This window comes from Arenimonas alkanexedens (genome assembly GCF_054781355.1).
Genome location: NZ_BAAGUO010000005.1, coordinates 56164 through 145185 on the forward strand (window position 1 = coordinate 56164; position 89022 = coordinate 145185).

At 66.2% G+C, this 89022-nt stretch carries 75 protein-coding genes, 1 tRNA gene, 1 other RNA gene, 2 pseudogenes and 1 other annotated feature (1 of these 80 only partly in view); of the genes and pseudogenes, 38 read left to right on the forward strand and 41 right to left on the reverse strand.

Annotation, left to right across the window (positions count from 1 at the left end; all coding sequences use genetic code 11):
• A protein-coding gene (locus ACYVGY_RS11195; RefSeq protein ID WP_460457576.1) for a restriction endonuclease crosses the window boundary here: on the forward strand, positions 1 to 554 show its 3' portion. Its footprint begins 484 nt before the window's first position; the window shows 554 of its 1038 coding nt (coding positions 485-1038); the start codon falls outside the window, past its left edge; its stop codon occupies positions 552 to 554.
• Between the two features lie 48 nt (positions 555 to 602).
• Here ACYVGY_RS11195 and ACYVGY_RS11200 read toward each other — a convergent pair whose 3' ends face one another.
• Positions 603 to 2591 carry an SDR family oxidoreductase gene (locus ACYVGY_RS11200; protein WP_460457577.1) on the reverse strand — a complete coding sequence of 663 codons (1989 nt, stop codon included), beginning with the start codon at positions 2589 to 2591 and terminating at the stop codon, positions 603 to 605.
• Between the two features lie 149 nt (positions 2592 to 2740).
• On the opposite strand from ACYVGY_RS11200, the gene ACYVGY_RS11205 reads away from it, so the two are divergent.
• The 7 genes from ACYVGY_RS11205 (at position 2741) to ACYVGY_RS11235 (ending at position 7522) form a co-directional block, all read left to right on the forward strand.
• Complete coding sequence (locus tag ACYVGY_RS11205) at positions 2741 to 2998, forward strand: acyl-CoA-binding protein (protein WP_460457578.1); 258 nt, start codon at positions 2741 to 2743, stop codon at positions 2996 to 2998.
• A gap of 9 nt (positions 2999 to 3007) precedes the next feature.
• Complete coding sequence (locus ACYVGY_RS11210; protein WP_460457579.1) at positions 3008 to 3634, forward strand: TetR/AcrR family transcriptional regulator; 627 nt, start codon at positions 3008 to 3010, stop codon at positions 3632 to 3634.
• A gap of 159 nt (positions 3635 to 3793) precedes the next feature.
• The gene (gene ykgO / locus ACYVGY_RS11215; protein ID WP_005913193.1) at positions 3794 to 3919 is read left to right on the forward strand and encodes a type B 50S ribosomal protein L36; all 126 of its coding nucleotides are present in this window, start codon (positions 3794 to 3796) and stop codon (positions 3917 to 3919) included.
• 137 nt (positions 3920 to 4056) lie between these two features.
• A complete protein-coding gene (locus ACYVGY_RS11220) occupies positions 4057 to 4389 on the forward strand; it encodes a hypothetical protein (RefSeq protein WP_460457580.1) in 333 nt (110 codons plus the stop codon).
• 6 nt (positions 4390 to 4395) lie between these two features.
• A complete protein-coding gene (locus tag ACYVGY_RS11225; protein WP_460457581.1) occupies positions 4396 to 5427 on the forward strand; it encodes an agmatine deiminase family protein in 1032 nt (343 codons plus the stop codon).
• Complete coding sequence (locus ACYVGY_RS11230; protein WP_460457582.1) at positions 5424 to 6311, forward strand: carbon-nitrogen hydrolase; 888 nt, start codon at positions 5424 to 5426, stop codon at positions 6309 to 6311. The genes ACYVGY_RS11225 and ACYVGY_RS11230 overlap by 4 nt, the downstream gene beginning before the upstream one ends.
• Positions 6308 to 7522 carry a TraB/GumN family protein gene (locus ACYVGY_RS11235; protein WP_460457583.1) on the forward strand — a complete coding sequence of 405 codons (1215 nt, stop codon included), beginning with the start codon at positions 6308 to 6310 and terminating at the stop codon, positions 7520 to 7522. The genes ACYVGY_RS11230 and ACYVGY_RS11235 overlap by 4 nt, the downstream gene beginning before the upstream one ends.
• A 33-nt stretch (positions 7523 to 7555) precedes the next feature.
• Here the strand turns inward: ACYVGY_RS11235 and ACYVGY_RS11240 are convergent, their stop codons facing one another.
• From ACYVGY_RS11240 to ACYVGY_RS11250, 3 genes are read right to left on the reverse strand one after another with little or no spacing between them, the layout of a single operon-like run.
• On the reverse strand, positions 7556 to 10687 hold the full coding sequence (locus ACYVGY_RS11240) for an efflux RND transporter permease subunit (RefSeq protein WP_460457584.1): 3132 nt from the start codon (positions 10685 to 10687) through the stop codon (positions 7556 to 7558).
• Positions 10684 to 14115 carry an efflux RND transporter permease subunit gene (locus ACYVGY_RS11245; RefSeq protein WP_460457585.1) on the reverse strand — a complete coding sequence of 1144 codons (3432 nt, stop codon included), beginning with the start codon at positions 14113 to 14115 and terminating at the stop codon, positions 10684 to 10686. Before ACYVGY_RS11245 ends, ACYVGY_RS11240 begins: the two co-directional genes overlap by 4 nt.
• Positions 14112 to 15227 carry an efflux RND transporter periplasmic adaptor subunit gene (locus tag ACYVGY_RS11250; RefSeq protein WP_460457586.1) on the reverse strand — a complete coding sequence of 372 codons (1116 nt, stop codon included), beginning with the start codon at positions 15225 to 15227 and terminating at the stop codon, positions 14112 to 14114. The genes ACYVGY_RS11245 and ACYVGY_RS11250 overlap by 4 nt, the downstream gene beginning before the upstream one ends.
• A gap of 206 nt (positions 15228 to 15433) precedes the next feature.
• Here ACYVGY_RS11250 and ACYVGY_RS11255 point away from each other — a divergent pair, with 206 nt between their 5' ends.
• Together ACYVGY_RS11255 and ACYVGY_RS11260 are read left to right on the forward strand one after the other, a co-directional pair.
• A complete protein-coding gene (locus ACYVGY_RS11255) occupies positions 15434 to 15760 on the forward strand; it encodes a c-type cytochrome (protein ID WP_460457587.1) in 327 nt (108 codons plus the stop codon).
• Positions 15761 to 15771: 11 nt separating this feature from the next.
• Positions 15772 to 16122: a c-type cytochrome gene (locus ACYVGY_RS11260; RefSeq protein ID WP_460457588.1), complete on the forward strand. Its 351-nt coding sequence runs from the start codon at positions 15772 to 15774 to the stop codon at positions 16120 to 16122.
• A 54-nt stretch (positions 16123 to 16176) separates the two neighbouring features.
• Here ACYVGY_RS11260 and ACYVGY_RS11265 read toward each other — a convergent pair whose 3' ends face one another.
• On the reverse strand, positions 16177 to 17730 hold the full coding sequence (locus ACYVGY_RS11265; RefSeq protein WP_460457589.1) for a hypothetical protein: 1554 nt from the start codon (positions 17728 to 17730) through the stop codon (positions 16177 to 16179).
• Positions 17731 to 17818: 88 nt separating this feature from the next.
• Positions 17819 to 18406 carry an NfuA family Fe-S biogenesis protein gene (locus ACYVGY_RS11270; RefSeq protein ID WP_460457590.1) on the reverse strand — a complete coding sequence of 196 codons (588 nt, stop codon included), beginning with the start codon at positions 18404 to 18406 and terminating at the stop codon, positions 17819 to 17821.
• 58 nt (positions 18407 to 18464) lie between these two features.
• Between ACYVGY_RS11270 and ACYVGY_RS11275 the strand changes: the two genes are divergently transcribed.
• Complete coding sequence (locus ACYVGY_RS11275) at positions 18465 to 18803, forward strand: 4a-hydroxytetrahydrobiopterin dehydratase (RefSeq protein WP_460457591.1); 339 nt, start codon at positions 18465 to 18467, stop codon at positions 18801 to 18803.
• Between the two features lie 71 nt (positions 18804 to 18874).
• On the opposite strand, the gene ACYVGY_RS11280 is transcribed toward ACYVGY_RS11275, so the two are convergent.
• Positions 18875 to 19834, reverse strand: coding sequence for an RluA family pseudouridine synthase (locus ACYVGY_RS11280; RefSeq protein ID WP_460457592.1), 960 nt, complete (start codon positions 19832 to 19834; stop codon positions 18875 to 18877).
• Between the two features lie 372 nt (positions 19835 to 20206).
• Between ACYVGY_RS11280 and ACYVGY_RS11285 the strand changes: the two genes are divergently transcribed.
• Positions 20207 to 23230 carry an Rne/Rng family ribonuclease gene (locus tag ACYVGY_RS11285; protein ID WP_460457593.1) on the forward strand — a complete coding sequence of 1008 codons (3024 nt, stop codon included), beginning with the start codon at positions 20207 to 20209 and terminating at the stop codon, positions 23228 to 23230.
• Positions 23231 to 23278: 48 nt separating this feature from the next.
• Here ACYVGY_RS11285 and ACYVGY_RS11290 read toward each other — a convergent pair whose 3' ends face one another.
• Positions 23279 to 23923, reverse strand: coding sequence for a response regulator (locus ACYVGY_RS11290; protein WP_460457594.1), 645 nt, complete (start codon positions 23921 to 23923; stop codon positions 23279 to 23281).
• A gap of 237 nt (positions 23924 to 24160) precedes the next feature.
• On the opposite strand from ACYVGY_RS11290, the gene ACYVGY_RS11295 reads away from it, so the two are divergent.
• Entirely contained in the window at positions 24161 to 25099 is a 939-nt protein-coding gene (locus tag ACYVGY_RS11295) for a CPBP family intramembrane glutamic endopeptidase (protein ID WP_460457595.1), read from the forward strand.
• A 2-nt stretch (positions 25100 to 25101) separates the two neighbouring features.
• Here the strand turns inward: ACYVGY_RS11295 and ACYVGY_RS11300 are convergent.
• From ACYVGY_RS11300 to serS, 3 genes are all read right to left on the reverse strand, one after another.
• A tRNA-Ser gene (locus ACYVGY_RS11300) sits at positions 25102 to 25191 on the reverse strand.
• Between the two features lie 74 nt (positions 25192 to 25265).
• Complete coding sequence (locus ACYVGY_RS11305) at positions 25266 to 26234, reverse strand: LysR substrate-binding domain-containing protein (RefSeq protein WP_460457596.1); 969 nt, start codon at positions 26232 to 26234, stop codon at positions 25266 to 25268.
• Complete coding sequence (serS, locus tag ACYVGY_RS11310; protein ID WP_460457597.1) at positions 26231 to 27514, reverse strand: serine--tRNA ligase; 1284 nt, start codon at positions 27512 to 27514, stop codon at positions 26231 to 26233. Before serS ends, ACYVGY_RS11305 begins: the two co-directional genes overlap by 4 nt.
• 145 nt (positions 27515 to 27659) lie before the next feature.
• Here serS and ACYVGY_RS11315 point away from each other — a divergent pair, with 145 nt between their 5' ends.
• Complete coding sequence (locus ACYVGY_RS11315) at positions 27660 to 28313, forward strand: CmcI family methyltransferase (RefSeq protein ID WP_460457598.1); 654 nt, start codon at positions 27660 to 27662, stop codon at positions 28311 to 28313.
• Here the strand turns inward: ACYVGY_RS11315 and crcB are convergent.
• Positions 28300 to 28689 (reverse strand): fluoride efflux transporter CrcB, encoded by a 390-nt coding sequence (gene crcB, locus ACYVGY_RS11320; RefSeq protein ID WP_460457599.1) that lies wholly within the window; start codon positions 28687 to 28689, stop codon positions 28300 to 28302. The genes ACYVGY_RS11315 and crcB overlap by 14 nt on opposite strands.
• 180 nt (positions 28690 to 28869) lie before the next feature.
• On the opposite strand from crcB, the gene ACYVGY_RS11325 reads away from it, so the two are divergent.
• On the forward strand, positions 28870 to 29307 hold the full coding sequence (locus tag ACYVGY_RS11325) for an OsmC family peroxiredoxin (RefSeq protein WP_460457600.1): 438 nt from the start codon (positions 28870 to 28872) through the stop codon (positions 29305 to 29307).
• Positions 29308 to 29401: 94 nt separating this feature from the next.
• Entirely contained in the window at positions 29402 to 31159 is a 1758-nt protein-coding gene (locus ACYVGY_RS11330; RefSeq protein ID WP_460457601.1) for a M14 family metallopeptidase, read from the forward strand.
• 6 nt (positions 31160 to 31165) lie between these two features.
• Here ACYVGY_RS11330 and ACYVGY_RS11335 read toward each other — a convergent pair whose 3' ends face one another.
• From ACYVGY_RS11335 to ACYVGY_RS11350, 4 genes are all read right to left on the reverse strand, one after another.
• On the reverse strand, positions 31166 to 31864 hold the full coding sequence (locus ACYVGY_RS11335; protein WP_460457602.1) for a phytanoyl-CoA dioxygenase family protein: 699 nt from the start codon (positions 31862 to 31864) through the stop codon (positions 31166 to 31168).
• Positions 31857 to 33131, reverse strand: coding sequence for a replication-associated recombination protein A (locus tag ACYVGY_RS11340; RefSeq protein ID WP_460457646.1), 1275 nt, complete (start codon positions 33129 to 33131; stop codon positions 31857 to 31859). The genes ACYVGY_RS11335 and ACYVGY_RS11340 overlap by 8 nt, the downstream gene beginning before the upstream one ends.
• A 92-nt stretch (positions 33132 to 33223) precedes the next feature.
• Positions 33224 to 33871, reverse strand: a complete 648-nt coding sequence (gene lolA, locus ACYVGY_RS11345) for an outer membrane lipoprotein chaperone LolA (RefSeq protein WP_460457603.1) — start codon at positions 33869 to 33871, stop codon at positions 33224 to 33226.
• A gap of 91 nt (positions 33872 to 33962) precedes the next feature.
• Entirely contained in the window at positions 33963 to 36296 is a 2334-nt protein-coding gene (locus ACYVGY_RS11350) for a DNA translocase FtsK (RefSeq protein ID WP_460457647.1), read from the reverse strand.
• 199 nt (positions 36297 to 36495) lie between these two features.
• Here ACYVGY_RS11350 and trxB point away from each other — a divergent pair, with 199 nt between their 5' ends.
• The 4 genes from trxB (at position 36496) to infA (ending at position 39724) form a co-directional block, all read left to right on the forward strand.
• Complete coding sequence (gene trxB / locus ACYVGY_RS11355) at positions 36496 to 37446, forward strand: thioredoxin-disulfide reductase (RefSeq protein WP_460457604.1); 951 nt, start codon at positions 36496 to 36498, stop codon at positions 37444 to 37446.
• A 115-nt stretch (positions 37447 to 37561) separates the two neighbouring features.
• A complete protein-coding gene (locus ACYVGY_RS11360) occupies positions 37562 to 38713 on the forward strand; it encodes a GNAT family N-acetyltransferase (protein ID WP_460457605.1) in 1152 nt (383 codons plus the stop codon).
• The gene (aat, locus tag ACYVGY_RS11365) at positions 38682 to 39425 is read left to right on the forward strand and encodes a leucyl/phenylalanyl-tRNA--protein transferase (protein ID WP_460457606.1); all 744 of its coding nucleotides are present in this window, start codon (positions 38682 to 38684) and stop codon (positions 39423 to 39425) included. The genes ACYVGY_RS11360 and aat overlap by 32 nt, the downstream gene beginning before the upstream one ends.
• Before the next feature lie 80 nt (positions 39426 to 39505).
• On the forward strand, positions 39506 to 39724 hold the full coding sequence (gene infA, locus ACYVGY_RS11370) for a translation initiation factor IF-1 (RefSeq protein ID WP_460457607.1): 219 nt from the start codon (positions 39506 to 39508) through the stop codon (positions 39722 to 39724).
• A 128-nt stretch (positions 39725 to 39852) separates the two neighbouring features.
• On the opposite strand, the gene clpA is transcribed toward infA, so the two are convergent.
• The gene (gene clpA / locus ACYVGY_RS11375; RefSeq protein WP_460457608.1) at positions 39853 to 42129 is read right to left on the reverse strand and encodes an ATP-dependent Clp protease ATP-binding subunit ClpA; all 2277 of its coding nucleotides are present in this window, start codon (positions 42127 to 42129) and stop codon (positions 39853 to 39855) included.
• Positions 42130 to 42168: 39 nt separating this feature from the next.
• Complete coding sequence (gene clpS / locus ACYVGY_RS11380) at positions 42169 to 42495, reverse strand: ATP-dependent Clp protease adapter ClpS (RefSeq protein WP_460457609.1); 327 nt, start codon at positions 42493 to 42495, stop codon at positions 42169 to 42171.
• 128 nt (positions 42496 to 42623) lie between these two features.
• Here clpS and ACYVGY_RS11385 point away from each other — a divergent pair, with 128 nt between their 5' ends.
• From ACYVGY_RS11385 to acnA, 5 genes are all read left to right on the forward strand, one after another.
• Positions 42624 to 43094, forward strand: coding sequence for a hypothetical protein (locus ACYVGY_RS11385; protein WP_460457610.1), 471 nt, complete (start codon positions 42624 to 42626; stop codon positions 43092 to 43094).
• Positions 43091 to 43558, forward strand: coding sequence for an NUDIX hydrolase (locus ACYVGY_RS11390; RefSeq protein ID WP_460457611.1), 468 nt, complete (start codon positions 43091 to 43093; stop codon positions 43556 to 43558). The genes ACYVGY_RS11385 and ACYVGY_RS11390 overlap by 4 nt, the downstream gene beginning before the upstream one ends.
• Positions 43555 to 44718: a tRNA 2-thiouridine(34) synthase MnmA gene (gene mnmA / locus ACYVGY_RS11395; RefSeq protein WP_460457612.1), complete on the forward strand. Its 1164-nt coding sequence runs from the start codon at positions 43555 to 43557 to the stop codon at positions 44716 to 44718. Before ACYVGY_RS11390 ends, mnmA begins: the two co-directional genes overlap by 4 nt.
• Entirely contained in the window at positions 44715 to 45326 is a 612-nt protein-coding gene (hflD, locus tag ACYVGY_RS11400; RefSeq protein ID WP_460457613.1) for a high frequency lysogenization protein HflD, read from the forward strand. Before mnmA ends, hflD begins: the two co-directional genes overlap by 4 nt.
• 118 nt (positions 45327 to 45444) lie before the next feature.
• Entirely contained in the window at positions 45445 to 48195 is a 2751-nt protein-coding gene (gene acnA / locus ACYVGY_RS11405; protein WP_460457614.1) for an aconitate hydratase AcnA, read from the forward strand.
• A gap of 98 nt (positions 48196 to 48293) precedes the next feature.
• Here acnA and ACYVGY_RS11410 read toward each other — a convergent pair whose 3' ends face one another.
• Positions 48294 to 48686, reverse strand: coding sequence for a nuclear transport factor 2 family protein (locus tag ACYVGY_RS11410; protein WP_460457615.1), 393 nt, complete (start codon positions 48684 to 48686; stop codon positions 48294 to 48296).
• 154 nt (positions 48687 to 48840) lie between these two features.
• Here ACYVGY_RS11410 and ACYVGY_RS11415 point away from each other — a divergent pair, with 154 nt between their 5' ends.
• Positions 48841 to 50523 carry a long-chain fatty acid--CoA ligase gene (locus ACYVGY_RS11415; RefSeq protein ID WP_460457616.1) on the forward strand — a complete coding sequence of 561 codons (1683 nt, stop codon included), beginning with the start codon at positions 48841 to 48843 and terminating at the stop codon, positions 50521 to 50523.
• A 149-nt stretch (positions 50524 to 50672) separates the two neighbouring features.
• The gene (locus ACYVGY_RS11420) at positions 50673 to 51569 is read left to right on the forward strand and encodes a crotonase/enoyl-CoA hydratase family protein (RefSeq protein ID WP_460457617.1); all 897 of its coding nucleotides are present in this window, start codon (positions 50673 to 50675) and stop codon (positions 51567 to 51569) included.
• Between the two features lie 58 nt (positions 51570 to 51627).
• On the opposite strand, the gene ACYVGY_RS11425 is transcribed toward ACYVGY_RS11420, so the two are convergent.
• From ACYVGY_RS11425 to dapB, 11 genes are all read right to left on the reverse strand, one after another.
• Positions 51628 to 53754: a hybrid sensor histidine kinase/response regulator gene (locus tag ACYVGY_RS11425; protein WP_460457618.1), complete on the reverse strand. Its 2127-nt coding sequence runs from the start codon at positions 53752 to 53754 to the stop codon at positions 51628 to 51630.
• Positions 53755 to 53794: 40 nt separating this feature from the next.
• Positions 53795 to 54883: an HD domain-containing phosphohydrolase gene (locus ACYVGY_RS11430; RefSeq protein WP_460457648.1), complete on the reverse strand. Its 1089-nt coding sequence runs from the start codon at positions 54881 to 54883 to the stop codon at positions 53795 to 53797.
• A 62-nt stretch (positions 54884 to 54945) separates the two neighbouring features.
• The gene (lysS, locus tag ACYVGY_RS11435; RefSeq protein WP_460457619.1) at positions 54946 to 56460 is read right to left on the reverse strand and encodes a lysine--tRNA ligase; all 1515 of its coding nucleotides are present in this window, start codon (positions 56458 to 56460) and stop codon (positions 54946 to 54948) included.
• 100 nt (positions 56461 to 56560) lie between these two features.
• A protein-coding gene (gene prfB / locus ACYVGY_RS11440; protein ID WP_460457620.1) for a peptide chain release factor 2 occupies positions 56561 to 57683 on the reverse strand; the annotation gives its coding sequence in 2 pieces (ribosomal slippage) (positions 56561 to 57610 and positions 57612 to 57683; 1122 coding nt in all).
• Positions 57684 to 57771: 88 nt separating this feature from the next.
• Positions 57772 to 59151: a hypothetical protein gene (locus ACYVGY_RS11445; protein WP_460457621.1), complete on the reverse strand. Its 1380-nt coding sequence runs from the start codon at positions 59149 to 59151 to the stop codon at positions 57772 to 57774.
• Between the two features lie 73 nt (positions 59152 to 59224).
• Complete coding sequence (recJ, locus tag ACYVGY_RS11450) at positions 59225 to 60949, reverse strand: single-stranded-DNA-specific exonuclease RecJ (RefSeq protein ID WP_460457622.1); 1725 nt, start codon at positions 60947 to 60949, stop codon at positions 59225 to 59227.
• Positions 60946 to 61872, reverse strand: a complete 927-nt coding sequence (locus tag ACYVGY_RS11455; RefSeq protein WP_460457623.1) for a phosphoglycerate mutase — start codon at positions 61870 to 61872, stop codon at positions 60946 to 60948. The genes recJ and ACYVGY_RS11455 overlap by 4 nt, the downstream gene beginning before the upstream one ends.
• A 4-nt stretch (positions 61873 to 61876) precedes the next feature.
• Positions 61877 to 62353, reverse strand: coding sequence for a transcription elongation factor GreA (greA, locus tag ACYVGY_RS11460; protein WP_460457624.1), 477 nt, complete (start codon positions 62351 to 62353; stop codon positions 61877 to 61879).
• Complete coding sequence (carB, locus tag ACYVGY_RS11465; protein ID WP_460457625.1) at positions 62350 to 65592, reverse strand: carbamoyl-phosphate synthase large subunit; 3243 nt, start codon at positions 65590 to 65592, stop codon at positions 62350 to 62352. The genes greA and carB overlap by 4 nt, the downstream gene beginning before the upstream one ends.
• A 16-nt stretch (positions 65593 to 65608) precedes the next feature.
• Positions 65609 to 66730 carry a glutamine-hydrolyzing carbamoyl-phosphate synthase small subunit gene (gene carA / locus ACYVGY_RS11470; RefSeq protein WP_460457626.1) on the reverse strand — a complete coding sequence of 374 codons (1122 nt, stop codon included), beginning with the start codon at positions 66728 to 66730 and terminating at the stop codon, positions 65609 to 65611.
• A 153-nt stretch (positions 66731 to 66883) separates the two neighbouring features.
• Positions 66884 to 67615, reverse strand: a complete 732-nt coding sequence (gene dapB / locus ACYVGY_RS11475) for a 4-hydroxy-tetrahydrodipicolinate reductase (protein ID WP_460457627.1) — start codon at positions 67613 to 67615, stop codon at positions 66884 to 66886.
• A 99-nt stretch (positions 67616 to 67714) separates the two neighbouring features.
• Here dapB and ACYVGY_RS11480 point away from each other — a divergent pair, with 99 nt between their 5' ends.
• Genes ACYVGY_RS11480 through ACYVGY_RS11490 form a run of 3 tightly spaced genes read left to right on the forward strand, consistent with a single transcriptional unit; the run spans position 67715 to position 70943 of the window.
• Positions 67715 to 69577 (forward strand): CHASE2 domain-containing protein, encoded by a 1863-nt coding sequence (locus tag ACYVGY_RS11480; protein ID WP_460457628.1) that lies wholly within the window; start codon positions 67715 to 67717, stop codon positions 69575 to 69577.
• Positions 69574 to 70107 carry an SH3 domain-containing protein gene (locus tag ACYVGY_RS11485; RefSeq protein WP_460457629.1) on the forward strand — a complete coding sequence of 178 codons (534 nt, stop codon included), beginning with the start codon at positions 69574 to 69576 and terminating at the stop codon, positions 70105 to 70107. Before ACYVGY_RS11480 ends, ACYVGY_RS11485 begins: the two co-directional genes overlap by 4 nt.
• Positions 70104 to 70943: a M48 family metalloprotease gene (locus tag ACYVGY_RS11490; protein ID WP_460457630.1), complete on the forward strand. Its 840-nt coding sequence runs from the start codon at positions 70104 to 70106 to the stop codon at positions 70941 to 70943. The genes ACYVGY_RS11485 and ACYVGY_RS11490 overlap by 4 nt, the downstream gene beginning before the upstream one ends.
• An 83-nt stretch (positions 70944 to 71026) precedes the next feature.
• Here ACYVGY_RS11490 and dnaJ read toward each other — a convergent pair whose 3' ends face one another.
• The 4 genes from dnaJ to hrcA all read right to left on the reverse strand — a co-directional run bounded on the left by dnaJ (position 71027) and on the right by hrcA (position 75875).
• The gene (gene dnaJ / locus ACYVGY_RS11495; RefSeq protein ID WP_460457631.1) at positions 71027 to 72151 is read right to left on the reverse strand and encodes a molecular chaperone DnaJ; all 1125 of its coding nucleotides are present in this window, start codon (positions 72149 to 72151) and stop codon (positions 71027 to 71029) included.
• A gap of 113 nt (positions 72152 to 72264) precedes the next feature.
• Positions 72265 to 74184, reverse strand: coding sequence for a molecular chaperone DnaK (dnaK, locus tag ACYVGY_RS11500; protein ID WP_460457632.1), 1920 nt, complete (start codon positions 74182 to 74184; stop codon positions 72265 to 72267).
• Between the two features lie 98 nt (positions 74185 to 74282).
• The gene (grpE, locus tag ACYVGY_RS11505; RefSeq protein WP_460457633.1) at positions 74283 to 74786 is read right to left on the reverse strand and encodes a nucleotide exchange factor GrpE; all 504 of its coding nucleotides are present in this window, start codon (positions 74784 to 74786) and stop codon (positions 74283 to 74285) included.
• 45 nt (positions 74787 to 74831) lie between these two features.
• Complete coding sequence (hrcA, locus tag ACYVGY_RS11510) at positions 74832 to 75875, reverse strand: heat-inducible transcriptional repressor HrcA (RefSeq protein ID WP_460457634.1); 1044 nt, start codon at positions 75873 to 75875, stop codon at positions 74832 to 74834.
• 131 nt (positions 75876 to 76006) lie between these two features.
• Between hrcA and recN the strand changes: the two genes are divergently transcribed.
• On the forward strand, positions 76007 to 77680 hold the full coding sequence (gene recN, locus ACYVGY_RS11515) for a DNA repair protein RecN (protein WP_460457635.1): 1674 nt from the start codon (positions 76007 to 76009) through the stop codon (positions 77678 to 77680).
• A 44-nt stretch (positions 77681 to 77724) separates the two neighbouring features.
• Here recN and fur read toward each other — a convergent pair whose 3' ends face one another.
• Positions 77725 to 78132, reverse strand: coding sequence for a ferric iron uptake transcriptional regulator (gene fur / locus ACYVGY_RS11520; protein WP_460457636.1), 408 nt, complete (start codon positions 78130 to 78132; stop codon positions 77725 to 77727).
• A 102-nt stretch (positions 78133 to 78234) separates the two neighbouring features.
• Between fur and ACYVGY_RS11525 the strand changes: the two genes are divergently transcribed.
• The gene (locus ACYVGY_RS11525) at positions 78235 to 78636 is read left to right on the forward strand and encodes an outer membrane protein assembly factor BamE (protein ID WP_460457637.1); all 402 of its coding nucleotides are present in this window, start codon (positions 78235 to 78237) and stop codon (positions 78634 to 78636) included.
• Positions 78637 to 78672: 36 nt separating this feature from the next.
• Here ACYVGY_RS11525 and ACYVGY_RS11530 read toward each other — a convergent pair whose 3' ends face one another.
• Positions 78673 to 78945: an RnfH family protein gene (locus tag ACYVGY_RS11530; protein WP_460457649.1), complete on the reverse strand. Its 273-nt coding sequence runs from the start codon at positions 78943 to 78945 to the stop codon at positions 78673 to 78675.
• A 14-nt stretch (positions 78946 to 78959) separates the two neighbouring features.
• The gene (locus ACYVGY_RS11535) at positions 78960 to 79385 is read right to left on the reverse strand and encodes a type II toxin-antitoxin system RatA family toxin (RefSeq protein ID WP_460457638.1); all 426 of its coding nucleotides are present in this window, start codon (positions 79383 to 79385) and stop codon (positions 78960 to 78962) included.
• A gap of 69 nt (positions 79386 to 79454) precedes the next feature.
• Here ACYVGY_RS11535 and smpB point away from each other — a divergent pair, with 69 nt between their 5' ends.
• From smpB to ACYVGY_RS11555, 4 genes and pseudogenes are all read left to right on the forward strand, one after another.
• On the forward strand, positions 79455 to 79970 hold the full coding sequence (gene smpB, locus ACYVGY_RS11540; protein WP_460457639.1) for an SsrA-binding protein SmpB: 516 nt from the start codon (positions 79455 to 79457) through the stop codon (positions 79968 to 79970).
• Positions 79971 to 80175: 205 nt separating this feature from the next.
• Positions 80176 to 80527, forward strand: a transfer-messenger RNA (tmRNA) gene (gene ssrA / locus ACYVGY_RS11545).
• A 73-nt stretch (positions 80528 to 80600) separates the two neighbouring features.
• Positions 80601 to 80780: pseudogene (locus ACYVGY_RS11550) on the forward strand (DUF6538 domain-containing protein); the annotation flags it as partial.
• Positions 80781 to 80801: 21 nt separating this feature from the next.
• Positions 80802 to 82244, forward strand: a complete 1443-nt coding sequence (locus ACYVGY_RS11555; RefSeq protein ID WP_460457650.1) for a site-specific integrase — start codon at positions 80802 to 80804, stop codon at positions 82242 to 82244.
• Positions 82245 to 82271: 27 nt separating this feature from the next.
• On the opposite strand, the gene ACYVGY_RS11560 is transcribed toward ACYVGY_RS11555, so the two are convergent.
• The 4 genes from ACYVGY_RS11560 to mobQ form a co-directional block, all read right to left on the reverse strand.
• Positions 82272 to 83492, reverse strand: a complete 1221-nt coding sequence (locus ACYVGY_RS11560) for a type IIL restriction-modification enzyme MmeI (protein WP_460457640.1) — start codon at positions 83490 to 83492, stop codon at positions 82272 to 82274.
• A gap of 133 nt (positions 83493 to 83625) precedes the next feature.
• A protein-coding gene (locus tag ACYVGY_RS11565; protein ID WP_460457641.1) for an IS3 family transposase occupies positions 83626 to 84845 on the reverse strand; the annotation gives its coding sequence in 2 pieces (ribosomal slippage) (positions 83626 to 84560 and positions 84560 to 84845; 1221 coding nt in all).
• Positions 84451 to 84567: a sequence feature (AL1L pseudoknot), on the reverse strand. (Overlaps the previous gene by 117 nt.)
• Positions 84846 to 84857: 12 nt before the next feature.
• Positions 84858 to 86276, reverse strand: coding sequence for a type IIL restriction-modification enzyme MmeI (locus tag ACYVGY_RS11570; protein WP_460457642.1), 1419 nt, complete (start codon positions 86274 to 86276; stop codon positions 84858 to 84860).
• 579 nt (positions 86277 to 86855) lie between these two features.
• Entirely contained in the window at positions 86856 to 88283 is a 1428-nt protein-coding gene (gene mobQ, locus ACYVGY_RS11575) for a MobQ family relaxase (RefSeq protein WP_460457643.1), read from the reverse strand.
• Positions 88284 to 88498: 215 nt separating this feature from the next.
• On the opposite strand from mobQ, the gene ACYVGY_RS11580 reads away from it, so the two are divergent.
• Both ACYVGY_RS11580 and ACYVGY_RS11585 read left to right on the forward strand, forming a co-directional pair.
• Positions 88499 to 88807 carry a hypothetical protein gene (locus ACYVGY_RS11580; protein ID WP_460457644.1) on the forward strand — a complete coding sequence of 103 codons (309 nt, stop codon included), beginning with the start codon at positions 88499 to 88501 and terminating at the stop codon, positions 88805 to 88807.
• Positions 88808 to 88948: 141 nt separating this feature from the next.
• Positions 88949 to 89022 (forward strand): annotated as a pseudogene (locus tag ACYVGY_RS11585) (DUF1153 domain-containing protein); the annotation flags it as partial.

The following is an 89022-nucleotide window of genomic DNA, read 5'->3' on the forward strand; positions in this document are numbered from 1 at the left end:
TCGAAGACATCCGGCAACAGGCCGCGGCGGGCATCCGGCGTGGCCAGCAGATCGGCCTGCTGAGCAGCCTGATATTGGGCGTCATCGTGTTCGGGCTGGGCCAGTTCGGCGCCGACGACACGTCGTCCGCATCCCAGGTCGCCGCGCCCGCCGGTCAGCCCGCACCGGCGCAGGCTCCGGCGGCGCCTGCCGCAGCGACGGCGGCCGTCCCGGGGCCCGCCGCCGCGCCGGAATTCGAGGACGACGCATCCCGCCAAGCCAGCGCCGCCATCAAGGAGCTCGCGGCCGTCGCGCAACTTACCGACGAGGCCCGCGCCCTGCGTCGGCGCCAGGCGGCGAGCCGGGTGGCCGACCTTGAACAGGTCAATCGCGCCAGCTGGTCAACCCAGTCGACCCTGCTGATAAGCCTCGTGCGCGAGGACGGCATCGACACCGGCGTGGTCAACGAGACCTGCGCGATCCTGGTCGAATACGAAGAGCTTCGCTACACCCGCCTTCAGCTCGAGCCGCCGCAGGGTTCCACGGTGCCGGTGCGCTGGAAGCAGTGCCAGTAGGCACCGTCACCGCCTTCCCCACCCGAGGGCGGGGAAGGCGGGCTGCAATTACCAGTGCACGCCGCGCATCAGCGCCGCGAACGCCACTTGCTCGTTGGTGGGCTTCTCGTCTTTAAGCGCCTTGCGGTCGCCCTTGGCGGCGGCTGAATCCGGGAACATTTCGAAGGCCGTATTCATGATCACTTCGTAGGCCTTGGGCGCCACGGCATTGAGCGTGGCGGCGAAGATGCCCATGCGGGTGGCGACGCGGCTGGGCCGCTCGATGATCGCCTTGACCACCAGGTCGGCCGCCTCTTCCGGGGTCAGGGTCGGCATCGAGTCGTACATCTTGGTGGGCGCGATCATCGGGGTTTTCACCAACGGCATATTGACGGTGGTGAACGCGATGTTCTTGCCGCTGAACTCGGCCTGGGCACAGCGGCTGAACGCATCCAATGCCGCCTTCGACGCGACGTAGGCCGAGAACCGCGCCGAGCTCGCCAGTACGCCGATCGAGCTGATGTTGATCACGTGACCTTTGCGGCGCTGGGTCATCACCGGCAGGAAGCCCATGATCAGGCGCAGGCAGCCAAAGTAGTTCAGCTGCATGGTGCGTTCGTAGTCGTGGAAACGATCGTAGCTGGCCTCGACCGAACGACGGATTGAACGACCGGCATTGTTCACCAGCACGTCCACGACCTTGTGCTCGTCAAGCACGGTCTTGACCAGCGCGTCGCAGCTGACCAGGTCGGTCAGGTCGCAGGTGTAAGCCCAGCACTTGCCGCCGGCAGCGATGATCTCGTCCCGGGTCTTGAACAGCTCCTCCTCGCCGCGGGCGACGATGATGACCTTGGCGCCCGCCTCCGCCACCTTCAGGGCCGACGCCCGGCCGATGCCCGAAGAACCACCGGTGATCACCACCACCTTGTTCGCCACGTGGCCGCGCAGCGTGCGGTCGACGAACAGGTCGGGATCGAGATGGCGCTCCCAGAAGTCCCAGATGCGCCAGGCATAGCCTTCCAGCTCAGGCACGCTGATCTTGCTGCCCTTGAGCGCGCGCTCGACCACGCGGGTGTCGAAGCGGGTCGGATAGGTAATGAACGAGAGCGTGGCCGGCGGCAGCTTCAGGTCGCGCAGCAGCATGCTGGTGAAGCGTTTGATCGGCGGCAGGTTGGTGACTGCGCTGCGCACCGCGCCCGGCACCACGGCCAGCATGCGCGCGTCCAGGCGCATGGTCATTTCCGGGGCGTGGGCGGCGCGGCAGAAGGTGTTCATCAGCTCGCCAAAGCGCATCGGGTCCGGATCGACCAGGTGGAAGCACTGGCCGTCGAGTCCCTTCTTGTGCGCGATGTAGTCCATGGCATCGGCGACGAAATCCACCGGCACCACGTTGATGCGGCCGCCCTCGATACCCAGCGTCGGCACCCACTGCGGCAGGGTCTGGCGCATCTTCTTGATCAGGGTGAACAGGTAGTAGGGTCCGTCCACCTTGTCCATCTCGCCGGTCTTGGAATGGCCGATGACCATGGACGGGCGATAGATGCGGAACGGCACCTTGCACTCCTTGCGCACGATGCCCTCGGACTCGTGCTTGGTGCGCAGGTAGGGATCCTTGAGCCCCTCGGCCTCTTCGAACATGTCTTCGCGGAACACGCCCGGGTACAGGCCGGCGGCGGCGATTGAACTGGTGTGGTGGAAGCAGCCGGCCTTGATGGCGGCGGCCAGCCCGATGGCGTGACGGGTGCCATCAATATTGGCCACCTGCTGCGACTCGGCATCGGCCGAGAGGTCGTAGATGGCGGCGAGATGGAAGAAATGCTGGACCTTGCCGGACAGCGCCTTGACCTGCGCTGCGCTCAAGCCCAGCTTGGGCTTGGACAGATCACCGGGCACCGGCACGATGCGCTTGCGGTCCCAGCCCATTTTTACGGCGATGGCTTCGAGCTTCTTCTCCGAACCCTTGCGAACCAGGACATGGACGCTGCCCTTACGCTTGAGCAGGTTGCTGACCAGATAGCGCCCGATGAAGCCGGTGGCGCCGGTGACGAAATAGCTCATGTCCTCTCCCTGCCCTGTTCGCGTGGACCGCCCGTAATGGACGGCCTCCCTGCGTCTAACTTGCCAGACCGCCCGCGCTGCGGCAAACATCGCGTTGACCGTCTCCGGAGGCCGTGATATCACCCGGGGTCAAACCCGGGGATCTAGTCATGGCAGACCTGAAAGATCAGTTCCAGAAAGCCGCGCAGGAAGTAATGAACCTGGCCGACCGGCCCGACAACGACACCATGCTCAGGCTCTATGGCCTCTACAAGCAGGGTTCGGAAGGTGATGTCAGCGGCCCCAAGCCCGGCTTTTTCGACTTCGTGGGCACCGCCAAGTACGAGTCGTGGGAGAAGCTGGCCGGCACCCCGCCCGAGGATGCGATGAAGAAATACGTCGACCTCGTGAAGAAGCTGCGCGGCTGAGGCCGCCCCATGGCACGCCAGACCCGCCAGCGGATCCTCGACACCTCTCTGCGCATGTTCAACCTGCAGGGCGAACCGAACGTCACGACCAACCACATCGCCGACGAGCTCGAGATCAGCCCCGGCAACCTCTACTACCACTTCCGCAACAAGGACGACATCATCGAGCAGCTGTTCCAGCGCTATGAAGAGCGCATGGATACCGCCTTGGTGTCGCCCGACAGCCGCCTGCGGGACCTGGAAGACATCTGGCTGCAGCTGCACCTGGTGTTCGAGTGCATCTGGGAATACCGATTCCTGTACCGGGACCTGGTCGACATCCTGAGTCGCAACCGACGCCTGCGCCTGCGCTTCGGCCGGATCCTGAAACGGGCCGCCGACGGCGCCTCCTCGGGCATGAAGGGCCTGGTCCAGGCGGGGGTGATGCGGGCATCCGCGGCCGAGGTCGAAGCCACGGCCACCAACATCCTGGTCATCGCCACCTTCTGGATGAACTACGCCAGCGTCCGGGGCGACAAGGACGAGGACGAGGCCATCCGCAGCGGCATCGTGCAAGTGATGATGCTGCTGTCACCGCTGCTGCGCGACGCCGAGCGCGTGCACCTGAACACGCTGACCCAGGCCTACCTGCAATAAACGGCCCTTGTAGGAGGGCCTTCAGGCCCGAAGCGCTCCGCCAAGCGCTTCGGGCCTGAAGGCCCTCCTACAGGGGGCAACGGCTTGTATTGCAAGCTGTTTTGGGCTGGGCTATACTCCCGCTTCTTTATCGCCCCAATCTCATTCCAAGGAATTGCCATGAAAGTGCTCTCGTCCCTGAAGTCGGCGAAGACCCGCCATCGCGACTGCAAGGTCGTGCGTCGTCGTGGCAAGGTCTTCGTGATCTGCAAGTCCAACCCGCGTTTCAAGGCCCGCCAGCGCTAAGCGCAGGCCGCCAGGGTTGATCGAAGCGCCGGCGAAAGCCGGCGTTTTCGTTTTCCGGCCCGGGACATGGCGCCGCCGCGCGCGTTTTGCGATGATCCCCGGCCTACCCGTCATCCCGACGACCGTGGAGGTGGACCATGAAGGCCCTGACCCTTTCCCTCGCCCTGACCGCTGGCCTGCTGCTGCAGTCACCCGCCCAAGCCGACACCCTGCTGGTTGAGCGCGTCCAGGCCGAGTCCAGCCAGTCCCTGCCCGCCCGCGGCCAGACCATGACCCAGGTCGAAGCCAAGTTCGGCGCCCCGCAGCTCAAGCACGGCGCCATCGCCGGCCCCGGCGATCGCGCGCACAACCCGCCGATCACGCGCTGGGACTACCCGGGCTACTCGGTGTACTTCGAGCACAGCCACGTGGTCGATGCCGTCGCCAAGAAGGCGAGCGCCACCGAGGCCGGCCCCAAGCCCGTCCAGTAAGTCCCCATGCCCAATACCCTGAACTTCCCGGCGGAATGGGAGCCCCAATCCGCCGTTCTTCTCGCATGGCCGCATGACGGCACCGACTGGGCGGCACGGCTGGAGGGCGTCGAGGCCACCTACGTCGCCCTGGTCACCGCCATCACGCGCTTCCAGCCGGCCCTGGTATGCGTCGCCGATGACGAGCTGCGGGCGCGCGCCACGGCACTTATCCAGGTGGCCGGCGCGGACATGGCGCGGGTGCGTTTCTTTGTCGTTCCCTATGACGACACCTGGCTGCGCGACTCCGGGCCGATCACCCTGCGCGAAGGTGAAGGTTTCCGGCTGCTCGATTTCCATTTCACGGCCTGGGGCGGCAAGTTCGAGGCCGGGCTGGACGACCAGCTGGTCGCCAAGCTTCATGGCTCGGGGCTGCTGGCGCCGTCCAGGCACCAGCGCATCGAGTTCGCGCTCGAGGGCGGCGGCATCGAGACCGACGGCGCCGGCACCTTGCTCAGCACCTGGACCTGCCTGCACGAGCGGCACCCGGACAAGTCGCGGGCCGAAATCACCGCAACGCTTGAGAAGTCCCTGGCGCAGTCCCGGACGCTCTGGCTGCACCACGGCTACCTGGAGGGCGACGACACCGACGCCCACATCGACACCCTCGCCCGCTTCGCCGGGCCGGGTGCGATCGTGTACCAGGCCTGCGACGACGAGTCCGACAGCCACTACGCGCCGCTGCAGGCCATGGCCGCCGAGATCGCCGCGCTGCGCCAGGCCGACGGAAAGCCCTACCGCCTGTTCCCGCTGCCCTGGGCACGCCCCGTCCTTGACGAGGGCCGGCGCCTGGCCGCCTCCTACGCCAATTTCCTGATCATCAACGGCGCGGTGCTGATGCCGGCCTATGGCGATGCCGCGGATACGGCCGCCGCCGCGGTGCTGGCGAAGGCTTTCCCGGGCCGCGAGATCGTCCAGATCGACTGCCGCCCGCTGATCTGGCAGAACGGCAGCCTGCACTGCGTCACGATGCAACTTCCCGAAGGCCTGCTGGCATGAGCACGAAATCATTGACCGTTGCCCTGGTGCAGGACCGCGACCACGGCAGCGTCGAGGCGAACCTCGCCAACATCGAAACCCGCGTGGCCGAGGCCGCTGGCCGCGGCGCCAAGCTCGTGCTGCTGCAGGAACTGCACAACGGCGCCTACTTCTGCCAGCACGAGTCCACCGACGAGTTCGACCGCGCCGAGGCCATTCCCGGCCCCAGCACCGAGCGCCTGGGCAAGCTGGCCAGGAAGCATGGCGTGGTGCTGGTGTCGTCGCTGTTCGAGCGCCGCGCGGCCGGGCTGTACCACAACACCGCCGTCGTCTTCGAAACCGACGGCTCGATCGCCGGCAAGTACCGCAAGATGCACATCCCCGACGACCCGGGCTTTTACGAGAAGTTCTATTTCACGCCGGGCGATCTGGGCTTCGAGCCGATCAACACGTCGGTTGGCCGACTGGGCGTTCTGGTGTGCTGGGACCAGTGGTACCCGGAGGCCGCGCGCCTGATGGCGCTGGCCGGTGCCGACCTGCTGCTCTACCCCACCGCCATCGGCTGGGACCCGGACGACGTGCAGGACGAAAAAGACCGCCAGCGCGGCGCCTGGCTGCTCAGCCACCGCGGCCATGCCGTGGCCAACGGCCTGCCGGTGCTGAGCTGCAACCGCATTGGCCACGAGCCCTCGCCGATCGGCGCCTCGGGCATCCGGTTCTGGGGTTCGAGTCACGTGCTGGGTCCGCAGGGCGAGTTCATCGCCGAGGCCGGCAACGACGACGCCGAGATCCTGGTGGCCGAGGTTGACCTGGGCCGCAGCGAGCAGGTGCGCCGCATCTGGCCCTTCCTGCGCGACCGCCGCATTGATGCCTACCAAGACCTACTGAGGCGGTATCGCGATTGAACATCTCCACCGAGGCCGGCTACGACGGTCTGCATGATCAACCGCATGCCATCGTCGAACGCGACGGCGTGCGCTACACCCTGCTGGGCACCGCGCATGTGTCGCGCGCCAGCGTCGATGCGGTCGAGGCCGCCCTGGCGACCGGTCGCTACGACACCATCGCCGTAGAACTCGACGCGCAGCGTCATCGCGCCATGACCGACCCGGACGCGCTGTCGAAGCTGGACCTGTTCCAGATCCTGCGCGAGGGCAAGACCGGCCTCGTCGCCGGCAACCTGGCCCTGGCCGCTTACCAGCGGCGCCTGGCCGAACAGCTGGGGGTCGAACCCGGCGCCGAACTCAAGGCCGCCGCCCAGGGCGCCGAGTCTCGCGGCCTGCGGCTTTCGCTGATCGACCGCGACGTCGGCACCACGCTCAAGCGCGCCTTCGCGGGCCTGGGCTTCTGGGGCCGCACCAAGCTGATTGCTGGCCTCGGTGCCAGCCTGCTGGCCGAGGACGAAGTCGAAGCCAGCGAGATCGAGAAGCTCAAGCAGGGCGACTACCTGGAATCGAGCTTCGGCGAATTCGCCGCCAGCAGCCCGCCGCTTTATCGCGCCGTGATCGCGGAACGTGACGCCTACATGGCGCACCGCCTGCGCCAGGTCGGGGCCGAGGGCGCGCGCGAGGTGCTGGCCGTGGTCGGTGCCGGCCATCTCCAGGGTCTCGAATCGCATCTGCGCGCCGGCCTGGACCCGCCGGCGCCGCTGCTGGCTGAACTCGACACCGTGCCCAGCGGCAGCTCCATTCCCTGGTTCACCATCGTATTGGTGGTCTTCCTGTTCGGCGGCTTCGCCTGGGGCTATTGGCAGGGCGGCGCTGAGCTCGGCGGCGAACTGGTGCTGCAATGGGCGCTGATCACCGGCGTGGGTGGCGCACTGGGCTGCATCGCCGCCGGTGGCCATCCGCTGAGTGTGGTGGCGGCCTTCATTGCCTCGCCGCTGACGCCGCTGCATCCGGCGCTGGCTTCGGGCAACGTCAGTGCCCTGGTCGAGGCCTGGGTGCGCAAACCGACCTACGCCGACTTCCTGCGCCTGCGCGACGACACCGGCAAGCTTTCGGGCTGGTGGCGCAACCGGGTAGCGCGGGTGCTGGTGAACTTCTTCCTGACCAGCTTCGGCACCGCCATCGGTGTCTGGGTCGCTGGCGCCTACATCATCGGCAAGCTTGGCTGATGCTGCCCGGGCCCGGAGGCCCGGGCCCGTAACTCATTTCTGCGGAGAGGCCAGCCCGGCCAGGGGCGCACGCCGGGTGGCCCGGCGCAGCGTGGCCGAGGTCCACTCGCGCATATCGTCCATCACGGCATAGATGGTCGGCAGGAACAGCAGGCTGACGATGGTCGAGAACACCAGGCCGCCGGCGATCGCGCGCGCCATCGGGTAATACGCCGGACCGTCGCCCGCCAACTGGGTGCCGCCCATGCAAAGCGGCAGCATCGCCAGCACCGTGGTGCAGGTGGTCATCAGGATCGGGCGCAGGCGCTCCCGGCAGCCGTGGACCAGGGCGTCGGTACGAGCCAGGCCGCTGCGTCGCTGGGCATTGATGTGCTCGAACAGCACGATGCCGTTGTTCACCACCACGCCCATCAGCACCAGGCAGCCGATGAAGGCCATGATGGTGAAGGTGGTCCCGGTGAAGGCGAACAGCCAGAACACGCCCAGCGCCGAGAACAGGATCGAGCTGATGATCGCGGCCGGGAACAGCATCGACTCGAACACGGCCGCCATCACCAGGTACACCATCACCAGCGCCAACAGCAGGTTGAAGATCATCTGCCGGCCGGCCTCGTCGTCCTGCTGGAAGGACCCGCCGAAGTTGTAGCGGTAGCCCGGCGGGAAGGTCGCCGTGCTCAGCACTTCCTCCATCGCCTTGCGCGCGTCGGGCACGGTGACGCCCGTGGCGAGGTTGGCCTCCACCGCCAGCGAGGTCTGGCGGCTCTCGCGGCTGATCTGCGAGGCGCCCTTGCGTACGTTCACGTCCACCACCGACAGCAGCGGCACGCTGGTGCCGTCTACCCGGCGCAGCGTCAGCCCCGCCATGTCTTCGACCCGGAAGTCCTGGGAGCCGGCGAAACGCACCCAGACCGGCAGCTCGGCCTCACCGGAACGGAACTCGCGCAGCGGCGTGCCGCGCAAGGCGATGCCGATGTAGCTGGCCACTTCCTGGGCACTGAAGCCCAGGGCGGCGGCGCGATCCCGATTGACGCTGACCTGCACCTCGCTGTTCTCGTCGCCCGTGTCTACCCGGACGTCGCGGAACTCCTCGCGCAGCGCCAGCATCGGCAAGAGGTTGTCGGCCAGTTCCGCCAGCGTCTCGGAGGAATCACCCTGCAAGAACACCCGGATGCCCTCGTCGCCGCCACCCCCGCCGCCGCCGTCACCGCCGTTGAAACCGATTTCGGCGCGCGCGGTATGGGGCAGGTCCTTGCGGATCATTTCCTGCACCTCCTCCGCCGACATCAAGCCGGGCTCCTGCTTGCGCAGCAATATCCGGTCGAGAACACTCGGATTCGGGTCTTGCAGGGTCACCTGCATACCGGCCCAGCCGCGCTCGCTGAACCAGGAATACAGCTGTTTGATCTGGTACTTGTCGCGGTTTTCGTCCAGGAAGTCTTCGACCCGCCGCACCTCTTCCGATACCTGCTCGAGGCTGTAGGCGCCCTTCCAGTCGAAGTAGAGCTCGATCCGGCGCCCGACGTCGTTCTTGAAGAAGTCCATCTTGGTCATCGCCACCGGCACCATGCTCACCAGCACCAGCAGCATCATCGACAGGATGGCCTTGGCGCGATTCTCGAGCAGCCAGCGCAGCAGGCGGGTGTAGCCGCGGGTCAAACGCGGCACGAAGCCATGCTCGGCGGTGATGGCCGGCGGCGTGCGCAGGCGCGCCGAGATCATCGGAATCAGGCTGACCGCCACGATCCAGGAGGCCAGCAGCGAGATGGTGATCGTCATCGCCACCTGGCCCAGGTAGATGGAAATGAAGTTGCGCTCGCCGAACAGGTTCGGCATGAACACGATGATGCTGGTCAGGGTGCCGGCGCTGATCGCAACCTGCACGCTGCGGGTGCCTTCGATGGCGCAGCGCATCGGGTCGTTGGGGTACTTCTCGCGATACTGGTAGATGCTTTCCACCACCACCACGGCATTGTCCACCAGCATGCCGACGCCGATCAGCAGCCCCATCATCGACAGGATGTTGAGCGTCATGCCGAAGAAATACATCGCGCCCAGCGTCATCACGATGCAGATCGGGATCGCCAGGGTCACCATCAGCGTCGACGGCCAGTGGCGAAGGAAATAGAACAGGATCAACAGCGACAGCAGCGAGCCGATCAAGCCGGCCTCGATCAGCCCATTGATGGAGCTGGTGACGCCCACCGCCTGGTCGTCAATGATGTTGAGCTGGATGTCCCGGAACTGCGGATCCTCGTGGATCAGGGCCAGCTCGGCCATGACCAGGCGCGAGACATCGACCAGGTTGGCGTTGCGCTCGCGGAAAACGTCCAGGCCGACCGCCGGGCGGCCATCCAGTCGCCGGCCGTAGTCGACCTCCTGCGGGCGCTGGCGCACGGTGGCAACGTCGGACAGGCGCAGGCCCTGGTCGTTGAGCACCAGTTCGCGCATTTCCTCGAGGCTGGCGGTTTCGCCGATGGGCTGGACGCGCAGGCGCTGCCGGCCTTCGTTGATCTGTCCGGCCGAGACCGAGAAGTTGACGGCACGCAGCGTGGCCGCCAGCTCATTGAGACCCAGTCCGTGCGCGCTGAGCCGGTCGGCCGAAATCGCGATTTCAACCTCCGGCGCCGCCGCGCCGGAAATATCCACTCGCGCCACGCCAGGAACACGCTCCAGTCGTCGCTGGAACTGGCTTTGGATCAGGGTGTATTCGCCGGTGAAATCGCGCTCACCGGCGAAGCGAATACGCATTACCGGCTGGTCGCTGGGCGAGAACTTGAAGACGAAGTAGCGCTGCAGGTCGTCGGGCAATTCGCCGCGAATCGCGTCCAGGCGATCGCGCGCCTCGCTGGCGGTGATCTCGATGTCCCGGTCCCAATCCGAGAACTGCATCATCACGCTCGCGCCGTCGGGGCGGCTGGTCGAACGCATGCGGCTGACGCCGGTCAAGGTCGCCAGCGCCTCTTCGGCCGGCCGGGTGATGGTGCGTTCGACTTCTTCTGGCGTGGAGCCCGGATACGGCAGATCCACGAAGATGAAAGGCACGTTGACGTCGGGGAACTGTTCCAGCGGCAGCCGGAACGCAGCGATCAGGCCGATCACCAAGAGCGAGACGTAGAACATCACCGCCGTGACCGGCCGGCGCAGGCTCAGTTCGGCCAGGCTCATGCCGCATCTCCCGGAGCCGACGACGCACGCAGGCGGTCGAGCGCAATCGCCCGCTGGCCGCGCTCGAGGTAGGACGCATCGGACTTGCGATCCATCAGCTTGTACACCACCGGGATCACCACCAGGGTCAACAGCGTGGACACCGCCAGGCCACCGATGACGGTGATCGCCATCGGCGCGCGGACTTCGGCTCCTTCACCGCCGAAGAAGGCCAGCGGCGCGAAGCCGAACAGCGTGGTGGCGGTGGTCATGATGATCGGGCGCAGGCGCGAATAAGCGCCCTGCATGATCGCCTCGTCCTTGGCCACCCCTTCCTCGCGAAGCTGATTGACCTTGTCGATCAGGATGATGGCGTTCTTGACCACGATACCCACCAGCAGGATCAGGCCAATGAACACCACCACCGACACCGGCGAGCCGCTCAGCCAAAGCGCCATCACCGCGCCAACCATGGCCAGCGGAATGGTGAACATGATGACGAACGGATGCAGCAGCGATTCGAACTGCGACGCCATGACCAGGTAGACCAGGAAGATCGCCAGCGACAGCGCGAAGATCAGCGAGCTGATGGAGGCATCGAGCTCCTCGCCCTGGCCGCCGATATGCATGCGCACCTCGGCACCCAACGGGTCCGCGGCCACCATGTCGCGCACCTGCTGCACGGCGGTACCCAGGTCAATATCGCGCAGGTTGGCCGAGACGATGGCGACGCGGACCTGGTCAACGCGGTTGATTTCGCTGGGACCAATCGTGGCGACGACCTCGGCCACGGAATCCAGGGTCACCGGTCGATCACTCTGCGGGTTGACGATGATCTTGCGGATGCTGTCGAGCGACTCACGGTCGGTCTCCTGCGCGCGCACCAGCACATCGATCTTGCGATCGCGGAAGCTGTAGCGCGTGGCGACTTCACCGCGCACCTTGCGCACGACCTGGTCGGCGATCTGGCGGCTGGTCAGGCCCAGCGCCGCGGCGCGCTCCTGGTCGAAGCGGATCTGGATTTCCGGGAAGCCCTGCTCCACCGTTGATTTCACATCGGCGAAGCTGTCCGAGCCCTCCAGCATCGCGGTCAGCTTGCGACCGGCGCGCTCGACGTCTACCAGGTCCTGGCCACGCAGCTCGATCTCGAGCGGGGTGGAGAAGCTAAACAATTCAGGGCGACCGAACTTCACCTGGACGTCGGGGAACTGCGCCATGGTCGTGCGCATGCGCTCGGTCTGGCTGGCCTCGGCCTCACGCCCGAAATCCTGGCCCATCACGACCGTGAGCTTGGCGATGTTCTCGCCCGACTCGGTCGGGTTGGCATCGAGCCGGGTGCCGCTGCCGCTGACGCCATAAAGCGCCTGCACGCCGTCGTCCTCACCGTGGGCAAGCTGGATCCGGCGCACCAGGGCGTCGGTGTCGCGGAGCTGGGTGCCCGGCGGCAGTTTGGCCGTCATCTCGAAGCGATCCTGCGCGAACTGCGGGATCAGGTCGGTGCCCAGGGTCGAGGCCACGAACAGCGCCAGCACGAAGGTCACGCCCGCGGCACCCAGCACCGGCAGCGGGTTGGTCAGCGCGCGCGGCAGCAGACGACGGTAGCCGGACTCGGCCCAGTCATATGGCTTGAGCAGCTTGCCGCCGACCCAGCCCAGGCCACGACCACCCACCGCCAGCGCGCGCGCCAGGGCGGCGACCAGCCAGGTCACCGCAAACACGATCCAGGGCAGTGCGAACGCGAACGGAATGGCCAGCACCAGCAAGCTCAGGCAGAACAGCCAGACCGGGAACAGCAGGAAGGCCGCCAGGCCGGCACCGTAGCCGCGCATCGGACTGCGCGCGTAGGCCGCGCCGATGCGCCGGAACGGCAGCTTCGCGAAATCCTCCACCTGGGCAAGCACCTGCCGCCAGACCGGCCGCTGGTCGGCCTCGGCTTCCGGGCTGACGGCGAACGCCATCGGCGACTTGGCCTTGAGCGCCGACAGCATCGGAATCAAGGTCAGCGACACCGCCAGCGAAATCACCAGCGCGATCGATACCGTCAGCGCCTGATCCTTGAACAGCTGGCCGGCGACGCCCTGCACGAACACCAGCGGGAAGAACACCGCCACCGTCGTCAGCGTCGAAGCCACCACTGCCATGCTGACTTCCCGGGTCCCGACCACGGCCGCCTCGAGCACGCCCAGCCCGCGCTCACGCGCCTTGGCGATGCTTTCCAGCACCACGATCGAATCGTCCACCACCATGCCCGTGGCCAACGCCAGGCCCGCCAGCGACATCACGTTGAGATTCAGGCCGAACTGGCCCATGAAGAAGAACGTCGCGATGATCGAGACCGGAAGCGACAGCCCGATCACGAAGGTGCTCCAACCATCGCGCAGGAAGAAGAAGATCAGCAGGATGGCGAACAGGCCGCCCATCAGCGCTTCTTTCTTTACCTCAGACAAGGCGGCCTCGATGAATACCGACTGGTCTTCGATGGTGGTCAGCGATGACCCGCCCGGCAGATCGCTGCGAAGCCTCTCCAGCGCACCCTTGATCGACTCCGCCACCGCGACCGTGTTGGCATCGCCTTCCTTGTAGATGGCCAGCTCCACCGCCTCGCCACCGCCCATCCGGATGATGGCCTCGCGTTCCTTGTAGCCCTGGCTCACATCGGCCACGTCACGCAAGCGGACCGGGATGCCGCCGACGTTGGCGACCAGCAGCTCGCGCATCTGGCCCAGGCCGGTGAACTGGTTGACCGTACGCACCAGATAGCGCTGCGAGCCTTCCTCGATGCGGCCGCCGGAAATATTGACGTTCTCGAGCCGGAGGCGCTCGATGACGGTGTTGATGTCGAGATTGAGCTGGGCCAGACGATCCTGGTCAATCAGCACCTGGACCTCGTCCTCGAGGCCGCCGGCGACCTTCACCGCGGCGACGCCAGCCACCGGTTCAAGGCGCTTCTTGAGTTCCTCTTCGGCATAGCGACGCAGACGCATCAGCTCTGCCTGCTCGTTGCCGGGCGTGGCCTCGGTGGCGGCCAGCACCAGCCGCATTACCGGCTCGGTGGAGGGATTGAAGCGCAGCAGCACGGGCTGGCTGGCCTCCAGCGGCAGGCGCAGGATTTCGAGTTTGTCGCGCACCTCCAGACTGGCCTGGTCCATATCGGTACCCCAGGCAAACTCGAGCACCACATCGCTCTGCCCGGTACGCGAAACCGAACGCAGCTTGCGCAGGTTCTTGACCACGCCCACGGCCTCTTCCACCGGCTCGCTGATCAGGGTCTCGATCTCCATCGGTGCCGCGCCGGTGTACTCGGTGCGGACCGTGAGGGTCGGATAGCTCAGGTCCGGCAGCAAGTTGACCTTCAGGTCGAACAGCGCGATCAGGCCAAAGATCACGAAGGTCACGGTGACCATCGCCACCGTCACCCGCCGCCGCGTCGAAAACTCGACCAGACTCATTCGACGACGGCCTGCGCTACCGGGGCTTCGCTGGACGCGCCCTTGCTGCCGGCGTTGATGACTTCCACGTCAGAACCATCGCGAATGGCGACCTTGCCGGCGGTGACGACGGCATCGCCCTCCGCCAGGCCTGCACGCACTTCCGCGACCTCGCCATTAACGTAGCCCAGTTCGACCGGCACGCGCACCGCCTTGCCGTCCCGAACCACGAACACCGCGGGCTCGCCTTCATCTTCGAGCAGCGCAACGCGCGGCATGGTCAGTGCATCCACCCGCTCGTCGTAGACCACCTCGATGCGGCCGAACATGCCGGGGCGCAGCGTGCCGCCGCCTTCGAAGGCGCAGACCACGCGGAACGTACCGCTGCCCGAATCAACGACCGGGCTGACGCGATCCACGCGACCCTCGAACACGGCGCCTGGCACCGCGTCCACCACCATGCGCAGCGGCATGCCGGGACGCAGGGTGGCCAGTTCGCGTTCGGGCACGTTGAGCACACCTTCAAGCTGGGAAATATCAACCACGCGGAACGCCGCCGCGTTGAGGCCGATCAGGTTGCCGACCTTGATCATTCGCTGCGCGACCACGCCGTCGATCGGAGCAACGATGTTGGTGTAGGACAGCTCGAGTTGGGAAAGCTGGTAGCCGGCGCGGGCCGACTCGAGGTCGAAGCGAATCTGCTCGACCGATTCGGCGCTGACGAGCTTCGACGCCAACAGCTCCTGGGCGCGGCGGAAGTTGTTCTCGAGCTTGCGTACGGTAGCGCGCGAACGCTCCATTTCCAGCCTGGCGCGGTCGGGGTCGATGCGGGCCAGCACCTGGCCGGTCTTCACCTGGTCACCCTCCTCCACCAGCACCTGCAGCACCACGCCGGACGATTTGGCGACGACCTGGGCTTCGGCGGGGGCTTCCAGGCTGGCCGTGCCGCTGTAGCTGGCCGAGATCACCTGCTTGCCCACAAGCGCTACCTCCACCGGGACCGCCGGAACTTTCGTGTCCTCGGCCTTACCGTCCGCGCCGGCCGGGTCACCTCCCCCGCAGCCCGCGAGGATTAGGGCGAGTGCCAGTACGGAGGCCATGCGTGACAGTGGGGGCTTGCGGGAAATCATCATAGGACGGGACTTCTGGCCAAGGTGTTGTAGTTGAATAGAACAGTACAGGACGGGCGTGAAGACCTGTATATGCCGGAAGTCTGGATGCCCACCAGTGACGGTGACATGTCCAGGTCGCGACGCCCCCCCTGTCTGGCTTGGGATGCGCAGGCTATAATTTCGGTTTAGTGCCGCCCGCCCGACCCTTTCGAGCCGGAAAAAAAACGATGAAGCGAATCCTGTTGTCCGCCGCCAGCCTCGTGCTTGCCCTCGCCGCCGCTCCTGCGTTCGCCAAGGGCGATCCGGAAACAGGCAAGGCGCTGTTTTACACCTGTACCGGCTGCCACGGCATTGTCGACTACAAGAACGCCTACCCCACGTTCCGCGTGCCCAAGGTCGGCGGCCAGAACGAGGCCTACCTGATCGCGGCGCTGACCGGCTACAAGACCGGGGACCGGGCACACCCGACCATGCAGGCCCAGGCCGAGAGCTTCTCCGACCAGCAGATCGCCGACATCGCCGCCTATCTGTCCAGCCTCAAGCCGGCCAAGTGAGAACCGACCCCATGACCCTGCGCCTTTTCGCCGCCTCCGCCCTCCTCGTGCTCACCGCGCCGGCCTTCGCCGCCGGTCCGGTCGGCAACATCGCCGCCGGCCAGGAGAAGTCCAAGACCTGCGCCTCCTGCCACGGCCCGACCGGCAACGAAAGCCTGGACGACACCTATCCCCGGCTCGCCGGCCAGCACGCGGACTACCTGGTCCGCGCGCTGCAGGAGTACCGGTCCGGCCAGCGCAAGAACGCGATCATGGCCGGCTTCGCCGGTGGACTCAGCGACGAGGACATCAACGACCTGTCCGCCTTCTACGGCAGCCAGGCCGGCGACCTGCACGACCTGAGCAAGGTCAACCAGCGCTGATCCGGTCGAACAGATCGAAAAAAGCCCGGCTACATGCCGGGCTTTTTTTCGGCTTCAGTCCGCGGCCGGCAACGGCACCTCGGTAGATTTTTCCAATGGCTTGCGGCAGTGGAAGTCGTAGAGCTCGCGCGTGTTCTTCCACGCCACCTGGCTGGTGGCATTGGTGATCTGGTCCCACCACGCGGCACACTGCGCGGCTTCCTGCTCGTTGAGCGTGTTGGGATCGTTGAGTTCGACGACGTAACCGTCATTGTTGTTGCGAATGCCGCAGCCACCGCCCGCGGCGAGAACCGAAACCGTGCACACCAGCTTCGAACCCGGCTTGCCCGGGATCGGGATTTCGACCGTACCGGTGGTCGCCTCCACCGCTTTTTCCAGCACTTCGGTCAGGATGTCCTTCTCGGGGATCCAGTATTCGTCGAAGCGCGTGGGTTCGTACACCAGCGCGCGCTGGCGCCGCATGAAGCTGCCTGATTCAAGCAGGCCGGGCTGCTGGAAGCTGAACTCGCGGCTGTCGTCGGTGGCACCGCTGAGCTGATCGCGCACCTCGTCGGGAATTCGGATGGAGCCATCCGGGTTGTAAAGACTCAGCGAGCCGCCACCCGACACCGGATCAACGGCCTGCATGCCGCCTGGCGAGGCCGCAGGCGCCGGCGCAAGGAAGTCGTCCGAGCGCGTCGGCGCCGACGCCGGCGGCGTGTTGGCTGCGGTTTCCGGCGTCGACTCCTCCGCCGCAGCCAGGGCAGGCAGTTCGCCGAACTCGATGTCCACCGCCGGCGGGCTGAGGCGCACGGGCTCGGGACGAAGCACGTCCAGCGTGGGCGCCGAGGGCCGGTCAATCGCCACGGGCACGGCGTCGAGCATCGGAGCAAGCGCCGGGCCGCTGACCTCGATCCGGTTCACGACGGGTGCGGGGCTTGGGACCGGATCGGTGCTCGGCACGGTCACCCGCGCAATTTCCACCTCGGGCAGGAGCTCGGGCGCCGGCACCACCGATACCGGCAGCTCGCGCTGCGGAATCGGCGCGGGCTCGGGAAGCTCTACCGGCACGAATACCAGGGTCGACTCCACGCGCGGCGCGGGGTCGGGCGGCAGGTCGACCTCTTCCGACGGGTCCGGGTCGGTGGCGGGTTCTACCAATGGCTCCGGTTCGGGCTCGGGCAGCGGCTCGGGTTCCGGCAACGGCTCGGGCTCGGGTTCCGGAATCGGCTCAGGCTCGGGCTCGGGTTCCGGCAGCGGTTCGGGCTCAGGCTCTGGAAGCGGCTCAGGCTGCGGCGAGGGCTGCGGCTGGGGCGGGACGGCGGCCGGGTCTGGCGGCAGCGGCTCCGGCTCCGGGACTTCCACGGGCTCGGGCTCGGGTTCGGGTTCGGGCTGCGGCTCGGGCTCGGGGAAAATCAGGATGGTGGTGATGCGCTCAGGCTCGGGACTGATCACGAAACTGCTGCGATCGAAGACCCAGAACACGCCGGCGTGTCCGATGGTCACCAGGCCCAGCAGGATCAGACGCAGCCCCAGCGGCAGGTTCTCCCGCGCGCGCGCCGACTGCCAGCGATGCCCGGAGCGGTTGAGCTCTTCTGCGGGATCGAAGGTCTCGGTGGATTCGGTCACGGGCACCGCGTCATCAGGAAGGGCGGGGCGAGATTAACCGTAGCGCCCGGGAAAATTTGGTTAAGCGCCGTGAGCGCGGCTGATTCGTTCAGCCGCGAGCTATATAGGGCGCGCTGCCGGTGCTGTGGTCGGTGGCGTCGCGAACCGCCGTCACCCCGGGGATCTTGGCGATCATTGATTTCTCGATGCCCTGCTTCAGGGTCACGTCCACCATGCCGCAGCCGTGGCAGCCGCCACCAAAGCGCAGGTACACCACGCCATCGGCGTCCACCGAATCAAGCGCAACGCGGCCCTTGTGCGAGGCCAGCTGTGGGTTTACCTCGGAGTCGATCAGCCACTGCACCCGCTCTACCAGGGAGGCGTCTCCGGCCGGTTGGTCGCCCTTGATGCGCGGCGCCTTGATGGTCAACTGGCCGCCGGTTGCCGTACCTGCGAAATCAATGTCGGCCGAATCCAGGAAGGTCACGCTGGGCGCATCGACATAAAGCGTGAAGCCGGTGCATTCGATCGACCATTCGTCGCCCAGCAGATCGCCGTGGTCGCAGAACTCCAGCCGTGCGTCGGCGCGCGGCGTGCCGGGATTGACGGCCGAAAGACGGATGCCGATGGCGTCGCCGCCCTGGGACTGCAGCAGCCGCTGGAAATAGGCCTGCGCGGATTCAGTGATATTGATCATAGGGTGCATTGTAAACCCCACGGCCTATACTCCGGCCAAACCGCCACGGAACGCTGACATGACCACAATCAACGAACTCGCCGCCCGGAACTGCACCCCACTCAAGGGCAAGGAGCACCAGCTCTCGCCCGCCGACGTGAAGGCCTTCCTGGGCCACCTGCCCGGCTGGGAGCTGATCGACGACGGCGCCGCCGTGCGCAAGACCTTCCGGTTCGACGACTACTACAAGACGATGGCCTTCGTGAACGCGCTGGCCTACGTGGCCCACGCCCAGGACCACCACCCCGACCTCGGCGTGCACTACGACCGGGCCGTGGTGCGCTACTCCACCCACGACGTCGGCGGCCTGAGCGTGAACGACTTCATCTGCGCCGCAAAGGCCGAGCAGCTGACCTGACCCTGTAGGAGGGCCTTCAGGCCCGAAGCTCCTCGCTGAAAAGCTTCGGGCCTGAAGGCCCTCCTACAGGATTACGCGAGGCGGTTGAGTACGGCGGTGAGTTCGTCGCTCAGCGGCGCGTTGATCAGATAAGGCGTCTTGCCCTGCTCGAGCGCGAAATCGATCGAGGCCGCGTGCAGGAACAGGCGCTTGAGCCCGAACTGCTGCGCCAGGCGTTTGTTGACCTCGGGGTCGCCGTATTTTTCATCGCCGGCGATCGGATGCCCGAGGTGGGCCGCGTGCACGCGGATCTGGTGCGTGCGACCGGTCTCGATCCGCACTTCGCAGTAGCTGTGGCCGCCGCGGCGCTCAAGCACCTTGAAGTGGCTGACCGAGGCCTTGCCCGACGGGTCCACCCGCACCAGCCGCTCGCCACCCTGCATCACCGACTTCTGAAGCGGCGCGTCCACCGTCAAGGTGCCGTTGGGAACCCGCCCCACCAGCAGGGCCAGGTAGCGCTTGCCCGGGCCTTCGTCGTCTTCGCCGGCACGCATCAGGGCCTGCAGCTCCAGCAGGGCCGAGCGCTTCTTGGCGACCAGGATTACCCCTGAGGTATCGCGGTCCAGGCGGTGCACCAGTTCCAGCGGCTCACCCGGCCGCAGGGCCCGCAGCGACTCGATCAGGCCATGGCTGATGCCGCTGCCGCCGTGGGTGGCCAGGCCGCTGGGCTTGTTCACCGCCAGCAAGGCCTTGTCCTCGAACACGATGCTGGCGGCCAGCCGGTCCAGCAGTCCCTTGGGCACCGGCCGGGCTTCGCCGATCTCGTTGAGCTTTACCGGCGGGATGCGGACCTCGTCGCCCCCGACCAGGCGGCTGTCGGGCTTGGCCCGCTTGCCGTTGATCCGGACCTGACCACTGCGCACGAGCTTGTAAACCAGGCTGCGCGGCGCGCCTTTCAACTGGAGAAGCAGGAAATTGTCCAGCCGCTGGCCGTCCCGATCCTCGGGGACCTTGACCATCTTCACGCCGGTTGAGACTTCATTTGCCGCCATGGGGGTTACACCTATACAATCGCTTCGCGAGATAACGTCCTGATTTCCCTAGGGTGCTGGCCGAAAGCCGATCCCGGGTGAATCCTGAAGAACCGCTACCACACCCCACGGGGGTGACCATGTTAGCCGGTACCGAAGGCGGGCGGATATCGCCGCGTACCTTACAAGTACGCGACAGACCGGAAAACGCCAGGCGGTTTCCGGCCCCAATGACCGAACACAAGTACAACAAGCGCTCCCGCGGGTTCGCCCAAGGTTTTGAAGCGCTGGAAGTTCTGCCCAGGCCGGGACGCGCGGTGCGCGCCCGGCCGGCTTACATCGGGCGCGGACCCCGGCGTTCCTCGCGGTAAGAGCGCGTGAGGACACCAGACAATGAAGCGTATGTTGATCAATGCCACGCAGGCCGAAGAACTGCGCGTGGCGATCGTCGATGGCCAGAACCTTTACGACATCGATATCGAGCAGCCGTCAAAGGAACAGAAGAAGTCCAACATCTACAAGGGCCGCATCGTGCGGCTGGAACCGTCCCTCGAGGCGGCCTTCGTGGAATATGGCGGTGAACGCCACGGCTTCCTGCCGCTCAAGGAAATCTCCCGCGACTACTTCGTCCCCGGCGTCGACCCGAACAAGGCCGGCCTGAAGGAATTCCTGCGCGAAGGCCAGGAAGTGGTCGTGCAGGTCGACAAGGAAGAGCGCGGCAACAAGGGCGCGGCCCTGACCACGTTCATCTCGCTGGCCGGCCGTTACATGGTGCTGATGCCGAACTCGCCGACCGCCGGTGGCGTCTCGCGCCGGGTCGAGGGCGACGACCGCCAGGCCCTGAAAGAAGCGATGGATGCGCTGACCATCCCCGACGACATGGGCGTGATCATCCGCACCGCGGGTGTCGGCCGCGCTGCCGACGAGCTGCAGTGGGATCTCGACTACCTGCTCCAGGTCTGGAAGTCGATCACCGACGCCGCCCTGGCCAAGCCCTCGCCCTTCCTGATCTACCAGGAATCGCGCCTGATCATCCGCGCCCTGCGTGACTACCTGCGCGCCGACATCGGCGAAATCCTGGTGGACACCCAGGAGATGTACGACGAGTCGCGCGAGTTCATGCAGTCGGTGATGCCGCAGAACCTGCGCAAGCTCAAGTTCTACGAAGACCCGACGCCGCTGTTCAACCGCTACCAGATCGAAAGCCAGATCGAAGGCGCCTACGAGCGCCAGGTGCGCCTGCCCTCGGGCGGCAGCATCGTGGTTGACCAGACCGAGGCCCTGACCGCGATCGACGTCAACTCCTCGCGCGCCACCAAGGGCAGCGACATCGAGGAAACCGCGTTCAATACCAATCTGGAAGCCGCTGACGAAGTGGCCCGCCAGATGCGCCTGCGTGACCTGGGCGGCCTGGTGGTGATCGATTTCATCGACATGTCCTCGGGCAAGCACCAGCGCATGGTCGAAGAGCGCCTGCAGAACGCGCTCAAGCAAGATCGCGCGCGCGTCCAGATCGGCCGCATCTCGCGCTTTGGCCTGCTGGAAATGAGCCGTCAGCGCCTGCGTCCTTCGCTGGGTGAATCCAGCCAGATCGTCTGCCCGCGCTGCGAAGGCCACGGCCGCATGCGCAGCGTTGAGTCGCTGTCGCTGTCGATCCTGCGCCTGGCCGAAGAGCACGCGATGAAGGAGAACACCGGGCAGGTGCTGGTGCAGGCCCCGCCGGAAATCGCCAACTACCTGCTCAATGAAAAGCGCCGCGCCCTGATCGAAATCGAACAGCGGCACTCAGCGCCAGTGGTCATCGTCGCCGACGACCAGATTGAAACCCCGCACTTCAACATCAGCCGCCTGCGTGACAACGAGCTGGGTGAAGAATCGGGCAAGCCCAGCTATCACCGCACCACCCCGCGCAAGCTGGCGGTGCATTCGCTGACCAAGGCGCATATCAACGTGCCCGACATGCCGGCCGTGACCGCCGTGCGTCCGGTGAATCCGGCGCCCGCGCGCGACGAAGCCGATGCCGAGGTGGCGCCGGCACCGGTGTTCTCGAACAAGGCCGCCGAGCCCAAGCGCGGCTTGTTCGCGCGTCTGGCGGCGTTCTTCACCGGCGGTGAGTCCACCGACGACAAGGCGCCGGCCAAGAAGGCCCGCAATGAGCGCGGCGACCGCAGCGAACGCGGCGGCGAGCGTGGCCCGCGTGGCGGCAGCGACGGTCGACGCGATCGCAATGGCCGCGGCCGTGACCGCAGCGAGCGCGGCTCGCGTGGCGAGCGTGGCGAGAAGTCCGCGAACGCCGCCAAGCCGCAGGCAGCCGCCCAGGCGCGTCCGCCGAAGCAGGAGCGGACGGAAGAGCAGAAGAAGCAGGACGAGCAGCGTCGCCTCGAGGGCCAGCAGCGCCGCGAGGAAAACCAGAAGAAGGAAGCCGAGCGCCGCGAACAGCAGCGCCAGGAAAACCTGAAGCGCGAAGCCGAGCGTCGCGAAGCCCGCGCCGCCAAGCTGGCGGCTGGCGGTGTGGCACTGGATGAGGACGAGACGGCGAATCCGACCGAGGACGCCGAAGGCCAAGACGCCGATGGCGTCGAGAACACCGAGGCCGGCAGTGAAGCCGCCGGCGCCGAGGGCACGGCGCGTCGTCGCCGCGGCCGTCGCGGTGGCCGTCGTCGTCGTCGTCCGGAAGACGCCGCCAACGAAGGCAATGGCCAGGACGGGTCGCAGGACAGCGAATCCGATTTCGAAGATGAAGAACCCGGTCAGACCGGTGACCGCCAGGCCGCCGCGGCAGCCACGGTCAGCGCCGCCGAGTCGGACTTCGATGATCTCGGCCCGGCCCCGAAGCCGGCCCCGCGCCCTGCGGCGAAAGCGGCCGCGGCCGTTGCCCCCGTGGTCGTGCCGACGCCAGCACCGCGTCCTGTTGAGGTTGAAGCCACGCCAGTGGCCGCGCCTGAGCCGAAGCCGCAGGCGGCCGAAGCGCAGCCCACGACGGAAGTGCCTCAGGAAGCACCGAGCCCGAGCGCACCGGTAGCGGCACCCCGCCCGGCCGCCGAGCCCGCAGCCGCGATGCCGACCCCGGTGTCTGCCCCCGCACCTGAGGCAACGCCGGCCGTAGCCGAGCCTCGTCCGGCGGCGGAACCGACGCCGGTCGCGCGGCCGACCCCGGCCGCCGCGCCGGTCCAGGCCAGCCTGATTCCGACCGAGCAAGCCCCGGCCGCACCGGTGAACCCGTTCCTGCGGACGCAGCCCGCGGTGTTCGACGCACCGCCGGTGGCCGAAGCCAAGCCGGTACTGGCCGCCAACCTGCCGGAGCCGACCGCCCCCGCGCAGGATCCGGTCGAAGAAACCAGCGCTGAGGTTCCAACGGCGCCGGACTGGTCGATTGAAGACCCCGATGCGTCGAAGCCGAGCAACGGTCAGAACTAAGAGAAAGGGCGCCGAGAGGCGCCCTTCTTCTTTATGGTGCCGCGCTAGTCAGATCGCGTAGATCGGATCCGATACGCCGTGCTGGCCGGCCATTCGCGCCAGCGCCACCGTGTCCTTGATGCCCAGCTTGTCGTACAGCCGGTATTTGTGGGTAGCCACGGTTTTGCCGCTCAGGCTCAGTCGCCTGCCGATTTCCTCCATCCGCATGCCCTGGCAAAGCATGCGCGCGACTTCCAGTTCGCGCGGCGACAGCAGGTCGAAGGGGGAATCGTCGCCGCCCAACCGCGACAAGGCCATGCGCTGCGCCACCTGGCTGGCGAGGTAGCGTCGGCCGCGCGCCACCTCGCGGATTGCCCGGAGCAGCTCGTGGGCGTCGCAGCCCTTGCCCAGGTAGCCGCTGGCCCCGGCCTCGATCAGGCGACGCGGCATCGGCCCGTCCTCCTGCACCGAGACGATCAATACGCGCGTGCCGTAGTCGCCGCGCACAATGCGCTCGGTGATGTCCAGGCCACTGATGCCCGGCAGGTGCAGGTCGCAGATGACGACATGCGGTTTGAGGCTGCGGATGGCCGGCAGGCCTTCTTCGCCGCTGCCCGCCTCGCCCACCACCTGGAAGTCGGCCTCGCGCTCCAGGATCAGGCGGTAGCCGGTGCGAACCAGTGCGTGGTCGTCCAACAGGAATACTCGGATCATCGCGCTCTCCCCAGGGCGTTTGAGCCAACCTACGCGGACCGCGGGCGGCGACGGCATCGCCATCCACCACGGCAATCGGTAGGAATTCGACCCGTGAGAAAGAAACTAGCGGAGCCAAACGCGGTTTTGCGCATTGAGGGCGATTTCGCCCCGAATCACTAACCAGGTAAGAAGTCTGCGCATGCACCTCGCCGCTATCCTTCGTTCGCACCGGCAAGGTGCGCACGGGGAACCCGGATGAAGGCGAATCGGCGTTTCATGCTGCTGGTCGTCGCGCTATGCCTGCCGCTGGTGTACGCGGTCGCGCTACGCGGCTTCATGCTCGCGGAGATGCGTACGGCCGGCGCCGATCGCGCCCTGGTCTGGATTGAAGGCACGCCCGCGCAGCTCGACGCGCTGGCGGCTCAGGTCGACGCCCGCCACGGCCGCGTGCCGGCGGGGCGCGTGCGCGAAGCCGGCCCCACCCTGCATGCGCCCGAACCCTGCGGCCCTCTGGCTCGCGAGTACTCCATCGGCGCGCTGAACCACGACCAAAATCACCCCGCCCGGAAACTGCTGGAGGAATTGGCCGCTGAAACCGGCGCCAAGGTCTGCCGCAGCTACATGTTCGTTTTCAACGAGCTCGACGTGCCCGTGGAACGCAGCATGGGGCAAATGGCCGCGTCGATCGGGATGCAGTCACTGCTCCTGCCGGCGGGATTCGTGATCGCCGGCTACTGGGCCTTCGCGCGCCAGCTGTCGCTGCCCTCCCCCGCCGCCGGCACTGTTTCGCGCCCGAAAGCCGTGGCCGCCGGGCTGGCCGTGGCCGTGGCGCTCTGGATCGGGTTGAAGCTGCTGGGCGCCTGGATTCCCGACGCCGGCATCGACAGCGGCTACACCATCGCGGCCATCGGCCTGCCGATCGCCGTATCGCTGGTTCTGTTCGAACCCTTGATGCAGGAACTGGCCCTGCGTCTATGGCTGGTCACCCTGGCCGAACGCGCCATCGGCACCTGGCCAGCGGCGGTGCTATCGGGCCTGACCGTGTTTCCGATGCACTACTCGCTAGGCTGGGAAACCACCCTGCCCTCGGCGGCGGTCGGCTTCGCCCTGGCTGCGCTGTACATTCGCACGCGCTCGCTTTGGGCCAGCCTGACCGCGAATTCGGCGCTGGGCCTGGCGCTGTTCCTGCCGTGAAGTGGCGGAGAGAGTGGGATTCGAACCCACGGAAGGTTTGACCCTTCGGCGGTTTTCAAGACCGCTGCCTTAAACCACTCGGCCATCTCTCCAGTATTGGGACTATCTCGCGAAAAGCATCGGGGCTGAAGCCCCTCCCACAAAAGCATCGGGGCTGAAGCCCCTCCTACGGGCTCATGCCTGGGGGGCATGGGACGCCGCCCTTGGTGCCGCACTTCAGGCGGCTGTCTTCAATGATGCCGGGCAAGCGCTCGGCAAGGAAGTCGATGAACACGCGCACCGCCGGCAGCAGGCCGCGGCGGCTGGGGTAGATGGCGTGGCAGATGCCCTGGGGCAGGCTCCAGAGCGGCAGCACGACCTCCAGTTCACCGCGCCGGATCGCTTCGGCGCAGGTCAGCTCGGGCAGCAGCACCACGCCCAGGCCGTCGCGGGCGGCGGCCATCAGGGTCGGGAAATCGTGCGCCATCAGCAGGGGCTGCAGCTCGACCTTCTGCACCTGGCCTTCGGGGCCGTGCAGGGTCCAACGCTGGCGGCTGTCGTCCTCGCTCATGCTCAGCGTGGTGTGTCCGGCCAGGTCGCCCGGCAGTTCGGGGCGGCCGACGCGGTCGAGGTACTTCGGGCTGGCCACCAGCATTTCGCGCAGGTGGCCAAAACTGCGGGCCACCATTTCGCCATCGTCGGTGAGCTGGCTGCGCACGCGGATCGCGATATCGAAGCCTTCCTGGATCACGTCCACGCGGCGGTTGCTGACGTGCAGCTGCAGCCTTACCTGCGGATGCTGCTTGAGGAATTCGGGCAGGATCGGCCCCAGCACTTCCTGGGCGATCGCCACCGGGCAGCTGACCTTGATGCTGCCGCGCGGCGCGGCGCTGACGCGGTCCACCGCCTCGCGCGCGGCCTGGGCCTCGGCCAACATGGTCTGGGCATGGCGATACACGCTCTGGCCGACATCGGTGACGGCGAACTTGCGCGTGCTTCGCTGCAGCAGGCGCACGCCGAGCTCGTTCTCGAGCTGGGCGATGCGGCGGCTCAGGCGACTCTTGGGAATGCCCAGGGCGCGTTCGGCGGCGGCGAAACCGCCGTGCTCGACCACCATGGCGTAGAACTGAAGGTCATTGAGATCCGGGTGATTCATCCGCCGATCCTTTCCAGTCCGCCAAGATAGGGACGCAGCGCAACCGGGACGCTGATGCTGCCGTCGGCCTGCTGGTGGTTTTCCATCACCGCGATCAGGCAGCGGCCCACGGCCACGCCCGATCCGTTGAGCGTATGCACCGGCTCAGTCTTTCCGCTGGCCGGGTTGCGCCAGCGCGTCTGCATGCGCCGGGCCTGGAAGTCACCGCAGTTCGAGCAGCTGCTGATCTCGCGATAGGTGTCCTGGCTGGGCAGCCAGACTTCCAGGTCATAGGTCTTGACCGCACTAAAGCCCATGTCCCCGGTGCACAGCAGCATCTTCCGGTACGGCAGCTCGAGCTTTTCAAGCACTACCTCGGCGCAGCGGGTCATGCGCTCGTGCTCTTGCGCGGATTCCTCCGGCCGGGCGATGGAAACCATCTCCACCTTTTCGAACTGGTGCTGGCGGATCATGCCGCGCGTGTCGCGGCCGTGGCTGCCGGCCTCGGCGCGGAAACACAGCGAGTGCGCGGCCATGCGCATCGGCAGCTGGGCGTCGTCCACGATCACGTCGCGGACGATATTGGTCAGCGGCACTTCGCTGGTGGGGATCAGGTAACGCTTGCTGTCGCCGAAATCGGTGGCGAACAGGTCGTCCTCGAACTTGGGCAGCTGGCCGGTGCCGCGCAGGCTGTCGGCATTGACGATCAGCGGCACGTTCACTTCCAGATAGTCGTGCTGCTGCGTATGCAGGTCCAGCATGAACTGCGCCAGCGCGCGATGCAGCCGCGCCAGTTCGCCCCGCAGCACGGTGAAGCGGGCGCCGCTGAGCTTGGCAGCGGTGTCGCCATCGAGCCAGCCGTCGCGGGCACCCAGCTCCACGTGGTCCTTGACCGGGAAATCGAAGACACGCGGCACGCCAAAGCGGCGCACTTCCTGGTTGCCGGTCTCGTCCTGGCCCAGCGGCACATCGGCGTCCGGCAGATTGGGCGTGGCCATCGCCACCGCATCAATCTCGGCACGGATCAGCTCAAGCCGCGCCTCGCCCGCCTTGAGTTCATCGGCGATGCCGGCGACTTCGGCCATCAGCGCCGCAGTGTCCTCGCCCTTCCCCTTCGCCATGCCGATCGCCTTGGACCGGGTGTTGCGCAGGTTCTGCAGCTCCTGGGTGCGGGTCTGGATCTGCTTGCGCTCGCTCTCGAGCCGCTCCAGCGCCGGCACGTCCAGGGCGAAGCCGCGGGTGGCCTGCAGGCGCGCGGCGGTCTCGGCAAGCTGGCCGCGCAGGAGGATCGGGTCGAGCATGGGGTCATTCCATAAATGAAACGGGACGCGGGATTATCGCTCTGCCGCCAACGCCTGTGCAACGACTATCCGAGGCATTTGACGGCAGCCAAAGGGCGTCTCGCCGGCTAACATGCCGCACGCATCCTCCCCACGAGCACACCGCATGCAAAAGTTCATGGAAGACAACCTCGATATGCCGCTGTCCGATGTCCTTGCGAGGATCCAGGAAGGCGTCATGGAGCGGACCACCTACTTCGGCATTCCCACCCACAAGAACCCGAATGACGCCTGGGTGTACCAGCAGCTGATCGTGGCCATGCGCCCCGACGTGATCGTCGAAATCGGCACCAAGTACGGCGGCAGCACGCTCTATCTGGCCCATCTGTGTGACCTGCTGGGCCATGGCCGGGTCATCAGCGTCGACAGCCACCACGGCTACCTGCGCCCCGAGCCGGGCCAGCACCCGCGCGTGAGCCTGATCCTGTCCGACGCCTGTGCCGCCTTCCCGCAGGTACGGACGATGATCGCCCCGCACGAGCGCGTGCTGGTGATCGAAGACAGTTCGCACACCTACGACAACACCCTGGCGGTGCTGCGCACCTACTCGCCCCTGACCCGACCCGGCGACCATTTCATCGTCGAGGACAGCATCTGCCACCACGGGCTGTCGCTGGGTCCCGCGCCGGGGCCCTACGAGGCGATCGAAACCTTCGTGCAGGAAAACGCGGACTTTGAAGTAGACCGCAGCCAGGAAGCTCTGTTCATCACCTGGAATCCCAAGGGCTTCCTGCGTCGGCGCGAACTCAGCCCGGCCTGATGGTCTCCGCCAGCCTGGCGCCGGCCCACACCAGCGCCAGGCCGGCCACCAGGGTCAGGCCCAGGTAGGCCAGCAGCGCGGCAGGTCGCGCACTGCGGGCATACAACAGGCATTCGAGCATCAGGGCCGAATAGGTCGTCAGGCCACCCAGCACGCCGACGATCAGGAAGGCCCGCAGATACATCACGCCCGGCCCCCGGCCCTCCAGCCAAACCAACAGGAAACCGGCCGCAAAGCTGCCCAGCAGGTTCACCGCCAGTGTCCCCCAGGGCAGGCCGTCGCCGGCCTGGCGCAGTAGCCAGGCGCCGAGCAGATGACGACCCCCGGCGCCCAGGGCGCCACCGGCCATGACCATCCATAACAAGTTCCAGTTCATCGCCAGAGACTAACCAAGAATGGCCGCGCATTCACTGCGTTTTGCAGGCTGAGTCGTGCGTTTTGCACAGTCGCCGCGCGCAAGAGGCGCGGTCGTCGCCCCGGGAGACCGTTGTCAGTGGGTTTGCCCGCTTGGCACAAAGCATGCAGCCTTCAGGAACATCCTTTCCTGGAGCGCCCCATGACCGAGAAGACCGCAACCGTGCACTGGGACGGGGCCGGCAAGTCCGGCACCGGCAAGATCAGCACCGACACCGAGGCCCTGCGCGCCTATCCCTACGGCTTCGGCAGTCGCTTCGAAGACGACCGCAAGGGCACCAATCCCGAGGAGCTGCTGGCGGCCGCGCACGCCGCCTGTTTCACCATGGCCTTTTCATTCGCCTGCGACAAAGCCGGCTTCGCCACCGGCATCGTCGACACCCAGGCCCACGTGCGACTGGCGAAGGACGGCGAAGGCTTCAAGATCGATCGCATCCGGCTGGTGCTCGAGGCCAGCGTGAAAGATATCGACGAAGCCAGTTTCCAGAAGCTGGCCGAGGGCGCCAAGAACGAATGCCCGCTGTCACGCGCCTTGGCCGCCGTGCCCGAGATCACGCTTGAGGCCACGCTGCGAAAGTGAGGGTCCGCCTCGCCGCGGCCTTTCCTGCAGCGGCGTTTCTCGGCAGCGGACAAAATAGGTAACCTGAGCCCCTACTTTTTGGTGGGGGTTTGGCATGCGGGCATGGGCGGCTTCTTTGTTGCTGGCAGCATCCACGGTGGCGGCGGCAGACGACGCGCTGGTTACCGTGTCGGAACAGTCGGGCTTCACCCGGACCGGACGCTACGCCGAAGTGGGCGAACTCTGCGAGGCCTTTGCCACCCGCCACCCGCAGGCAGTGCGCTGTTTCGATTTCGGCACCACGCCGCAGGGCCGGACGATGAAGGCCCTGGTGGCCTCGACATCCGGCGCCCTGGATCCAGCGGCTGCGCGCCAGCGCGGGCTGCCGGTGGTGCTGGTGCAGGGCGGCATCCACGCCGGCGAAATCGACGGCAAGGACGCTGGCTTCCTGGCGCTGCGCGAGGTGCTGGCGGGCGACGCCGCCCCGGGCGCGCTGGACAAGCTGGTGCTGGTGTTTGTACCCGTGTTCAACGTGGACGGCCACGAGCGCTTCGGCGCCTGGAATCGTCCCAACCAGCGCGGGCCCGTGGAAATGGGCTGGCGCACCACGGCGCAGAACTTCAACCTCAACCGCGACTATCTGAAGGTTGACTCGCCCGAGATGCAGGCCATGCTGGCGCTGGTCAATGCCTGGGATCCGCTGGCGGTGGTGGACCTGCACGCCACCAACGGCGCCCAGTTCGAGCATGACATCGCGATCCAGGTCGAGCCGGTACACGCCGGCCCCACCGCGCTGCGCGAGATCGGACGCCAGTGGCGCGACGGCGTCATCGCCGACCTGGCGGCCCAAGGCTCGATGCCGCTGGCCTTCTACCCCTCGTTCGAAAGCTACGACGACCCGGCCTCGGGCTTCAGCGACTCGGTGGCGCCGCCGCGCTTCTCGACCGGCTATTTCTGGCTGCGCAACCGGCTGGCCATGCTGGTCGAAACCCATTCCTGGCGCCCTTATCCCGAGCGCGTGCGCAGCACCCGCAACACCGTGGTCTCGGTGCTCGAACACATGGCCGAGAACGGCCAGGCCTGGCAGCAAGCGATCCGCGCGGCCGACATCGCCGCCAGCCAGCCCGATGCCGCGCCGGTGCCGCTGAGCTTCGAGGTCTCCGACCAGGTGCGCATGATCGAATTCCGCGGCTATGCCTACACCCGGGAACCGTCCGACGTATCCGGCGCACTGATGACCCGCTACGACGAGTCCACGCCGCAGGTCTGGACCGTGCCGATGCGCGACGACGTGCGGCCGGCGCTTTCGGTGCCGATGCCGGGTGCCGGCTACCTGGTGCCGGCCGAACACGCGGCGAAGGTGGCCGCGAAGCTGGGGACGCACGGCGTGGACTACCGCGTCCTGCCGGACCAGGGCGAACTCGACGTACAGGCTTTCCGGGCGACGTCGCAGCAGCTTTCCGCCGGTTCAGTCGAAGGCCACCAGACCTTGTCGGTCACCGGCGCCTGGGCGCCCGAGCGGCGGCAGATCGGTCCCGGCGCGCTGTTCGTACCGATCCGCCAGCCCAAGTCGCGGCTGGTGATGGCGATGCTCGAACCGCAGGCGCCGGACTCGCTGCTGGCCTGGGGCGAATTCAATAACCACTTCGAGCCCAAGGAATACATGGAGGCCTACGTGGCCGAAGACGTGGCGCGGGCGATGCTGGCCAAGGATCCGGCGCTGCGTGCCGCGTTCGAACAACGCCTGGCCGAGGACGCCGCATTCGCCGCCAGCCCGTCGGCGCGGCTGCAGTTCTTCTACCGCCGGCACACGTCCTGGGACGAGCGGCTGGGCCTCTACCCGGTGCTGCGTGTGGACGCCGCGCCACGCTGAGGCGACTCAGCCCGTGGGCGCGGGCTCGAACCAGGCCGCGTCCATGCGGATATTGCGAAGCGGTGCCGTGCTGAGATGCGAGTCATACACCGGCGCCGCGAAGTAACTGATCAACAGGCTGCGCCGACGCGCACCGCTGATATTGAGGCTGCCGGCGTGCACCAGGTCCGCCTCGAACACCAGCACATCGCCGGCGCGTCCCGCCAGCTGCATCGCCTCCAGGCTGTGTTCGAAGCCAGGCAGGGCGGCCTCAGGCAGAATGCGGTGGCTGCCGGGCACCACGCGGGTTGCTCCGTTCTCGGGCCCGTAGTCGTCCAGAAAGACGATCGCCAGCACCGTGTCGCCGGCGCGCTGCGCGCAGAAGTCGCGATGCAAACCCTGGTGACCGCCGCCGGGCATCGGCTCTCGACCCTCCACCTGGGCGAGGAAAAAACGTTCGCGGATCACGGCACCCGCAGTCGCCAGCAGTATCGGCAGGCGACAGACCGCCTGGACTCGAGGGTTGAGATCAAGCAGCGCGTGTCGCCAATCCGTGCCGCGCGGCACCGGCCATTGATCGTTGGCAAGAACACCCGCATCGAACGCGTCTCGTAGCTCATCGAGCCAGTCGGCCGGAATCGCGCCGCGTAGCAGGGCGTAGCCGTCGGCATCCAGTCGATTCGCGGAATCCACCGGCCCGACCACCGTGGCCTGTTGCTCAGTCACGCGGTTTGCGTGCTTCGGCGCGCGCGGCCCGCAGGCGGTCGAGCTTGTCCTTGAGCTTGATCTCAAGCCCGCGGTCCACTGGCTGGTAGTACACCTGTTCGCCCATCGCCTCCGGGAAGGCGGTCTGGTCGAGCGCGATGCCGTCCGGCGCGTCGTGGTCGTATTGGTAGCCGCTGCCGTAGCCCAGCTGCTTCATCAGCTGGGTAGGCGCGTTGCGAAGATGGATCGGCACCTCCTGGGTGCCGCCTGCGCGGACGTCGGCCTGGGCCGCCTTGAAGGCCACATAGGCCGCGTTGGACTTGGCGCAGCTGGCCAGGTAGATCACGACCTGGGCCAGGGCCAGATCGCCCTCGGGACTGCCGAGGCGTTCATAGGCATCCCAGGCTTCGATCGCCATTTGCAGCGCGCGCGGGTCGGCGAGGCCGACGTCCTCGACCGCCATGCGGGTCAGGCGACGTGCGAGATAGACCGGGTCGCAGCCACCGTCGAGCATGCGCGTGAACCAATACAACGCAGCGTCCGGGTTCGAACTGCGCACGGATTTGTGCAGGGCCGAAATCTGGTCGTAGAACTGCTCGCCCTGCTTGTCGAAGCGACGGGTGCGGTCGGCCAGCACCTGCACCAGGGTGGCTTGCGTGATACGCCCGCCTTCGTCGACCGCCAGCTCGGCGGCGATCTCGAGCAGGGTCAGGGCGCGGCGAACGTCGCCGTCGGCGGCACCGGCGATCTCGGCCAGGCGCTCGGCGTCCACTTCGATGCCCTGCCCGCCCAGGCCGCGGACCTCGTCGGCCAGGGCCCGACGCAGGGCTTCGGCGATATCGTCCGGCGACACGGCCTCCAGCACGTGCACCCGGCAGCGCGACAGCAGCGCGGAGTTCAACTCGAAGCTGGGGTTCTCGGTGGTGGCGCCGACAAACAGAATGCTGCCGCGCTCGATATGCGGCAGGAAGGCGTCCTGCTGGGTCTTGTTGAAGCGGTGCACCTCGTCCACGAACAGGACCGTGCGGCGCCCTTCGCTGAAGCGCTGACCGGCCGCGGCCAGCACCTCGCGTACCTGCGGCAGGCCGGAGAGCACGGCGGAAATGGCCACGAACTCGGCTTCCGCATAGCGCGCCAGCAGCAGCGCCAGCGTGGTCTTGCCGCAGCCGGGCGGGCCCCAGAGGATCATCGAATGCACCCGTCCCGATTCCACGGCGCGCCGAAGCGCCGAGTCGGGCGCCAGCAGTCTGCGCTGGCCCACCATGTCGTCAAGGACGGCCGGGCGCATGCGCTCGGCCAAGGGCTTGAGACCCTCGGGCGGCTGGAACAGGGAATCCGTGGCGGGCGGGTTCTTGCGCACGCCCTAGTCTAACGCCGGGCTCAATCGCGCAGCGGAATGACCTGGGCGGACTCGGCCACTTCGCCGATCTGGTCCACGCCCTCGGGCGTCACGAAGACGAAGGTCGCCGGCGCGAACGCGGGATTGCGGGTCCATGCGGAGAAGGCCATCACCGTGCGCTGGCCGAGGCCATCGAACATCTCCATTTGCACCAGACCGGCCGGCCCAAAGCCCAGACGGGCGCGATCGAAAGGCGCTTCTTCCGGCTTCTTCGGGCTCAACTCGAGCCAGGACAGGCTCTGTCCCTGGCCGCCTTCGGTGACGGTGAACTGGCGCTCCATCTGGTCGATGTCGATCAGCATGGCCAGGGGGCTGTTCTGCTCCTCCAGGCTCTGCTGGCGCACGGTCACCTGCTCCATGTCCGGGTCGTAGATCCAGATGTGGTCGCCGTCGGCGACGATCAGCTGCGGGAAGGGCTGGATGTATTCCCAGCGGAACTGGCGCGGCGCCTGCAGCTTCACGCTGCCGTTGGAGGTCTCCTTCAGCGCGCCGTCGGCGTCGTAGACGCGCTGTTCGAAGTTCGCCGACAACCCCTTGACGCCATTGCTGAAGACATCGAGCTGCTCGCGCGCGCCGGCGTGGGCGGCGCCCGTGGCCAGGACCAGGAACAGGACAATCAACTTGCGCATGGCGGGATTCACCGGTGGGTTTGTTGGACAGGAGTCTGGCGACGAGCGGCTGAACCGCGCTTGTGCACGCGCGGGGCCGGCCAGCCGCGGTTCAGCGCGGCGGCGGTGCCAGGACGGTGCGGTCGCCGTTGTGTTCGGGGCCCGACACGACGCCGGCGGCTTCCATCGCCTCGACCAGGCGGGCGGCGCGGTTGTAGCCGATCTTCAGGCGACGCTGGACGCCGGAGATCGAAGCGCGGCGGGTTTCGGTGACCACTTTGACCGCTTCGTCGTAGAGCGGGTCGGATTCGTCGCCCGAGCTGCTCGACTCGGGCAGGCCACCGGGGCCGACCACCACGCCGTCGCCCATGGTCTGCACTTCCTCCAGCACGCCCTCGATGTAGTCCGGGCCGCCGCCGTTCTGGCGCAGGTGGGCCACCACGCGATGGACTTCGTCGTCGCTGACGAAGGCGCCGTGCACGCGCTCGGGCATGGCGGTGCCGGGCGGCAGGTAGAGCATGTCGCCGTTGCCGAGCAGGGCCTCCGCACCGGACTGATCCAGGATCGTGCGCGAATCGATCTTGCTCGAGACCTGGAAGGCGATACGGGTGGGAATATTGGCCTTGATCAAGCCGGTGATCACGTCCACCGAAGGCCGCTGCGTCGCCAGGATCAGATGGATGCCGGCGGCGCGGGCTTTCTGCGCCAAACGCGCAATCAGCTCCTCCACCTTCTTGCCGACGATCATCATCATGTCGGCGAATTCGTCGATGAACACGACGATGAAAGGCAGCTCCTCCAACGGTCGCGGCGCCTCGCCCAGGTCCGGGTTCGGGCGGAACAGCGGATCCATCAGCGGCTGGCCGGCGTCACGGGCGTCTTTGACCTTGCGGTTGAAACCGGCCAGGTTGCGCACGCCGACCGCGCTCATCAGTTTGTAGCGGCGCTCCATCTCGGCCACGCACCAGCGAAGGCCATTCGCGGCCTCCTTCATGTCGGTGACCACGGGCGCCAGCAGATGAGGGATGCCCTGATAGACCGAAAGCTCGAGCATCTTCGGGTCGATCATCAGCATCCGCACTTCCTTGGCGGTGGCCTTGTACAGCAGGCTCAGCACCATGGCGTTGACGCCGACTGACTTACCCGAGCCGGTGGTACCGGCGACCAGCAGATGCGGCATGCGCGCCAGGTCCACCACGATCGGGCGGCCGGCGATGTCCTTGCCCAGGGCCATCGCCAGCGGCGAATTGACCTTGTCGTATTCCTTCGAGCGCAGGATCTCGCTGAGATAGATCATCTCGCGGTGCGAGTTCGGGATTTCCAGGCCCACCACCGACTTGCCCGGAATCACGTCCACCACGCGCACCGACTTCACGCTCAGGCCGCGGGCGATGTCCTTGTCGAGCGAACTGATCTGGCTGCCCTTGACGCCCGGCGCCGGCTCCAGCTCGAAGCGGGTGATCACCGGACCCGGATAGGCGCCCATCACCTGCACTTCAACCCGGAAGTCCTTGAGCTTGAATTCGATCTGGCGCGATAGCGTTTCCAGGGTTTCCTCGGAATAGCCCTTGGGCTGCTCCTTGGGATCGTCCAGCAGCGACAGCGGCGGCAGGCCTTCGCCGCCGCCGGCGTTGAACAGCGGGATCTGCTGCTCGCGCTGGGCGCGCTCGGATTTCTCGATCACGGGCTTGGGCGGCGGCTCGATATAGACCGGCTCGCGCTTGGCGCGCTTGACCGTCTCGACCTTGCGCACCTCCTCGCGCTCCTCGCGCATCACCCGGGCGCGCTGCCACTCCGCCGCCTGGCGGGTGCCCTTGCCGAGGCGGCCATACAGCACCAGCACCTTGCCACCGATCCAGTCCATCAGCGCGAACCAGCTCAGGCCGGTCGACAGCGTGACCGACATCAGCACCAGCGCCAGCAGGAACAGGTTGCCGCCCATGCCGCCGAACACGCTGCGCATGGACGAGCCGACAATATCGCCCAACAGACCGCCGGACGCGGCCGGCAGGCTCGGGGCCGAGCCGCCCAGGGTGTGTGCCAGCCCGCAGGCGCTGACCAGGAAACCGACGATGCCGATCAGGCGCAGGGCCGGGCCGAAATCCACGCGGCCGTCGCCGTCGGAATCAAGCCCGAACAGGGCGATCCAGGCGATGCCGCCCAACACCACCGGAATGGTGTAGGCCACGTAGCCGAAGAACCAGAAGGCCAGATCGGCCAGCTTGGCGCCGACCACCCCGCCGAAATTATTGAGCGGCCCGGCGACGCTGCCGGTGCGCGACCAGCCCGGATCATCCGTGTGGTAGCTGAGCAGGCTGGCCAGCAAATAGAGCAGCAGCGGAGAAATGGCCACCAACGCGAGCTCGCGCCAGAGTTTCTGGCGGCGGTCGAGGCCGGCGGTGGTGCTACGGTCTGGGGATCGCGCCACTGAGAGAAAAGACCTCAGGAAACCTTTATAGATGGCTGTTTATACAGTAATTCACACCGACAAGCCCGTATCTTCACGGGGCTCGGGCGCAACATAGCGGGACCCGGGCTTGGCTTGATTTGCCCTGCCTCGGACGCCAAGCTAGTTGTCTACGCGAAGGCCACCGGAAAACCGGTCCCGCCGCCGCGCCGCCCCTTCAACGGACGAAGAATAATACATGACCGCCCCTAAGCACTGCCGCCTGCTCATCCTCGGTTCCGGCCCTGCCGGCTACTCCGCCGCCGTCTACGCAGCACGCGCAAACCTCAAGCCCGTGCTGGTCACCGGCCTGCAGCAGGGCGGCCAGCTGATGACCACCACGGAAGTCGACAACTGGCCGGGCGATGCCCACGGCCTGCTGGGCCCGGACCTGATGACGCGGATGCAGGCCCATGCCGAGCGCTTCGAGACCGAGATCATCTTCGACCACATCCACACCGTGGACCTGAGCCGCCGTCCGTTCCACCTCGTAGGCGACAGCGGCGAGTACACCGCGGACGGCCTGGTGATCGCCACCGGCGCCAGCGCTAAGTACCTGGGCATCGAGTCCGAGACCCGCTTCATGGGCAAGGGCGTGTCGGCCTGCGCCACCTGCGACGGTTTCTTCTTCCGCGACCAGGACGTGGCGGTGATCGGCGGCGGCAACACGGCGGTCGAAGAAGCGCTGTACCTGTCCAACATCGCCCGCAAGGTCTATCTGGTGCACCGCCGCGACAAGCTGCGCTCGGAGAAAATCCTGCAGGACAAGCTGTTCGCCAAGGCCCAGGCCGGCAAGGTCGAGATCATCTGGGACCATGCGGTGGACGAGGTGCTGGGCGACGACAGCGGCGTCACCGGCATGCGCATCCGCTCGACCAAGGACGAGTCCACCCGCGAGATTGCGGTGCAGGGCTTCTTCGTGGCGATCGGGCACACGCCCAATACCTCGCTGTTCGAGGGCCAGCTTGAGATGCGCAACGGCTACCTGACCATCAAGTCCGGCCTGGACGGCAATGCCACCGCCACCTCGGTGCCGGGCGTGTTCGCCGCGGGCGATGTCGCTGACCAGGTCTACCGCCAGGCCATCACCTCGGCCGGCTTCGGCTGCATGGCGGCGCTGGACGCCGAGAAGTTCCTCGACAAGGAATAACGCCGGCAGAAAGACTGTAGGAGGGCCTTCAGGCCCGAAGCTCTTCCCCCAAAAGCTTCGGGCCTGAAGGCCCTCCTACCGTTGCCGCTCACGCCCTGCGCGCTAAGGTCCGTCCATGCCTCAACTGCGCCTGCACGCCGCCCTCGACGAGATTCCAGCGCCGGCCTGGGACGCCCTGCACGACCGGGCCAATCCCTTCCTGCAACATGCCTTCCTGTCAGGCCTGGAGCGCGAGGGCTGCCTGCGGCCGCGCTGGGGCTGGACCCCGCGCCACGCCACGCTGTGGCGCGACGGTGAACTGGTCGCCGCGGCGCCGGCCTACCTCAAGACCAACTCCCACGGCGAATTCGTGTTCGACCACGCCTGGGCCAATGCCTACGCCCGCTTTGGCCGCGACTACTTCCCGAAATGGCTGGTCGGCGTGCCTTACTCGCCGGTCACCGGACCGCGGCTGCTTGCGCGCGACGGCGCCGACCGCCGGCACCTGCTCGAAGCGCTTTGCGACCAGGCGCGCCGGGATGGCCTGTCCTCGATCCACGTCAATTTCCACCTCGAGGACGAAGCGCCGGCCTTCGGCGACGACTGGCTGGCGCGCGAGGACGTCCAGTTCCACTGGCACAACCGCGGCTGGCCCGACTTCGATGCCTTCCTGGCGGCGCTGCAGCCCAAGAAGCGCAAGAACCTGCGCCAGGAGCGCGACAAGGTGCTGCGCGCGGGCTACACCTTCCGCACGGTGCACGGCGACGAGGCCAGCGAGGACGACCTGGCGGCGATGCATTTCTTCTACTGCCGCACCTTCGCCGACTATGGCAACCAGCCGGCGCTGACGCTGGCGTTCTTCCAGCACCTCGTGGCGACGATGCCGCGGCAGCTGGTGCTGTTCCTGGCCGAGCGCGAGGGCGAAACCGTGGCCGGCGCGATGTGTCTTCGCGGCGGCGACACCCTGTACGGGCGCTACTGGGGCAGCAGCGAAGCGGTGCCGGCGCCTGGCCTGCATTTCGAGACCTGTTACTACCAGGGCATTGATTACTGCCTGCGCGAAGGCCTGCAGGTGTTCGAGCCCGGCGCCCAGGGCGAGCACAAGATCGCCCGGGGTTTCCTGCCGGTAGCCACCCGCAGCCACCACTGGCTGGCGGACCCGGAGTTCGCGCGCGCCATCGGAGAATGGTGCCGCCAGGAGCAGGCCGGCACGCGCAGCTATCGCCAGGCCGTCCTGGCCCACAGTCCGTATCGCGATGCCGATCCGCCTGCCCCTGCTGCCGGTTGATCCCGAGGCGCCCTTCCCGCCTGCCGCGGGCGCGCGACGGGAACCGAACGGGCTGCTGGCGATGGGTGGCGACCTGTCGCCCACCCGGCTGCTCAATGCCTACCGGCAGGGCATTTTCCCGTGGTACTCCGAAGGCGAGCCGATCCTGTGGTGGTGTCCGGACCCACGCATGGTGTTCGACACCGCCCGCTTCCGGCTGGCCTCGCGCTTCCGGCGCAGCCTGCGCAGCAGCGGCTGGGTCATCCGCGTTGACAGCGCCTTTGACCAGGTCATCGCCGCTTGCGCCGCCCAGCCTCGTCCGGGCCAGGACGGCACCTGGATCACGCCCGCGATGGCCCAGGCCTACCGGGAACTGCATCGCCTGGGCCATGCCCATTCGGTCGAGGTATTCGAGGGCGCGGCCCTGGTCGGGGGCATCTACGGCGTCGGCGTTGGCCGGATGTTCTTCGGGGAAAGTATGTTCAGCGCTGTCCCCGGTGGCTCGAAGGCGGCCCTGGCGGGCCTGTGCCGGCACCTGGCCGACGCGGGCTGTCCGCTGCTCGACGCTCAGGTCGAGAATCCGCACCTGGTCTCGCTCGGGGGTCGCCGGCTGCCGCGCCCTGCCTTCCTGGCGCAGGTGGCGCAATCGGTGGCGATGCCGACCCCGCCCGGCCTCTGGGCGCCGGGCACGCCGGAATTCCCGGCCTCCCATTTGGCTGGCGGCGGCGATTAACCAATTTTTTGCAAGCGCGGCAAGGCCATGGCAGAATACGCGGCTTCCAAGGCCGGCTTCCCCGTCCAGCGAAACCAAGAATGTCCAAAGACGATTCCATCGAATTCGAAGGCACGGTGCTCGAGACCCTTCCGAACACCATGTTCCGGGTCAAGCTCGAGAACAGCCACGTCATCACCGCCCATATCTCCGGCCGCATGCGCAAGAACTACATCCGCATCCTCACCGGCGACAAGGTCAAGGTCGAGATGACTCCCTACGACCTCACCAAGGGCCGCATCACCTACCGCATGAAGTAAGCGGTGGTGCCTGCAACGAAAACGGCGGCCAATGGCCGCCGTTTTCGTTGCGCCGCCTTCCTGTAGGAGGGCCTTCAGGCCCGAAGCTTTTCGCGAAAAGCTTCGGGCCTGAAGGCCCTCCTACAGGCTCAGACCGTGGCGGGCAGCAGCTTTTCCGGCTCAGCCTGGGCATCAACGACCAGGTCGCCGTCGCGCACGTCCACCGTCGCCTTGCCGCCGTTGACCAGTACGCCGAACAGCAGTTCGTCCGCCAGCGGCCGCTTGATCTTGTCCTGCAGCAGGCGCGACATCGGGCGGGCACCCATCTGCGGGTCGAAGCCGTGCTCGGCCAGCCACTGCCGCGCCGCGGGCGTGGCCGACAGGCTCACGTGCTTCTCGTGCAGCTGGGTCTCGAGTTCGATCAGGAACTTGTCCACCACCCGAAGGATGTGGTCGATGCCCAGCGCGCCGAACTGGATGATGGCGTCCAGGCGGTTGCGGAACTCCGGGGTGAAGGCCTTGCGGATGACCTCCATCGCGTCACTGGTGTGGTTTTGCTCGACGAAGCCCATGGTGCGGCGCGCCGCCTGCGAGGCGCCGGCATTGGTGGTCATCACCAGCACCACGTTGCGGAAGTTCGCTTCCCGGCCATTGGTGTCGGTCAACACGCCGCGGTCCATAACCTGCAGCAGGATGTTGAACACGTCCGGATGCGCCTTCTCGATCTCGTCGAGCAGCAGCACGCAGTGCGGCGTCTTGACGATCTTCTCGGTCAGCAGGCCGCCCTGGTCGAAGCCGACATAGCCCGGAGGCGCACCAATGAGGCGGCTGACCGAATGCGATTCCATGTACTCGGACATGTCAAAGCGCACCAGCTCGATGCCCAACTGCATCGCCAGCTGCTTGGTGACTTCGGTCTTGCCCACGCCCGTCGGACCGGCGAACAGGAAGTTGCCGATCGGCTTGTCGGGGCTGGACAGGCCCGAGCGCGCGAGCTTGATCGCCGAGACCAGGGTTTCGATGGACGGATCCTGGCCGAAGATGACCATCTTGAGATTGCGCTCGAGATTTTGCAGCACGTCCTTGTCGGAGGCGCTGACCTGCTTGGTCGGGATGCGCGCCATCTTGGACACGATCAACTCGATTTCCTCGACGTCCACGATCTTCTTGCGCTTGTCCTGATCGAGCAGACGCTGGCGGGCACCGGCCTCGTCGATCACGTCGATGGCCTTGTCGGGCAGCAGGCGGTCGTTGATGTGCTTGACCGACAGATCCACCGCCGCCTGGATGGCGTCAGAAGCGTATTCCACGTCGTGGTGGGCCTCGAAGCGGGTCTTGAGCCCGTTGAGGATGGCCACGGTCTCGGCGATGGTCGGCTCGACCACGTCGATCTTCTGGAAGCGACGGGCCAGCGCGCGATCCTTCTCGAATACGCCGCGGTACTCCTGGAACGTGGTGGAGCCAATGCAGCGCAGCTCGCCGTTCTGGAGCACCGGCTTGATCAGGTTCGAGGCGTCCATGGTGCCGCCCGACGCGGAGCCCGCACCGATGATGGTGTGGATCTCGTCCACGAACAGGATCGCACCCGGCTCCTTCTTGATCTGGTTGATCACAGCCTTGAGCCGCTTCTCGAAGTCGCCGCGGTACTTGGTGCCAGCCACCAGCGCGCCCAGATCGAGCGAGTAAATGACCGCGTCCTTGAGCACCTCCGGCACCTTGCCCTCGACGATGCGCCAGGCCAGACCCTCGGCCAGGGCGGTCTTGCCGACGCCGGCTTCGCCGACGTAGAGCGGGTTGTTCTTGCGGCGGCGGCAGAGCACCTGGATCGTGCGCTCCACTTCGTCCTCGCGGCCGATCAGCGGATCAATCTTGCCTTCCTTCGCCAGCTCGTTGAGGTTGGCGGCGAATTCCTGCAGCGGGTTGCCCTTGGGCTCAGCGTTCTCCTCGCCCTCGGGCTTGGCTTCGGGCGCCGGCTTGTCCTCGGGCCCGTCGCCAATCTTGGCGATGCCGTGCGAGAGGTAATTGACCACGTCGAGACGGGTTATTTCCTGCTGGTTGAGGAAGTACACCGCATGCGAGTCTTTCTCGCCGAAGATAGCCACCAGCACGTTGGCGCCGGTGACTTCCTTCTTGCCCGAGGACTGCACGTGGTAGACCGCACGCTGCAGCACGCGCTGGAAACCCAGCGTGGGCTGGGTGTCGCGCGGGTCGTCGGTGGGTAGCACCGGCACGGTATCGGCGATGATCTGCCGCAGGCCGGTCGCCAGCTTGGGCTGGTCGGCGCCGCAGGCCTTGAGCACGCCGGCCGCCGAGGGGTTGTCCAGCAGTGCCAGCAGCAGGTGTTCGACCGTCATGAACTCATGGCGGGCTTCGCGGGCCTGCTTGTAGCACTGGCCGATGGTGTACTCGAGATCCTTGCTGAACATTTGGCGTCTCCGGAACGTTTGCTCCGATATGGGGCCAGCCTAGGTCTTTTCCATGGTGCACAACAGGGGGTGCTGGTGTTCCCGGGAAAAGTCGTTGACTTGCGTCACCTTCGATTCAGCCACTTCGCGTGTGTAGACACCGCAAACGCCCTTGCCCCGGGTGTGGACCTGGAGCATGACCTGGGTGGCTTTCTCGCGATTCATGACGAAGAAGGTCTGCAGGACTTCCACCACGAAATCCATGGGCGTGAAGTCATCGTTCATCAGCAGGACTTGGTATAGCGGCGGGCGCATAACTTCGGGCCGCGAGGCCTCGACGGCCATGCCGCGCTGGTGTTCGTGTTCGGGGTGTGGGTCTTGGGCCATGGGCGAAGTATAAATCGGGGCGGGCGGGCGCGTGGGCAAGGCCTTCACTGAACGTGGACGCCGGCCATGATTTGAGCCGACAATGCCCAGGCCGGCTGGCCGGCGTCCAATCAAACAGAGGAAAGCCCATGATCTTGCGCACCGTTTGTCTTGCTGCTGTCTTGCTCGCCCTTCCCTTCGCGGCCCACGCGGCCGATCCCGACCCGGTGGTCAAAGCCGCCCTCGAGGCCAAGGGCACCCCGTTCAAGATCGACGACGACGGTGACTACCAGATCGTTGTGCGCCTTGAGAACGACCGCACCCAGCTGGTTTGGGTCCGCTCGGTCGTGTCCGACACCGGCCAGTTCCGGATCCGCGAGATCTGGTCGCCGGGCTACCAGTCGACCACCGACATGTTCCCGGCGGCGATCGCCAACGACCTGCTGGCCCGCAGCAACACGCTGATCCTGGGCAGCTGGGTCAAGCAGGAACGGGTGGCGATGTTCGTCACCAAGATCCCGGCCGACGCCAGCGCCGACGCCCTTGACCAGGCCATCGACCTGACCGCCCTGTCCGCGGACAAGCTCGAGCTGGACGTGACGGGCAAGGACGATCTTTGAGTTATCGCAGCGGTCGCTTTTGGCAGCCGGACGTCACCGTAGCCACGGTTGTGGTGCGGGACGGCCGGCTGCTGGTGGTCGAGGAACAGGTGCGCGGCGAGCTTGTGATCAACCAGCCCGCCGGGCACCTGGAACCCGACGAGACCCTGCTGCAGGCGGCCTGTCGTGAAACCCTGGAAGAAACCGGCTGGGACGTCACGCTGACGGCCTTCATCGGTGCCTACCAGTGGAAGGCACCCGGCGCCGAAGGACGCCATTTCCTGCGCATGGCCTTCGCCGCTGAACCCCTGCTCCATCATCAAGACCGCCGCCTGGACGAAGGCATCGTCCAGGCGATGTGGCTGACCCCGGCCGAGCTGGCCGCCGAAGCCCCGCGCCATCGCAGCCCGCTCGTTTGGCAGGTGGTCGAGGACTTTCTGGGCGGTCGCCGCTTTCCACTTCAGGCGCTCAATCACACCGCATGAGTCCGGCGCGCGTCATCGTCGGCATGTCCGGCGGCGTGGATTCCTCGGTCGCCGCCTTGCTGCTGCAGCGCCAGGGCGAATCGATCGCCGGCCTGTTCATGCAGAACTGGGATGACGACGCCCAGGACAACCCAGACCCCGCTAGCGACGGAACGCCGGCCTCGAACGCGAAGACGGGCTGCCGCGCCGACGAGGATCGCCGCGACGCGCTGGGTATCTGTGGCCGGCTGGATATTCCTTTCCACGCCCGCAATTTCGCCCGGGAATACTGGGCCGGCGTGTTCGAGCACTTCCTGGCCGAATACTGTGCGGGCCGCACGCCCAATCCGGACGTGCTGTGCAATCGCGAGATCAAGTTCAAGACCTTCCTGGACGAGGCGCGCTCGCTGGGCGCCGAGAAGATAGCCACCGGCCACTACGCGCGCGTCGCCCATCGCGACGGGCGCTGGCAGCTGCTGCGCGGGGTCGACCAGGACAAGGACCAGAGCTACTTCCTGCACCAGCTCGGGCAGGAACAGCTGGCCGCGACCCTGTTTCCGGTCGGCGACCTGCCCAAGGCCGAAGTCCGGCGCCTGGCGGCCGAGGCGGGGCTGCCCACGGCGTCCAAGAAGGACTCGACCGGCATCTGTTTCATCGGCGAGCGCGATTTCCGCACGTTCCTGGGCCAGTACCTGCCGGCGCAGCCCGGGGATATCCGCAGCGTCGACGGCAGCGTGGTCGGCCGGCATTCCGGCGTCTGGTACTACACGCTGGGACAACGCGAAGGCCTGCAGATCGGCGGCGTGCGCGGGCGACCGGCGGCGCCCTGGTTCGTGGTGGGCAAGGACGTCGCCCGCAACCTGCTGGTCGTCGACCAGGGCGGTGACAGCCCATGGCTGCAGTCGAACCGGCTCTGGACCGAGCCGGCGCACTGGATCGCCGACAGTGCGCCGGCCGCCGAATTCACCTGCACCGCCAAGACCCGCTACCGCCAGCCCGACCAGGCCTGCGAAGTACGGGTGGACGCGGACGGGTCGCTTTCCGTAGCCTTCGCGGTTCCGCAGCGAGCGGTCACCCCCGGCCAGTCACTGGTCCTGTACCGTGGCGACGAATGCCTGGGCGGTGCCGTCATCGCCCGTACCGACGCTCCCACGATCGAGATGAAGACCCCCCACGCATGAAGGATCGCGCCCTCGCCCTCGCCGGCCTGCTCCAAGCCGTGCAGCTAGTCCAACAGATGGCGCAGAACGGCGAAGCCGAATCGCAGCCGCTGTCGGCCTGTATCGAAAGCCTGTTCCGCTTCGACGCCGAGTCACCCCAGGCTGTCTATGACGGCGCCGACAAGCTCGGCCCGGGCCTGCGTCGCCTGATTGGCCAGCTCGAGGGCGGCGCCGGCCGCGACCCGGCCCTCACCCGCATGGCCATGACCGTCCTGCACCTTGAACGCAGCTTCATGCGTCATGCCAAAGCGCCGCAGGCGGTGCACGACGGCCTGGTCGCCATCGATCGCCAACGCGAGCATTTCGGACCCACCCACGCCACCGTGCTGGCCCGCCTGGGCGAGCTATATGCCAAGGAAGTCAGCCCGGTGGGTCCGCGCGTGCTGGTGCAGGGGAATCCTGTCTATTTGGGCCAGCCGGACCTGGTCGGCGAGGTGCGCGCCACCCTGCTTGCCGCGCTGCGCGCCGCGGTGCTGTGGCGCCAGCTCGGCGGCAGCTACTGGGACTTCCTGTTCGGCCGCCGCGCGATGGTGCAAGCGGCCCGCGCCTGGCTCGACGCCGGGCACTGAGCGAGCGCCCGCCCGGCGGCTGAGCGGACGGAGGGGTACGGTTTGGGGCATAATACGAGGCTGACGTGGCGGCCCTGCGCGCCACTCCAGCCCCCTCTTCCAAGTCCGGAGCCTGTCCATGAGCGACTCCTTCGCCACTCGCGACCAACTGGTCGTCAACGGCACGTCCTACACCATCTTCAGCCTCAGCAAGCTCGGCCAGGCCTTCAACCTCGCCCGCCTGCCCTACTCCATGAAGATCCTGCTCGAAAACCTCCTGCGCTGCGAAGACGGCGGCATGACGGTCGGCAAGCAGCACATCGAGGCGGTCGCCAACTGGAACGCCAAGGCCGATCCCGACACCGAGATCGCCTTCATGCCGGCCCGCGTGGTCCTGCAGGACTTCACCGGCGTGCCCTGCGTGGTCGACCTGGCCGCGATGCGCGACGCCGTGGTCAAGCTCGGCGGCAACGCCGACCAGATCAACCCGCTGATCCCGTCCGAGCTGGTCATCGACCACTCGGTGCAGGTGGACGTGTTCGGCAAGGCCGAGGCGCTCGACCTCAACGGAAAGATCGAATTCGAACGCAACCAGGAGCGCTACAGCTTCCTGCGCTGGGGCCAGAAGGCCTTCGACAACTTCAAGGTGGTGCCGCCCAACACCGGCATCGTGCACCAGGTCAACCTCGAGCATCTGGCGCGGGTGGTGATGGAGCGCGACATCGACGGCGTGAAGTACGCCTTCCCGGACACCGTGTTCGGCACCGACTCGCACACCACCATGATCAACGGCATCGGCGTGCTGGGCTGGGGCGTCGGTGGCATCGAGGCCGAGGCCGCCATGCTGGGCCAGCCCAGCTCGATGCTGATCCCGCAGGTGGTGGGCTTTAAGCTCACCGGCAAACTGCCCGAGGGCGCGACCGCCACCGACCTGGTGCTTACCGTCACCCAGATGCTGCGTTCGCACGGCGTGGTGGGCAAGTTCGTTGAGTTCTTCGGCGAAGGTCTCGACCACCTGCCGCTGGCCGACCGCGCCACGATCTCCAACATGGCCCCGGAGTACGGCGCCACCTGCGGCATCTTCCCGGTGGACGAGGAATCGCTGACCTATCTGCGCCTGTCGGGTCGCGACGAAGCGCAGATCGCGCTGGTCAAGGCCTATGCGCAGGCCCAGGGCCTGTGGCGCACGCCGGGCCAGCCGGACGCCGAGTACAGCGCCGTGCTGGGCCTGGACATGTCCGAAGTGCTGCCCTCGCTGGCCGGCCCGAAGCGTCCCCAGGACCGCGTGCTGCTGAGCGACATGCAGAAGAACTTCCACGACAGCCTTCCCTCGGTCACGGGCAACCGCAAGCCGCAGAACGGGGAAGTGGCGAAGATGGACGCTGAAGGCGGCGCGCAGCCGCAGGCCGACCGTCTGGCGGCCAAGCCGCGCTCGGCGATCCGCATCAACGACCAGGACCATCACCTTACCGACGGCTCGGTCGTCATCGCCGCCATCACCTCGTGCACCAACACCTCCAACCCGGCGGTGATGCTGGGCGCGGGCCTGCTGGCGCGCAACGCCGTGGCCAAGGGCCTCACCGCCGCGCCGTGGGTCAAGACCTCGCTCGGCCCGGGCTCGCTGGTGGTCACCGACTACCTCAAGAAGGCGGGCGTGCTGGACGACCTGGAGAAGCTGGGCTTCTTCGTGGTTGGCTACGGCTGCACCACCTGCATCGGCAACTCCGGCCCGCTGCCGGAAGCCGTGTCCAAGGGCATCGCCCAGAATGATCTGGCCGTGGCCTCGGTGCTGTCGGGCAACCGCAACTTCGAAGGCCGCGTGCACGCCGAAGTGAAGATGAACTACCTGGCCTCGCCGCCGCTGGTGGTCGCCTACGCCATCGCCGGCACCGTGGACATCAACCTGACCACCGAGCCGCTGGGCACGGGCAGTGACGGCAAGCCGGTGTTCCTCAAGGACATCTGGCCGACCAACAAGGAAATCGGCGACTTCATCGCCCGGACCGTCGGCCCGGAGATGTTCAAGCACAACTACGCCAACGTCTTCGCCGGCGACGCGCGCTGGAACAAGATCGCTTCGCCGGACGGCGCAAAGTTCGCCTGGGATGACGCCTCCACCTACATCAAGAACCCGCCCTACTTCGACGGCATGCGCATGGAAGTGGGCACCATCGACGACATCGCCGGTGCGCGCATCATGGGTCTGTTCGGCGACTCCATCACCACCGACCACATCAGCCCGGCCGGCAACATCAAGGCCAGCTCGCCTGCCGGCAAGTTCCTGCAGGCACGCGGCGTGCAGCCGGCCGACTTCAACAGCTACGGCTCGCGTCGCGGCAATGACGACGTGATGGTGCGCGGCACCTTCGCCAACATCCGCATCAAGAACCTGATGATGGGCGGCGAAGAAGGTGGCAACACGCTGCACTACCCGTCGGGCGAGAAAATGCCCATTTACGACGCGGCCATGAAGTACAAGGACGAGGGCGTGCCGCTGGTGGTGTTCGCGGGCAAGGAATACGGCACCGGTTCGTCGCGTGACTGGGCGGCCAAGGGCACCAACCTGCTGGGCATCAAGGCAGTGGTGGTCGAGAGCTTCGAACGCATCCATCGCTCGAACCTGGTCGGCATGGGCGTGCTGCCCTGCCAGTTCCTGGAAGGCCAGAATGCCCAGACCTTGGGCCTGAAGGGCGACGAGATCATCTCGATCACGGGCCTCGAGGACGGCGCTGCCAAGCTGGCGACCGTCGTCGCCAAGCGCGCGGACGGCACCGAGCTGCGCTTCCAGGTGCAGGTGCTGCTGCTGACGCCGAAGGAAGTCGAGTACTTCCGCCACGGCGGCATCCTGCACTACGTCCTGCGCCAGCTGGCGAGCCGCAAGACCGCCTGAGCCGGACCTGTGGGAGGGACTTCCGTCCCGATGCTCTCTCAGGGAGCATCGGGACGGAAGTCCCTCCCACATTCGTTTGGGACAGCGCCCGGGCGGGACTATTCCCACTCGGCCGATATCAGCATCCATTCGCCATCGTCGAGCCGCCAGCCGGTCCGCACCTGGTAGACGTCGGCACGATCGGGCAGGAAGCCCTCGCCTCCAGTGGTCGCCGCCGTGAAATTCACCCGGGCCCGTTCGCCCAGCAGTTCCACGTCCAGCGGCCCCAGCCGCACCGCGACCTCGCGGTTGCGCAGCCAGATCAGGGCGAGGTAGCGACGGAACTGATCCCGATCCATATTGCCCGGCCCGGCGAAATCCTCGGCTACCGAGTCCACCAATGCGCTTGAGTCACGCGCCTCGGCCGCCGCCTGCATCTCGGCGATCGTGGCCCGCAGGGCCTCCTCGGGAGGTTCCCGCGAGCAGCCTGCCACGCCCACCAGCAGCAGCAAGAACGCCCGCGTGACGACCGCGCGAATCCATACGCTGCTCGCCTTGCCTGCGATGGGGGGCTGTGCTCCAATCGAGTGAATACTCCAATCCGGTGCCGGGCGTTTGCCCACTGCCTGGGGCGGATGGCATCCATCTTTTAACTGGGGGTTTTGCATGGGTTCCGAGCGTCCTTGGCTGGCGAATTATCCGAAGGGTATCCCGGCGGAGATCGACCTGGAGAAATACCCGTCGATCGTGTCGGTGCTCAACGAAGCCTGCCGTGATTATCGAACCAACCCTGCGTTCGGCAACTTCGGCAAGATCATTACCTACGACGAAGTAGACCGGCTCAGCACCCAGTTCGCAAACTACCTGCTGCACGAGCTCAAGCTCAAGAAGGGCGATCGCGTCGCCCTGATGATGCCGAACATCCTGCAGTACCCCATCGCCATCTTCGGCGTGCTGCGTGCCGGTCTGACGGTGGTCAACACCAACCCGATGTACACCGCCCGCGAGCTCAGGCACCAGCTGGTCGACTCTGGTGCCAGCGCCATCGTCGTGCTCGAGAACTTCGCGCACGTGGTGGCCGACGTCATCGCCGACACTCAGATCAAGCAGGTGCTGGTGACCGGCGTCGGCGACATGCTTGGCTTCCCGAAAGGGGCGCTGGTGAACTTCGTGCTCCGCCACGTCAAGAAGCAAGTGCCCGATTACGATCTGCCCGGCGCCATCCGCTTCGGACAGGCGCTGGACCTTGGCGCCAAGCACACCCTGCCCGACATCGACATCCGCGGCCACGACATCGCCTTCCTGCAGTACACCGGCGGTACCACCGGCGTCGCCAAGGGCGCCATGCTCACCCACCGCAACCTGGTGGCGAACATGCAGCAGTCCTCGGTTTGGCTGGGTTCGAACGCCCGGCCGGGGCACGAGATCATCATCACGGCGCTGCCGCTTTACCATATCTTCGCGCTGACGGCGAACTGCCTGGTCTTCATGAAGTTCGGCGGCCTCAATCACCTGATCACCAACCCGCGCGACATGAAAGGCTTCGTCGGCGAACTCAAGAAGATCCCGTTTACCGCCATCACTGGCGTCAACACGCTCTTCAACGGCCTGCTCAACACACCGGGCTTCGACCAGGTGAACTTCTCCCACATGCATCTCTCGCTTGGCGGCGGCATGGCCGTCCAGCGCGCGGTCGCCGAGCGCTGGAAGAAGGTCACCGGCATCACGCTGATCGAGGCTTACGGACTGACCGAGACGTCGCCCGCGGCCTGCATGAATCCCATGGACCTGGAAGACTACAACGGCGCGATCGGGCTGCCGATTCCGTCCACCGATGCCTGCGTCAAGGACGACGGCGGCAAGCACCTGCCGGTCGGCGAGGTCGGCGAGCTGTGCATCCGCGGCCCGCAGGTGATGGCCGGCTATTGGCAGCGCCCCGAGGAAACCGCCAAGGTGATCGACGCCGAAGGCTGGCTGCATACCGGCGACATGGCCAAGATGGACGAGCGCGGCTTCTTCTTCATCGTCGACCGCAAGAAGGACATGATCCTGGTCTCGGGCTTCAACGTGTACCCGAACGAGATCGAGGACGTGATCGCCCTGATGCCCGCGGTGCTGGAAGTCGCGGCGGTGGGCGTGCCCGACGACAAGTCCGGCGAAGCGGTGAAGGTCGTGATCGTGAAGAAGGATTCCTCGCTTACGGCCGACCAGGTCCGCGCCTTCTGCAAGGAAAACCTCACCGGCTACAAGCAACCGCGCCTGGTCGAGTTCAGGAGCGAGCTGCCGAAGTCGAACGTCGGCAAGATTCTTCGCCGAGAGCTGCGGGACGCACCGAAGCCCGACGCCTGAGCGGGCGGCGGGCCCGGGCCGCAGGGCCCGCGAACGGCCGGTTGGGCCCGGCCGAGCCTGGACGCGAGGTGTACTATGGCGCCGTCGCCCTTGCGTTTTCCGAGTGTAGCGTGTAGGGCGACATCCCTACCCTTGCCCGGAGAAACACCATGTCCCTGTCCAACGTCGAGAGCATCAACCGCGAACCCAGCTTCAGCCTGATCGACCACGCGTCCGAGGCCGAAGCCGGTATCGAATGGTGCTTCATGCACCAGAATCCACGCCCCGGCTACCGCCCCTGCTTCTCTGAATCGCTGCTGGTGGAATTGCGCGAATGCCAGCGCCAGATTGCGGCACGCATGACCAACGAACCGGTGTCGAACGGACAGATCAAGCATCTGGTGTTGGCATCGAAGGCCGACGTCTTCAACCTCGGCGGCGACCTCGAACTGTTCAGCCGCCTGATCCGTAGCGGCGACCGCGCCCGCCTGCTGGCCTATGCCCAGCTCTGCGTCTCGGTCGCCTTCCATTTCGCGCGACTTGCCGACGACCAGGTACACAGCGTTGCCGTAGTCCAGGGCGATGCGCTCGGCGGCGGCTTCGAAGCCGCCCTTTGCTGCCACACGATCATCGCCGAGGAAGGCACCGGCATGGGCTTCCCCGAAGTGCTGTTCGACCTGTTCCCCGGCATGGGTGCCTACACCTTCCTGTCGCGTCGGGTCACGCCGGCCCAGGCTGAGCGAATGATGCTGGACGGCAATATCTACTCCAGCGAAGACCTCTACCGCATGGGCGTCGTCGACATGCTCGTGCCGCGCGGCGAAGGCCTGCAGGCGGCGCGGGAACTGGTGCGCCGCCGTCGCCGGATGGGCAATGCACTGCGCTCGCTCAACACCGTGCGTTCCACCTGCAACCCGGTCAGCCTCGAAGAACTGATGAGCGTCACCGCCACTTGGGTGGATGCCGCGATGCGCCTGAGCGAACGTGGCCTTCAGAACATGGAGCGCCTGGTGCGGGCCCAGAAGCGCCGCGTCGGCGAAGCCCCCGGCCTGCGCCAGGTAGTCTGAGCCAAGGCAATGCGATGGCCGCCGTGCAAGGGCGGCGGTCATCGCCCTGGATCGTGCCTCAGCCGGACTCGTGGTCGGTCGGCCGGGAGGCATCGTCCTGCGGCTGCGCGGCGATGCGTATCAGGTCGCGACGGACTTGCTCCGCGGTGGCTTCCAGCATCGATCCCAGTACTCTCAGATAGCGCCGCCATTCCTTGGCCAGCACCGCATCGCTCGCTCGCATGATCTCGGTACTGCGCTCTACGAGCGCCTGGGCCCCGATGTTCTCCGACACCCCCTTGAGCGCGTGCGCAGCTTCGCGCACCGCCTCCCACTTCGACGTTGCGGCGCCGCGCTCGGCCTCGGCCAGGCAGCGGCTGGCGTCGCGCAGGCACTGGTCGACGAAATCCTCCAGGAAGTCCTTGCCCAAGCCCATGCCGGCCAACTCCTCGAGCACGTCCGTACGCAGGGTCGGCGCCAGATGATCCTTGCGGGACACCGCCTGGGCGTTTTCATTACCCCCTGCAATCTCCGCCAGGGTCTCAAGCAGGCGCGAAGCCACCACCGGCTTGGTAAGGAAGGTATAGGCGCCGGCGGCTTCGGCGTCACGCACGGCGTCCAGCGTGGCGTCGGCGCTGAGCACGAGGATCGGCGTGCGCGGCCCGCCCGCCTGCATCACTCGCGCCTGCTTGATCATTTCCAGACCATCCATCACCGGCATGTGCAGGTCGACGATGGCGGCATCAATCGTCTCCTCCTCCATCCGCTCCAGCGCCTGCTCGCCATTCTCGGCGAACACCGCGCTGTGGCCGGCGCGCTCGAGCAAGCGCTGCAGCACCAATCGGTTGGCGGGCTGGTCGTCGGCCACCAGGATGCGAAGCGGCCGGACCCGGGCGCGATGACGAACGAACGGATCGTCAAAGGCGATGACCTTGCCGCCGCCGTCGGACGCCGCCGGGACGTCGAGCGCTTCAGCGATGCGGAAGTCGAGGTCGAGCCAGAAATGGGTGCCGCCGCCCGGATTGTCCTCAACACTGATCTGGCCACCCAGCAGCTCGGTCAGGGTCTTCGCGATCGTGGTGCCCAGGCCGGTGCCGCCGAAACGCCGGGTCGGACCGCCATCCACCTGCTCGAAGGCCGCGAATATGCGGACTTTTGCGTCATCAGGAATCCCGATTCCGGTGTCGCGTACCGAAAACCGCAGGCCGATGCTTTCGCCGTTGCGTTCCCGGATCTGGACCACCAGTCGCACACTGCCGGCCTCAGTGAACTTGATGGCGTTGTGGACCAGATTGAGCAGGATCTGGTGCAGATGCCCGGCATCGCCGTGCAGGCGGGGCGGCACCGCGTCCGGCAGTTCGATCCCGAACTGCAGGTTTTTGGCGGCGGCCATGGGCTGGAGCATGGTCCGGATCCGGCGCAGCAATTCGCCCAGCGAGAACTCGCTGTCCTGGCGCTTGAGCTTCCCGGCCTCGATCGCCGAAATATCCAGCACATCTTCGACCAGCATCAGCAACGACTGCGCCGAAGTGTGGATGACGTCGGCGCACTCACGCTGCTCGGGCGCCAGCCGGGTGCTAGACAGCAGTTCGGCCATGCCGATGATGCCGTTGAGCGGCGAGCGGAACTCGTGGCTCATATTGGCCAGGAAGCGACTCTTGGCGGCATTCGCGCGCCGAGCCTCTTCGCCGGCGCGGCGAAGGTCGCGCAGCAGGCTGATCAGGTAGGACGGGATGGCGACCAGACCCAACAGCAGCCCCCACGCGAGATAGGGATTTTGTTGCCAGTAGGCCGTGGTCTGGATGACTACCAGGAAGGTAACTGCCGCCAGCCCCATGGCGGCGAACAGATAGCGTGAGCCGTAGCGCAGGCCATTGCCCACCGTCACCCAAAGAACGATGACGTACAGCGGCGCCAACACCTCGCCCTTCACCATCATCATCGCGGCCAGGGTGCCGTAGTCGGCCAGCATTCCCACCACTCGCCGCGGGTGCGAGATGCCGGGCGAAACCATGATCGCGATCACCAGCCCCAAGCCCAGCACGGTCTCGGCCAGCAGGATCAGAACACTAATCCGAACCGCGTCACCGGCCCCGGCGCTGCTGGCCACGCCCGCGAGATAGAGCAACAGCATGGCGGCGATGATCAGGCGCACCAGCGCCTGGCCGTGCTCGCTGTCGGGTCGATTGCTGAAGGCGCGGATCATCGCATGCGGGGCTCGGGGGCCTGCGGGACCGGTCGGCCGTTCAGCCGTGGCCCGGCGCGGGCGCGAAGTAGCGATGGATCTCTTCGATCCGTTCGCGTCGTGCCATCACCGCGTCCACCACCGCCGGGTCGAACTGCGAACCGGACTGCGCCTTTACGTACTCAAAGGCGGCATCCAAGGTCCACGCCTCCTTATACGGCCGCGGCGTAGTCAGGGCATCGAACACGTCCACCAACGCAACGATGCGCGCCGGCAGCGGAATGGCCTCGCCCTGCAGTCCTTCGGGATAGCCGGCACCGTCCCAGCGTTCGTGATGGTGCTGGGCGATGGTGGCACCGACCTGCACGAAACGGCTGCTCGAATCGCTGAGGATTTCGTAGCCGAGGCGCGGATGTTGCTTGGCCTGCGCATACTCGGCCTCGTCGAGTTTGCCGGGCTTGAGCAGGATCGCGTCGGACACACCCAGCTTGCCGATGTCGTGCAGCGGCGCCGCGAGCTCGATCATCTTCACTTCCTCTTCCGGAAGCCCCATGGCTTCGGCGATCAGGGACGAGATGCGCGCCATGCGCTCGAAGTGGTTGCCGGAGCTGCCGTCGCGGTAGGCCGTCGCCTTGGCCAGGCGATGCAGGACCTCACGCTCGCGCTCGTCGAGCTCGTGCATGCGCGCCAGCAGCTGGCGCTCGAGCTCGTGGGCCCGGGACTTGAGGTTTTGCTGCTGCTGACGAAGCGCAAGCAAGTTGCGGCAACGCGAGCGCAATTCGCGCGGGCGCACCGGCTTGACCAGGAAATCAATCACGCCGGCCTCAAGCGCGGCGTTGCGGATCGGTTCGTCGCCCACGACCGTGATCAGGATGATGGGTACGTCGCGGTGCGACAGCGGGCGGCGGAAGCGACGCGCAAACTCGAGGCCATCGAGCTTGGGCATGCGGTAGTCAAGCAACAGCAGGTCGGGCGAGCTGCGCTGGGACCAAAGCAGGGCTTCCACCGGGTCACCAAAATCAGTGACCTTAACTTCGGGACTGATGTCCTCCAGCAAGTGACGGAACATCGTCCGCTGCGAAGGCTGGTCGTCGACGATCAGTACGTTCAAGTGGAGCTCCCGGGTGCGGACACCGTGATTGCCGCGGATCGCGGCTCAGGCCCAGCTTACTCCGTGGATTTCAGCGCCGGCAAGCACTTACCGGGCAATACTCAAGACTCGGGCCGCATATAGGGGAACAGCAGCACGTCGCGGATCGAGGCCGAGTCGGTGACCAACATCACCAGCCGGTCTATACCGATGCCCAGGCCGCCGGTCGGAGCCATGCCGTACTCCAGCGCACGGATGTAGTCGGCGTCGAAGTGCATGGCCTCGTCGTCACCGTCCTCCTTGGCCTCCACCTGCGCCAGGAAGCGCGCTTTCTGGTCCTCGGGATCGTTGAGCTCGGAGAAGCCATTGGCGATCTCCCGGCCGCCGATGAACAGCTCGAAGCGATCGGTCAGGCCCGGATCGGCGTCGCTGGCGCGGGCCAGCGGGCTGACCTCGACCGGGTGGTCGGTGATGAAAGTCGGTTGGACCAGCGTGTGCTCGACGGTCTTCTCGAACACCTCCAACAGCAGCTTGCCCCAGCCATAGCCAGGCTTGAACTTCACGCCCAGGCGCTGGCAGTGCGCGCGCATGGCGTCCAGGTCGCGCAGTTCTTCCCGTCGGATCTCCGGATTGTGCTCGAGCACGGCGTCGGTCATGGACCAGCGCCGGAACGCCGGCCCCAGGTCGATGGCCATGGTTTCCCACTGCAGCTGGGCGGTGCCACGCGCGGTGGTCGCTACGTCGCGGATCAGGCCTTCGGTCAGGTCCATCACCTCGTGGTAGGTGGCGTAGGCCTCGTAAAGCTCGAGCATGGTGAACTCGGGATTGTGCCGGGTGGACACGCCCTCGTTGCGGAAGTTCCGGTTGATCTCGTACACGCGCTCCATGCCGCCGACCACCAGGCGCTTGAGATAGAGCTCAGGCGCGACGCGCAGGTAGAGATCAAGATCCAGCGCATTGTGGTGAGTGGCGAAGGGCTTGGCCGTGGCGCCGCCGGGGATGTAATGCATCATCGGCGTTTCAACTTCCAGGAAACGACGCGCGTCCAGCCAGGCTCGCATGGCCGAGACGATGCGCGAGCGCTGCACGAACACCTCGCGCGCCTCCGGATTCATCACCAGGTCGACATAGCGCATGCGATAGCGCTGTTCGACGTCGGCGAGGCCATGAAACTTGTCCGGCAGCGGTCGCAGCGACTTGGTCAGCAGGCGCAGCGAACCCGCCTTCACCGACAGCTCGCCGGTGCGGGTGCGCGTCAGACCACCGGTCACGGCGATGATGTCGCCGACGTCCCAGCCCTTGAAGGCGTCGTAGCTTTCAGCCAGGTCGCTGCCCTGCAGGTAGAGCTGGATGCGGCCGCTCATGTCCTGGATCTGGGCGAAGCTGGCCTTGCCCATCACTCGCTTGGCCATAAGCCGACCGGCAACGGCGACCGTACGATCGAGCGCCTCGAGCGTTTCAGCCGTCCACGCTTCCTTGTCCGCGAATTCCGTCTGCAGGTCGGCCGCGTAGTCGGCGCGTTTGAAATCATTCGGGAAGGCGACGCCCTGCCCGCGCAGCGCCACGAGTTTCGACCGGCGCTCGGCGATCAGGGAATTCTCGTCGGCGGCGGGCGTGGCTTCGTTGGGCTGGGTCATGGCGTCGGAATCTTAAAGGGAATGGATACTGTAGGAGGGCCTTCAGGCCCGAAGCTTTTCGCGAAGAGCTTCGGGCCTGAAGGCCCTCCTACAGTGCGCGTCAGGCGTCGGAGCGTTTGGCGCCGACGGCGAGGCCGGCTTTCAGGCTGGCTTCGATGAACTCGTCGAGGTCGCCGTCGAGCACCTTCTGGGTGTCGGAGCGCTCGATGCCGGTACGAAGGTCCTTGATCCGGCTCTGGTCGAGCACGTAGTTGCGGATCTGGCTGCCCCAGCCAATATCGGATTTGGTCGCTTCCACGGCGTCCTTCTCGGCGTTGCGCTTCTGGATCTCGAGTTCGTACAGGCGTGCGGCGAGCATCTTCATCGCGGTGTCGCGGTTCTGGTGCTGGCTGCGGCCGGTCTGGCAGGCCACGACCGTATTGGTCGGGATGTGCGTAATACGCACCGCCGACTCGGTTTTGTTCACGTGCTGGCCGCCGGCGCCGGACGAGCGGTACACGTCGGTACGCAGGTCGGCCGGGTTGATGACGATGTCGATGTTGTCGTCCACTTCCGGCGCCACGAACACCGAGGTGAAGCTGGTATGGCGGCGGTTGTCGGAATCGAACGGCGACTTGCGCACCAGTCGGTGCACGCCGGTCTCGGTCTTGAGCCAGCCGTAGGCGTATTCGCCCTCGACCCGGAACGTGGCCGACTTGATGCCGGCGACGTCGCCGCCGCTGACTTCCATCAGCTCGGTCTTCCAGCCGCGGGTTTCGCACCAGCGCAGGTACATGCGCAGCAGGATCTCGGCCCAGTCCTGGGCCTCGGTGCCGCCGGCGCCGGCCTGGATGTCGACGAAGGCGCTGGCCGCGTCCATCTTCCCGGAGAACATACGGCGGAACTCGAGTTGCTCGACTTCCTTCGCGGTCTTCTCGACGTCCTCGACCACCGCAGACACGGTGTCGGCGTCGTCCTCCATCTCGGCCAGGTCGACCAGCTCGGCGCCGCCGACCAGGTTATCGGTGAGGCTGCGGATGCCGTTGACGACCTTTTCCAGCGAAGCGCGCTCGCGACCCAGGGCCTGCGCGCGCTCGGCATCGTTCCAGACGTCGGGGCTTTCCAGCTCCCGGTTTACTTCCTCGAGACGTTCGACCTTGAGGTCGAAGTCAAAGATACCCCCTGAGCGAGTCCAGCCGGCCCTTGAGGTCGGCGATTCGCTGGCGGATCGGATTGAGTTCCATGGTGTTCCGAAGTGGCTTGGATCGGCCGCAAATGATAACAGATGGCCGTGCCGCCCCTAGCCCGGGGCGGCCGGCTTACCCGCGGTCCTCAGCGGACCGAGGCCTCGATCCGGAAGCTGCCGCTGTCGCCGCCGAACGTGGAGGCGACCACCTCGTATTCCCCGGGCTGCAGATCAAGCGTCAGGCGGGCATCGGTGTCACCGCCGCCATCGTCGTCGGTACCGATCACTTCACCGTTGCGCACGACGTTGAGCACGCTGTCGATGCTGGAGGACCGCATGGTGAACACGTAGCTCGCTGAGGTCGGCACCGAAAGCCGATAGCGACGCTGTTCGCCGCTCTCGAGCGAGTCCGACGCCGGCATGCCCGGCACCAGGCGCTCGACGGAGGTGGACGCGGGCGAGCTCTCGGCCGACAGGGTGAACAGGCCGGCGTTGCCGTCGCCCAGGTCAAAGGCGGTAATCGTGTAGCTGCCGGCGTCGAGCACGGTGACCAGACGGGAATGGGTGCCTTCGCCGCTGTCGTCGTCGCTCATGCGCACGCCTTCGCCGCTGATCTCGAGACGGGTGTCGAAGTCGTCGCTGGTCATGGACAGCGTCACGCGCGACCGCTCGGCCAGCGTCAACTGGTAGCGGGCGGGCTCGCCCTGAAGCATGCCGACCAGGTCACTGCCAACGGTCAGTTCGCCGCCATTCTGCACCTCGACGCCCGGCGCCAGGCCGTCGTCCTTCGCGCTGACGGAAAGTCGGTAGAGGCCGCCGGCGCTGCCCACGCGGCCCACGGTCAGGCGATAGTCGCCCGGCGAAAGGTAGCCGATCAGGCGCGCGTCGGTGCCCTCGCCGTCGTCGTCGCTCTCGCGCGACACGCCCTGACCCGCCAGGGTCAGCGTCGGGTCGAACTCACTGGAACGCAGGTCAAACTGGTATCGGCCGGCCTCGGTCACTTTGAGCAACCAGGTCTTTTCTTCGACCAACAGGGCCGTGACCTCGTCACCAACGACCAGGTCGCGGTCTGCGTCGAGCGCCAGGCTCGACAGCGACACGCGATAGGGGCCGAAGTCGCCCGCTTCCCGGCCACTGAAGGCGAGCACGTAGCGACCGCCGTCCGGGCTCACGCTCGAGCGCACCTGGACCAGGCGCCCGTTCTTCTCGACGCACTCGCTGCCGCTGTCGCCGCCCTGGAGCACATTCCGGCCGCCGGCATCCTGCGCGTAGAGCGTCAGGCGACCACAGAACGAGGCGCCGGCCTCGATGGCCACCGCTTCGCCCGCCGCCAGCTTGAAACTAAACAGGGCGGTGCGGGTGCCATCACCATAGTTCAGGGGACTGTTCGTGGTGATTTCACCGGTCGCTGGCTTGTCCAGTGACAAGGACTCGGCGCCGGCGGCGCCGGAACGCTGGCAGCCGGCGATGAGCAGGGAAAGGGCGATGGCACTGAGAGCTGCCGAGCAACGGACGGTTCGATTCACGTGGGCTTTCCAGTCGGGGGACATAAGCCTTGAAGCGTGGCAGCCTCAGCGGCAACTAACAAGCGCGATGCACTCAGGCGGGCTGCCAGTGCCGCACCAGCAGCTGCACGCCGCGACGGCCACCCCAATCGTCGAGGTCGAGCTGGTAGGCGACGTGGATGCGCACCGGCATCGGCTCACCCGTCCAGCCGCCGAACTGGATCGCCGACAGCGGCGCGCCACCGTGTTCGGACAGCAAGCTGAGCTTGAGATGGCGCGATGCGACGGCCCTTGCCTGCAGCACCTTGAACACGCCGTCGAACACCGGCTCAGGAAAACCCTGGCCCCAGGGGCCGGCCAGTCGCAGCTGCTCGGCCAGCGGTCGAGCCAGTTCATCGGCAGCCAGGGCACCGTCGCTGTGCAGCTCGGACTGGAGCTGCTCTGGCGTCAGCATGGCCGCGACCTCGCGCTGCAATGCCTCGCGGAATCGCTCGAAATTTGCCGCCGGCAGACTCAGGCCGGCAGCCATCGCGTGGCCGCCGAAGCGGCCGACCAGACCGGGATGGCGCGCGTCCACCGCCGCCAGCGCATCGCGGATGTGCAGGCCGGGGATCGATCGCGCCGAGCCCTTGAGTTCATCGCTACCGGGCTCGGCGGGCGCAAAGGCGAACACCGGCCGGTGCATCCGGTCCTTGAGCCGCGACGCCACCAGCCCGACCACGCCCGGGTGCCAGGCCGGATCAAACAGACACAGCGCGGCCGGCAGTGCGCCGGCATCGAGCGGCACCGCCAACACCAGGGCTTCGGCCTCGTCCACCATCTGCTGCTGGAGTTCCTTGCGCTCGCCGTTGATGCGGTCGAGCACCGTGGCCAACTCCAAGGCCCGCGAGGCGTCGTCGCAGAGCAGGCATTCAATGCCCAGGGCCATGTCCTCGAGCCGGCCGGCAGCGTTGAGCCGGGGCGCCAGACCGAAGCCGATGTCGCTCGCGGTGAGCTGGCCCAGGTCGCGCCCGGCCAGTTCAGCGAGGGCGCGAAGGCCCGGCTGGCATTGGCCATTGCGCATGCGCCGCAGCCCGGCCGACACCAGCAGCCGATTGTTGTAATCCAGCGGCACCAGGTCGGCCACCGTCCCGACGGCCACCAGGTCGAGCAGGCAGGAAAGATCCGGCCCCTGCCCTTCAAACGCTGCCCGTTCCCGCAGGTGCCGGCGCAGCGCCAGCAGCAGGTAGAACACGACGCCCACGCCCGCCAGCGCCTTGCTTGGGAAGGCATCACCGTCAAGATTGGGATTTACGATCACGTCCGCCGGCGGTAGCGTCGCGCCCGGCAAATGGTGGTCGGTGACCAGGACCTGCCAGCCGCGGGCCTTGGCCGCCGCGATGCCTGCGTGGCAGGCGATGCCGCTGTCTACGGTCAGCACCAGGTCGGGCGCCACCGCGACCAGGTCGTCCACCAGGGCGGGCGACAGCCCGTAGCCATGGGTCACGCGATGCGGCACCTGGTAGCTGACGCGCTCAGCGCCGAGCAGACGCAGGCCGCGCACCGCGACCGCCGTCCCGGTGGCGCCATCGCAGTCGAAATCGCCGACCACGACGATATGGCGACCGCTGGCAATGGCATCGGCCAGCAGCGCCGCGGCGCGATCCACGTGGCCCAAGGCATCGGGCGGCAGCAGGCGGGCCAGCTTCAGCTCACCCTGTTCCGGCGTGTTGACGCCACGCGCGGCGTATACCCGCTGCAGCGCGGGCGCAACGCTATCGGGCCAGGGGCCGTGCTCGGGAATCTCCCGACGCAGGATCCGGATCGGCGCCGGCGTCACGCCAGTCGCGCCAGTGGCCGGCGCCAGAAGCGCCAGCGCTGGGACGCACGAATCAGAAAGCGCGCGCCGTCGGCGAAGTCTAACTGCAGCGCGTCCCGACCCAGGCCGTCCAGCGCCGGCTCCAGGCGCGCCGCCACGGCGCCCCAGTCGCGGACGCGACGCAGATCGAGCAGCTGGGGACCCTCACCGGCAGCGCCCACGCCGGCCAGGGCCGCCAGCGACAGCAGCTCGGGATCCTCGCTGGACACGGCCGCGAACGGCATGCGGACCTGGTCGGGCAGCTTGCCCGCACCCCAGAAACAAAGACTGTTCACCGGCGGCTTGCCGCCGGCAATGCGCGCGGCATTGACGGGATGGTTGTGCAGAAGGATCTGCGCCTCGTTGAGCAGCGCACGCCAGCGGCGACCGTCGGGGCCGTCCGGCAGGTGCGAGAAAAGATCGTCGCCCAGCACCGTCTCGGGCGGCGAAAACTCGGGCAGCCGCGCCTCGGCCGGCAGCGCGAGATACCAGCGCGCCGGCACCGGCGCCGAGATGGGAAAGCCAGCATCGCCGAACAGCGGCCGAAGCGGCGTCAGCAACGCATCCGCCTCGGCCTGGCTCAGGCCCAGCTCGCCAACCGCCAGCACCCGGGCACCCGTCATGTCCGGTCGCACATAGGCCGGATCGGCGCGCAGCCAGGTGTGCAGCACGGCGTCGCCGGCATCGCGCTGGCGGGTGATGGCGGCCATCGGCCAGCCGCGCGGCAGCAGGTCGACATGGCGCAGCAGCTGGGCGCGTTCACCCGACGCTGCTTCGTCGAGCTGGTCGGCCTGGGCCAGACGCCTGCCGAACCGTTCGCCCAGCGATTGCCCGGCGAAACGCCGGCGCTCGGGCAGCAGCACGACCAGGGCCGGAACTAGCTCGGGCGTCTGGCGCCGGGACAAGGCCTCAGCCCTGGTATCGAACGGCGACGATGTCGAAGTCGCGGTCGCCGGCTGGCGCCTGGATGGTGACCGTGTCGCCCTCGTGCTTTCCGATCAGGGCGCGCGACAGCGGCGAGGAAATCGAGATCAGGCCTTTCTTGATGTCGGCCTCGAGGTCGCCGACGATCTGGTAGGTCACCTCGTCGCCGCTGTCGCAGTCGGCCAGCTCAACGGTGGCGCCAAAGACGACGCGGGTGCCGGCGTTGAGGCTGGACACATCGATCAGCTGGCAGTGCGAAAGCACGAATTCCAGCTCCTGGATCCGCCCTTCGATAAAGCCCTGCTGCTCGCGCGCGGCGTGGTACTCGGCGTTCTCCTTCAAGTCGCCGTGCGCACGCGCCTCGGCGATGGCGGCTATGACCGCCGGACGCTTGACCGACTTGAGCTGTTCGAGTTCTTCGCGAAGACGCTGGGCGCCTTTCGTGGTGAGGGGGGCAATCATCCGTGGACTTCCTTGTGCAGTTCCTGCAGCGACCACACGCGCGGGTTGCCGCGGGTGTCGGTGGCGCGGATCAGGGCGCGTGCGCCCGGGATCGTGGTGGAGTAAGTGACGCGATGCTGCAGCGCTTCACGCCGGATCGAGAACGAGTCGGCGATCGCCTGCTTACCCTCGGTGGTGTTGACGATGTAGCAGATCTCGCCGTTCTTGATCAGGTCGACGATGTGCGGCCGGCCCTCGATCACCTTGTTGATGCGCTCGCAGGCGATGCCCTGCTCCTGCAGGAACTTGGCGGTGCCCTCGGTGGCCACCAGCGAATAGCCGCGTTCGATCAGGTCGTGGGCGACCGGCAGCAGGCGCTTCTTGTCCGGGTCACGGACCGATACGAAGGCCTTGCCGGGCATCGGCGAGCGAATATTGGCGGCCTCTTCGGCGCGGCCGAAAGCCTCGGCAAAGGTGCGGCCGACGCCCATGACCTCGCCAGTGGAGCGCATCTCCGGCCCGAGGATGGGATCGACGTTCTGGAACTTGGCGAACGGGAAAATAGCTTCCTTCACCGAGTAATAGTTCGGCACGATTTCCTCGGTCGCGCCCTGCTCGGCCAGCGTCTTGCCGGCCATGCAGCGCGCGGCAATCTTCGCCAGCGGGATGCCAATGGCCTTGGACACGAAGGGCACCGTGCGCGAGGCGCGCGGGTTGACCTCCAGCAAGAAAATGGTCTCGGCGCCGTCGCCGTCGAGCTGGATGGCGAACTGGGTGTTCATCAGGCCGATGACCTTCAGCGCACGCGCCAGCTGGCCCACCTGTACGCGCAGCTTGTCCTGGGTCGCCTTGGACAGCGTGTACGGCGGCAGCGAGCAGGACGAGTCACCCGAGTGCACGCCGGCTTCCTCGATGTGCTCCATGATGCCGCCGATCAGGACGTTGCCCTCGTGGTCGGCAATGATGTCCACGTCCACCTCGACCGCGTTGTCGAGGAAGCGATCGAGCAGCACCGGCGAATCATTGGAAACCTGCACCGCCTCGCGGATGTAGCGCGACAGGTCGGCATCGGAATACACGACCTCCATCGCGCGCCCGCCCAGCACGTAGCTCGGGCGAACGACCAGCGGATAGCCGATCTCGTTGGCCAGCAAGATCGCCTGCTCGGCGTTGCGGGCGGTGCGGTTGGGCGGCTGCACCAGGCCGATCTCGTCGACCAGTTTCTGGAAGCGCTCGCGGTCCTCGGCCAGATCAATGCTGTCGGGCGAGGTGCCGATGATCGGCACGCCGGCAGCCTCGAGCGCACGCGACAGCTTGAGCGGCGTCTGGCCGCCGTACTGCACGATCACGCCCTTGGGCTTCTCGATATCGACGATCTCGAGCACGTCTTCGAGCGTCACCGGCTCGAAATAAAGCCGATCGGACGTGTCGTAGTCGGTCGAGACGGTCTCGGGGTTGCAGTTGACCATGATGGTTTCATAGCCATCTTCGCGCAGCGCCAGCGAGGCGTGCACGCAGCAGTAGTCGAACTCGATGCCCTGGCCGATCCGGTTCGGGCCGCCGCCCAGCACCATGATCTTGTCGCGGCTGGTCGGCATCGCCTCGCACTCGTCCTCGTAGGTCGAATACAGGTAGGCGGTGGCGGTCGAGAACTCGGCCGCGCAGCTGTCCACGCGCTTGTAGACGGGACGCACGCCGAAGGCGCGGCGCAGGGCGCGCACAGCGCTTTCGTCGGTCGCGGCCAGCTGGGCCAGGCGCGCGTCGGAGAAGCCCATGCGCTTGAGTTCGCGCAGGCGGGCCGCGTCCAGTCCGGCCAGGCCGGCAACGGCGACCTGCTGCTCGGTCGAAATCAGTTCCTCGATCTGGTCCAGGAACCACGGATCGATGAAGCTCAAGCCGTACACGTCCTCGACGCTGAGGCCGGCGCGGAAGGCCTCGGCGACCTGGAACAGGCGCTCGGGTCCCGGCTCCTTGAGCTCGCGCTTGATCCGCAGCAGGCCGTCCTCGCCGTCTTCGGCGCAGCCGGTGGGGTCGAAGCCGACCTTGCCGGTCTCCAGGCCACGCAGGGCCTTTTGCATCGACTCCTGGAAGGTGCGACCAATGGCCATCACCTCGCCCACCGACTTCATCTGGGTGGTGAGGCGGGCGTCGGCCGTGGGGAATTTCTCGAAGGCGAAACGCGGGATCTTGGTGACCACGTAGTCGATCGCCGGCTCGAACGAGGCCGGGGTGGCGCCGCCGGTGATGTCGTTGCGCAGCTCATCGAGCGTGTAGCCGACGGCCAGCTTGGCGGCGATCTTGGCGATCGGGAAACCGGTGGCCTTGGAAGCGAGCGCCGAGGAGCGCGACACGCGCGGGTTCATCTCGATCACCACCACGCGCCCGTCCTGGGCGTTGATGCCGAACTGCACGTTGGAGCCGCCGGTGTCCACGCCGATCTTGCGCAGCACGGCGATGGAGGCATCGCGCAGCCGCTGGTATTCCTTGTCGGTGAGCGTCTGCGCGGGGGCAACGGTGATGCTGTCGCCGGTGTGCACGCCCATCGGATCGAGGTTCTCGATAGAGCAAACGATGATGCAGTTGTCGGCGGTGTCGCGCACCACCTCCATCTCGAATTCCTTCCAGCCCAGCACCGATTCCTCGACCAGCACTTCGCCGGTCGGCGACAGCTCCAGACCGCGGGTGACGATTTCGACCAGCTCTTCGCGGTTGTAGGCGATGCCGCCGCCGCTGCCGCCCAAGGTAAAGCTGGGGCGGATGATGGTCGGGTAACCGACCGTGGTCTGGATCCGGATTGCCTCGTCCAGCGACCGCGCAACCTCCGCCTTCGGGCACTCCAGGCCAATCTCGCGCATGGCGACGCGGAACAGCTCGCGATCTTCGGCCATGCGGATCGCTTCACGCGAGGCACCGATCAGCTCGACGCCGTACTTCTCCAGCACGCCGGCATCGGCCAGGTCGAGCGCGCAGTTGAGCGCGGTCTGGCCACCCATGGTCGGCAGCAGCGCGTCGGGTTTTTCCTTGGCGATGATGCGCTCGACCGTGGCCGGGTTGATCGGCTCGATGTAGACGGCGTCGGCCATCTCCGGGTCGGTCATGATCGTGGCGGGGTTGGAGTTCACCAGCACCACCCGGTAGCCCTCGTCGCGAAGGGCCTTGCAGGCCTGGGCGCCGGAATAGTCGAACTCACAGGCCTGGCCGATGACGATCGGACCGGCACCGATGATCAGGATGGTTTTGATATCACTGCGCTTGGGCATGTCTGGGCTCGGTCTCTTAGCGGGACATCAGGTCGATGAAGCGGTCGAACAGGCCGGCGACGTCGCGCGGCCCCGGGCTCGCTTCCGGATGACCCTGGAAGCTGAAAGCCGGTACGTCGGTGCGCTCGATGCCCTGGTTCGATCCATCGAACAGCGATCGATGGGTGACGCGGAGGTTGGCGGGCAGGCTCGCCTCGTCCACCGCAAAGCCGTGGTTCTGGCTGGTGATCATCACCCGCTTGGAATCGAGATCGATCACCGGATGGTTGGCGCCGTGGTGGCCGAACTTCATCTTCAGCGTGCGCGCGCCGGAGGCCAGGCTGAGCAGCTGGTGACCCAGGCAGATGCCGAACACCGGCACGCGCGCGGCCAGGATTTCCTTGATGGCGGCGATGGCGTAGTCGCAGGGCTCCGGGTCACCCGGGCCGTTGGACAGGAAGACGCCGTCGGGCTTTTCGGCCAGTACCTGCGCGGCCGGGGTCTGCGCCGGCACCACGGTGACGCGGCAGCCGCGGTCGGCCAGCATGCGCAGGATGTTGCGCTTGACGCCGAAGTCGTAGGCCACGACGTGGAAACGCGCTTCCGGGCGGGCGAACTGGTTGCTGTCCAGATCCAGGGAGCCCTCGGTCCAGCTGTAGCGCTCGCGGGTGCAGACTTCCTTCGCCAGGTCCATGCCCTTGAGTCCCGGGAACTTGCGGGCCAGCTCGATCGCCTTGTCGCGATCGATGCCCTCGCCCGCCATCAGGCAGCCGTTCTGGGCGCCGCGGTCGCGCAGCAGGCGGGTCAACTTGCGAGTGTCGATGCCGGAGATGGCCACCACGCCGCGTGCCGCCAGCCACTCGGGCAGCGCCACCTGGCTGCGCCAGCTGCTGGGGCGGCGCGGCACGTCCCGGACGATCAGGCCAGACGCCCAGACCTTCTCGGCCTCGTCGTCCTGGGCCGTGCAGCCGGTGTTGCCGATATGCGGGTAGGTCAGCGTGATCAGCTGGCGGGCGTACGAGGGGTCGGTGATGACTTCCTGGTAGCCGGTCATGGCGGTGTTGAACACCACCTCACCGACGCTGGCGCCGGGCGCGCCTACGGATACGCCCTCGAATACAGTGCCGTCTTCGAGAGCGAGGATTGCGGGTTGGGTCACGGGCTGTCGCCTTGCGATGGGGGAACCCGTTCGCTGGATGTGCGAGCACCCGCGGACAGGGGTTGACCGTGTCCGTACGGGCGAGGGTTCAGGCGAGACGGAATTTTAGCGACACGGCCGGCAAAAGGGAAACGCTGTGCGCGATCGCCGCGTTCAGCGCCCCGGGCCGGGCAGCATCAGGCGCCCGAACTCATGGCGCCCCGGACCCAGACGAGCCAGCCTCAGCGCGGCTTCCAGCGCCCCGCGCGCGAAAATGTCCCGGTTCGTCGCCCGGTGCACCAGCTCCAGGCGCTCGCCGGGACCGGCAAACTGGACCGTGTGCTCGCCGACGATGTCGCCGGCGCGCAGGCTGGCGTAGGCCGGCTCGCGTCCGCACCCGGCCGCGACCGAGGCGCCCAGCTGCAGGGCGGTCCCCGAGGGTGCATCCTTCTTGTGCACGTGGTGGGCCTCGATCACGTCGGCATCCCAGCCGGGCAGCGCCGAGGCCGCCTGCCGCACCAGCTCGGCCAGCACCGCCACGCCCACGCTGAAATTCGCCGCCCACAGCACCGGAACGCGCAGGCCGGCCGCGTCCAGCGCCCCAAACTGCGCCGCCGACAGGCCGGTGGTCCCGCTGACCAGGGCCGCGCCGCGGTCCTTGCACAGCGCCAGGATGGCGTCGAAGCCGGCCGGCTGGCTGAAATCAACGGCCACGTCGAAGGGCGGCAGCTGCGCCAGCGCGGCAGCGGCCAGTACTGGCGTGCCCCGGGCTTCGTCAGGAACGCGGCCGCTGCCAGTCACGGCGGCAACCACCCGCAAGCGGGCGTCTTCGGCGGCGAGGCGCAGCAGCGCGCGGCCCATGCGGCCGGAGGCGCCGTGGACGATAAGGCGGAGAGGCGTAGTCATGGCGCCAAGCTAGCCGATGCGCCCAGACCCAGGCAACGACCGTCGCCCGGCAGCCGCTACACTCCGAAGGTCCCGCCGGCCTTCACATCAGAGGAAGCGATGTCCCAAGCCAAGCCCGCCCCCCTGCGATGGCCCCTGCTGGCCTTGGCGCTGACCGTGCTGGCGCTCTGGGCCGGCGGTGCGCTGGATCGCGCCGACAATGCGCTCGGCGACGCGCTGATGGTGCGTCATGCGGCCTCGCGCACGCCGCCGCCTGACATCGTGCTGATCGCCATTGATCAAAAGAGCCTCGAGGACCTCAATGAACTCGCCGGCGCCTGGCCCTGGCCGCGTTCGGTGCACGGCGAACTGCTCGACCTGCTCGCCGCCTGGCGTCCGAAGTCGGTGGTTTTCGACGTGATGTTCAATGAGCACGACGCGTTCCAGCCCGAAAACGACCAGGTCCTGCGCGACATCGCGGCCACCCAGGACAACCTCTTCTTCCCTACCCAGCGCATGCCCGATGGCAATCCCTTCCGTCTCGAAAGCCTGCCGCCCGCGTTCGGCGCCGAGCGCGTGCCGGGCGCCGTCGACGAGGAACCGGTCGTGCTGCTGTTGCCCGTGGTGCTCTACCCCGCCAACTGGCAGGGCGGCCTGATCAACTTCGAGACCGACACCGACGGCCGCGGCCGGCACGCGCGACTCTGGACGCCGGCTGGTGGCTGGCGCCTGCCTGGCCTGGCCGCCAGCGTCGCCCGCCACGCCGGCGCCACGCTGCCCAAGCAGGACCGCATCCGCCTGAACTGGTTCGGACAGCCGCCGCGCACCCTGTCCTACAGCGACCTGTTCAACGACCTTGGTTCGGCCGAACCGAAGATCGCGCCGACCCTCACCGGCAGCATTCTGGTAATCGGCGGCACTGCCGACGGCATCAACGACCGGCGGCCGACCGCGATCGACGCCCAGACCCCCGGCGTGCATGTGATCACCACGGGCGTCGCCAACCTGCGCGCCGGCGACTGGCTGCGCGACCTGCCCAGCCGCTGGCCGCTGGCCCTGCTGCTGGCGGCCGCCATGGTGCTCGGCTTCCGCCAGCGCCGCAGTCCGCTTTGGCTGGGCCTGGGGCTGGGGCTGGCCACGCTGGCGCTTGCCGCCGCCAGTTTCGGCCTGCTGCGCCAGGCCTATTACGCGCCGGTGGGCAGCGCCCTGCTGGTCGGCTGGCTGGCCTTCTTGCTGTTTACCCTGCAGGCGCAGTGGCTCGAGCGGCGCGAACGTGAGGCCACGGTCGGTATCTTCGGCCGCTTTCTGGATCCCCGGGTGGTCGCGGGCCTGGTAGAGACCGGCGAATTGAGTCGGGACCAGAAGCCGCAGGCGCGCGAGATTTCCATCCTGTTCTCCGACATCCGTGGCTTTACCACGCTGTCTGAAACCCGCACGCCCGAACAGGTCGTGGACTTGCTCAACCGCTATTTCTCGCGCCAGGTGGACGTGATCTTCAAGCACGGCGGCACCTTGGACAAATTCATCGGCGATGCAGTTATGGCCTTCTGGAACGCCCCCACGGACACCCCCGGCCATGCCCGCCAGGCGGTTCGCGCCGCCATCGGCATGACGGTCGCGCTGGATGAGTTCAAGCGCGAACTTCGCGAGCGTGGCGAAGGTCTCGGCGATTTCGACGTCGGCATCGGCCTGCATACGGGACCGGCCGTGGTGGGCTTCCTGGGCAGCGACACGCGCATGGAGTACACCGCCATCGGCGACACCGTGAACCTGGCCAGCCGCATCGAGGGCAGCACCAAGGGCGTGGCCCGCGTGCTGGTCTCCGACGCCACCCGCGCCGCCTGCGGCGAAGGCGATGGGATAGGCTTCATTCATCGCGGCCAGTTCAAGGTAAAGGGACGCGAGCAGCCGGTGGAGCTTTACGAACCCATCCTAAGCACCCAACCTGCTTCCACGAATCCACCCCAGGAGGATCGCCCATGAGCCACCCCACCCCCTCGCGTGACCCGAGGCCACGCACCCTGGCGCTGGCGCTTGCCGTAGCGCTGGCCAGCGGCTTCGCCTTTGCCGAAAGCGGCACCGTGCTCAAGCCCACCGAGCTGCGCGAGCAGCCGCAGGCCTCGGCCAGCGTGGTCGCCAAGCTCAGCGCACAACAGACGGTCGAGATCACCGAACGCAAGGGCGCCTGGATCGGGCTCAAGACCAGCGTCGGCGAAGAAGGCTGGGCGCGCATCCTCAACCTGCGCACCGGCGGCGGCAGTGCCGGAAACCACGTTGATCAGATGGCGGCCTTCCGCACCGGTGCCACCGGCAGCTCGGTCAGCACCGGCATCAAGGGCCTGTCGGCCGATCAGCTGATGTCGGCTTCGGCCAACAACGCCGATCTGGCGCTGCTCGACCAATACGCCGCAACCAACAGTGAAGCCAATGGCTTCGCCGCCGAGGTCCCGCTGACCACGAACGAGGTGGCCTACCTCAAACAAGACCGCGGCAGCCGCAGGAGGAATCGATGAACGCCCGTCTCCTTATCGTCGCCGCACTGGCGCTCGCGTTGGCCACACCCGTGGCCGCCTTCAGCCGCCTCGGGGGTGCCGAGGACCTGCTGCGGCTGGGCAAGCGCGCCGCCGAAAGCCAGCAGGAAATCACGACCCAGGAAGAAATCGAGCTCGGTCGCGGCATCGCGGCCAATGTCTTCGGCGCCGCGCCGCTGGTGCGCGACGAAGCGCTACAGCGCTACGTCAATCGCGTCGGCACCTGGCTGGCGATGCACACCGAACGGCCCGACCTACCGTGGCGGTTCGGCGTGGTGGACAGCTCAGACGTCAATGCGTTCGCCCTGCCTGGCGGCACCATCGTGATCACGGCCGGCCTCTACGACCGCCTTCGCGATGAGTCGGAGCTGGCGGCCGTGCTGGCGCACGAGATCTCGCACGTGGTTGAAAAGCACCAGGTCAAGGCGATCCAGAACGCAATGGGCAAAGACTTCGCCAACGAGATGGCGGGCGAAGCGATTGGCCGGAGCGACAACGAACTGGTCCGTCGATTCGGTGGCAAGGCCTTCAAGGTAGGCACCGAAGTGCTGGCCCGTGGCCTGGACAAGCAGGACGAATACCAGGCCGACCGCCATGGCATGGTCATCGCGGCGCGCGCAGGCTACAACCCGTTCGCCATGGCCGGCGTGCTGCAGACGCTCGACGCCAGCGGTCCGCAGGACCGGTCGATGGCGCTGATGTTCTCGACCCACCCGACCGCCGCCAGCCGGCTTGAAATGCTGGAGTCGAGCGTGGGCACGAAGCTCGACGACTACGCCGGCGCGCCGACCCCGGGCCGTATGTACCGCCCCCGCTGATCCAAGGCCTGCAGGAGGGCCTTCAGGCCCGAAGCTTTTCGCGAAGGGCTTCGGGCCTGAAGGCCCTCCTACATCGGTTTTTTTCAGGAGGTCATGCGGTCCCAGAAGGCTTTGACGCCGTCCAGGAAGCCGCTTGAGCGCGGCGAATGGCGGGCACCGTGCTCGCCCTCGAAGGTGGACTCGAAGTCCTTGAGCAGCTCGCGCTGGCGGGCGGTCAGGTTCACCGGCGTTTCCACCACTACCCGGCACAGCAGGTCGCCGTGGGCATGGCTGCGGACGGACTTCACGCCCTTGCCGCGCAGCCGGAACTGTTTGCCGGTCTGGGTTTCCAGCGGCACCTTGATCAGGGCCTCGCCGTCGAGCGTAGGCACGACGATGTCGGCGCCCAGCGCCGCCTGCGAGAACCGCACCGGCACTTCGCAGTAGAGGTCGTTGCCGTCGCGCTGGAAGATCGGGTGCTCGAGCACGCTCACTTCGACGTAAAGGTCACCCGGCGGTCCGCCCGGCGGTCCGGCCTCGCCTTCGCCCGACAGGCGGATGCGGTCACCGTTGTCCACGCCGGCGGGAATCTTCACCTCCAGCACCTTGTCTTCCTGCACGCGGCCGTTGCCGTGGCAGGTCTTGCAGGGCTTGGCGATGGTCTGGCCGCGGCCGCCGCAGGTCGGGCAGGCCTGCTGAACGGCGAAAATGCCGCGCTGCATGCGCACCTGGCCGTGGCCTTGGCAGGTCCTGCACTTCTCGGCCTTGCCATCCTCGGCACCGCTCCCGTCGCAGGGGGCGCAGGCCACCAGGGACGGCACTTCGATCCGTTTCTCGACGCCGAATACGGCTTCCTCTAGATCCAGCTCGACCACGTAGCGCAGGTCGGCGCCGCGACGCGGCCCTCGCTGGCGCCCGCCGCCAAAAATGTCGCCGAAAATGTCGCCGAAAATGTCGTTGACGTCGCCAAAGCCGGGGCCACCGTTGCCGCCGCCCATGCCGTGCTCGAAAGCGCGGTGGCCGTGCTGGTCATACATGCGGCGCTTGCCGCCGTCGGACAGGACTTCGTAGGCCTCCTTGGCCTCCTTGAAGCTCGCCTCGGCCGCGGCGTCGCCGGGGTTGCGGTCCGGATGATGCTTCTGCGCGGCGCGACGGTAGGCCTTCTTCAGCTCGTCTTCGGTCGCGGTACGCGACACGCCAAGCACTTCGTAATAGTCACGCTTGCTCATCAATCAATCCCAATACCCGAGTACGCCGCTGCCCGTGTGACCGGCCCCTGGAGGGGCCGGCCGACACGGGCAGCCATTCCGACCGCGCGTCGGGCGCGGCCTGGAACAACCGATTACTTCTTCTCGTCGTCCTTGACCTCGGTGAACTCAGCATCCACGACGTCTTCGGCCTTGCCCGCCTCGGCCGGCTCCGCGCCGTCCTGGGGACCCTGGTTGGCGCCCGCAGCCGCCGCGTAGAGCGACTGCGCCGCCTGCTGCAGGGCCGTGGTCTTGGCTTCGATCTGGCCCTTGTCGTCGCCCTTCATGGCGGTCTCAAGCTCGGACAGGGCGGTCTCGATGCCGGCCAGCACGTCGCTGGCCACCCTCGAACCGTGCTCGGTAACCGCGGTACGGGTGGTGTGGATCAGGCCATCAGCGGCGTTGCGGGCAGTCACCAGCTCGTGGAACTTCTTGTCCTCTTCGCGGTGCTGCTCGGCGTCGCGGACCATCTGCGCGATCTCTTCCTCGCTCAGGCCCGAGCCGGCCTTGATCTCGACCTTCTGCTCCTTGCCGGTCTTCTTGTCCTTGGCCGACACGTGCAGGATGCCGTTGGCGTCGATGTCGAACGACACCTCGACCTGCGGCATGCCGCGCGGCGCGGAATCAATGCCCGAGAGGTCGAACTTGGCCAGCGACTTGTTGAAGCGGGCCTGTTCGCGCTCACCCTGCAGCACGTGCACCGTCACCGCGGACTGGTTGTCCTCGGCGGTGGAGAAGGTCTGCGAGGCCTTGGTCGGGATGGTGGTGTTCTTTTCGATGATCTTGGTCATCACGCCGCCCAGGGTCTCGATGCCCAGGCTCAGCGGGGTGACGTCGAGCAGCAGCACGTCCTTGACGGTACCGGCCAGCACGCCGCCCTGGATGGCAGCGCCGATGGCGACGGCTTCGTCCGGGTTCACGTCCTGGCGCGGTTCCTTGCCGAAGAACTCGGCCACCGCGGCCTTGACCTTGGGCATGCGGGTCTGGCCGCCGACCAGGATCACGTCGCCGATGTCGCTGGCGCGCAGGCCGGCGTCATTGAGCGCGACCCGGCACGGCTCGATCGTCTTCTTGATCAGCTCGTCCACCAGCGCCTCGAGCTTGGCGCGGGTGAGCTTGATGTTGAGGTGCTTGGGACCCGAGGCGTCGGCAGTGACGTAGGGCAGGTTCACTTCGGTCTGCTGGTTCGAGGACAGCTCGATCTTGGCGCGCTCGGCCGCGTCCTTCAGGCGCTGCAGGGCCAGCGGATCCTTGCGCAGGTCAATGCCCTGCTCCTTGTTGAACTCCTCGACCAGGTAATCGATGACGCGGGCGTCGAAGTCTTCGCCACCCAGGAAGGTGTCGCCGTTGGTGGCCAGCACTTCGAACTGCTTCTCGCCGTCGATCTCGGCGATCTCGATGATCGAGACGTCGAAGGTGCCGCCGCCGAGGTCATACACGGCCAGCTTGCGGTCGCCGCCCTTCTTGTCCATGCCGTAGGCCAACGCGGCCGCGGTGGGCTCGTTGATGATGCGCTTCACGTCCAGGCCGGCGATGCGGCCGGCGTCCTTGGTCGCCTGGCGCTGGCTGTCGTTGAAGTAGGCCGGCACGGTGATCACCGCCTCGGTGACGGTCTCGCCCAGGTAGGCCTCGGCCGTCTTCTTCATCTTCTCGAGGATGCGCGCGGAGATTTCCTGCGGCGACATCGCCTTGTCATCGCTGGTCTTGACCCAGGCGTCGCCGTTCTCGTGCGCGACGATGCCGTAGGGCACCAAGTCGAGGTCCTTCTTGACTTCGGCGTCGGTGAACTTGCGGCCGATCAGGCGCTTGACCGCGTAAAAGGTGTTCTTGGGATTGGTGACGGCCTGGCGCTTGGCCGAGGCGCCGACGATGACTTCGCCGTCCTTGGTGAAGGCCACGATCGAGGGCGTGGTGCGGTCGCCCTCGGAATTCTCGATGACCTTCGCCACGCCGCCTTCCATGACCGACACGCAGCTATTGGTGGTGCCCAGGTCGATGCCGATGATCTTGCCCATGAGGATGCTCCGTAGATATTGGTTTTTGCAGCGGCTTTCGGCCGCGGACGTTTCTAAAGTGGGGGTTCGTGCAGGCCCTTCAAGAGGCCGTCACGGATTCATTCAGCGGCCACGACCACCAGGGCCGGGCGCAGCAGGCGGTCGTTGAGGGCATAACCCTTCTGGAACACCTGCACGACGGTGCCTGGGGCGGTGCCGGGCGACGGAACCTGGCTGATGGCCTGGTGCCATTCCGGGTCGAAAGCCTGACCCAGCGGGTCGAGCTGGGCCAGGCCGTTGTCTTCGCCGACCTTGAGCAGCTGGCGCAGGGTCAGCTCCAGACCGTCTTTGAGCGGCCCGGTCTCGGCGCTGGTCGCGGTGAGACCGGCGTCCAGGCTGTCGAGCACGGGCAGCAGCTGCGAAAGCAGCTTCTCGTTGGCGAATCGGCGGGCCTGGTCGACGTCGCGGGCCAGCCGCTTGCGCTGGTTGTCGAGTTCGGCCCGCTCACGCAGCGCCTCCTCGCGAAGGCTGGCCATGGCGTTGCGAAGCTGCTCGAGCTCATTGTCGAGGCCGTAGTCATCTTCGGGCGTGTCGGCGCCCGGGATCGGGTTTTCGTTATTCATGGTTTTCCACTCGCTTCCCCGCGCGGCCCGCGGGCTCGCCCTGCCTTATGGGGCCGGGGTTTCCGGATTCAAGGCGGCCCCGAGCAGGTCCGCGGTGGCCTGCACCATCGGGATCACCCGCTCATAGGCCATCCGGGTCGGTCCGATGACGCCCAGCACGCCCAGCACGCGGCCGTTGCTGCCATAGGGCGCGGTGATCACGGTGCAGCCATCGAGCGGGGCCAGGCCGGTTTCCTCGCCGATGAACACCCGCACGCCCTGGGCATGGATGGTGCGTTCGAGCAGCTGCAGGATCTCGCGCTTGCGGCCGAAGGCCTCGAACAGCTCGCGCAGCCGGTCCATGTCTGACAGCTCCTGCAGGCCCATCAGGCGGGTCTGGCCGGACAGCAGCATGTCGTCCTGGCCGGTCTCGCCCAGCGCCTGCTCGGAAAGTTCGACCGCGGCGGACAGCAGCGTCTCCATCTCGCTGCGGGTGTCGCGCAGGTCGCGCAGCAGCGTGGCGCGGATTTCCTGCAGGCTGCGGCCGGCGAAGTGGGCGTTGAGGAAATTCGCGGTCTGCTCGAGCTCGGACGGCGTATAGGTCCGGCGCGGCGTGATGATCCGGTTCTGCACTTCGTTGTCGGTGAACACCAGGATCACCAGCACCCGCTGGCCGTCCAGCGGCACGAAATCGATATGCCGGAAGGCGAACTGGCCGCGCTGGGGCACCGTGACCACGCCGACGAACTGGCTCATCGCCGACAGCAGCTCGCTGGTGTTGGACAGCAGGGCCTGGGTGCCGGCGCCCGCGGCCAGGTTGGCCCGCATCTGGCTGAACTCGGCCTCCTGGACGGGCTTGACCTGCAGCAGGCTGTCCACGAACACGCGATAGCCCTGGGGCGTCGGGATGCGCCCGGCCGAGGCATGCGGCGCAGCCACCAGGCCGATTTCCTCGAGGTCGGCCATGATGTTACGGATCGTGGCGGGGCTGACGTCCAGGCCGGAACTGCGCGCCAGCGTGCGCGAACCCACGGGTTCCCCGTCGCGGATGTGCTGCGAGATCAGGGTGCGCAGCAGGCGGCGGGCGCGCGGGTCGAGGTTCAAGTCCATGTTCCATAGATAAGGCCGGGCGCCCGGTGGCGCAAGCAGCACGATTCCTACGGCTTCGCGGAGGGTCTGCTGCTGGACCTGCAGACAGGGGCAGCTAAACCTCGGTCGATTCAGGCAAAATCGCCCGGCCCATGATCAGTCATCTCACGCTTAAGGATTTTGCCGTCGTCAGCGCCGCCGAACTGGCCTTCGGACCCGGCATGACCGTGGTTTCGGGAGAGACCGGCGCCGGCAAGTCGCTGCTGGTGGACGCCCTGATGTGGCTCACCGGCGCGCGCGCCGACGCCGGCATCGTCCGGTTCGGGGCCGATCGCGCCGAACTGGCCGCCGAATTCCAGCTCCACGACGCCCCGGCCGCGCTGGACTGGCTGCGCGAGAACGAGCTCGACGAGGCCGACGGCTGCCAGCTGCGCCGCGTCATCCGTGCCGACGGCGGCTCCCGCGCCTGGATCAACGGCCGCCCGGCCACGCTGGGCCAGCTCTCGGAACTGGGCTCGCGCCTGGTCGAAATCCATGGCCAGCACGAGCACCAGGCCCTGCTCGACCGCGGCCAGCAGCTGGCCCTGCTCGACGCATTCGGCCAGCACGAAGCCAGGCTGGCCGAGGTCCGCCGGCTGGCGCTGCACTGGTCTACGCTCGATCGCGAACTGCTGGAATTGGCGCGGACCGGCGACGTCGGCGAGCGCGTGGCCTGGCTGCAGCACCAGGTCGAAGAACTGGCCAGCGAGAACCTCGACCTCGCCGACCTCGACGAACTGCAGGCCGCCCACCGGCGCCAGGCCAATGCCGCCGGCCTGCTGCAGGGCTGCGAATCCGCCCTGGCGCGGCTGGCGGGTGACGACGGGCTGTCCCTGGGCCGGGCCCTGCATCAGGTCGCGGCCGAGCTGGGCCGGCTGAGCGCCGACGAGCCGCGCCTGAGCGAGGTGCTGTCCCTGGTGGAGTCCGCCGGCATCCAGTTGGCCGAGGCTGGCGCCGGGCTCGAGCGCATCCGCGACGATTTCGACCTCGACCCGTCCAGGCTTCAGCAGCTCGAAGACCGCCTGTCGCGGCTGCATGAGCTGACCCGCAAACACCGTGTGTCGCTCGACGGCCTGGCCGCGCGCCGCGACGCGCTGCAGGCCGAGCTCGACGGGCTGGCCGGCGCCACTGAGCGCGGTGAGCGCCTGACCAGGGAACTGGGCGTCGCCGCAGCGGCCTGGCAGGCCGCCGCCGTCGACCTGGGCCGGGCACGCGAAGCCGCCGGCCAGCGCCTGGGCGACAGCGTCGCGGCGCTGATGTCGGAGCTGGGCATGGGCGGCGGCGTCTTCAGCGTGCGGCTGGAACCGCTCGACAGCCCCCGCCCGACCCCGCTCGGGGCCGAACGCTGCGAATTCATGGTGTCGGCCAATCCGGGCCAGCCACCGCGCGCCTTGCGCAAGGTCGCCTCGGGTGGCGAACTCGCCCGCATCAGCCTGGCCATCGAGGTCGCAGCCCTGGGCCTGGACGCCGTGCCGACCATGGTGTTCGACGAGGTCGATACCGGCATCGGCGGCGCGGTCGCGGAAGTGGTCGGCCAGAAGCTGCGCGCCCTGGGCGCCGAGCGCCAGGTCCTGTGCGTGACCCACCTGCCTCAGGTCGCGGCCCAGGGCCACCACCACTTCCAGGTCAGCAAGGCCGTGGCCGGCGACAGCACCCACAGCGCCGTGGTTCGCCTGGACGACAAGGCCCGTATCGAGGAGCTGGCCCGCATGCTGGGCGGCGTCGAGCTCACCAAGGAAGTCCGCGCCAATGCGCGGCAAATGCTGTCGCGGGCCCAGCAGGGCTGAGCCGGGCGTCTACACCGGCTGCCACGATTCGGTCCGGGACCGGCTTACTTTTTCTTCTTCGCCCGCACGTACAGCACCAGGGCATGCTCTTCGATCACATAGCCATGCTTGGCGGCGATCTCGTGCTGCAGGCGCTCGATTTCGGGGCTGGTGAACTCGATGATCTTGCCGGTGTCCACGTCGACCATGTGGTCGTGGTGCTGGCCGCGGTCGAGCTCGTAGACGGCCTGGCCGCCTTCGAAGTTGTGCTTGAGCACGAGTCCCGCCGCTTCGAACTGGGTCAGGACGCGATAGACAGTGGCCAGGCCGATGTCGTCACCGTTCTCGAGCAGCTGGCGGTAGATGTCTTCCGCGGTCAGGTGTCGGGGGCTGGTGGTCTCGAGCACGTCGAGGATGCGGATTCGGGGGTGCGTGACCTTGAGTCCGGCCTTGCGCAGGTCCGTCGATTCCATGGGATCTCCTGAATGCTGTCCGTCACTGTTTGCACTGCAGCCGGCTGGCGCCAGCGGGGCTTAGTGTATCATCGGCCGGTCACCGATCTGGATCAGCACGCAATGCGCAAGGCCCTGACGCTCCTCATCTTCACCCTGCTCTTCACGGGCTGTGGACTCATCTATCGCCAGCCGGTGTTCCAGGGCAACCTGCTTGAATCCAAGAACGTCGAACAGCTGCAGGCCGGCATGACCCGCCAGCAGGTGTTCAGCCTGCTCGGCTCGCCGCCGGTCGCCGACCCGTTCCACCAGGCGCGCTGGGACTACGTCGCCACCGAGCGTCGCCGTCGCGGCGACACCGAGATCAAGAACCTGACGCTTTGGTTCGATGGCGACGCCCTGACCCGCTGGGACGGCGAGTACTTCCCGGAGGCCGACGAGGCCCTTGCCATCGAAATGCGTCGCTTCGGCAACCTTGCCCGCGACAAGGACAAGCCGCGCCAGCCGCGCCCGCAGGGCAACTGAGCCGCGCACCGCGTCCGGGCCCACGGCCCGGAGGCATCAGGATTTACCGCCGCTCCTGGCGCGCTCGCGCCGCGCCTGCTTGGGATCGGCCAGCAGCGGCCGCAGCAGCTCCACCCGATCGCCGTCGTGCAGCCGGGAATTCGGCGTCGCGGTGCGGCCGTAAATCGCCAGCATCGAATCATCCCGGGTCCAACCCGGTACCTGCACCGCGACGGCAGCCAAGGCATCGGCCACCCGCGCGCCGGCCGGCAGCATGAGCTCGACCCGCCAGCAACGATCCGGCAAGGCGTAGACCACTTCCACGCGCAGCGGATCGGCCATGGTCAGGCCTTGTCGGCCTCGCGGCAGAAATCGTCCACCATCTTGTCCGCCAGCCCCTGGAATCCGATGGCCAGGGCCGTGCCGAGCACCGCGCCGGCGACATCGAAGTCCAGGCTCAGCGAAACCTTGCAGGCGTCCTCGGCCAGGCTGTGGAACTGCCAAAGCCCGGTGAACTTGCGGAACGGACCCTCCACCAGCTTCAGCTCGATCCGGTTCGGGGGTTCGAGCGCATTGCGGGTCGTGAAGCTGGTGCGCAGGCCGGCAACCGTGAGGTCGAGACGGGCCAGCATGTGCTCGTCGCTGGATTCCATCACGCGGGAGTCCACGCACCAGGAAAAGCGCTCGGGATAGCTCGCCACGTCGTTGACCAGGGTGTACATACGCAGGGCCGAGTGGCGGACCAGGGCGTGTCGGTGGATGCTCGTCATTGGGCCTCGGGTGCTCTGCCCTCCCCCAGCCGGCCCGCGATGGGCGACAATGCCCGCCAAGGAAGGAAAATGTCGAAGAACAACAGCGCCAAGAATACCGGAAGCGGCAAGGACAAGGCGGCCGCCACCAAGACGATCGCCCTGAACCGCAGCGCGCGCCACGATTTCCACCTCGAGGACCGCTACGAGGCGGGCATCGCGCTGCAGGGCTGGGAGCTCAAGTCCATCCGCGCGGGCCGCATGAACATGGGCGACGCCTACGCGCTGGTCAAGGGCGGCGAGATCTTCCTGTTCGGCTCGCAGATCACGCCGCTCAGCCAGGCCTCCACCCACGTGGTCGCCGACGACCGCCGCACCCGCAAGCTGCTCATGCACCGGCACGAGATCGACAAGCTGGTCGGCTACGTCGACCGCGAGGGCTACACCCTGATCCCGACCGCCGTGTACTGGAAGGGCAACAAGGTGAAGCTCGAGCTGGCCCTGGCCAAGGGCAAGCAGAACCACGACAAGCGCCAGGCCAGCAAGGACCGCGACTGGCAGCGCGACAAACAGCGCGTCATGCGCAAACACAACAAAGACGCCTGACCCCACAGCTCTGTGATCCCCTGGCCTCCTGTGGGAGGGACTTCAGTCCCGATGCGTTTCGGCGGAAAGTATCGGGACTGAAGTCCCTCCCACAGCAGGCCGGTAGCTCAACACGGGCTGAAGGATGGCCGTCGGGTCCTTGTGGCCGCAGCGCCCGGCCCCCATACTCACCGGGTCGGTTGTACTTGGTTCCACCAACGTTTCCGGGGGTGTCCTGGCTTCGACGGGGGTTGCAAAGTCGACTGGTGCATGCCGAGGGGGTAGCTTTCCTCGTTAATCCAGCTGCAAAACTTAGTTGCCAACGACGACAACTACGCTCTCGCCGCTTAAGGCGTAAGCCCCGAACCCACTTGTGCCCGTGCTCGTGGATGTAGGGTCATTATCACGGAACAGCTGCCGGCGGCGACCCGCCAACCGGTAGTGAACTTAGCGGGTGTGGACGACGGTGTGCCTCGCACGTTGTGTTGCCGTCGTACGAGAACTAACAACGCGCTAAGCATGTAGTACCGGAGATAGAGTGCTCTCGGACGGGGGTTCAACTCCCCCCACCTCCACCATTTGCAAGTGGTTGTTTCATCTGGGAAAAGTTGGCACGGGCTCCACCTTTGGGTATCACCCGAGGGATTACCCGTGCCAACTCCCTACCTTCTCCGACGCCCTTCTGGCTATTTCGTGCGCTTTGGCGTGCCCCGTGACCTGCGGACAGCCCTTGGCGCTCGATTTGTCGTGCGCTCTTTACGCACCCATGACCCTGTCCAAGCCCGACTCGTCGCGGCCATCCTCGGGGCCGGGCTATCATCAGCCTTCATGCAATTGCGTCGGGGCTTGCCCATGGATGACGACATCTTCAAGAAGGGCTTAAAGCACCTTCAACAGGGCACCGCCAAAGAATGGGTCTCGGGCAAGGTGTCCTTCCCAAACGGCCTGACACTGGAAGACGTTCAAATCACTGACGACGCTGACGAGCGTCGATTCAATCAGTTCGTCGCGTCGCAATTGGCAGGCTCTGCTACGGCCCCCACCCTTGTGGCCAGCCCTACCCCGCCCCCCTCTCCCGCGACGATGCTAGCCAGCCGCGCAGAGGCGTATTTGGTGGGGTTCGGGCAGTCGGGTCGAAGCGTTGGCAACAACCTAGACACCGAGCACACGCTCGACCTGTTCGTTGGCCTGATGAGCGACCGGCCCATGGCCAGTTTTACAAGCGACGATGTGCGCAGGTTCCTGGGCTACATGGAATGCTGGCCCAAGCATGCCACCAAGCGGCAGGGCCTGAACCGAAAGCGTGACAAGACACCCGCCGAGCGTGACCTTGAACGCGCGGCAAAACGGACACTGGCACCGGACATCCTGAAAACGGCGCCCAGCAAGCCGACAAAAGACACCTTGTCGATTCGGGCCGTCGATAAACATCGCGATAATTTGCGCAAGTTTTTCGTGTGGGCGGTTAAAGAGCGCCTCATCCAAACCAGCCCCATGGAAGCCATCAAGGGGCTTACCAAGCAAGTCTCAGACGCGCCGTCGAAGATGGATTTCACCGACGAAGACCTCGCCGTCATCTTTCAGCCCGCCCGATTCGCTAAACATATGGCCACCGACCCCTCCCGGTTCTGGGGCATGGCGCTGTGCCTGTATACCGGTGCACGCGTGGGGGAAATTGCCCAACTTCAAGTTGATGAGGTGGAACAAGTCAGCGGCGTTTGGGAGATTCACTTTCGACCGTGGCGCAAGGACCAGTCACACAAGAATCCGCAGGGGCTTCGCTTCCTTCCTTTGCACTCCGCACTGGTAGAGGCGGGATTCGTGGACTATGTGAAGGACATCAGAGCACTCAATCAGCAACACGCCAGCCAAGAAGCAAACATTAAACGGCGCCGTTCCAAACAACCCGCCGTTTTGCCCATCGAGAGGCTGATGCCCAACCTCCCCTACTCCAAGCGCGGGGGTTACGGAGACGGGCTGTCAGACCGCATCAACGGCTACTTGCGCAACCATTGTCAGATTACGGACACGCAGAAAACTTGCCATTCGTTCCGCCACACCTTCTCGACGCGGCTGGACAAAGCCAGCACAGAAACGTTGCGCATCGCGTCACTCACTGGCCATAAGCGCTCGGACATCCTGTCACGGGTCTACATCCAGCCCACCACGCTAGCGGATCGGGCCAGCGCCATCGAACGTCTGGACATGCCCGGAATCACCCTCGCGAAATACACACCGGGCCAGTTCAATGCTCTGCTGTTGAAACTGCTGAATCCGGCTAGCCCATCGCCCTAGGGTGAACACCCCAGGGCGCAGACCAGTTCATTTCTTTGGCGCTGCTGTCCGGGCCTGATTCAGTTCAAACAGCCGCCGAAGGATTTCCTCGTCGTCCATGGGCCACGCCCAGCCATAGGCAGCCGCGACGGCCGAATCAAGCGCTGCGTGTAGGTTTGAAAGCCACGGTTGACGGTCGTTGTAGAGCTTGGTCATGGTCCGCTTTTTAAGGTCGGCCTCATGGCCCGCGATGGGAACAATTCGATCCGGGTAGCCCGAAACAACCTCGGGAATCCGCTGCGTCCACTCGGGCGGATTCAGCCATCGGTCTCGGGCTTCAACCAGTGCCCGCGCTGCGCTGGCAATAGCCAACGCATGGGAATCGATGGCGTAGTCCGATGACAGTTTGTCAGGCGTGAGCCCGTCCGGGAACGGGAACGTCTCGAATGACGTTGTATGCGTATAACGAGGCCTATCCTCCAAGCTAGTCCCCTGCCTCAATGCCCAGACCTCATGGATTCGCGACTGCAATATTCCGAAAGTGGTGTCGTCGTCCTTCGCAACCACGACAAGCGCATCGCCGGGTGCGATTCCGCTGTGAACCCAAGCGCAAATATGATGCTTCGACACCCTTGGAATCGCGATGAATCGACTGACTTTGCGCAAAGCCGAAAACATTCCTGGGCGGGGCCACAGCAAACGCCACCACGGATAGTCGGCGTTACGCTTTGCGTGGGCGCGATGCAAACGAACGCTCGCAATTGCCGCGAACGGCGTTTCAAACATAGAAGCAGATAGTTCGTCACGATCTTCAAAGTTGATGATGAATCGATCGCTTTGCCGGCTGGTAATGTCGTCGGCAACCAGATACGGCTTGACTACATCAGACATGGGCTCGCCACGAACATTCGCAGGCTCGCGCAGAATCTTTCTGGCAATATCGCCATCCAAATTGAAAGTCGCTTCGGGCAACCCAAGCGCCTCTCGCCGCTTTCGCTGCAAGGACGCGGACGGAGTAACACCCTGAAAGGAAACTCCCGAGTTCTGAGGCATTTCCTTCGCCTTGGTCAAATCGGCATTCCCGACTACGCCGCCGCCCTCTGTAAGGTCCGTGAAGATTTCACTCACGTCCTTACCATCCAATCTTGCGCCTTGCGTCGAGCGGCCAAAGTACACCAGCGAAACATGAACCGCAGCACCTTCATTGATCCAGTTCTCGTCGCTCCAAGCCTCGAAAATTCGGCTATCGCGTGTGATGTGTTCCAACACCTCACGACTCCGCCCGCCTCGAATGCTGTTGGTGGCAACGAGCCCAACTCGCTGTGCACTCCCAAGCCTCACCGCATCGTTGGCCTTTTCGAACTGAATCGCCCCGCCTTCTCCGGAGGCCATTTCGTCTGAGTCACGCCGCCATGGCGTGACCCGTGTTGCCGGCGTAGTACGCCACTTCCGCTTCCGCCGGGGGTATGTTGCCGATCGGCCCCAGCAGTCGCTGGTTGTTATACCAGTCGACCCAGCTCAGGGTCTCCCATTCCACCTCGTCCCGACTGCGCCAGGAACGGCGCTTGGTGACCTCGGTCTTGAACAGGCCGATGACGCTCTCGGCCATCGCATTGTCGTAGCTGTCGCCCACGCTGCCGACGGACGGCTCGATGCCAGCCTCGGCCAGCCGCTCGCTGTAGCGAATGGAAAGATATTGGCTGCCCCTGTCGGAATGGTGGATCAGCGCCTTCTCCGCCGGCCGGCGCGCCCATACGGCTTGCTCCAATGCGTCCAGGACGAACTGGGTGTGCTGCGACGAGCTGGCCCGCCAGCCGACGATTCGCCGGGCGAACACGTCGATCACGAACGCCACGTACACGAAGCCCTGCCAGGTCGGCACGTAGGTGAAGTCGCTCACCCACAGCGCGTTCGGCCGGTCGGCCTTGAACTGCCGGTTCACCAGATCCAACGGCTTTTCCTCCACCTGATCCTGCCCGATCCACTTGCGCGGCTTGCCGCGCACCACGCCCTGCAAGCCGGTGCGTCGCATCAGCCGCTCCACCGTGCAGCGCGCCACCGGCACGCCTTCCCGGTGCAGTTGCCGCCACACCTTGCGCGCACCGTAGGCCTGGCGGTTCTCCTGCCAGACCCGCTGGATTTGCGGACACAGCGCCTCGTCTCGATGCCAGCGCGCCGGCTGGCGCACCGGCTCGGCGCCGCGGCGGGCGTGCTCGTAGTAAGTCGACGGGGCGATCGGCAGGACCTTGCAGATCGGCTCGACCCCGTAGGCATCGCGGTGTTCGTCGATGAACGCCTTTAGGGCTTGAATCGGCGGTCGAGCTCCGCCTGGGCAAAATACGCCGACGCCTTGCGCAGGATCTCGTTGGCTTGGCGTAGCTCGCGCACTTCGCGCTCCAGAGCCTTGATCCGCGACTGCTCGTCCGTGGTCATCCCGGACCGAAGCCCAGTGTCGCGTTCGACCCGCCGCACCCAGGTTCGCAGCGTCTCCGCCTTACAACCGATCTTCCCTGCCACCGACGTGATCGCCGCCCACTGGGAGCTGTGCTCGCCCTGGTGGTCCAGGACCATCCGCACCGCCCGCTCACGCACCTCCGGTGCGTACCTCGTTAACTTGTTCATGGCTCCATCCTCTCAAGGTTTGGAGCCTCCGGGAAAGGCGGGGCGATTCAAGGCCAGGAACAGAAAGTTTCCGCTACCGCACGCCGGATCAAGCACCGAGAATCCGCGTAGCCGTTCAAGAAACGCGGCGAGCAAACCCTTTGCTTCGTTGCTCGCCTTGGTCCTTGCTGATTTCTCACCCTTCGTCTTGGCTGTCGGACCAAAGATGTCGGCTTTCGCCATGAGCCCGGCGATGACTTCGCGCTCCGATGCCCATGCTTGCAACCACGGCAGAATAACGACCGGCCTGACAATCTTCATAATCGTGTCTGGGTCGGTGTAATGCGCTCCCAACTGACTACGTTTACTGGGGTCAAGTCCGCGCTCGAACAGCGTGCCGAAAATGCTAGGGTCAATGGCAGACCAATCGAGACGGCATGCACCAAGCAGTATCTTCAACTCGGGAACGGTGAGGGCAAGGGTCGAATCGTCATCGAACAGCCCACCGTTGAACCAATCGATATTCAGGAACGCAACATCGCCGCCTGATTTCATGGCTGCAAACAGTTCGCGGCTTCGCTTCTCGAACAGCGCAGAATCATTCTGCGATGCATCGACCATCTTCGTGAACACGCTCTCTGGCAACAGGCCGATATCTTCCGCGAACATGCAGAAAATAAGACGATTCAGAAAATGTGCAACCGGATGCGGGTCGGTGCCGCGCTCCCGCAAAGCCTGCGCCAGCGTTGTGAATTTCTGCGCTGCTTCCTGAGTGATTGCCGTGCGGGTCATCGTCGGCTTCAGTTTGTCAGGACTATTGAAGACCGCATCCAGAATTTGACGCGTATCGAAGTCGGCAAGGTCCTCGACGGTGAAGCGAATCTCTCGCTTCACGCTGTTGGTGAAGTTGGTGTGGACGATGATGGTTTGCAAGTCAGAGACCACCAGCAGGGGCGGGTTCTCCAAGGCGTCGGCATACATTTTCAGCTGCTCGTAAGCCTTCTCCAAACTCTTGTGCGTGCCCTTGGCTTCCCAACCAAAATGCCCTTTTTTCCAGACATCGGCCCACCCGTTTCCGCCACTGGCCTTGGTGGCGCCATATTCGTAGGTAAACCATGTGTGTTCTGGGTCGGCCTCCTTGGGTGTCGGATGCCCCACTAGCCTGCAAAGGTCTTCGAAGAAGGGTTGGGCATCTCGGCGTTCGTCGCCACCATTTCGCCATTTGGCAATGAAATCGTTGGGATTCACGGTTCGGCCTGTGTCCGGGTCTAGGACCTGATTATGCCCGTGCATACGCGCCAAAGCGCTGTCGTCCTGGCGCGAATCAGCGGACGCGTTGCGTCCGCGCTTTTCCCTGCCTTTCCCCTCCTGCGCTTTTGCTCTTGGAGGCGTCAGGGCGCCTTGCAGCGCACGCTTTTCCCGGGTGGATGGGCGGGGATGAGGGAAGAACATACCCCCCGCCTCCGGCCTGCAATCGACCGGCCTACTTGAAACCCCTAACCCTATAACCTGAAATCCTATTGCTGGGGCTGCTGGCCGCGTCAAGGGCGCTGCGGCCTTCGGCCTTGCTGGGGGGCGGCTGCGCCCCCCAGACCCCCGCAGCGCCGAGCGGTCCTCGTTCGCTACGCTCACTGCGAGCCGCTCCGCGCCTATGTCTTTCTGTGGCTGTGCCTACCAGTAAAACGCTAGGGCTTTTCTCGGGTAGGTGGCAGGGTGGCCCCTACCCGTTGTGGGTATGCGTGAGATTTCTCGCCTTTGATGTAATCTCCGGTTGATTCTGCGAGTGCGACCGCAAAATCTAGCCCCCTTCACAGCGCCGCCGCTGCTCTGGCCCGTGGGGGCGACGCTACTCCAGTAGCGCTTCTCTCTGGGTTGCCGCCCCCCTACATCCATTGCGGCGCGTGTGGGTGATTCTGATGCGGATCGTGTAGGGCGTAGTGGTGACATTCCCCGGACGCATGACATCGGCACGCAAGCATTTAGCCATGGCGGTGAAAGTAAGCGACATCAGCAAAATGTCAAGAGCACAAACTACTTCAAGCGACGGCCCCGTCGCGGTGTGGATGACACACTCTCAAACAGATGAGTTGGCTCTGTTGTTTGACTGGAAATATCAGTCGCCGCCATGACCTTGTCCGACTCCAACGTCTCGCTAGGCAATGCCCCGTGACGCTGGCGCTCAGCCAGCGCCCTCGACAGCCGCCGCTCTGCCGTCGCACGTTCTTTCTCGACCAATGAAAGCGCCACAAGGTCAGCCTCACGACTCGCTTCCGCACGCGCTCGCTGGGCTTTCTTCAACGCGGAATCGCGTCGAAACAGTCGGGCTGCCCAAGCCGCCCGTTCCCTTCGGTTGAATATCCACCAATTGCGCGGTTGTGGGTTTCGCTCGACAAATATCCGCCGCTCCATCTGTGCCGTCGCTTCATCTCTTTCAGCGCGTTCGCGTGCAGCAAATCGACGCGCCTCCTCTCCGGTCAGAGCGTCCAGTCTCTGTCGATACGAAAACACATCTCGATCAGCTGCTCGCCACGCAACCGCTTTGAGGCCGGGGTTGCTGGCCATTCCGTTTCGAAAAGCAACATCTGCATCGACGGGCTGGACCTCCTGTGGCCGCCCCCGGGGGGCGGCAGGGACCGTTTGGAGTGAGGGGGCGGACGTAGCCGCCTCCTTCGGCCAGTCGTCGTCACTGGGCGCCATCAGGCGCGCTTCGGCCCTCGCCAGCGCCTCAATGCCTGCCCACTCAACTGCCCTCGCCTTGTTTTCTTCCCGAATCTTGTCATTCGCAAGGACGGCTGCCAGGTCACGAGCTTCGTGAACAGTCGGCATCCGATTTAGGGCCATGGCCTGCGCGACGGTTCCGGTCGTCAAGACATCGAGCGCCTGCTCGGTCAATGGCCGATGGTCGATTCTCTCGACGCGCCCAGCCTCCGCAAGCGCTTTGTTGGCATGAAGGGCCCACGCTTCGCGCCAGCGATCACACATGGCGCGGTCATTCCATGCGCGTTCCTTGGGACCAAAGCCATCCAACATCAGCGGGCGCATGGTAAGCAAACAATGCGCATGAGGATTCTGGCCCTCCAAATGATGGAACGCCAAATCAGCCACCATGCCCAGCGCTACAAACTGCTCTTCCACAAACGCCCGGGCTGCCCGTTTCATGTCTTCCGGACGCAATTCAATCGGCAATGCGAACTCAACCTCGCGGGCCAATTGCGCGTCTTTGCGCTTTTCGAAGAGTTCGACGCGATTCCAGAGTTCTGTGCGCTCTTTTGTCCAGTCAGGCGCACCCAAGGGGGTGAGCAATTCAGCCCCGTCACAGCCACTTTTTCTCGAGTAGTCAAATTTTAGTCCGGTGCGTCGGTCTTCCACGACACAACCGGCGCGATACGCGGCTGCGGCTGTGGCGCTTCGCCCGTCATTTCGCCCAACTGTTTTCAGGTTCAAGTGATAGATGGCCATAATTTTTCCTTGTTTGCTTTTCTGCTCATGGCCGCCGGCAGGTCGCACACTTCGCGCAGCGATGTATAGGTGCGCACTTGCTAACGCTTGTGAACGCTTGGCCTCGCTTCGCTCGGCTGCATTTCAGTGAAGCAGAAAATCAAATTTTCTCAATGGCTCTTGCTTTTATTTTGATTCGCGTTAGAACCAGTTAACCGCAATCAAAAGGAACATCCATGGACCCGAACCAACTGCTCACTGAACTGTTGAAGGGCAATGCAAAGCCCTCGCCTTTCGTGGCGAAACTTCACTTCGACATCCTTACGCTCGCAGCAGAACATTGCCGTCGTCTGATCACAGACACGGCGAGTCCTGATGCGCTGATGGAGGTCGTCGCGCTGCTCGAAATGATTGAACATGCGCTTGCTTACTACACGCTCGAACTTATCCTCACGGACGAGCCTGATTTTGGGACGCGCCTACTTCAACGCCGGGCGCTTCGGAGGGAGGGCCCACAGAGCGCCGGGGGCGTAGCCCATGGGTAAGCCTCTACCAGACAAAATAGTCGCCACCGCGGAGCGGTTAGCACAGTTGAAGGCCCGCCAACGCTTGCAAGCGCAGGCAGAGAAGGCATGTAATGACCCAGTGATTTCCTGCTCAGGTGTAACCTTATCGAGGAGACACCTATGAGCGCGGTAATGGAAGAAGAGATCAAGCGTTGGACCGCCCGCCGGAAAGCGGCGCTGGTACTGGAAATCAT

What these genes read in the sequence shown, in the direction of transcription:
- ACYVGY_RS11200 (WP_460457577.1), bottom strand. Translation starts at nt 2,591, where the DNA reads ATGAGCTATTTCGTCACCGGCGCCACCGGCTTCATCGGGCGCTATCTG.
- ACYVGY_RS11205 (WP_460457578.1), top strand. Translation starts at nt 2,741, where the DNA reads ATGGCAGACCTGAAAGATCAGTTCCAGAAAGCCGCGCAGGAAGTAATG.
- ACYVGY_RS11210 (WP_460457579.1), top strand. Translation starts at nt 3,008, where the DNA reads ATGGCACGCCAGACCCGCCAGCGGATCCTCGACACCTCTCTGCGCATG.
- ykgO (WP_005913193.1), top strand. Translation starts at nt 3,794, where the DNA reads ATGAAAGTGCTCTCGTCCCTGAAGTCGGCGAAGACCCGCCATCGCGAC.
- ACYVGY_RS11220 (WP_460457580.1), top strand. Translation starts at nt 4,057, where the DNA reads ATGAAGGCCCTGACCCTTTCCCTCGCCCTGACCGCTGGCCTGCTGCTG.
- ACYVGY_RS11225 (WP_460457581.1), top strand. Translation starts at nt 4,396, where the DNA reads ATGCCCAATACCCTGAACTTCCCGGCGGAATGGGAGCCCCAATCCGCC.
- ACYVGY_RS11230 (WP_460457582.1), top strand. Translation starts at nt 5,424, where the DNA reads ATGAGCACGAAATCATTGACCGTTGCCCTGGTGCAGGACCGCGACCAC.
- ACYVGY_RS11240 (WP_460457584.1), bottom strand. Translation starts at nt 10,687, where the DNA reads ATGAGCCTGGCCGAACTGAGCCTGCGCCGGCCGGTCACGGCGGTGATG.
- ACYVGY_RS11245 (WP_460457585.1), bottom strand. Translation starts at nt 14,115, where the DNA reads ATGAGTCTGGTCGAGTTTTCGACGCGGCGGCGGGTGACGGTGGCGATG.
- ACYVGY_RS11250 (WP_460457586.1), bottom strand. Translation starts at nt 15,227, where the DNA reads ATGATGATTTCCCGCAAGCCCCCACTGTCACGCATGGCCTCCGTACTG.
- ACYVGY_RS11255 (WP_460457587.1), top strand. Translation starts at nt 15,434, where the DNA reads ATGAAGCGAATCCTGTTGTCCGCCGCCAGCCTCGTGCTTGCCCTCGCC.
- ACYVGY_RS11260 (WP_460457588.1), top strand. Translation starts at nt 15,772, where the DNA reads ATGACCCTGCGCCTTTTCGCCGCCTCCGCCCTCCTCGTGCTCACCGCG.
- ACYVGY_RS11270 (WP_460457590.1), bottom strand. Translation starts at nt 18,406, where the DNA reads ATGATCAATATCACTGAATCCGCGCAGGCCTATTTCCAGCGGCTGCTG.
- ACYVGY_RS11275 (WP_460457591.1), top strand. Translation starts at nt 18,465, where the DNA reads ATGACCACAATCAACGAACTCGCCGCCCGGAACTGCACCCCACTCAAG.
- ACYVGY_RS11280 (WP_460457592.1), bottom strand. Translation starts at nt 19,834, where the DNA reads ATGGCGGCAAATGAAGTCTCAACCGGCGTGAAGATGGTCAAGGTCCCC.
- ACYVGY_RS11285 (WP_460457593.1), top strand. Translation starts at nt 20,207, where the DNA reads ATGAAGCGTATGTTGATCAATGCCACGCAGGCCGAAGAACTGCGCGTG.
- ACYVGY_RS11290 (WP_460457594.1), bottom strand. Translation starts at nt 23,923, where the DNA reads ATGATCCGAGTATTCCTGTTGGACGACCACGCACTGGTTCGCACCGGC.
- ACYVGY_RS11295 (WP_460457595.1), top strand. Translation starts at nt 24,161, where the DNA reads ATGAAGGCGAATCGGCGTTTCATGCTGCTGGTCGTCGCGCTATGCCTG.
- ACYVGY_RS11305 (WP_460457596.1), bottom strand. Translation starts at nt 26,234, where the DNA reads ATGAATCACCCGGATCTCAATGACCTTCAGTTCTACGCCATGGTGGTC.
- serS (WP_460457597.1), bottom strand. Translation starts at nt 27,514, where the DNA reads ATGCTCGACCCGATCCTCCTGCGCGGCCAGCTTGCCGAGACCGCCGCG.
- ACYVGY_RS11315 (WP_460457598.1), top strand. Translation starts at nt 27,660, where the DNA reads ATGCAAAAGTTCATGGAAGACAACCTCGATATGCCGCTGTCCGATGTC.
- crcB (WP_460457599.1), bottom strand. Translation starts at nt 28,689, where the DNA reads ATGAACTGGAACTTGTTATGGATGGTCATGGCCGGTGGCGCCCTGGGC.
- ACYVGY_RS11325 (WP_460457600.1), top strand. Translation starts at nt 28,870, where the DNA reads ATGACCGAGAAGACCGCAACCGTGCACTGGGACGGGGCCGGCAAGTCC.
- ACYVGY_RS11330 (WP_460457601.1), top strand. Translation starts at nt 29,402, where the DNA reads ATGCGGGCATGGGCGGCTTCTTTGTTGCTGGCAGCATCCACGGTGGCG.
- ACYVGY_RS11340 (WP_460457646.1), bottom strand. Translation starts at nt 33,131, where the DNA reads ATGCGCCCGGCCGTCCTTGACGACATGGTGGGCCAGCGCAGACTGCTG.
- lolA (WP_460457603.1), bottom strand. Translation starts at nt 33,871, where the DNA reads ATGCGCAAGTTGATTGTCCTGTTCCTGGTCCTGGCCACGGGCGCCGCC.
- trxB (WP_460457604.1), top strand. Translation starts at nt 36,496, where the DNA reads ATGACCGCCCCTAAGCACTGCCGCCTGCTCATCCTCGGTTCCGGCCCT.
- ACYVGY_RS11360 (WP_460457605.1), top strand. Translation starts at nt 37,562, where the DNA reads ATGCCTCAACTGCGCCTGCACGCCGCCCTCGACGAGATTCCAGCGCCG.
- aat (WP_460457606.1), top strand. Translation starts at nt 38,682, where the DNA reads ATGCCGATCCGCCTGCCCCTGCTGCCGGTTGATCCCGAGGCGCCCTTC.
- infA (WP_460457607.1), top strand. Translation starts at nt 39,506, where the DNA reads ATGTCCAAAGACGATTCCATCGAATTCGAAGGCACGGTGCTCGAGACC.
- clpA (WP_460457608.1), bottom strand. Translation starts at nt 42,129, where the DNA reads ATGTTCAGCAAGGATCTCGAGTACACCATCGGCCAGTGCTACAAGCAG.
- clpS (WP_460457609.1), bottom strand. Translation starts at nt 42,495, where the DNA reads ATGGCCCAAGACCCACACCCCGAACACGAACACCAGCGCGGCATGGCC.
- ACYVGY_RS11385 (WP_460457610.1), top strand. Translation starts at nt 42,624, where the DNA reads ATGATCTTGCGCACCGTTTGTCTTGCTGCTGTCTTGCTCGCCCTTCCC.
- mnmA (WP_460457612.1), top strand. Translation starts at nt 43,555, where the DNA reads ATGAGTCCGGCGCGCGTCATCGTCGGCATGTCCGGCGGCGTGGATTCC.
- hflD (WP_460457613.1), top strand. Translation starts at nt 44,715, where the DNA reads ATGAAGGATCGCGCCCTCGCCCTCGCCGGCCTGCTCCAAGCCGTGCAG.
- acnA (WP_460457614.1), top strand. Translation starts at nt 45,445, where the DNA reads ATGAGCGACTCCTTCGCCACTCGCGACCAACTGGTCGTCAACGGCACG.
- ACYVGY_RS11415 (WP_460457616.1), top strand. Translation starts at nt 48,841, where the DNA reads ATGGGTTCCGAGCGTCCTTGGCTGGCGAATTATCCGAAGGGTATCCCG.
- ACYVGY_RS11420 (WP_460457617.1), top strand. Translation starts at nt 50,673, where the DNA reads ATGTCCCTGTCCAACGTCGAGAGCATCAACCGCGAACCCAGCTTCAGC.
- ACYVGY_RS11425 (WP_460457618.1), bottom strand. Translation starts at nt 53,754, where the DNA reads ATGATCCGCGCCTTCAGCAATCGACCCGACAGCGAGCACGGCCAGGCG.
- lysS (WP_460457619.1), bottom strand. Translation starts at nt 56,460, where the DNA reads ATGACCCAGCCCAACGAAGCCACGCCCGCCGCCGACGAGAATTCCCTG.
- greA (WP_460457624.1), bottom strand. Translation starts at nt 62,353, where the DNA reads ATGATTGCCCCCCTCACCACGAAAGGCGCCCAGCGTCTTCGCGAAGAA.
- carB (WP_460457625.1), bottom strand. Translation starts at nt 65,592, where the DNA reads ATGCCCAAGCGCAGTGATATCAAAACCATCCTGATCATCGGTGCCGGT.
- dapB (WP_460457627.1), bottom strand. Translation starts at nt 67,615, where the DNA reads ATGACTACGCCTCTCCGCCTTATCGTCCACGGCGCCTCCGGCCGCATG.
- ACYVGY_RS11480 (WP_460457628.1), top strand. Translation starts at nt 67,715, where the DNA reads ATGTCCCAAGCCAAGCCCGCCCCCCTGCGATGGCCCCTGCTGGCCTTG.
- ACYVGY_RS11485 (WP_460457629.1), top strand. Translation starts at nt 69,574, where the DNA reads ATGAGCCACCCCACCCCCTCGCGTGACCCGAGGCCACGCACCCTGGCG.
- ACYVGY_RS11490 (WP_460457630.1), top strand. Translation starts at nt 70,104, where the DNA reads ATGAACGCCCGTCTCCTTATCGTCGCCGCACTGGCGCTCGCGTTGGCC.
- dnaJ (WP_460457631.1), bottom strand. Translation starts at nt 72,151, where the DNA reads ATGAGCAAGCGTGACTATTACGAAGTGCTTGGCGTGTCGCGTACCGCG.
- dnaK (WP_460457632.1), bottom strand. Translation starts at nt 74,184, where the DNA reads ATGGGCAAGATCATCGGCATCGACCTGGGCACCACCAATAGCTGCGTG.
- grpE (WP_460457633.1), bottom strand. Translation starts at nt 74,786, where the DNA reads ATGAATAACGAAAACCCGATCCCGGGCGCCGACACGCCCGAAGATGAC.
- hrcA (WP_460457634.1), bottom strand. Translation starts at nt 75,875, where the DNA reads ATGGACTTGAACCTCGACCCGCGCGCCCGCCGCCTGCTGCGCACCCTG.
- recN (WP_460457635.1), top strand. Translation starts at nt 76,007, where the DNA reads ATGATCAGTCATCTCACGCTTAAGGATTTTGCCGTCGTCAGCGCCGCC.
- fur (WP_460457636.1), bottom strand. Translation starts at nt 78,132, where the DNA reads ATGGAATCGACGGACCTGCGCAAGGCCGGACTCAAGGTCACGCACCCC.
- ACYVGY_RS11525 (WP_460457637.1), top strand. Translation starts at nt 78,235, where the DNA reads ATGCGCAAGGCCCTGACGCTCCTCATCTTCACCCTGCTCTTCACGGGC.
- ACYVGY_RS11535 (WP_460457638.1), bottom strand. Translation starts at nt 79,385, where the DNA reads ATGACGAGCATCCACCGACACGCCCTGGTCCGCCACTCGGCCCTGCGT.
- smpB (WP_460457639.1), top strand. Translation starts at nt 79,455, where the DNA reads ATGTCGAAGAACAACAGCGCCAAGAATACCGGAAGCGGCAAGGACAAG.
- ACYVGY_RS11555 (WP_460457650.1), top strand. Translation starts at nt 80,802, where the DNA reads ATGGATGACGACATCTTCAAGAAGGGCTTAAAGCACCTTCAACAGGGC.
- ACYVGY_RS11570 (WP_460457642.1), bottom strand. Translation starts at nt 86,276, where the DNA reads ATGTTCTTCCCTCATCCCCGCCCATCCACCCGGGAAAAGCGTGCGCTG.
- mobQ (WP_460457643.1), bottom strand. Translation starts at nt 88,283, where the DNA reads ATGGCCATCTATCACTTGAACCTGAAAACAGTTGGGCGAAATGACGGG.
- ACYVGY_RS11580 (WP_460457644.1), top strand. Translation starts at nt 88,499, where the DNA reads ATGGACCCGAACCAACTGCTCACTGAACTGTTGAAGGGCAATGCAAAG.